This is a genomic window from Acinetobacter sp. 766875 (genome assembly GCF_000582055.1).
Taxonomy (GTDB): Bacteria; Pseudomonadota; Gammaproteobacteria; order Pseudomonadales; family Moraxellaceae; genus Acinetobacter; species Acinetobacter nosocomialis.
Genome location: NZ_JEXX01000006.1, coordinates 57,672 through 173,014, shown reverse-complemented (window position 1 = coordinate 173,014; position 115,343 = coordinate 57,672). Strand labels below are relative to the sequence as shown.

The window sequence follows — 115,343 nt, the reverse complement described above, 5'->3', positions numbered from 1 at the left end:
GTTGGAAAAATATCTTTTCCCGCAGCAAAGTACAGGTAGTGTAAATATTGCTCAAACACAAACAGAGGCTAAAAACGATGCAACTCCTGCAAAAAAACCGCTGCTTTGAAGGTGAGCAGCGTATCTACCAGTTGGATTCTCAATTATTAAAAGGGTCTACTAAGTTTGGTATCTATTTGCCACCTGCTGCATTAGAAGGTAAACCATGTTCTACATTGTTTTACTTGGCGGGTTTAACGTGTACTGAGGAAACCTTTGCCATTAAAGCACATGCACAGCATATGGCAGCTCAGCTTAGTCTTATATTGATTACGCCTGATACTTCACCTCGTGGTGAACAGGTAACAGCTGGTGACAATTGGGATCTAGGACAAGGTGCAGGTTTTTATATCAATGCTACGCAAGCGCCTTGGTCTGAACACTATCAGATGGAAAGCTATTTAATTGATGAGTTATATCCACTCATTTTAAAAAGTTTTCCAGTAAATGCTCAGCAAGTTGGTGTCTTTGGACATTCGATGGGCGGTCATGGTGCATTAACTTTGGCTTTTAAATATCCAGAGAAATTTAAGTCAGTCTCTGCTTTTGCACCGATCTGTGCACCAACTGATTGTGCATGGGGTGAAAAAGCATTTAGCCATTATTTAGGTGCAGATCGTGAGAGCTGGTTGGACCATGATGCCACAGCTTTAGTCTTAAAAAATGGTGCAGTTTTTAGCGAAATTTTGGTGGATCAGGGATTGGATGATCAATTTTATGAACAACTTCACCCTGAAAAATTTAAGCAAGCATGTTTAAAGGCAGGACAGCCTTTAACTTTAAGACAACATGCGGGCTATGATCATGGCTATTATTTTATCCAGACCTTTATGGATGAGCATTTGCAGTTTCATGCAATCCAGTTGGAAAAAGTCGCTGGCTAATAATTAGTGCTGCCATTCCACCTGAAATTCTTGTTGAGCCATACGGTTTAGATGATCAAGGACAACTTTTTCCAAGTGGTCATGGTCATCTAACTGGCTATCAATAGCAACATTTAATTGCTCTGTTTCTGGTGCAAGCGTAATGGTTGCTGTAGGCATTAAGATTTTAAAATCTTGCTCAGTTTCTTGTACTTCAAACTTATGTTTCCAATGATTAACTAGACGTTTTGCAATGCGTTTTCCATCGTTTGTTAATAGATGAGTCGTACTTTTCATTATCAATCCTCACATTGGTTTAATGTACCTTAACAAATTCGTTTGGCACTTGGCATTCTATAGTAGCAACGTTACGTTGCAAGTTTGAAATGTTGTCATTTAAATAAGGAAGGGCGGGCTAAGTAGGTTCTTTTTTGTTATAATTTCTAGCCTCTCCTTAAACTTCTAGCCAGGTCATCCACCTATGTCCAAGCCTTATTTGATTGCTCCTTCTATTTTATCTGCCGATTTTGCTCGTTTAGGCGAAGATGTAGACAAAGTGTTAGCTGCAGGTGCAGATGTAGTGCATTTTGACGTGATGGATAATCACTATGTTCCAAACTTAACTTTTGGTGCTGGTGTATGTAAGGCTCTAAAAAACTATGGTGTTAAAGCTCCAATTGATGTGCATTTAATGGTGTCTCCAGTTGACCGTATTATTGGTGATTTCCTAGAAGCAGGCGCTGATATTATTACTTTCCACCCAGAAGCATCTCACCACATTGATCGTTCATTACAGCTGATTAAGTCTGGTGGTGCTAAAGCAGGTTTAGTCTTTAACCCAGCAACGCCGTTACACCATTTAGATTATGTGCTTGATAAAGTTGACCAAATTTTAATAATGAGTGTAAACCCTGGCTTTGGTGGACAAAAGTTCATTCCAATGACTTTAGAAAAATTACGTGCAGCGCGCAAAATTATCGATGCAAGTGGCCGTGATATCCGTTTAGAAGTTGACGGTGGGGTTGGCCCAGCAAATATTCGTGAAATTGCAGAAGCGGGTGCAGATATGTTTGTTGCTGGTTCAGCAATTTTTGGTCAACCAGATTATAAAGTTGTAATTGATCAAATGCGTGCAGAGCTTGCTAGAGTTGGTACTGTGAGCGTTTAAAAAAGCTTATTAAGCTGAGAGTAAACTTGTGGATAACTTTGTTTATAACTTTATGGATAACTGTGTTGATAACCGTATGGATAAAATGTTGGTAAAATAAACAAAAAAGAGATCAACCGTTTACTCTCTACACAAAATATATGAAAAAAGAACGCTTTGGCGTTCTTTTTTTATACGTATTGGATATTTTATTGTCTGTTTTTTTATTAAGCTTTGCTAAAAAATGACCTGTGCAAAAAATGAGATGGAGCTGTGTAAAACTTTTAAAACATAATAGATAGAAAACTGTAAAAGTGTCATGAAAAGTAAAGCTAAATTTGATTTAATAAGATTTTAGTAAGAGACCTAGATCATTAATGACAGTAAAAATTTTAGCGGTAGATATGGATGGGACTTTTCTTAATTCTAAGAAGCAGTACAACAAAGCACGTTTTTTAAAACAGTATGAACAACTAAAACAAAATAATATTCATTTTGTGGTGGCCAGTGGTAACCAACTTGCAAAGCTTGTTACTTATTTTCCAGAAATTAATCATGAAATTGCTTTCATTGCAGAAAATGGGGCACATGTTGTAGATGCAGGGCAAGAACTCGCTTTTGCTCATTTAAGCAAAGAACAGTTTGATAAGATTCTAAAAGCGATTGACCCTGCGTATACCTCGACCATGGTGATCTGTGGGAAACAGAGTGCTTATGCACATAGGAGTATGAATGCAGAGGACTACGCTAAAGTCGCTCGATATTTTGAGAAGCTGACAGTTATCGATGACTTTTATGCGTTAGATGATCTGGTGTGTAAAATTACTTTTACTGCTCAGGAAAACGAAAGTTTTGCAATTTTTGAACATTTTCAGAAGCAAAGCTTCGTAGCAGATAAGGTTTTAGTGCCTGTTTCTAGTGGCTTTGGTTTTATTGATTTGATCCTTCCAGATCAACATAAAGCGCATGGTTTGAAACTATTACTACAAAAATGGCAGATTGAAGCCAATCAAGTGGTTGCGATTGGCGATAACAATAATGATATCCAGATGATCAAAGCAGCAGGTTATGGGTTTGCGGTTGAAAATGCTATTGAAGCTTTAAAAGCAGTAGCACCTTATACAACACTAAGTAATGAACGAGAAGGTGCACTAGAAGTGATTGATTTAGTTCTTCAGCATCAACCTCCGTTTGCTTAATGACCATAAAAACAATCAATTAAGATGTAAAATTGTATCTGTTTTAAAACTTGGTTATGCTTGTACCCCATAGATAAATGGATTGCTCAAGGCAATAAATGATGACGCTGCAACACTTACGCAAGTATGCTTGGTTTGTGTTCCTAATGACTTTGGTCATTGGGTGGAGTGGCGTGTCTGTTGCTCAGATGCCTATGCAGCATGATCTTCATACAATGCCATGCCATAGTAAGCAAATGACACATCACACTATGCATGTTCAAGCTGATGATCAGGCGATGTGTCATCAATCTATGGTTAAAGTTTCTCATCAACATGGTGAACACTGTCAAGACTGTAACCCAGTGCATTGTCAAATGGTGAATCTGGCTTTACAGCAAGCTGTACCAGATATTGAAACATCATTTGTTCCTATTTCATCTCAATTTAGTAGTATTTATCAGGCACAGCATTTAGCTGGATACTGGCAAGAAATCTTACGTCCACCAAAAGCTTAATCCTTTCTTACTTATTTTTTTAGTTAAAAGGATTACAGCAATGTCTCATAAAACAATTAGCAGCCTCGTCGCTGTATTTGGTCTATTGGTTTCACCATGGACCCTTGCGGCAATTAAGGAATATCACCTTAATATTAATGAACAACAGGTCAATGTTACGGGCAAACCCCTTAAACGAATTACCGTAAATGGCAAGTTTACAGCCCCACTTCTTGAGTTTGAGGAAGGGGATGAGGCTGTTATTCATGTTCATAACCAATTAAAGAATCAAGATACCTCTTTACATTGGCATGGCTTATTACTACCTGGGTTAATGGATGGTGTGCCCGGTTTCAATGGTTTTAAAGGAATCGCGCCAAACGGAGATTTTGTTTACCGTTTTAAGGTGAAACAAAATGGCACATATTGGTATCACGCCCACAGTAAAGGCCAAGAACAAGATGGTTTATATGGACCACTCGTGATTTATCCAAAAGGAAAAATACCCGTAGCTGCTCATGAAAAAACTGACCGTGATTATGTGGTGATGCTTTCAGATTTTCATCAGTCTTCTAGCGATAGTATTTTAAAGAATTTGAAGAAATCTGCTGAGTATTATCAGAACCGCCGTGAAACCGTATCTGATGTTTGGAAGCAAGTGAAAACACAGGGCTTAAAAGCAACTTGGCAAGATCGTTCGATGTGGAATCAGATGCGGATGTTAAAAACCGATATGTCTGATGTGACGGGTTATACCTTCTTAGTTAACGGCAAGACACCAGAGCAAAACTGGACAGGTAATTTTAAAGCGGGCGATAAGGTTCGATTGCGATTTATTAATGCATCAGCTATGTCTTTTTTTGATGTCAGAATTCCAAATTTAAAAATGACTGTCGTGAGTGCAGATGGACAGCTAGTTAAACCTGTTGCAATTGATGAGTTTCGTATTGGTACAGCCGAAACCTACGATGTCATTGTAGAACCTAAACAAGCAAATTATCAGATTGAAGCTGAGTCTATTGACCGCAGTGGTTTTGCCATTGGTACCCTGCATGATGAAAATACCCAAGCTGTAGGACCGGTTCAAATCCCAGCATCACGCCCACGTGCTTTATTAACCATGGACGATATGGGTATGAGTCATGGGGGTAAAAGCGATCAACATGCTGGCCATCAAATGACTATGCAACATGACATGTCGGCTATGCCTGAGATGAAAAAAGAGACGAGTCAGGCTAATCATGATCACACAATGATGAAAATGGACCATGACATGAAAGATATGTCATCTGACGGACATGACCATTCTATAATGCACATGAAGCATGACATATCGGCCATGCCTGAAATGAATCAGGATATGCAGACTATGTCATCTAGCGAACATGATCACGCTATGATGAATATGAATCATGAGATGCCATCTCAATCTAAGAATAAGCCTAAAAAGGATGAACCAGTTTATGGCTGGGCAAATGCTTCAACACCAGCAGGTATGAAAGCACTGCAATATAGTGATTTGCAGTCTTTAACACCGCAGCCAGATACTCGTGCGCCCGAGCGTGAATTAGTCATTCGTTTAGGGGGCAACATGGAACGTTATATCTGGACTATTAATGGTAAGAAATTTAACGAAGCTGAACCATTACAAGTTAAATATGGCGAACGTATTCGCTTGAAGTTTATAAATGACAGCATGATGGCTCATCCAATGCATTTACATGGCATGTTTATGCAATTGGAAAATGGTCAACAAGCTGAAAACCTACCAAATAAACATACCGTTATTATTCCACCCGGAAAAACCGTTACTGCGTTATTGACAGCCGATGCTTTGGGAGAATGGGCGATTCATTGTCATTTGCTCTATCACATGAGTGCGGGAATGATGAATAAGTTGATTGTTGCTCAAGTAAATGACAGCCAACAACCAGCTCAATCACAGCCACCTGTTCAATCTGAAAATGAGAAAGGAGCTAGTCATGCGCATCACTAAGTTATTTTCTCAAATGATCTGTTGCGGTGCTTTCTCGGGTATATCTGTATTTACTTTTGCTCAAGAACCTTTAACACACGATCATTTACGCGAACATGGTGGACAGGTTTATCAAGCAACTAAGCTTGATACTGGCTGGACTCAAAATGAAGAGGGGGAAGGCAGTTTTTCTTCTGAATTGGAAAGCTGGGTGGGAACGGATGAAAATAAATTGTTCATTAAAGCCCATGTTGAAAAGGCCGAGTCGGAAGATGCCAATTATGGCGGTTCAGTACTTTATAGCCGCAATATAGCTGATTATTGGGATGTACAGGCTGGGGTAAACTATGAACGTTTACAACGGGAAGACGAAAAGCAAGAACGTTGGGCTGGTGTAGTGGGTTTACATGGCATGGCGCCTTACTTTTTTGAAACCGATGCTTATATTTATGCAGGTGAAGATCAGTTATGGAAGTTGAGCCTAGAGACTGAAAGGGACTTACTCTTTACCCAAAAGTTGATTGGTAAGCCCTATTTAAAAGCAAACGTTGTTTTGCAAGATGAATCTCGCTATGCCAGTAAAACGGGATTATCGAGTTTACAGGCAGGTTTTCAAACCCGTTATGAAATCAATAAAAAGGTCATGCCATTTGTTGATGTCGGTTATGGTTATGAAAAAGGTTTAAAACAAACTGCTTGGCAAACTGGAACCGACTCTGAAAATGGTTGGTATTATGGTGCAGGTTTAACACTTAAATTTTAATTGCCGAACAAAAAGTAAGCTTAATGACATGCCGTTAGTTTATACTAATGGCATTGTTTTTTGTGTCAGTTATGGTGCAAAGATGGCTTTAGAAAAACAAGAGAATCAAATAAATGTAAATAAAAGCTGCTCAAGCTGTGGGTGTTCAAGCGTAGCAACTCAGGAATATTCTATGCCGAGTGAACCTATGGCAAATAAAATCCAATGGGTGAGTTATTACCATATTCCTCACATGGATTGTGCAGCAGAAGAGCAGATGGTGCGAATGGCGTTAGCACCTTATGCTGGCCATATTCAAGAACTTGAATTTGATTTGCCTGCTCGGCATTTAGCGGTGTATCACAGTACAGAAGCTGAAAAAATTACCCAAAGTCTGCAACGCCTAGGTTTAGGGGCAGAGTTACAGCAAACTCAACCTCACTATGAACCCGTTGAAAAGCCTAAAAAGGTACGTGTTAGCTCTTCAGCCAATGCAGCACAAAAACAGGTTTTACAATGGTTGTTACTTATTAATGCAGTGATGTTTTTTATCGAATTTATGGCAGGCATCATTGCGTCATCAACAGGATTAATTGCTGACTCACTCGATATGTTTGCCGATGCGGCAATTTATGGAATTGCTTTATTTGTGGTAGGTAAAAACCTCAATGCTCAATTAAAGGCTGCACATATTTCCGGATGGTTTCAGTTTGGCTTAGCCATGATTGTGTTAGTTGATGTATTACGTCGTTTTATATACGGCAGTGAACCTGTTTCAATTCTCATGATTTTAATTGGTGGTTTAGCGCTTGCAGCCAATGTTAGTTGTCTTTATTTAATGAGAGATCATAAGGAGAGTGGGGCACATATGAAGGCGAGTTATATATTCTCTGCCAATGATGTCATCGTAAACTTAGGTGTCATTATTGCGGGAATATTAGTTGCAATCACTGGCTCTCGTTATCCTGATTTAATTATTGGATTGATTATTGTTTTGTTTGTTTTAAATGGTGCTCGGAAAATACTACAACTCAAAAATGAATAATATTTTCTGATAAAGGCAAGCTTGAATTCGGGTTTGCCTTCATTTTTTATTTTAAAGTAAACTGAGTCTTCACATAAGGAGGAACGACCTCCCCCATAATGGGTAATCATGTCGGGACGACCTGACACTATAAAAATTAGTGAATGTTATGGCTTGGGCTATTTTAATTTTAGCAGGTGTATTTGAAATCATTTGGGCATATTCTATGAAAATGTCTGAAGGTTTTACACGTTTAACCCCTAGTGTTATTACCGTAGTTTTTATGATTTTGAGTGTGGTTCTGCTTTCAATATCAATGAAAACTTTACCCCTTGGTACTGCTTATACGGTTTGGACAGGCATAGGTGCAATTGGATCATTTTTAGTGGGTATATTTTTTCTCAATGAACCTATTGGTGCAATGAGAATGATTGCCGCTGTACTGATTGTATCGGGACTGGTTCTAATGAAAATTTCGTCTCCATCTTAAAGGGATAAAGTATGTTGCTGTCTTATAAGTATATCAATTCGCCTGTTGGGCAATTAAAACTAGTTGCGAATGAAAATGCTTTAGTGGCAGTACTTTGGGACAATGAAAATCCAAAACGTGTTCGACTGGCAGAGCTGGTCGAACAAGCTGAGCATCCAGTTTTATTAAAAACTGAGCAACAGTTAAAAGAATACTTTGAAGGCAAACGCCGTGAATTTACATTGCCATTAGATTTTGAAGGTACAGCATTCCAAAAACAGGTGTGGACCGCATTACTCAGCATTCCTTATGGCGAAACAAGAAGTTATAAAGAAATTGCTGTTCAAATTGGAAATGAAAAAGCAGTGCGAGCAGTAGGGGCTGCCAATGGTAAAAACCCAATTTCGATTATTGCACCTTGTCACCGAGTCATTGGCGCGGGTGGCGCTTTAGTGGGTTTTGCTGGTGGTCTTGATAAGAAAGATATTTTATTAAAATTAGAGCAAAAATAAGCTATTTTTAGCGCTCGATTTTTTCAGGCTTTTCTAATAAGCTGTCAATACTGATATTTCATATAAAGCGGGTTTTATGACCTCGCTATTTTCTGAAATATTGATCTTTTCATAACAAACTCTGGATGTTCTAAAAATGGCTGTCGGCGACGTAACAATGCCACAAATGCATGTGGTAAAAGGTGTAAAAATTGGCTCAACAGAAGCATATGTACGTTACCAAAACCGACGAGATTTAGTCATTTTTGAGTTTGCAGAAGGTTCAAATGTTGCGGGTGTATTTACTCAAAACGCCTTCTGTGCAGCACCTGTTCATGTCTCTAAAGCGCATCTTGCCCAAGGCAATCCTCGTTATTTAGTAATTAATACAGGTAATGCCAATGCGGGTACTGGACCTACAGGCTTAAAAAATGCTCAAGCTACTTGCGCGAAGTTAGCTGAGCTTGCTGGTGTGAACAGTTTTGAAGTACTTCCGTTTTCTACAGGGGTGATCGGTGAGCAGCTTCCAATGGAACGTTTACTTGCTGGTCTTCAACCTGCATTAAATAGCGTACAAGATGCTGCTTGGAATGATGCAGCAACTGGCATTATGACGACAGATACAGTTCCTAAAGGTGCATCTGAACAATTTGAACTTGATGGCATTACTTATACCATGACCGGTATTAGTAAAGGTGCAGGCATGATCCGTCCAAACATGGCAACCATGTTGAGCTTTGTGGCTACAGATGCGCCTATTAGCCGTGATTTAGTCCAAAAGCTATTAAAGACAACGGTTGAGCATTCATTTAACCGTATTACCATTGATGGCGATACTTCAACAAATGACTCTTGTATTTTTGTGGCGACTGGTCAGGCTGGTGGCACTGAAATTACATCAGACAGCGATGCGCGCTACGCAAAAGTATTAGAAGTGCTTGCTCGTGTCATGAACCGTTTAGCACAGTTAATTATACGTGATGGCGAAGGTGCGACCAAGTTCATTACTGTTGCGGTAGAGGGTGGCGGTAACATTCAAGAGTGTTGTGACATTGCGTATAGCATTGCGCATTCACCACTCGTTAAAACTGCACTGTTTGCATCTGACCCGAACTGGGGACGTATTTTAGCGGCGATTGGCTATGCAGGAGTTAAAGACTTAGACGTGTCTAAAATTCAGGTGTGGTTAGATGACGTTCAAATCTGTAAAGATGGTGGTGCAGCCGAGGACTATACCGAAGAAGCGGGTGCGCGCGTTATGGCACAAACCGAAATTACCATTCGCGTTGATTTAGGTCGCGGTCAGGCCAAGGACACAGTCTACACATGCGATTTATCTTACGACTACGTCAAGATTAATGCAGATTACCGTTCGTAAATATTCAGTTATAATCAAGCCTCGACAAAGAGGCTTTTTTATTAGCCCCATCTTTTGATATTAAATGATTCAATCTAGTAAATCATTTAAGCAGTAACGTTATATGCGAGCAGGTATGCCAGCATGAAGGATAGAGAAGACGTTTTATGAGTGATGCGACTTTAATTGCCAACGATGCAAAAAACATTGTACAAGCGCATTTAGACCGTTTAGGTGAACCAAAAGACAACCGCCTAAGTGAAGAAGCAAAACAACAAAAGTTTGCACAGATCGAAGCAGAGCTCAAAAAACGTGATGCTGTCCTTGTTGCTCACTACTATTGCGATCCTGATGTACAAGAACTTGCAGAAAAAACAGGTGGATGCGTTTCTGACTCTTTAGAAATGGCCCGTTTTGGACGAGATCATGCAGCCTCTACACTGGTTGTGGCTGGTGTTAAGTTTATGGGGGAAACAGCTAAAATTCTGTCTCCTGAAAAAACAATCCTGATGCCGACACTTGAAGCAACCTGTTCACTTGACTTAGGTTGTCCAGTCGATGAGTTCACAGCATTTTGTGATCAACACCCTGACCACACCGTAGTGGTTTATGCCAACACATCGGCTGCTGTTAAAGCACGTGCGGATTGGGTAGTGACTTCCAGCTGTGCAGTTGAAATTGTTGAGCACCTAGACAGCTTGGGCGAAAAAATTATTTGGGCACCAGATCAGCACTTAGGTCGCTATATTCAAAAGAAAACTGGTGCAGATATGTTGCTTTGGGATGGCGCATGTATTGTGCATGAAGAATTCCGTGCACGTGGCATTGCCAACATGAAAGCATTGTATCCAGATGCGGCTGTATTGGTACATCCAGAGTCACCAGAGTCGGTAGTAGAAATTGCCGATGCGGTAGGTAGTACTTCTCAACTCATTAAAGCTGCACAGACTTTGCCAAATGAAAGACTCATTGTGGCAACTGACCGTGGTATTTTCTACAAAATGCAGCAAGCAGTACCAGATAAGATTTTAGTTGAAGCTCCAACAGCGGGTGAGGGAGCAACTTGTCGTTCATGTGCTCATTGTCCGTGGATGGCAATGAATGAACTCGACGGAATTTTAGAAGTTTTACAAAAAGGCGATCAAGAAATACACGTTGATCCAGCGCTAGCTGAACGTGCCAAAATGCCTTTAGATCGAATGTTAGCCTTTAGTGCATCGTTAAAACGTTAAAAAGCCTCAAAATGCTTGTTAAATATACATTTGATAAGGATTTTTAACTTTTTTTGACAATAGGTGTTGACGTCTGAGGGCGTCGCGCCTAGAATGCACACCGTACCGCACGATGTGCGATACAGCAAAAGCTGAGATAGATCGGAGCATAGCACAGCCTGGTAGTGCACCTGGTTTGGGACCAGGGGGTCGTAGGTTCGAATCCTACTGCTCCGACCACTTAAAAGAATATTTTAAGATCGGCGAAGTATCGCATGATAAGCATCATCGGTTAAGCGCCTGTAGCTCAGTTGGATAGAGCATCCGCCTTCTAAGCGGATGGTCACAGGTTCGAATCCTGTCAGGCGCGCCATTCGGTAGCTTGGTACATAGAACTTATTTGATGGTGGATGTAGCTCAGTTGGTAGAGCCCTGGATTGTGATTCCAGTTGTCGCGGGTTCGAATCCCGTCATTCACCCCAATTTCGGAGCATAGCACAGCCTGGTAGTGCACCTGGTTTGGGACCAGGGGGTCGTAGGTTCGAATCCTACTGCTCCGACCATATTTAAAAGCGTTCAAGCTTTCTAAAATATCCCAAATATTGAAAATAATTTCTTCTAGTCTTACAGACAGAAGGAATTTTTTTGTTTTTATATATTTAAATTTTAATTCATACACACTCCAATATTTGAACTTGTTTAAATAAGTTCTGTTCTCTGCTATTGATATTTCTGCCTTAACTCATCTTTTTCTTGTTCTGATAAAAATGCGATTTTAAGTCCATTTTGTTGAGCTGTATAAATTTGCTCAGGACTTAAACCTGCCAGTGGAGCAGCAGTTAAATATTCATGTTGTATTTCAATACCTTCAACAGCAGGGTCATCTGTATTAATGGTGGCAAGCACACCATGTTCTAAAAAAGTCTTTAATGGATGTTCTGCTAAAGAAGGCACTGTGTTGGTTTGAATATTTGAGGTGAGACAAGATTCAATACCAATCTGATGTTTTGCCAAATAATCTAGAAGTTTTAAATCTTGAACTGCTTTAACACCATGTCCAATTCGTTCGGCACCTAATTCTTCAATGGCTTGCCAAATACTTTCTGGACCGGCAGCTTCACCTGCATGTACCGTAATGTGCCAACCTGCATCACGTGCTTTTTTAAAGTGCTCAATAAATAAATTGCCCGGAAAACCAAGCTCATCTCCAGCGAGATCCAGCGCTTTAATATCATTTTTATGGGCGAGTAGGGCATTTAATTCTTTTTCGCAGGCTTCTTGGCCAAAAGTACGGCTCATAATGCCAATTAAATTCGCTTTTACCCCGTAAGCTTGGCTGCCTTCTTTTACGCCAGCAATAACTGCTTCAACAACCCCTTCAAGTGGAAGTTGATGGGTCATTCCCATATAACCCGGTGAAAAACGTAGTTCTACATAATCTAGGCCTTGCTGTGCTGCATCTTGCATGTTTTCAAAAGCAATGCGTTTGCAGGCATCTAAACTGGCTAATACTTTTACGCCCCAATCGAGCTTCGATAAAAAACTTAATAAGTCAGGTTGGTTATCCATCACTTGTACGTGTGGTCGCAAAGATCCAATGTCGTAAGCAGGCAAATCTAAATGGTATTGTTGGCCTAATTCTAAAATAGTTTGAATGCGGATGTTGCCATCAAGATGACGGTGTATATCTGTAAGGGGAAGCGTTTTTGTAATCATAGATTTCTTCTTATCTGTTTGCATCAATTCATCATGCCTGTTTAGAGCCACTGATAAAAGTTTGGTTTTGCTATGTTTTTGTGAAAAGCGTTGAGTTGAGTTTTTTGAACTTACTATATTTGTATAAGTTTTAATTTTGATGACATTGTTCTGGCCTAAGAAGATAACGCAGTCTGTGTAAGATACAAGCACCAAGATTTTTATTGTTTTTAATTTCGTTGAGCCTGTTTTTGTTGACTCTTCAAGAGTAGATTGGCTGAAGAATGGTCATTGGTATTTTGGCTTTTACTTGTAAAGATGAAGAAAGGCTTGCTAAAGACCAAACCGATAAAGCGATTAATTTATCTGTAGAAATCTATTTCTGGCAAGTAAATGAAAAAGAAGAAATAGGAAGCACTCAAATGAAGTCGGTACTTTGTCATCAAGCAACATTACAAGTAGTGGATCAACCGAACTTAACACCTGCAAAAGGGCAAGTTTTATTGGAAGTGGTGCGATGCGGGATCTGTGGTTCAGATTTACATATGCAGCACCACTGCGACCACATGCATGATTTGGCTGCACGTGTAGGGTTTAATGGTTTAGCGAAGTCCACAGACCCGTTTGTACTAGGACATGAGTTTTGCGGCAAGGTTTTAGACTACGGTCCAAAAACACGTCATAAATTTAAAGCCGACACACTCGTTTGTGCAATGCCGCTTTTAAATGTAGATCAGCATGGTTATTTGTCTACAGGGCTTTCCCCAAATGCTTCGGGTGGCTATGCCGAGCAAGTATTGGCTCAATCAAGCTTGATGTTTGAAGTACCGAATGGTCTAGATGCAGATAGTGCCGCTATGACTGAACCAATGGCAGTTGCATTGCATGCTGTTCGCCGTAGTCGTGTAAAAACTAGTGAACCTGCGATTGTGATTGGTTGTGGTCCTGTTGGGTTAGGTGTCATATTAATGCTTAAAGCAGCGGGGGTTAAAACCGTAGTTGCCAGTGACTTTTCTCCAAACCGCCGTAAGCTTGCCGAGCAATGTGGTGCGGATATTGTGGTAGACCCTAAAGAGACATCGCCATTTGCCAACTGGAAAGAGTTTGGTTTACTTGGCAATGTATCGGATGCCATTAACATGGGCATGGGACTGTTTGATAAGTTACAAGCGACTCGTTTACCGTGGTGGCATGGATGGCGCATGATTGATAAATTAGGCGCTCTGCCAAAACGCCCTGTTATTTTTGAGTGTGTTGGCGTACCGGGCGTTTTACAGCAAATTATTGAAGGTGCACCTTTATTTTCCCGAATTGTTGGGGTGGGCGTGTGCATGCAAAGTGATAAAATAGAACCCGCACTTGCGATTAATAAAGAGTTAGAAATTCAGTTTGTATTGGGATACACGCCGCTTGAGTTCCGAGATGCGCTACACATGATTGCAGAAGGTAAAGTGAACTGTTCACCGCTCATTACCGGTGTTGTTGGCCTAGAAGGTGTTACGAGTGCATTTGAAGCATTACGTGACCCTGAACAGCATGCCAAAATCTTAATTGACCCGAAACGTAGCGGTTCAGATATTCAATTAATGAAACATTAATTTCAAAGCTATTAACGCTTAACTAAAAAGGTTGTGATCTTATCAATCACAGTCTTTTTTTATGCGTATAGATCGCACAAAGTGGCTCAGCTAATTTGTATTACTCTTTAGTTGTTCTAGCTCTTGGTAAATCCACTCAACAAATTTTTGAATAGTCGGTGAGATGTCTTGGCTCGAATGGATGAGGTAGTACTTTCGGCTGCCTTTTAATTTTTTATTGGAAACAATCACCAGTTCCTTTTTTTGTAGTTCAGACTCAATCAACATTTGTGGAATTAAAGCCATTCCCATGTCATGACTCGCAGCAACCGCAAGCATTGAAAATAACTCATGGCGTTGTCCATCAAAAGGTTTCGGGTGTTGCATCTGATGAGTCAGAAACCATTCTTGCCAAATACTAGGCCGAGTGGTTTGTTGCAGTAGGGGAATTTTCAGCAGATCTTCAGAGCTTAAATCATAGGTATTTTCATTAATCATCACAGCATCTGGAAAATACTTTTCGATGAGTCTTGGTGAGCATACAGGTACAATTTCTTCATCCATTAAATAATGCGCTTGTATGCCGGGCCAGTGGTCAATTTGCTGCTGCGTACCTGCAAAAATCGCAGCATCAAAAATATTGTCATTAAATAAAAAGGGCTTGGTACTGGTTTCTAAATGAACCGTAATTTCAGGGTGTTTTTGATTTAAAAGATGGAGCTTGGGTAATAACCATCGCGTTGCGAAGGTAGGAACTACACCTAACTTTAATGTTCCACCTAAACCTTTATGAGAAATCACATCGGCCGTACATTTCTCTAAGCCTAATAAGTAAGGTTTAATACTTTTAAAATACTGTTGACCAGCAATGGTGAGTTCAACACCATGCCGAGTACGTATAAAGAGTTCAACGCCCAAGAAGTCTTCTAACTGCTGAATTTGGCGCGAAACTGCACTTTGAGTAATGCATAGCTCTTGCGCAGCATAGGTATAACTTAGATGTTTTGCTGCACTTTCAAAGCAAATCAGGCCCTGAATGGATGGGATGCTTCTTCGCATAAATAAATCCTTTTATTTGTCATCATATTTCAAAACAGCATATGACCTACATGCAAATATCCGAGTTTAGTATAAAAATAAGCCATTTTTAATGAAATACAATGAATTAAATATCTAAATTTAAACCTTCTTATTTTAAATATGCGTAAGTTGCATATCTGCATGAACATTTATCGTTTGATTACTGAATTTTTCACGCATAACATCGAGTTAAATAAAGAAGATCAAATCAAGCAGAGGATGCGATGAATCACATGGTGACAACAAAAAAAGCAAAAGTTCAATTTAACTGGCAAGACCCATTTTTAATTGAGCAACAGCTTAGCCCAGATGAGCGCATGATTCGTGATGCGGCTCATGCCTATTGTCAAGAACGTTTGCAACCACGTGTACTTGAACAATTTCGTCATGAAACAACAGATCCATCTATTTTTCGTGAAATGGGAGAGCTTGGCTTACTGGGGCCAACCATTCCTGAGCAATATGGCGGCGCGGGTTTGAACTATGTGAGTTATGGTTTGGTTGCGCGTGAAATTGAATATGTCGACTCGGGCTATCGCTCTATGGCGAGTGTACAAAGCTCATTGGTGATGGTTCCAATTCATGAATTTGGTACTGAAGAACAAAAGCAAAAGTACTTACCAAAACTAGCTACTGGTGAATACATTGGCTGTTTTGGTTTGACTGAACCTGACCATGGTTCAGACCCGGGCAGTATGATTACTCGTGCTAAAAAAGTTGACGGTGGTTACCGTTTAAGTGGCGCAAAAATGTGGATTACCAACAGTCCAATTGCTGATGTATTTGTCGTTTGGGCAAAAGAGATTTCTGCTGAAGGTAATGTGGGTGACATTCGAGGCTTCATTTTAGAAAAGGGCTGGGAAGGTCTATCTGCGCCTGCCATTCATGGCAAGGTCGGTTTACGTGCCTCGATTACAGGTGAAATTGTGATGGATAACGTTTTTGTACCTGAAGAAAATGCATTCCCTGAAATTCGAGGTTTAAAAGGTCCATTTACCTGTCTAAATAGCGCTCGCTATGGCATTGCATGGGGGGCAATGGGTGCTGCTGAGTTCTGCTGGCATACTGCACATCAATACACCATGGACCGTAAACAATTTGGTCGTCCGTTGGCTGCAAATCAGCTGATTCAAAAGAAACTGGCAGATATGCAAACGGAAATTGCTTTGGGTCTACAAGCAGCTTTACGTTTCGGCCGTATGAAAGATGAAGGCATTGCATCAGTTGAAGGCACGTCCCTAATTAAGCGTAATAACTGTGGAAAGGCACTTGATATTGCCCGCATGGCACGTGACATGATGGGTGGAAACGGCATTAGTGACGAGTTTGGCGTAGCACGTCATTTGGTCAATCTTGAAGTCGTAAATACTTATGAAGGCACACATGACGTTCATGCCTTGATTTTAGGTCGTGCACAAACAGGCATAGCCGCATTTAGTAACTAACTCATTCATTTTAAAAATAGAGGTGTTCTTTTGGGAGCACCTGTAGGGATTTTTACGCAAAAATTTATGGAAAATGACAAGATTCATCGTAAGGATACTCATGTGAAGATGTACGTCTGTGTACTTAAAACCAAATGTAAGATGATGAAAATGTAAAAGATTAAGTCATACAGAAAACATAAGTAGGCTGCCGATGACTCATTTGGGAAAATGAGGAATTAAAGATGAACAATGACGTTCAAGTAATATCGAAAGAATTGAGAACTACATTTCCAAGCAATCTTGGAACATATGAAAAGATCGGACCGAATACATGGAAATGGGCATTGTTATTTGCTTATTTTGCGATGGTGGTCGATGGCATTGATATTATGCTGCTGTCTTATAGCTTGACCAGTTTAAAGGCAGAGTTTGGGTTAAGTACCTTTCAAGCGGGTGCCTTAGGTAGTGCTTCTTTAGCAGGTATGGGTATTGGCGGGGTTTTGGGTGGCTGGGCATGTGACAAGTTTGGTCGTGTACGAACCATTGCCAACTCGGTGACCTTCTTTTCTGTAGCAACTTGCTTATTGGGCTTTACGCAAAGCTTCGAGCAATTTATGGCTTTACGTTTTACTGGTGCTTTAGGAATCGGAGCACTCTATATGGCTTGTAATACCTTAATGGCTGAATATGTGCCAACCACTTACCGTACCACGGTCTTGGGCACGTTACAGACGGGTCAGACTGTAGGTTATATTGCAGCGACCCTATTAGCTGGCGCAATTATTCCAGATCATGGCTGGCGTGTTTTGTTCTTTCTGACCGTAGTACCTGCTTTCGTTAATATTTTCCTGCAACGATTTGTGCCAGAGCCAAAATCTTGGCAGCTCACCAAAATTGAAAGCTTACAAGGCAATAGACAACCTAAGGAAATGGTCGTGGCTGAAAAGCCAAAAAGTAGCAGTATCTACAAACAAATCTTTAATAATTTTAAGCACCGTAAAATGTTTTTGTTATGGATGACCACAGCATTCTTCTTACAGTTTGGTTATTACGGCATTAACAACTGGATGCCAAGCTATTTAGAAACAGAAGTGCATATGAACTTTAAAAACTTAACCAGTTATATGGTGGGTTCATATACAGCAATGATTTTAGGCAAAATTTTAGCAGGGTATCTTGCTGACAAATTTAACCGCCGTGCTGTTTTTGTGTTTGGAACAATAGCCAGCGCTGTGTTTTTGCCAATCATTATTTTCTTCAATACTCCTGACAATATTTTGTATTTATTAATCACCTTTGGCTTCTTATATGGCATTCCATACGGTGTAAATGCGACTTATATGGCTGAAAGTTTTTCAACCGATGTACGCGGAACAGCCATTGGCGGGGCTTATAACATTGGTCGTGTCGGGGCAGCGATTGCACCAGCCACCATTGGTTTCTTGGCATCGGGTGGAACTTTTGCCATGGCCTTTATTGTGATGGGTGCTGCGTATTTTGTTGCAGGGGTATTGCCAGGCTTATTTATTAAAGATCGTCAGTACGATCCACAAAGACAATCATAAACAATGACAGGGAGGTGCATTAGCACCTTCTAAAAAGATAAGGGTATCATTATGGGTGCATTACAAGGAATTCGAGTTTTAGATTTAAGTCGTGTACTTGCAGGGCCTTGGTGTGGGCAAATCTTGGCAGACCTTGGCGCGGAAGTGATTAAAATTGAACGTCCTCGAGTCGGTGATGACACCCGTATGTGGGGACCGCCATGGATGCCTGATCAAGACGGAAATATGACCCGTGAATCTGGCTACTTTCAGTGTACTAACCGTAATAAATATTCGGTTGCGGTAGATATAACCACACCCGAAGGTCAGGCCTTAATTTATGAAATTGCCAAGACTGCCGACGTGGTAATTGAAAATTATAAGACAGGATCTTTGGCTAAATATGGTTTGGACTATGCTTCCTTAAGTGAGTTAAACCCAAATATTGTGTATTGCTCGATTACTGGTTTTGGGCAAGATGGCCCACGTGCAGCAGAACCCGGTTATGATTTTATTATTCAGGGTATGTCTGGCTTAATGAGCATTACCGGTGAGCCTGATGATGTAGCAGGTGGTGGCGCACAAAAGGTTGGTGTGGCTGTGGTAGATATTCAAACTGGATTGTATTCAACCATCGCGATTCAAGCTGCCCTGATTGCACGTTCGCATACAGGGCGTGGTCAGTATATTGATATGTCACTCCTTGATGTACAGGTCGCGGCACTCGCAAATCAGGGAATGAATTATTTAGCTTCAGGTAAAGCGCCACAGCGCATGGGTAATCAGCACCCAAGTATTGTGCCGTATCAAACTTTTAAGGCTAAAGATAAAGAATTTATTATTGCTTGCGGTAACGACAAACAGTTTAAAGATCTGTGTATTGCAATTGGTTATCCAGAGTTACTCGAAAATGAAAAGTTTGTGCGTAACCAAGACCGCGTAAAATATCGAGATGAACTGATTCCTTTATTGTCCGAGTACTTTTTGCAGAAAACTGCTAAAGAATGGGTCGACATGATTCATGCGCTTAAAGTACCTGTAGGTGTTATCAACTCTATTGAAGATGCTTTAGCTGAACCACAAATCGTACATCGCAATTTGGTGGTGAACATTCCCCATCGTTTAAATGAAAACTTCCAAACCATAGGCTCACCTATCAAACTGTCTGATACTCCCGTTGAATATCATCATGCGCCGCCAGAGCTAGGTGAACATACTGCTCAAATCTTATCGAGATTTAAAACAGCAGAAGAGCTTGCTGCATTAAAAGAGAAGGGCATTATTGATGGGAAAATTGCTTAAGCTATTACCGTTTTCAATATGTCCATTCAATTATCATTGTAGTTGAATATAAAAAACCGCTTTTATAGCGGTTTTTTATTAGGAAGTTTTTCTAATCTTAAACATTATGACTTCTTGGAAATACGCTCTTCGATGGCGAATTTGAGTAAAGAAGCACTGCGGTAAAAACCATGTGCGAACTTTCCAAATGGCATGGTAATGAAGAATGTCATGACCGTAGCTAAATGAAAAATCAGTAAAAGTGCCATGTAAGGGGTATTGCGAAATGCCATGAGAGCTAAGCCTGAAGCACTGACTAAGATTAAAAGGAAAATAAAGCCTCGATCTACAGGTCTTTGCTCACGGTCACCATGTAATGGATGACGTTTAAGATTTAAATAGAGCAAGCCAGATGGCCCAACCACTAAGCCAAGTCCACCTAACGTACCTAAAATCACAGGTAAGCTAAAGATTGGGTAAGGGGCATGTAGGTCAAGGAAATAATGATATAAAGTTGCTACACCTGTGGCTGCAAAGCAGAGCATAAAGCCATAAAAGGTGAGGTGATGGAACACACGACGGATTTGTGTGTAACGGTCATCTTGCTCATTACAGCCTTTGCCATGTCCACCATCTAAATATTTAAGCGTTAATACATTTTGAGTGGCTTGAACTAGGTCGGGTTTCTCAACTTTGCCGTGAATAACTTTAGACGTCTGTCGCCAAAATTTACTAATCCCAATGCCGAGCAAAACAATCGCAACTGTAAAGGTCGCTCCAAACAGTAGAGCTAAAAAGTTATGCGGGAAAATCGCGTAGAAATTACCTTGATAGCCTGCAAACAGGTCGGTGCCTTTGTACCACACCACAGCTAACATGCATAAAAAGAAAATAGCTGATAATGCTGAGACAAAAGGAATGCCAACAGACTTATAAAGTCGGCCTAGCGGTTTAGGCGTCGCAAACTCTTGGTAAGTTTCCAAACGTACTTGTGCCATCGCTTTTGGAATGTTTACGCCAAACTCATGAGGTGGCGCATATTGGCAAGCGTGTAAACACGCACCACAGTTATGGCAGAGGTTTGCGAGGTAATGAATATCGGCTTGATTAAACTCAAGACGTTTGGTCATGGCCGCAAATACAGCGCAAAAAGACTCACAGTAGCGACAAGCATTACAAATCTGTAGAGCTCTTTGGACTTCTTGCTCATGGTCAGAGAGCTGAACAACTGGAATTAGGGCTTTGGTACTAGCATTCATGTTCAACTCCTTGTGAAAGTGCATAGTGGGCGGCATTTTTTCCGGCAATGCGTCCAAAGGTTGTGCCGATCGACATACCAACGCCTGCGGTATAACCCTGTCCGAGTACGTTACCTGCCATCATTTCACCTGCGACAAATAGGTTGCGGCTTGGTTTATTGTTAAAACGCACCGCAGCATCGTCTTCGACTTTTAAACCTAAATAGGTAAAGGTAATGCCGGGTTTAAGGGCATAGGCATAGAAGGGTGGTTGATCGAGAGGAACAGCCCAATGGGTTTTGTTGGGAACAATATTTTCGGTGGTGCAGTCATCTAAAACCGTGTGGTTAAAGGTGCCTTGTACGCAGGCTTGATTAAATTCTTCTACGGTATGGCATAAGGTTTTTGCATCCAGCCCGATTTTTTCGGCCAGTTCTTGAATGCTATTTGCTTTTACACCTGCAAACACAGGGGGCATAAAGCGACCAATTGCTTTTGAGTCGATAATCGAATAGGCAATTTGCTGTGGCTGTTTGGCAACAAGACGACCCCAAATCGCATAACGTTTTGGCCAGAAGTCTTCGCCTTCATCGTAAAAACGTTCGGCTTTGTTATTGACCACAATCCCTAGTGAAACGCAGTCAATACGAGTGCAGATGCCGCCATCATATAACGGTGCTCTTGCATCTACAGCGACGCAATGTGATTGTGATGGGTCACCAATAATATCGGCGCCTTGATCTATCATAAATTTAAGCAAGTTGCCCTGATTAAAGCGGGTTCCACGAATAATGAAGTTATCGGCAGGCCATTCGCCGTTTTCATTTTGTCCCCATGCTTCTCTTAACCATTCGAGATTTGACTCAAAACCGCCTGCGGCCAATACACAGCTTTTTGCTTTAAACACACGGCCATCTTCAGCAATTGCAGCTTCAAAATGTCCTTGGTTTAACTTTAGATCTTTAATTTTTGTGTTGTATAAAATCTCGATGCCAAGCTCTTGGGCACTTCGGTAATACGCATTAATAAGGGCTTTACCGCCACCCATAAAAAAGGCATTGGTACGTGCAACATGCAAAGCACCCGATAGGGGTGGTTGAAAATTCACGCCATGTTTACGCATCCAGTCACGGCAGGTGGCCGTGCTACGAATCACTAGACGGGCTAAGTGTTCATTAGTTTTGCCCGCAGTCACTTTAAGTAGGTCTTGCCAATATTCTTCTTCGGGATAAGCATCGACCAATACGTCTTGAGGAGCATCATGCATGCAGCGAAGGTTACGAGTGTGTTGTGAGTTACCACCACGCCACTCTTTGGGCGCTGCCTCTATTACCAGCACAGAAGCACCACTTTCTTTTGCTGTGAGCGCGGCACACAGTGCGGCATTCCCACCACCAATCACAATTACATCATGCATGGATTTCTCCCTTTCTCAGCTAGGGCTAATGTAGCTTCAAAAGGAAAGATGAAGTGAGAGGCTAGGCTTGAATGGGTGTTTAGTAAAAATAAACACTAATGGCTTAAGTGTTTATGAGTTCCGCACCGGGCCAGTGCTTTTCATTAATCAAGTTTGCTACACAGGCACGAATCACTACTTTCGTGGCTAAGGTGGCAGGTGAGAGCTCTTCTTCAGAGAGACTAATTAAATAATTAATACGTTCAATAGCAGGTTCTACAACGCGTAGCAAACATAAGTCTTGCCTTGAGTTTAATGATGCACCCGCAGGTTGAATGGTTGCCATTTCGAGTTGGCTAATGCTTTCCATTAACAAATGCAGCCCATCAATTTCATAGGCCACTTTAAGCTGGTGAATTTTCTGTTCGAGCAACAAACGCAGTCCATGTCGCTGGCTTGGTAAAATCAGTGGAAGTTCTTTAAGCTGTGAATGAGTAATGGTTTGAGTATCGATACAGCTTTCAAGATGGTACTGACTCAGTACTTCTTTTGGCGAGATTAAAAACATCTGTTCTTTGACTAAAGGTTGTATGGCCCACTGTGGGTCGACATCGTCACTAAAGATGATGGCAACATCGAGCTGCCTTGCATTAACTAAGGCCTTGAGGTCACCCGATAGGCCTTCAATTAAACGGACTTTAATGTCGGGATAACGGTTTCTCATGAGTTTTAAAAAGTGCGTGCCAATAACCGATGCGACACTTGGCGAAAAACCGACGGTGACATGACCACTTAAACGTGAAGAGTGTGCAGAATCTACAGCATGGTCTAAGTGCCTAAGCGCCAGTTGAACTTGTTGAAAAAAAGCTAAACCCGCAGGGGTGGGAACCGTACCCAAAGCAGTACGTTGTAAAAGGCGAATAGAAAGCTCACTTTCTAATTTTGAGATTTGCTGACTTAATGCAGAAGTTCCAATATCGAGATTTTTTGCAGCTTTACCCAAGCTTCCTGACTCGATCACTGCAATAAAATACTTTAATTGTTTAAGTTCCACGGCAAATTCTACTTTGACCTTTGTTAATTATTCTACACTGGTTTATTGCTCTACATTTTGTTCTATTGCTTTGAGTAAACCGTTCAAAGAGGAAAGGCAACATCCTCTCAAAATGCTGCCTTTTAGAGCTTTTATTGTTTAACCTGCTCAAGACCCTGTTCTTCAATAATTTGTGTTGCTTGAGGCGATTTCACAAATTGAATAAGTTCTTTTGCAACTTTTGCATGTTCCGAGTTTTTACCAATACCAGCAGCAAATACGGTAACTTTTTGGTAAGGCGCAGGGATTGGACCAACTAACTCAACTTGACCATATTTGCCGGTAAAAGGTTTGATTTCACTAATTTGCTGGAAACCAATATCAAACTGGCCTTCGGCAATACGTTTTGCAACGCGGTCGCCTACCACTTTTTCTGCTTTACTCGAAATTACTTTGTATTCGACAGGTGGAAAGCTTGGGAAAACATCTTTTTCAAGATGCGTACCACTCGCACTTGCAGAATAGCCTATGTGCTTGGCATTTAATAAAACTTTTTCAAATTTTGCTGCAGAGCTAATGTCTGGCTTTGGTGCACCTTTAGGCACAGCCATGCCAATGCTTGAATTCACCAAAGCACTTTGTGAGTTTGGGTCAACATAACCTTTTTCTGCAAGTTTGCTTAGTTCAGGAGCAGCCAATACCACCACATCAAAGCGTTCACCACGATCGAGACGGTTTGGAATTGCAGTTGGCGATGCACCCATTGATGAACCAGACGAAAGGTGAACCGTATGACCAGTTTGCTTTTCAAATATTGGAATGAGTTTTTCCATAGATGAATAGAAACCGCCAGAGCTAATCACTTCTAACGTATCTGCGTTAGCAAGCGTTGAACCTAAGCCAGCACCAGCTAGGCAAATGGTCATGAAGATAGGGGACTTTTTCATAGTATCTCACTTTTAATGACAGGAGAGCACAGTACGGAGACTTAAGATCTGCCGTACTGTTCATTAAAATTTCAGGTTAAGTAGTTAGTTGTTTTAAGCGCTAACCTTTGCAGGTTCAGCAATCGCGTCAGATTTTTTCTGCTTAGAACCGCGACATAGATATAAACTTGAGATGAGACTACATACCGCAGCAAGCATGAGCCAGAACGCTGGTGTGCTTGCATTGCCAGTGTTTTCTACTAGGAAAGTACACGCCATTGGCGTCATACCACCAAAAATCGCGGCTGCAAGACTAAACGCTAAAGAGAAGCCAACGGTACGAACACGTTTTGGCATTACTTCGGCAAGCGTTGCGACCATAGTGCCGTTGTACATACCAAAGAAGAACGAGAAGTAAGCAAGAGTAATAAGTAGGTTTGAGAAGCTAATGTCGCTCACCAACCAGCTTAAAACCGGATAGCTGGTAAAGATCGCAAGAGTCGTAATACCCACTAACACTGGACGGCGACCAATTTTGTCTGAAAGCAAACCACCCATTGGCAACCAGAAGAAATTCGACAAACCTACAAACACGGTTGCTAAAAGGCTATCTGTGACCGACATTTCTAAAGTACGTTTCGCATACACCGTGGTGTAAACCGTAATAAAGTAGAAAGTTGTCGTAGTCATCGCACTCATCATCATGCCGGCAAGTACAATGCGCCAGTTGCTTACAAGTGTGCTGAAAATTTCTTTTGAAGATGGATGAGTTTTTTGTGCTTTAAATGCTTCAGTTTCTTCTAAAGTACGGCGGAATAAGAAGATTAAAGGAATGATCAAACAACCAATTAAGAACGGAATACGCCAGCCCCATTCACTCACTTGTGCATGAGTTAAAACGGTGTTGAGCCAATAACCAAATAACGCTGCAAACACGACCGCAATTTGTTGACTACCAGACTGCCAGCTAGTGATAAAACCACGGTTTTTATCGGTTGCAATTTCTGCAAGGTAAATAGACACGCCGCCAGATTCAACACCTGCCGAGAAGCCCTGTAACAGACGGCCAATGACCACCAAAATAGGGGCCATAATACCGATGGTGTCATAACCCGGTACAAAGGTAATTAAGATGGTACCAATAGCCATCAAGCTTAAAGTCACAATCAACCCTTTACGACGACCAATTCTGTCGACATAGGCACCCAAGAAAATAGCGCCAAGAGGACGCATAAGAAAGCCCGCAGCAAACACGGTAAATGTCATCATTAATGAGACATATTCATTATCTGAGTGGAAAAATTTTGCTGCGATATAGGTGGCATAGAAACCAAAAAGAAAAAAATCGTACTGTTCTAAAAAGTTGCCACTCGTTACGTTTAATATTTTTTTAAAAGTAGCCCTACGGTTATTAACGACATCCATTGGAGACCTCCTTGGCCTGACAAAATGGAAACATTCACGATCTTCAAGGTTTGGACGTAAATTGATTCAATCAATAAACCTAAATAGGAAATGGGTTAGAGATGAGATTTAAAGGTGTCCTTGGTAGAAAATGTGATGCCTTGTTTCCAGTTAAAACTACACATCTATATTTCGATAAACAGAAAACCACTTATCATTCGAAGGAAAATGTAATCTTAAAAAGCAGGGAGGAGTGAGAGGCGAAAATTAATTAGGTATTTAGAAAAATTAATGACCCTTTAAACAATAATTTCAGAACATGGCCAAATTTGGTTTTGAATTAACTCTTTCACACAGGCCTTAATGGCTGACTTGGCGGCAAGTGCAGCAGGTGATAATTCTTCTTCGGCAAGGCTCACCAAATAGTTAATTCGTTCAACTTCAGGGTCGACAACCTTAAGCAATTGCAGCTTGTGTTTATACTCTTGCAGGCAGGCACTTCCGGGCCTCACACTTGCAAGGTCAAGATGAATCAGGCTGTCCATAAGCAAATGCAAGCCATCAATTTCATAGACGACATTAAGCTGTCCAATCTTGTGCTCAAGCAGTTTTCGTAAGCTATGGCGTTGACGTGGCAACACTAAAGGAATATCACCAATTTGCTGCGACTGAATAATGCCGCTTTTAATACATTCGCTAAGTCCGTATTTTTCGAGCACTTCTTTGCGTGCCATTAAATACATTTGCTCGCGTACTAAAGGCTGTATAGACCACTGTTTATCAATTTCATTGGTAAAAATAATGGCGATATCAAGCTGACGTGAATTAATCGACTGAATCAGGTTCCCCGACAGGGTTTCCACAATCTCTAAACGAATATCTGGATAACGTTCAGACATTAGTTTCATTAAAGGGATGCCAATCAAAGCTGTAATGGTCGGTGGAAAACCAAGGCTGACATGGCCTGATAGCCGTGCTGAATGTGCAGCATCTATGGCGAAGTTCACTTGACGCAAAATCAGTTGCGAGTGCTTTAAAAAGGCAAGGCCAGCAGGGGTTGGGGTCACACCAAAAGCATTACGCTGTAATAAGCGAATGCTTAACTCTTGCTCGAGCTTACTAATTTGCTGACTAACCGCCGAAGCACCGACATCGAGTTTTTGGGCAGCTTTTCCAATACTGCCTGATTCAACGACCGTCAAAAAATACTTTATTTGCTTGATTTCCATAATAAATGTATTCGCTCATCATCCTTGATTTATAGAGATATGAAGGATTGGGAAATCTATCATGTGTTTTAATATTAACAGCAAAAAATATAAAAGTTTCTTAAAAAATCACTCTCTAGCCTAAAAGTCCAATCAATTTTTATGGTTAATAAAAAGATGATGTTCTGCTTACAGCTATACAAACCATAACTTTTCAATATGGCATCTACGGTCAAATTATTGGCGTTTTGAGCTAAGCATAATCGTTCAAATCTACATAAAGTGAGGAATCAAAATAAAAAAATATCCAGGATGGATCTATGAATTTTGTTGTGAATAAAAAAATATTGATCTTAGGAATAGCATCGATTTGCACAAGCACATTACATGCGGCTGCATTTGATAAAACAGGGCAATCTGTAGCGGCATTTTTACAACCGGGCAACTATTTTGAAGCAAGTTTAGGAATCACAGATGCAGATTTAAGTGGTGTAGAATCGGGCACAAACCCGTCACATCATTTAATTTCAGATATCGCTAACACCGATTATCGACCTACCGCAGCCTTAAAACTACAGTTAGCACCGCATTATTCATTTGGCCTGCTTTACGATCAACCATTTGGTGCCGACACGGAATATTCAGGCCTAAATGGCTTTGTTGCAACGCCAAAAGACACAGTTATGTTACCCGGCATTACAACAGCAGGGCTTGCCAATGCTACTTCTGGTCAAGCTCCTACAGGAAATGCAAAATCAGAATTTGATATACAAAATTTAAGCTTTATTTTGGGATATCAACCCACAAAAAACTGGAATCTTTATGCGGGGCCAGTCTATCAAACCTTTAAAAGTCAGGTTGAATTAAGAGGTAATGTATTTAGTCTTTATAACGGCTATGACTTTCACACCAAAACTGTAGGTGACTTAGGGTGGTTAGCAGGGCTTGCCTACCAGATTCCAGAAAAAGCTGTGAAAGTCTCATTAACCTACCGTTCAGCCATTACCCATAAAGTAAACGCGACTGAAAATGCCCCACTCATTGAGATGTTAAGCACTCAACAAGGTCGTGATTTAGTTAATCAGCATCTAGACTACATGATTTCTATTGGTCAGATGACTCCACAAAAGAAAGCTTACTTAAATCAGATTATTGGCAATTTGCCAGAACAAGAAGATGCAGGTACAACAAAATTTAAATCTCCAGACTCAGTGAATTTGGAGTTCCAGACAGGACTTCGTCAGGGAACGTTACTGTTTGGTAGTTTACGCTGGGTAAATTGGAGTGATCTTGCTTTGCAACCTTATCGCTTTGGTGAGATCTCAAAAGTTGTTGGCGTACTATCAACGCCAAGCCGTCCGGAAGGTTTTAATTTGGTTCGTTATTATGACGACCAATGGTCTTTAAATTTGGGTTTAGGACAACGCTTTTCGCCAAAATGGTTAGGTTCTGTGTCAGTTGGATGGGACTCAGGAGCAGGCGATAAAGTGTCAACGGGTGGCCCAACTAAGGGATATTACAACTTGGGCGTGGGTGCTCAATATAGCCCGACATCGCGATACTTTATTTCTGGTGGTGTGAAGTATTACTGGTTAGGCGATGCAAAAGCTCAGCTTGGCGCACAGGCGGGTAGTGACTATTATGTAGGTGAGTTTAAGGATAACCACTCAGTCAGCTATGGCTTAAAAATTGGATATAAATTTTAAAATTAAATCAGTCATTTATAAGGTTTTAATTACATGAATAAAATCATTAAAAACGGTATGTTTTTAGGGTTGTCGACTTTGATTTCAGGTTATGGAACTCTTCTCCATGCGGAAGCAAGTCCAACAACTTTGCCAGCGGTTTCGCAAAAAGCGTTAACTATTATTGATGGCCAAACAGAATGGTTAAGCAAGGTCTATAAAGACATTCATGAACACCCTGAACTTGGGTTTATGGAAACGCGTACTTCTGCCATTGTTGCCAAAGAACTTAAGTCACTAGGTTTTGACGTTAAAACCGGAATAGCCAAAACAGGCGTGGTCGGTATTTTAAAAAATGGTGAAGGGCCAACAGTCATGTACCGTGCCGATATGGATGCCAATACTGTTGAAGAAGCGACTGGTCTACCATATGCGAGTAAAGTACGCGTAAAACTCGATGATGGAACTGAAACACCTGTAGCACATATGTGCGGTCATGATGCACATGTGACATGGATGCTCAGCATGGCAAAAACATTAGTGGCTTTAAAAAAGGAATGGAGCGGAACTATTATTTTAGTCGCGCAACCTGCCGAAGAGCCGATCACAGGTGCAAAAGCTATGGTGACCGATGGCTTGTGGACAAAATACAACTTACCAAAACCTGATTATTTCTTTGCCGTGCATACCACACCTGCACCTGTGGGCGTGGTCATCAATGCACCGGGACCACGTATGGCGGGAACCGACCAGCTTGATGTTTTATTTAAAGGTGTGGGTGGACATGGCTCATTACCAATGCTCACCAAGAACCCGATTAGCATGGCTGCAAACGCAGTGACTCAATATCAAACCATTATGGGTAATGCAGTTGATCCGCAACAAGCGGCAGTGTTATCGATTGGCTCAATCCAAGCTGGAAACTCGAATAACGTGATTCCTTCTACGGCATTAGTCAAAATGAATTTGCGCTGGTTTGATCCAAAAGTACGTGAAACCATGCTAAATAATATTAAGTCTATGAGTGAAGGTGCCGCCCAAATGCAGGGGATGGGTAAAGATCAATTACCTACCTTTACGTTTAAAGGTTCGAGCACACCTGTAGTTAACAATAAAGAATTTTCGGCACGTTTAAATGGGCCTTTAAAAGCATTATTAGGAGATAAACATGTTCTAACTGAGTATCCAGCTGTTATGGGATCAGAAGATGTTCATCATTTGTTAGGCGACCAAAAAGACATTCCTTTTAACTTTATGTTTATTGGTGTGGCAGACCCAGTTGTGTTTGCAAATGCAGTCAAGCAAGGCAAACCTGTACCTTATATTCCACATAGTCCAAACTATATTGTTGATTTAAAAGCTTTACCAGTTGGTGCCAAAGTCACTACAGTTTCGATGCTAGAACTACTTACTAAAAAATAAGTTACTCATAAAAAAAAGATGCACTTACATGCATCTTTTTTTTCTAAGTTTTTAAAAGTTAAGAGCAAGCCAGATATTTTTCTCGATAATGGATTGGTGATAAATCGGTCCAGCGGCGAAACGCGCGGGTAAAACTACTTACATCGGTAAAGCCAAGAATATAAGCAATCTCAGTAATATTATGGCTTGAGTTTTTAATATACGATAAGGCGAGCTCATGCCGAGTCTGATCAAGTAACTCACTATAAGAGGTGTTTTCGGTAGAAAGTTTGCGTTGCAGACTCCGTATGCTTAAGCCCAGACTTTTCGCAACATCTTGTTGTTGAAAATCACCTGTAGATAATTTTTCAATTAATTTTACTTTCACTCGTGCCAATATATTTTCTTTATCGAGCCGTGCCAGATAACGATTAATAATTTCATCATATTCTTGGGTGAGAGTCGGATTTGCACCTTCTAGTGGTTGTTCTATGGTTGCCGTGTCAAACACAATCATGTCTTTAGGTGCATTAAACACAATCGGGGCTTTTAAAATACTCTGAAAAGTTTCTAGATCTTCTGGCTCTGAGCGTCTAAGTTCAATGCGTAAGGGTGAAAAAACAGAGCCTTGTAAGGCACGACTTGAGCGAATAAAAACGGAAATAAATGCATCTATTGACTCGGGCTGAACTTCGTCGGGAACATGAATCACGAAATAATGATTATTTCCTTGCCCATAAAACTCTAGCTCTGGAATATCCGTAACCACACGAAAATAACGAATAATTCTTAGAAACATCTCTTTTAGGGTGGTGCTGGTAATCAGTGAATGCCCTAACACATGAAAAGTATTTTGATTGACTTGGCTGGCAACTTTAAGGCCAAAACATGAATCTTGAGTTTTCTGAACTGCTAATTTCCATAAATTTGCTGTTTGTTTTAATGAATATCGTGCATCAGGATTACTCAGAGCCTGAATATCTAAACCTGCTTGTTCTAATAAAGGTTGACTATCAACACCGGCTTTTTCGAGCGCTTTTTGAATCGCTTTCACCCAGCTAGCCAGTGCCGTTGCTGTCTGTGGCATGTTATGTCCTATAACTTGTGATTCATATTCCTCTGAACAGTATAAAAGATTCAAAACTAAAAAATCTTTTGTTTATTCTGAATCTTTTTATTTTGGCATCCATAGCCAATAGATTGGCGTTTCGAGCTAAGCACACTTAGGGTGATCTAAATAAAGTAGGGGCATGGAAAACTGAGGAATAACGGATGACCTATATTTATAAAAATCCTGCCGGAATGACCGATAGCGAAAAAACCGAACATATTAAAAAAGTAGTAACAGCAGAAGGCGTGGCTTTACGCAAACGCCATCCTATTTTGAATCATCAAAATGCCATTGGGGCGATGATTCTATTTATATCTTTGGTCGGCATGATAGCGACTGCCGTGCTCTATATAAATCATCAACTTTCAGCTTGGTTTGCAATTCCGATTATTGCTTTTTTTGCATCGCTCACGCATGAGTTAGAGCATGATCTGATTCACTGGATGTATTTTAGAAAGAAACCATGGGCACATCATTTAATGATGGGTTTAGTCTGGTTAGCTCGACCAAGTACCATTAACCCGTGGAAACGTCGTGAGCTGCATTTTAACCATCATAAAAACTCAGGCACCGAAGTTGATTTAGAAGAAAGAGCTTTAACCAACGGAGAACAGTGGAGCATACGTCGTCTCATCGCGATTGGTGATAACGGCTTGGCTGTCTTGTTCCGTATTATTTCTGCAAGCAATTGGACGGTGAGAAAAGTAATTTTTAAACGTGCATTTATGGCTTATTTTCCGTTAGGAATTATTCATTGGTCGCTGTGGTATATCTTTTTAGGTTTTCATGCAGTAGATGCTGTTTTAAGTTGGGCGAATGCACCGATTGCTTGGTCAGCTACCACTTTAAATATTATGCATGTGGTTAATATTTTGACTGTTGTTTGGGTTGCACCGAATGTACTGCGTACCTTCTGCTTGCACTTTGTGACTAGCAATATGCATTACTACGGCGATGTCGAATTGGGTAATGTCATTCAGCAAACTCAGGTGTTAAAACCTTGGTGGATGATGCCGTTCCAACTGTTTTGCTTTAACTTTGGTTCAACGCATGCCATCCACCATTTTGTGGTGAAAGAACCATTCTACATTCGCCAAATGACGGCACCGGTTGCCCATAAAGTCATGCGTGATATGGGAGTACGGTTTAACGATGTTGGAACCTTTAAAAGAGCAAATCGTTGGAACATAAATGATTTATCAGAGTCAAAAAGTTAAAACATAGCTTTTTATCTCACTCAAATGGACTGAGTTCTGTACGAAGCGCTCAGTCCATTAACCATAAACTCACTATAGAGTTTCTTAAAAATTAAGCGGCTCTACTGAAACTTAGTAAAAAGCAAAATCACACCTAACACACATAAAATTGAACCAATCACCCTATTAATCTGTACTTGCTTGGCTAACATTTTTTGTCTTAGTAGCATGGATGAGAACAGTACAGCCACAAGTGAAAACCATACAAAATGGGCAAATGACATAAAAAAGCCATAAGCCAAAAGAATAGTTTTAGGCGTGGTTAAACTCACAATTTGCGTATAGGTACTAGTCACAAATAGCGTGGTTTTTGGATTCAGGGCATTGGTAAAAAAGCCGTATTTTATGGCTTGCAAAGTACCTATAGAAGTTAAAGCAGCAGTGTCTAAAACAGGTTTTTGAGTAAAAGTTTTATAGCCAATATAAATCAGATAAAGCGCACCAATATACTTAACAGTATTCAAAATTTGCGGTGTATATGCCATCACAAAGGCAACGGCAGCTAATGTGTAGGTGACATGCACCAACACACCAAGCGATATGCCGAGTGAAGTGAAAACCCCTATTTTTCTGCCATACAGATAACTATTTTTTGTGACGATCGCGAAGTCAGCGCCGGGGCTTACCACTGCCAAAATCGTAATGAGAATAACCGCAATAAACTCTGCCATTATCTTGTACCCTCAGTGAAAACGAGGGATCTATTCTGTACTTTTTGGAATGTATTCGAGAGGAGAACTGTTTTACTTAAAGCTACTATCCTTTTGGTGAGAAAGATTGCGGCTTTACATTTATGAAGATAGATATAGATATTTAAAATATTTTTCATCATCTAAAATAGGTTTTAATAAAGGTGATTTTTATTTTGAACAGAAACCTACAAATAAAAATCGATAAAAACGACAACATAACTATGAGTTTTTGGAATGATCGAAAGAATATCGCTGAATTCATTAAAATTTTTCTATTTTGTGGCGAAGTATGGCAGCGTGACTTTAGCCGCAAAGAAATTATTTGTGACGCAAAGTGCAGTCAGTAAACAGATTTATAATTTAGAAGAAGCTTTAAATACGACTTTATTCGACCGAAAAAATAAAACGCTTGTGATGACTGAGCAAGGTGAAATTTTATTGAGTTGTTGCCATCAGGTGTTTGGTCAACTCGATGAATGTTTAATACAGCTCAGCCAACCCGAAACCGAAAACAAGCAACTGGTTTTGTCCTGTGAACCGACTCTTTCTATGAAATGGCTCATTCCGCGGTTATCAAAATTTAAAAAGCTCGGGCATGATTTTGAGGTTGTGCTACTCACAGCAGGCGGTGTGGTTGATTTTGAAAAAGATAATATTGATATCGCGATTCGTAGAAATGACTTTGATTGGGGAGAGCATATTTATAGCGAAAAAATTGCCGATGAATATATCGCTCTAGTTCAATCAACCAAGCCATCGGAAACCAACGACGTACTCATTTCGACCTCTAGACCAAATTTTTTCAAAAGTATGAGTCGCATTGCTGAGCTAAAGCAAAGTTTAAAAGGCTACACCAAAGTTGAACTCGAACATTTTTATTTATGTTTAGAAGGTTGTTTGGCGGGACTCGGCGCGACGGTCATTTCAATTTATATGATTGAAAAAGAGCTTGAGTGGAACGCAATACAAAAAATTTCACCAATCGTTCAAGATAATTCAGCCTATTTTTTACTTTCTCATAGTGCTTTTGAGGAAGATCCACGCAAAAACCTATTTTTAGAATGGCTAAAATCAGAGATGAGTGAGATTCAGCATAAATTGCTTTAGGATGAGGAGTTTTATTCAAAGAAAAATTGTTTAATTAATTGAAAATAATCATAAATTCTAAACTTTCAGGCGCTACAACGCGAGCGCCGTATATTGAATTTCTACTATCTAAAATTCCCTAAGATGAAAAATATTTAACTTCATACTTATTTATTAAACTCTAAACATGAATTTCACTCAGTTTTGAATGAGATTAAATCATTTTTATTCATGTTCTGATTGCGGTATAAATCTATCCATGCTCTGAAGCACTCCAGTTATTCACTTTTGATAAGACCCCACAAGGCACAAAACTGACAAGGCTGGAAAGTTCAAAAAGAGCAAAAAGATTTTTTAGGTTTATCTCAGAAATTAGGGTACTGATCACAATGAGTAAAGAATTTACATTTACGATTAAGAGTATTTGTTTCGATGAGAACTATCGTCCAGCAGACAATACGCGTATTACCACCAACTTTGCTAACTTGGCGAGAGGGATGAGCCGCGAAGAAAATTTACGCAATACATTACGGATGATCGACAATCGTTTCAATGCCTTAGCTCATTGGGACAACCCTAAGGGCGACCGCTATGGCGTTGAACTTGAAATCATTTCGGTTGAAATGAATATTGATGCCGAAAACCGTACTAGCGGGCTTCCTCTTATCGAAATATTGAAAACCAATATTGTTGATAAGAAGACCAATGAACGCATCGAAGGCATCGTGGGCAACAACTTCTCGTCTTATGTACGTGACTATGACTTTAGTGTGCTGTTGTTAGATCACAACAAAAACAAGTCTACGTTTAGCACGCCAGAAAAGTTTGGTGAATTGCACGGCAACTTGTTTAAGAGCTTTATTAACTCTGAGACTTATAAAGCCAACTTTAAAAAGGCGCCTGTAATTTGCTTAAGCGTTTCAACAAGTAAGGTGTATCACCGTACTGAAAACGAACATCCTGTTTTAGGTGTTGAATACAAGCAAGAAGACTATTCATTAACCGATGAATATTTCCAAAAAATGGGCTTAAAAGTTCGCTATTTCATGCCGCCGCATAGCGTTGCGCCGTTAGCGTTCTACTTTACTGGCGATTTGTTGAGTGATTACACCAACCTTGAGTTGATTAGTACCATTAGTACGATGGAAACCTTCCAAAAGATTTACCGTCCTGAAATTTACAATGCAAATTCAGTGGCTGGAAAGTCTTATCAACCAAGCTTGAAGCACCAAGATTATTCACTTACTCGAATTGTGTATGACCGTGAAGAACGTAGCCGTTTGGCTATTGAGCAGGGGAAGTTTGTTGAAGAGCAATTTATCAAACCATACCAAGCGATTCTTGAGCAGTGGTCTGCGAATTACGCTCCTAATTAATCAACATATAGGTCATTTATTATGAAAAAGTTATTACCGACTTCAACTGCTGGCAGCTTACCTAAACCGTCTTGGCTTGCAGAACCTGAAAAGCTTTGGTCGCCGTGGAAACTCGAAAACGAAGGCTTAATTGAAGGTAAAAAAGACGCGTTACGTTTAGCACTTCACGAACAAAAACTTGCGGGCATTGATATTGTCAGCGATGGCGAACAAACCCGCCAACACTTTGTGACTACGTTTATTGAGCACTTAAATGGTGTAGATTTTGAGAAGCGCGAAACAGTTCGTATTCGTGACCGTTACGATGCAAGCGTACCGTCTGTTGTAGGTGATGTATCTCGTCAAAAGCCTGTGTTTGTTGAAGATGCGAAGTTTTTACGTCAGCAAACAGATCAACCTATTAAGTGGGCATTACCTGGTCCAATGACCATGATTGATACGCTTTATGATGGTCACTACAAGAGCCGTGAAAAGCTTGCTTGGGAATTTGCCAAAATCTTGAACCAAGAAGCGAAAGAGTTAGAAGCTGCTGGTGTAGATATTATCCAGTTTGATGAACCTGCATTTAACGTATTCTTTGACGAAGTAAATGACTGGGGTATTGCAACTTTAGAGCGTGCAATTGAAGGCTTAAAATGTGAAACTGCGGTGCACATTTGCTACGGTTACGGTATTAAAGCCAATACTGACTGGAAAAAGACACTCGGTTCAGAATGGCGCCAGTACGAAGAAGCTTTCCCGAAACTTCAAACTTCTAACATTGATATCATCTCGTTAGAATGTCACAACTCGCGTGTGCCAATCGACTTACTCGAACTTATTCGTGGTAAAAAAGTGATGGTAGGTGCGATTGATGTTGCAACGAACCAGATTGAAACACCGGAAGAAGTTGCCAACACACTACGTAAAGCGCTTCAGTTTGTAGATTCAGACAAGCTTTACCCGTGCACAAACTGCGGTATGGCGCCTCTTTCTCGTGAAGTGGCACGCGGCAAACTAAATGCCTTAAGTGCAGGTGCAGAAATCGTTCGCCGAGAACTGACGGGTTATGATCTTACTGCTTAATATTTACCAATAAGTGGTATAAAGGGTTACTTTTTTGATGGTGGTTGATAATCAAACAAGTAACCCTCATTTTAGTTACTACATGTCGCTCTAATCAGATCGCATGTCGATAGTACCTTCCTGATGGAGTTGGGCGGTATAGCAAACACACAGGAAAAGGTACGGTTCAATTTAGGAATAATGTCATGGTTCAAGCAACAGACTTTAGAAATGCAATGTCTTTACTCACAAGTGCAGTTAGCGTTGTGACCACGGCAGGCATGTCTGGCCGTTTTGGATTTACTGCCTCTGCTGTTTGTAGTGTGACTGACACACCGCCGACATTATTGGTCTGTATGAACCAAGCTGCGAGTTCACATGCACATTTCCTAGATAACAAAATCTTAACCGTAAATGTGTTAGGCGCGCACCACGAAGATATTTCAAAAGCATTTTCATCTAAGCTCACACCAGAAGAACGCTTTAAACATGGCGAATGGATTGAGTTAGAAACGGGTTCACCTGTGTTGGAAGATGCTTTAGTAAGTTTTGACTGCGAGATTGAGCAAATTCAACAAGTCGGCACACACACGATTTTTATATGCCCGATTGTGGCGATTAAACAAAGCCAGCATGACCAAAGTTTGGTTTACTTTAACCGTGCTTATCACCAAGTGGGGCAGACTGAGATTGTCTAATCCTACTTATCATTTCGCTGTTTCATAATAAAAGATTCATTAAGAAATCAATAAGCACGGATCGCTTCTGTTTAATTTTAAAAATATAATTAAATATAATATCTTAAATAATAATTAAGTTAATCTAATGAAAAATAATAAGAAATTTAAACACTTGTCATTAAAGCCACATTGACACATCTCAACTCTCAGATTATGCTTTGCGTGCTGGCCACATTGCCAGCCGGTTTTAGCAGACCGATCTTTGAGGACATTGAAAAAACACGTTTTTTTGATGTAGACCCACTCGTCTCCCTTTTTGTAGCGGTAGGACGGAAGGGGGACACCTTCGGGTGTGCTGGGTTCTCGAAGCCAGTCTGCTAACCCTCTTTCGTTCTGCCACCATAATTCCAAATGAATGCTTTGGCAGAACTCCCAAAATCAGGAGTTGGCTATGCACATCCATCATTTCTTGGCCTTGAGCGCCAAAAGCTATAACGACACCACTTAATTCATCTTTAAACAGTTTGAAGGCTTAACAGCTTTTCAGACTTTAAGTCATTACGGCTAAAAACTTATATCAACAATAAAACTTGAGATGTGCCAAGCACCGTCTTACGGCTTTGCTGTGCCTTTTTTTCTCCCAGAAAGGGCACAGGCTTTTTATCTCATGCAGAAACAACAAGAATTTATAACGGTAAAACTATGCCAACTTTAGAAATATCTTCCAGAAAATTACAGGTTGTTCAAACTGCCATCCAACTCTTTACGACGCATGGATTTCATAATGCGGGCGTAGACCTCATTGTTGAAAAGGCCCAAATAACCAAAACCACATTTTATAAATACTTTGGCTCAAAAGAACGTTTGATCGAAATGTGCATCGCCTTTCAAAAAAGCCTACTCAAAGAAGAAGTGCTCTCGATTATTTACTCAAGCCGTTACTACACCCAAAAAGATAAACTTAAAGAAATTATTGTGTTACACGTCAATTTAAACAGCCTATATCATTTGCTGCTTAAAGCGGTTTTTGAAATAAAACGGCTGTATCCGCAGGCCTACCGTATGGCAGTTGAATATCGAAAATGGCTACATCGGGAACTTTTTGACCTGATTTTTAGCGGAGAAACTCGTGCTTTTAAATTTGATGCAGACATGGTCGTAAACCTGATCGATGGTTTGCTGCTACAGGTTTTAAGCTCTAACAGTTTGGATGAGCGAGATGTGGTGGTGGAGAGGTTTTGGGGGAGGGGGAGTACATAAGAGATAGATTGTACTTATAAATATGAAGTTGTGAGAATTTTATTGCCTTATATATTTTACAATTTAAAGTTTATTATTAATGATTGAGTAATTTAGATCTAAAGACAGTTCCTGAAATTAATAAATTATCTAAAATTTTTGAAGGGGTAAAAGAATAAGGTATTAAAGTTTAGATTAATAATTAACTTGAGATCGTTATTGTCATATTGAATAATAATAAAAATATAATTTGTGGGGAAAGACATGACATATAAAGCAAGTTTTACAGGGTGGGAAAATCTTAAAATTGAAGATTTATTGGTGGCTTATAGAAAAGCTAAAGCAGATTGTTTTTTTGAGAATACATTTCCTACAGCTGTAAAATTTGCGAAATATGAGCAAAACTTATTAGAAAATTTAAATTTTTTACTTACACAACTTAAGCAAGATAAAGGATTTAAGTCAAATAAAAAGTTTCTAGGTGATTATCGAGTCGTTCCAAAAAAATTAAAAATTGAAAAGAAAAATAATTCTTCTATAGGACATGTACATTTTTCGAATCCAAAAAAAATATTAGATAATTTATTTTCTGAAAATAAATTAGAACCTTCTTTTCGAATAATTGGAGACTTCCCTGTAGAAATTCATATTATTTCTGCTTTATGGATAAATATGATTGGCGAGAAGTTCGATGAAAAACTATCAGAATCTTGCTATGGTGCAAGACTTAAACGTATTGAAAATGATTCACCTCTTGAAAATTATAAACCTTTTCATATCAGTGCAATAGGCTCTTTTTTACCTTATTTTAAACCTTATCAAAAATGGCGTAATGATGGTTTAAATGCTATTAGATGTGAACTCGAAAAAGACAAAAGCGTGATAGCCGTCTCTTTAGATTTGAAAAGCTATTATCATTATATTGATCCGAAAATTCTCTCATCTAAAAAACTATATGAGTCCTTTGGTATTGAGCTTGATAAAGAAGAACTTCTATTTAATAAAGAATTAGCCAATTTTTTAGAAAAATGGGCGAAAGAAGCTATAAACTTTTCAAAAAGAATTTCAGTTCAGTCTGAAAATATAAAAGGTGGACTAGCAATAGGACTAACTGCTAGTAGAATTATATCAAATATGATACTTCATAACTGGGATAAATTGATTAATGAAAAGTTGACACCTATACATTATGGTCGCTATGTGGATGATATGTTCTTGGTTTTAAAGGATACAGGAGATATAACAAATAGTGATAAACTGATGAAGTTTTTAAAGGAGCGCATAGGAGAACAATTTTTAGTTCAAGATAAAGATGAACCTAGCATCTGGTCTATTAATCAACCATATTTTAAAAATAATAAAACCCAAATTCGTTTGCAATCTAATAAGCAAAAGTTATTTATTTTAGAGGGACAAATGGGTTTAGATTTGCTTGATAGTATTGAAAAAGATATTTATGAACTTTCAAGTGAACATCGTTTAATGCCATCTCCTGACCAACTAGATAAATCAACAGCTGCAAAGGTTTTATCTGCTGCTGGAAGTGTAGGTGAAAATGCAGATACATTGCGTCGTGCTGATGGCTTAACAATAAGAAGGTTAAGTTGGTCTTTACAACTAAGGCATGTGGAAGCTCTTGCTAGAGATTTACCTCCAAGGGCATGGAAGGAGCAGAGAGATGAGTTTTATCAGTTTGCTTATAATCATATTTTAAGAGCAGATGTTATTTTTGATCATTTCACTTATTTACCTCGTCTTCTTGGCTTTGCTATTAGTCTTAATGAATGGCAGCAAGCACATTTAATAGTTTTGAAATGCTATCAAGCACTATATGTTTTAAAAGATCGAATTTTTGAACCATTAGGTGAAATTAATGGGACACAATGTCAGCTTCGTGAAGAAATATGGAAATATATTTTGGGTTCGCTAACAATATTATTTATTGATGCAGCGACAAAATACTTTGATCCTAAACAATTGTTTAAAGAGAAAGAAACTAAGCAAAGAGCAATTGAAAAAATATTTTTTGAAAGATTAATTGATAGTATAAACTCTTTTAATGATTTATTAATGTTTGATCCTAATATTGTTGATTTTTATAATAATGCTCCATTAGTTGCTAAAGCTGATTTGGCTAAAATTCCATATAAAGAAATTTTGAGTTTTAAGGAGTCAAAGCAATTATTTGAAAGCTCTTTAAATGAGAAAAATAAATTAATTAAAATAAAGTTTAAAAAATTTGATTTAATTAATTTTGAATCACTGAAGAAATTCCTTAAATCTTCATATAAGAAACGATTGAAGCATGTCGAGCAGAGTAAATATTCTTATGAAGATTACATGCCTTATTTATTTCCCACAAGACCTTACACTCCTTTAGAAATATCTGAATTAGCACCAGAATGTATGGGGCTTTTAACTAATGAAGGAAAGGTTTGTCAAATTAGACCGGCATTAATTTGGGCTAATTATACACAAGCTGTACGAGGTGTATGGATTAAACCAAGTTTACTAGCAATTGAAAATGATAAACAAAATGATAATATTAGAAGAAAACTTGATTCTAAAAAAAATCGTAGATTCTTAAAAATAGGAACAAAAAATAAAGATAATGTTATTATTGCTTTAACAAATTTAAAGACTACGCAAAGAGATTGGGCTAGTTCAGCAGCAAATAAACCTAATTTGAGTTTGGATAGATATCAACGAATATCTGATTTGGTTAATGACATTTTAAAATTAAAGCCTAAACCAGATTATGTAATATTTCCTGAATTATCTATACCATTAGAATGGGTGGACAGTATTGCATCAAGACTCTGCTCTATAGGAATTAGTATTATAGCAGGAACTGAATACCGCCATACTAGCAAGAATAAGCTTGTTAGTGAAGCTGTATTAATATTAGCTGATAATCGTTTGGGCTATTCAACTTTTTCTAAGATTTGGCAACCTAAGTTAGAACCAGCTGTAGCTGAAGATAAAGAGTTAATAAGTATATATGGTAAAGAATGGGACTTTGATATAACAAGACCTAAATCTAAAAATGGTATTTCAAGACCACTTAGAAAGCCAGTTTATATTCATAATAATTTTCATTTTGGAGTAATGGTTTGCTCCGAATTACAAAATAGTAAATCAAGAATAAGTTTCCAAGGTAAAGTAGATGCCCTTTCGGTTCTTAGCTGGAATCAGGATTTAGAGACTTTTTCTACATTAATTGAGTCTACTGCTTTAGATGTTCATGCCTACACAATTTTAGTAAATAATAGAGTATATGGAGATAGTCGAATTCGAGTTCCAGCTAAAAAATCTTATAATCGTGATTTAGCAAGAGTTAGAGGAGGCGAAAATGACTTTGTAGTAGTAGCTAATTTAGACATTAAAGAGTTAAGGATTTTTCAAAGTCATGCCAAGAGATGGACACAAGATAATGATAAGTTTAAACCATTACCCGAAGGCTTTGAAATTATAAAATCCAGAAAATTATCACCACCAATAAAATAAAGCTTTAGATAAGTATTCAGATGATTATAAGCTTGAGACCTAGAAATGTAATATTAAAATTATTTTTTTAATATATTAATATTAGCTAGCTAGTTACTTTTCTATTGTAATTATTAAGGAATTAGATTTACGTCTAGATTATCTACTATTCGTAAATCTAATTAAATTGCTTACAACTTCTATAAAGAACTTTCATACTCCACATAACCATCTTCAATGGCCGGAATAATCTCTACAAACTCAAAGTAGGGCACTGTACAAAATTCAGAGTCTCGAATCGCATCAATCACAAAATAATAATCTTGCAGAGATGTCGTCTCAAACACAGCAATATCACTCGCTTTAGTACTAAACGCTTCAACGTCATACCAGCGAACTTTTACAGTCGGGTACTTCTCAAAAATAGGTTCAAGCTTCTGTGCACTAAACTCAGCCCGCTTTTCACGAGCTAAAGCCAACCAAGCAGGCAAAGCTCTTAAATGAATAAAAAAAGTATAGGTTCTAGACATAACCACTCCATGACTGGGCCGAGTTGTAATTCAAGTGAAAAGACATCATTTGCTTGTCATGTCAAAATGACTCAGTCAGTATATGAGTGATTACTCACATTAAATACTCGCATTTCGGCCCATGTCAGAAATCCTTCCAGACCCACGTAAACGCCCGCGTCAAGCACGCTCAGTCGCTACGTTTGAAGCTATTTTAGAAGCGGCTGCTCGCATTTTAGAGTCGTTAGGCTTTGCTGGATTTAACACAAATGCCGTGGCTGAACTTGCTGGCGTAAGCATTGGTAGCCTATATCAATACTTTCCATCTAAAGATGCTTTAATTGTCGAGTTAATTCGACGTGAGCGAGCTGAGCTTTCAAATTGTATTGTTGAAGTCATAGAGCAAAATGATGCCGCAGATTTAAAAGAAAAACTAAAACTCATCATACAGGCTGCTGTGAAACATCAATTAAGCCGCCCAAAGTTAGCACGAACCTTAGAATTTGCTTCTGAAATTATTGGAAAAGACACTGAGGAAAGTGAACTTCAACACGAACTTGAAACCATAATTTCTGATCTGTTTATACGCTCAGGTATTTCACATTCACAGTTAGCCGCACAAGATGTAATTGCTTTAAGCAAAGGAATGATTAACGCAGCAGGCATAGCAGGGGAAAGTGATTTAAATGATTTACAACAGCGTGTTGAAAAAGCTGTATTTGGTTATTTAGAGCTATATTAAAAATTATTAATTTTGCTATAAAATCACATTTTTATTTTATTAAATAATTATATTTTTTTATTGGGGAATTTATGAAAGATGAAATTATGAGTAAAGGAGATGTAAGGGCATTTACCTCAATTTTCTTAGGTTTGGTAGGTTACTCTATTTTTATGTTTTATCTACTTGCTAAAAGAAGTAAAGGAGTAAATTACTTTGATGATTTATCATCTTTTAATTATAACGTGTCATATTTAATTTGTTTTCTCATTTTTATATTTAGCAAGGTTTTCAAGGAAAGTAAGTATATAGCTAATTTTATGCCACTTTTAATAGGGATTCTTTTATCTGTGATGTTCTTTATTGTTGTTTTATAGTGGGGATAGTTGTGATTTATAAACTTAAAATGTGGATCTCTAGGGAAGTGGTTGATCCATTTTTTTCATTATATTCGTATATTTATAAAAATTTTGTTCTTGTCTTTACCTTAAGTTTTTGTCTGATCGTATTACTTTGTGCTCTTAACCCCAGTATAGTTTTTACTCCTAGAAAAGAGAGTTTTGTTGTTTATGAGCCTGAATTTCATTTTAAAAATAGACGTATAAGGTCGTTAGTCGTAGAAAGAAATAATGAAAATTTTCTTATTAATTGTGCATATTTTAGAAATGAAAATGGTTCATTTTGTGACTTATATAAACCTAGAAGATTCTTAAATTAGAAGGAAGTTTTTTTCCTTATCCTTCAATATTCCTTGATGGTAATAAAATTGTAGCTAGTAATGTTCGTTTTGAAGATGAAAAGGGGAGAGTAATTAATTTTTCAACAAGTGAAGAAAAAATTGCTTCTTGGTGGATTTGGGTTATGTTCCCCACCTTATTGATGAGATATTTAATTTTAATCTGGCTAGTGGTAGTCGTTTCAATATTATTTTTAAAATTAGTTAAGCATAAGAAAGAAACCTAATTTTATTTAAAAATAGTTTTATCTTTATTTTGAGTTGAGAGATAGATATGAAAAAGGGCTGCTATTAGCAACCCTTTTGATCTAAGTAATATATTGTGTATTAATGAAACTGGTCTAAAGCCTCTTTTGCGGGTTCATATCCATTATCAGCAGCTTTTTTGAACCAAAATTTTGCATTTTCATAATCTGAGTAAACATTAGCATACATATAAGCTAGATTGTTCTGAGCCTCAGGTATACCTTTCTCAGCTACTTGTGTGTATAGCTCCAGAGCTTTTTTATTATCTTGTTTAACTAAGCTACCATCTGAATAAATATTTGCTAAGTTATATTGAGCTTCTGAAAGATTTTGATCGGCAGCTTTTTTATATAACTCTAAAGCTAAATTAATATCTTTTTGTACGCCATTTCCCGAAAGATAAGCATTTGCCAAATTATATTGAGCTTTAGCATAACCTTGGTGAGCAGCTAATTTGTAAAACTCTAAGGCTTTAGATCTGTTTTTGCTTACATAATAGCCATTATCATACATGAGCCCCATATTGTATTGGGCCTCCGGAAAGTCATTTTTCGCAGCTTTCTCATACCAATAGTAAGCTTTTTCTTCACTTTTTTGCGTCCCGATTCCCTTAAGGTACATTCCTGCTAAATCATTTTGTGCAATGGGTAGTCCTTTTTCGGCTGCCTTTTTAAAATATGAAAAAGCTTTTGAATAATCCTTAGGTACTTCTTTACCTAAGAAGTATTTCCCACCTTGCTCATATATTTCACTTAATTCACTTTGAGTATTATTTAGTTGTGAAAGTGGTTTAGAGCAACATATAGTACTTAAAGTCGATAAACTTATGACGCTAGAAATTATTAAATATCTTATATTCATAATGTATCTCCTATAATTTAATCTACTGCCATTCATATTAATAGTTATCTTAAATAAATATAAAAAATCCGACATATAGTCGGATTTTTTATAGCCTCAAATTACTTTGAGGAAGAATGCTTAAACTTACCAGCTTAACGCACCACCAGTTTGGTAGTCAGTTACGCGAGTTTCAAAGAAGTTCTTCTCTTTACGTAAGTCCATCATCTCAGACATCCACGCAAATGGGTTAGTTACACCAGCAAATTGCTCTGGTAAACCTAACTGAGATAAACGACGGTTACATATGAATTTCAAATATTCTTCCATCATGCTTGCGTTCATACCCAATACACCACGTGGCATTGTGTCACGAGCATATTCGATTTCAAGCATCGTACCTTCAAGAATCATTTGAATGACTTCTTGTTGGAACTCGGCAGTCCATAGGTGAGGGTTCTCAATCTTGATTTGGTTAATCATGTCGATACCAAAGTTCAAGTGCATAGACTCATCACGCAAGATGTATTGGAACTGCTCAGCAACACCGTTCATCTTGTTACGACGACCCATACTCAAAATTTGAGTAAAGCCACAGTAGAAGAAGATCCCTTCAAGTACACAGTAGAACGCGATCAAGTTACGAAGTAAACGTTGGTCATTTTCAGGCGTACCTGTGTGGAAAGTAGGGTCACTTAATGATTGAGTATATTTCAAGCCCCAAGCTGCTTTACGTGCAACTGATGGAATCTCGCGGTACATGTTGAAGACTTCGCCTTCATCCATACCTAAAGATTCGATACAGTATTGGTAAGCGTGAGTGTGAATTGCTTCTTCAAAAGCTTGACGCAAAATGTACTGACGGCATTCAGGGTTAGTAATGTGACGGTAAATCGCCAATACCAAGTTGTTCGCAACCAAAGAGTCTGCAGTCGAGAAGAAACCTAAAGAACGCATAACAATAGTACGCTCATCTTCAGTTAAGCCATTTTCAGACTTCCAAAGTGCGATGTCATGGTTCATGTTCACTTCTTGCGGCATCCAGTGGTTTGCACACCCGTCAAGATACTTCTGCCAAGCCCATTCATATTTAAACGGCACAAGCTGGTTCAAGTCAGCGCGACAGTTAATCATGGCTTTGTCGTCAACTTGAACGCGTTGCGCGCCCATTTCTAACTCTTCAAGGCCAGGAGCAACATCCAAATGTTCTAAGGCTTCAGATGCTCGAGCCATTGAATCGGTTGGATTTGTTGATCGCACGGAATGGGTTCCAGCGGATTGTGGAGCTGCCACGCTCTGCGATGATGGCTGCGCAGCAGATACATTCTGCGAATCAGACGTTTTTTCCGGTTGGATGGGCGCAGACTTGTGTTCAGGTGCAGCCGGTTTTTGCGAATCATCTTCAAAATCGTCCCAACTAAGGATAGACATTGTTGTTCTCTCTTCGTTGTATATATCTATGTTCGACATCTCTAAACGAAGATGTCACTACTATACGCTTATAATGTGTAAACAAAATTAAGTTTTATCGATGTATGACCAAATTTTGGGCCTTTGGTCCATCATCCCTACAACTTATTTTGCTTACGCTGTTGTTTACGGATTTTAAAAAAGGCGTAAACCATAGGCGTATAAAAGAAAATAAAGGCAAAGATTAAGATTCCAACACCAAGCATATAGTTATGGCTGAGATGAGAAAACATAATCTTTACCTCGTTTAAAGTTGCTCTTTTGTTTAAAGAGCAACTTTATTGAATATTATTGGCAAGCTTCGCAATCTGGGTTGTCGATTGAACAAGCCATAGGAACCGGAGCTGCTTGAGTAAAGCCGTCTTCTTCAACTGCTTCAGGCTTTTTCGCTTCTACTACTGGCGCTGCTGCAGGTGCTGCCGCTTCTACAGTTGCAGGTTTAACCGCGTTTAACGCACCTGTGTTAATTGTAGATTTTTCAGCAGAAGTTGCACCTAAAGCTCGGAGGTAATAAGTCGTCTTAAGACCACGTAACCATGCCATCTTATAAGTAATGTCAAGTTTCTTACCGTTTGCACCAGAGATGTAAAGGTTAAGAGACTGTGCTTGATCAATCCATTTTTGACGGCGTGATGCAGCATCAACAATCCAACGTGGCTCAACTTCAAACGCAGTAGCAAAGATTGCTTTTAATTCTTCAGGAATACGAGCAATTTTTTGTACTGAACCTTCAAAGTGTTTAAGGTCGTTAACCATTACTGTGTCCCAAAGACCACGGTCTTTTAATGCACGAACAAGGTAAGGGTTAATAACAGTGAACTCACCAGACAAGTTAGATTTCACATATAAGTTTTGGAATGTTGGCTCAATAGACTGAGAAACACCACAAATGTTTGAAATGGTTGCAGTTGGAGCAATCGCCATTACGTTTGAGTTACGCATACCGTCTTTTTGAACTTTGGCACGTAAAGTGTCCCAGTCTAAACGTTGAGTACGGTCAACTTCGAACATACGTTCTGGACGAGATTTAGCAACAATTTCTAAAGAGTCGATTGGAAGGATACCTTGATCCCACAATGAACCTTTGAATGTTGAGTAAGCGCCACGTTCAACAGCCAAGTCACTTGAAGTTTGGATTGCATAGTAGCTAATCACTTCCATTGACTCGTCAGCAAAGTTCACAGCTTCATCAGAACCGTAAGCCATACCCATTTCGTAAAGCGCATCTTGGAAGCCCATGATACCCATACCAACAGGGCGGTGTTTCAAGTTAGAGTTTTTCGCTTGTGGTACAGCGTAGTAGTTAATGTCGATAACGTTATCGAGCATACGAACTGCTGTTTTAACCGTACGCGCTAACTTTTCACGGTCTAATACGCCGCCTTTAACATGTTGAACAAGGTTGATCGAACCTAAGTTACATACTGCAATTTCGTCTTGGTTTGTGTTTAACGTAATTTCAGTACATAGGTTAGATGAGTGAACTACGCCAACGTGTTGTTGTGGTGAACGTAAGTTACATACATCTTTAAACGTGATCCAAGGATGCCCAGTTTCGAACAACATAGAAAGCATTTTGCGCCATAAGTCTTTCGCACGTACTTTCTTGTGCAACATGTTCTGTTCTTTCGCAACAGACTCATAGTATGCATAGCGTTCAGCAAACTCAGCACCAGTTAAATCGTGGAGGTCTGGAGTTTCAGATGGAGTAAATAGTGTCCATTCGCCATCTTCAAACACACGTTGCATAAATAGGTCAGGAACCCAGTTTGCAGTGTTCATGTCATGAGTACGACGACGGTCATCACCTGTGTTTTTACGAAGTTCTAAGAATTCTTCGATGTCTAAGTGCCAAGTTTCTAAGTACGCACATACCGCACCTTTACGCTTACCACCTTGGTTTACCGCAACAGCAGTATCGTTCGCAACTTTAAGGAATGGAACAACACCCTGAGATTTACCGTTTGTACCTTTAATATAAGAGTTCAAGGCACGTACAGGTGTCCAGTCATTACCTAAACCACCAGCCCATTTAGAGAGCATCGCGTTGTCACGCATTGCACCATAAATGTCATAAAGGTCGTCACCAATCGTTGTTAAGTAACAACTTGAAAGCTGTGGACGTAATGTACCTGAGTTAAACAGGGTAGGCGTAGAAGCCATATAGTCAAAGCTAGACAACAAGTTATAGAACTCGATTGCACGCTCTTCTTTGTCTTGCTCATTAAGGGCAAGGCCCATTGACACACGCATGAAGAATAATTGTGGTAATTCGAAGCGAACGCCGTTTGAGTGAATGAAGTAACGGTCAAATAGAGTCTGTAAACCTAAGTAGGTAAACTGGTTAGAACGTTCAGGCTGAATCGTTGCTGCTAGTTTTTCTAAATCGAACTTAAGCAAGTCTGGTGAAAGCAAATCAAGCTCTACACCTTTTTTCAAGAATGCTTCAAGTGCATTATTTTCAGCTGTATCTGCCGGTAAACCTAAGAATGCTAAACCAGTGCTGACCAACTCATCACGAAGCAAACGCGCAGTTACGTATGTATAGTTAGGTTCTTGTTCGATACGCGTACGTGTTGCCATCATCATGGTTGTTGCAATATCGCTTTCTTTTACGCCGTTATATAAGTTTTTAACGGTTTCATCGATAATTGCTTCAACCTCAATACCTTCTAAGCCTTCAGCAGCTCTATTTACAGTTGCTTTCAGTGCACTTAAATCAAGTGGTTGAAGCTGACCGTTTGCATCAGTAACTTGCAAGGTAGGGTGGTGGTTTGAATTTGTTTGCTGACGAGCGCTAGCACGTTGTTCGCGGTAAATTACATAAGCGCGGGCAACTTTTTGTTCCCCAGTACGCATTAAAGCAAGTTCTACTTGATCTTGAATTTCTTCAATATGGATCGTACCGCCCGATGGTAAACGGCGTTTAAAAGTATTTAATACCATTTCCGTCAACTGGGTAATACGGTCATGAATACGGCTTGAATCCGAACTCTGTTGACCTTCCACAGCAAGAAAAGCTTTACCAATCGCAACAGAAATTTTCTCTGCATCAAATGCAGCAACATCTCCAGTACGCTTAATCACCTGAATTTGACCAGGAGTCGAAGTAATTACGCTCATGCCAGCATAGCTCCATTGTCACTTTTGTTATGTTCATAGACCGTTTGAACCGAGCAAAAAACATGCCACGATATTTGAGGGATAAACACAAGACTTAGTAGTTAAAGTTTATTTTCAACACAAGATACGGGATTTTTTAAGCTAGATCAATCTTGACTTTTTAGTAATTTTTTATCTGTATGATTTGTTGGGAGATAGCATACCAAAGCTATGAAAAAACACTTATAGATAACTTTGTGGATAACTCAAAAAACAAACACTTGAGTGAATTTAAATTCATCTAAGAAATAATTTGTTTAATATTCATACATAAGAAATATGAATAGATTATGACATATAAGAATAATAAACAGATATCAAAAATACTTGAAAATTCAAAGGTTAATAAAATGCAACAAAACATGGTTGTCATGTATCAGTTTGGTGAACGCCTACTTGTTTACAATGTAAACGTGTGTATATTGCAAATGATAAACGAATGTATCTGCAAGATTTTTAAGATGCATGTAATGAGATTTATAGGGGCAATGATATGAGCCAAGAAGAAAAGTTACCAAAGATTCTGATCGTTGAAGACGACGAGCGTTTAGCGCGATTAACTCAAGAATATTTAATCCGCAACGGTTTGGAAGTTGGTGTAGAAACTGACGGTAACCGTGCAATTCGTCGTATTATTAGTGAACAACCAGATCTTGTGGTCTTGGATGTCATGTTGCCGGGTGCAGATGGTTTAACCGTTTGTCGTGAAGTTCGTCCACACTACCATCAACCAATTTTGATGTTGACTGCACGTACTGAAGACATGGACCAAGTACTTGGTCTAGAAATGGGTGCAGACGATTATGTCGCTAAACCAGTTCAACCACGTGTATTATTAGCGCGTATTCGTGCACTATTACGTCGCACAGATAAAACTGTTGAAGATGAAGTTGCTCAACGTATCGAGTTTGACGACCTAGTCATCGACAATGGCGGCCGCTCTGTAACGTTAAACGGTGAACTTGTTGACTTTACAAGTGCTGAATATGACTTGTTATGGTTGCTTGCATCAAACGCTGGTCGTATTTTATCGCGTGAAGATATCTTCGAACGTTTACGTGGTATCGAATACGATGGTCAAGACCGTTCAATCGACGTACGTATTTCACGTATTCGTCCAAAAATTGGCGATGATCCTGAAAATCCAAAACGTATTAAAACTGTACGTAGTAAAGGTTACTTGTTTGTTAAAGAAACCAATGGATTGTAAAATCTGATTAAACTTCCTATAAGGTTGGTCGAGTGTTTAAACACAGTATATTCCTGCGAATATATGCGGGGCTGGTAATTCTTGTTGTTTTGGTGGCTGTTTTTGGGTATTTACTGGTACAAATTATCAACTACCAACGCGCACAAGAATACCGAGAATCTTTAACTGATGGTATTTCTTATGTCATTAGTGAAGGGGTCGCTCGACAACCTGGGAAGCAGCAAAAGATAGATTGGATTTCTGATGCATCTGATTTGCTCGAACTTCCAATTTACTATACTGATGCAAGTAAGGTTGAATTGTCTCGAACCGAGAAAAAGCGGATTGAAGCACAAAAATCTGTTGTTCGTTACGATGCCAGTAATAGCATTGCATATGTCATTATTGGTTTGCGTGACGACCCACAACATTACTTATCTATAAAAGTCGACAAAATTAGTGAACGCCAAATGAAGGCTCTTCCTATTTTTGTACTCGACTACTTAATGTTTTATCCGGGGCAGGAACAAGAGTACCTTGCCAAGATTCAAAAACACTTTTCATATCCAATCAATATTCAAAACATTCAAGATGTAAATCTGGACTCTGAACAGATTGGGCGTTTACGCCAAGACCAAAGTGTCATGTTGTATAAAGATAGTGCAACAGTACGTGGTACGACCATTTCGATTGTCTCTCCAATCCCGAATCATCCTGCACAAGTGTTAGTGTTGGGTCCTGTTCCAATGTTTAACTGGATGCCTTTACAGCTTTCTGCGGGTATTACCTTATTTAGCTTATTCTTATTAAGTTTGGGTGTTTACGGTTTGATTTTGCCGCTAGAGCGCAAAATTCGACAAGTGCGTTATGCATTAAACCGTATGAAATCGGGTGATTTGTCATTGCGTGTTCCGATTGAAGGAAGTGACGAAATGGCTAACTTGGCTTCAAGTTATAACAATATGTCTGATCATATCCAGCGTTTGATTGAAGCTCAACGTGAGTTAATGAGAGCGGTATCTCATGAACTCAGAACGCCTGTGGCACGTATTCGCTTCGGTACGGAAATGTTAGCCGAAGAAGATGACTACAATCACCGTATGCATCAGGTCGATATGATTGATAAAGATATTGAAGCACTTAATACCTTAATTGATGAAATCATGACTTATGCAAAACTAGAGCAGGGTACACCTTCGCTAGATTTTGCAGAAATTGTGCTCTTTGAAGTGTTAGATCAGGTTGCTGTTGAAACCGAAGCGTTAAAAACACAGAAAGAAATTGAGCTTATTCCACCGCCTTTATATGTGAAAGTAGATGCAGAGCGTCGTTACCTTCACCGTGTTGTACAAAACCTAGTAGGTAATGCTGTTCGTTATTGTGATAACAAAGTGCGTATTACTGGCGGTATTCACAGAGATGGCATGGCTTTTGTCTGTGTTGAAGATGATGGTCCCGGTATTCCTGAACAAGATCGTAAACGTGTATTTGAAGCCTTTGCACGTTTAGATGATAGCCGTACACGTGCATCTGGTGGGTATGGTTTAGGACTTTCGATTGTAAGCCGTATTGCTTATTGGTTTGGTGGTGAAATTAAAGTAGATGAAAGCCCAAGCTTGGGAGGCGCACGTTTTATCATGACGTGGCCAGCACATCGCTTTAAACAGCCGCCATTAAAGGCAAATAAAAAAGCACCTGCATAAGGTGCTTTTTTATTGGTTTATTTATAATTGAGTGGCATCAGGTTCTAAAATTGGTTTCCCGCTTCTTAAACTGTTTAGCGCATCTGTATTAAAGTCAATTAACAGCGAATTGTTTTTAGCATCGATTTGATATTTTTGAATAAGAGGCTGGTCTCCATTCAAAGTTTCAACTCTATATGAATCCGCAATATGTAAAATGCCTTCTAGATTTGTTGTGGTTGACGCGAAATCTTGTCTAAAAATTTCATAGACATCTCGCAAGTCAAAAATGGCATTATCTGCATCTGGGTGTTTTTGAATATAGCTTTCTATATGTCGCACGAGTAATTGTGCAAACAAGTAATAGTCTGGTTTATGCGTATATTCTAGATTCATACATTTTTCTCCTTATTATCTGTTATTAGCATACATGGCAAAACAGAAGTTATTGTATAAAATTCATTACACTAGATAATGACTTTAAAATATTACAAAGAAATAAAAACTCGGTTACGACCTTGGCGCTTTGCTTGATAGAGTGCGTCATCTGCTTCTTTAAACAAGCTTTCAATAGATCGGTGGTAGTTTGGAGAATATAAGCTAATGCCAATACTGACCTGTACAAAAATAGGTAATTTGCCATAAACATATATTGGTTGCTGACTAATTTTAATGCGTATTCTTTCTGCAAGTTCAAAAGCAGCTTCTTTAGTCGTGTCAGGAATAAAAATTGCGAATTCCTCACCTCCAAAACGACCCAGTAAATCATGAGGGTGCAGAATATTTTGTATGGTGGTTACACAGGTTTGTAAGGCTCTATCACCTATCAAGTGACCATAACTGTCATTCACCTTTTTAAAATGATCGACATCCAACATAAAAAATGCAGAGGTTTTATGTTCTTTTTGTACTTTTTCTTGGAGTAAACGAACCGATTGTAAAAACTGACGTCGAGTTAAACTCGATGTGAGTTCATCATGGGCAATAGCATGTTGTAATTTTTGAATTAATTCAGAATGAAGTGCACTAATACTGGAAACAGTAAGTGGTGCAATGGTCATCATGATTAGCCCTATACGGATAGAAATAGTATTGCTTAAATAATCTTGTGGATACAGTAATAAATAATGACCAGAGACATGATAAATAATATACGCACTCGTAAAAGAAGTAATGAGAGCCACAATGATGGGTTTATAGCGTATAGCGCACCAGATTAATGCGGCAATTGGATAGAGTAGGGAACCTGGACCTGAGTCATAATAACTGACAGCTATTGAAATGAGGACAGCCAATAAAGGCAGAAAATCAACAGCCTTTACATATACTTGATTACCTTTAATGTAGTTTTTTATTTTAAGGTAAGGAGGGAAATTTAAAATGATTGGCAATAACAGTAAGGCATTTTGAAGTTCTGATGTGACCCAATAACCAAATTCAGCCCAAAAACTGCCAATCATAAATTTGGTATTAAACATCGGTACAAAAGTTGCTGCAAAAAAAGCACCGGTTATGCTACCAATACCGCACAGAGCAAATAAAACCAAGTAAGAATAGCCTCGATAGGCAGCTTTTATATAACGGCCAAATAACATTGCAAGTGCTAATGTCATGACGACATATAGGTAATTTGAGGCAGTTAAAATAAGGGTGAGAAAAAGAGGAGTGCCCTTAATTAAATCGGCAATCATGTAACCGATAAAAGCTCCTGCAAAACTACCGACTTGTCGTGTTTGCGGAAATCGAATGAGTAGACCTAAAAATACGGAGTTAGCAGGCCAGAAAAATGCAAGAAAACTAAGGGGGCGGGATGCAATTCCAATAAAGCAGCATATTGAAATAATGAGAGTAAATAGGAAAAAAAACTTCAGGGAAGAAGAAAATTAAAATTCACGAAGTGAGTATGGCATCAGCTGCCCTTAATGATAAACACTCTTATCCAAGAGTAATAAAATATTAATGCATGATTAAACATTCATCATAATTCAGAGGGGAAGATGAATACAATAAAAAACCGTCTAATATTATAAAAAAGTAAGGTGTTTATTTTGACCGATTGAGCAATTGTGCAAATAATATTAAAAATCAAAAAATGAAAAAAATCATTACAACTAAGAAAACTATCAAATAAACCGATTATAAGCGGTGAAACCCCCTCTACAAGACATAGAACAATACTTTTGATTGGAAAATCATCCAAAAGACTAAGACGCTTCAACTAGCATGCGAAATTAGAAATCAGGTACAATTGGCGGGATTAATTTTGTGTTTGGTGTATTCAAAGGCCAATACATACATTCTTTGTTAAATAATAGGCCTGCCAGGAGTTATCCCCGCATGAGTGCCATTACTCCATACGACTGGGCGATTATCGCCTTCGTGATCGGCGTTACATTTCTTTGCGTCTTTATGCTCACAGTTCCCTTACTCCTCGGGGGAAAATCGTGGGGACGTGCTAAGCAAGAGCAGTTTGAATCAGGTGTCGTGAGTGCTGGTGGCGCTCGCATTCGCCTGTCTGCAAAGTTCTATCTAGTTGCAATTTTCTTCGTGGTTTTCGACTTAGAGGCCCTTTACCTCTATGCATGGTCTACTTCTGTGCGTGAAGTAGGGTGGTTGGGATATACCACTGTTGTAATCTTTGTCGTTGATCTATTAATTGCGCTTGTTTATGCCTTCTCTGTAGGTGCTTTAAGTTGGGCACCGGCAGATCGCCGTAAATTAGCTGGTGAGAAGATTAAAGTCGGTTCACCAACAATGGACATTGCTGAAATTACACGCTTTAACTCTATTGAAGAGCTCGTAACTGACCCTACTGGCCAGATTCCAGCCCAATCATCAGGTCGTGTTAAGTCAAAAACTACACCTGCATTGTCATCTGAAAAGGAGTAAGTCGGGATGAAATATACTCTGACCCGCGCGAATCCGGATGCTGATCAATACCCATTGCAAGAACGCCAAATTGTGACTGATCCGCTTGAAGAGGAAGTGAATAAAAACGTATTCATGACTCGTTTAGAGGATGTCTTGCATACAGCAGTAAACTGGGGACGTAAAAACTCTTTGTGGCCATTTAACTTTGGTACCTCATGTTGTTACGTTGAATATGCAACGACTTTAACAGGCGTGCATGACTTGTCCCGTTTCGGTGCAGAGGTTATTCGTGCTTCACCTCGTCAGGCTGACTTGATGATTGTTGCAGGTACATGCTTTGTAAAAATGGCTCCGGTTATTCAACGTTTGTATGAACAAATGTTAGAACCTAAATGGGTTATTTCAATGGGTGCTTGTGCAAACTCTGGAGGTATGTACGACATCTATTCAGTAGTACAAGGTGTAGACAAAATTATTCCTGTTGACGTGTACGTCCCAGGTTGTCCGCCTCGTCCTGAAGCATTAATTCAAGCGTTAATGCTTTTGCAAGACCAGATTCAATTAGAGCGACGCCCGCTTTCTGCCGTGATTGGTGATGATCTTCAGCCAGTGTATAAGCCAAAGATGATGCCAGAACGTGATCGTAAGAATGCGCAGCGTATTGCCGTTAAAAACTTACGCTCTATGGATGAGATTAAATAATCTTTTGACGGTGTTTTGACATATCTGACCGATATGTTCATCGAGAAAATTGACAGAATTTGTATTAAATAGGAAGCCAAGCCAATGGCTGAAACTGACATTGCTATGCCAGAATCAACACCAGTTGATTCACGCCCAGCATTTGCAATCGTAGAAGAGCTCAAAACCAAGTTTGGTGAGAACTTCTATGTGCAGGCGACTTTTGAAGAGTTTCCAACAGTCTGGGTTGAGCGCGCACGCGTGCAAGAAGTCCTCATGTTCCTGCGTAAAGTGGAACGTCCTTATGTAATGCTGTTTGACTTATCAGCGATGGATGAGCGTTTACGTCAACATCGTGATGGTTTACCAGCATCTGACTTCACTGTGTTCTATCATTTATTATCGCTTGAGCGTAATAGTGACATTCGTATCAAGGTTGCCTTGAACGAAAATGATCTTAGCCTCCCGACAGCGACAAATATCTGGCCAAATGCCAACTGGTATGAACGTGAAGCTTACGATATGTTCGGTATCAATTTCGAAGGGCATCCAATGCTCCGTCGTATCTTGTTGCCAACTTATTGGGAAGGTCACCCGCTTCGTAAAGAATATTCAGCACGTGCGACAGAATATACGCCGTATATGCAAGACAAAGCGAAGCAAGATTTCGAACAGGAACATTTACGCTTTGTACCTGAAGACTGGGGTCTTAAGCGTGGTAACGCTGATGAAGACTTCATGTTCTTGAACTTGGGTCCTAACCATCCATCTGCACACGGTGCGTTCCGTATTGTATTGCAGTTAGATGGCGAAGAAGTGAAAGACTGTGTTCCTGATATCGGTTATCACCACCGCGGTGTGGAAAAGATGGCTGAGCGTCAAACATGGCACTCTTTCATTCCTTATACTGACCGTGTTGACTACTTGGGTGGTTGTGCGCAAAACATGCCATATGTAATGGCAGTTGAACAGCTTGCAGGAATTAAAGTTCCTGAGCGTGCACAAGTGATTCGTGTCATGTTGAACGAATTGTTCCGTATTAATAACCACTTACTTTACTGTGGTACGGCAATTCAGGATGCCGGTGGTATGACACCAGTATTCTATATGTTCGCAGACCGTCAAAAAGTATACGACATTGTTGAAGCAATTACGGGTTACCGTATGCACCCAGCATGGTTCCGTATTGGTGGTACAGCACACGACCTTCCAAATAACTGGCAAAAACTTGTTAAAGAATTGCTAGAGTGGATGCCAAAACGTCTCAACGAATACTACACAGCTGCGCTTAAAAACTCTGTGTTTATTGGTCGTACACGTAATGTTGCTCAATACGATGCAAAATCTGCGCTTGCATGGGGTGTAACTGGTACTGGTTTACGTGCAACCGGTATTGATTTCGACGTTCGTAAATATCGTCCATACAGTGGCTATGAAAACTTTGATTTTGATGTGCCAGTTGAGTATGAAGGCGATGCGTACGCTCGTGTTCTTGTTCACTTCCGTGAAATTACTGAGTCACTCAAAATTATCAAACAGTGTTTGGATAACATGCCTTCTGGTCCATATAAAGCGGATCACCCATTGGCTGTTCCACCACCAAAAGATAAGACGTTACAAGATATTGAAACTTTGATTACGCACTTCTTGAGCGTGTCATGGGGTCCTGTCATGCCTGCTGGTGAAGCGTCATTCATGACTGAAGTTGTGAAAGGTGCAAGTACTTATTACTTGACTTCGGATAAGGCAACGATGAGTTATCGTACTCGTATCCGTACACCGACGTTTACTCACTTACAGCAAATTCCTTCAGTGATTAACGGCAGTTTAGTGTCTGACTTAATCATTTATCTGGCGACCATTGACGTGGTTATGGCTGACGTGGATCGCTAAGAGGTAACGCAAAATGATGATTCTGACTGATAAAAAACCACGTGTGAATGTTGAAGGGATTTTGACTGCTGAAGAAATCCATGAAATTGAACATCACATTGGTCACTATCCATACCCACGTGCAGCTTCTTTAGATGCATTAAAGTGCGTACAGCGCCGTAACGGTTGGGTAGATGATGCTCAAATGAACGCCATCGCACAATTATTGACGATTAGTGTGGCAGATTTAGAAGGTGTAGCAACGTTCTACAACCGTATCTATCGCCAGCCTGTAGGTCGTCACGTAATTTTGCTTTGTGACTCGATTGCTTGCTTCTTAATGGGTGCTGAAACATTAGCTGAAGCATTCCAGCGTGAATTAGGTATTCAGTTTGGTCAAACGACACAAGATGGTCGTTTTACACTGCTCCCAATTTGCTGCTTAGGCAACTGTGACAAAGGCCCAACGTTAATGATTGATGAAGATACTCACGGTTTAGTTGAAGTGACATCAGTCAAACAGTTATTGGAGAAGTATGTATGAATACTGAACCAAAACCAATTTATGGCGACGGTAATCCGGAAACTCATCCACTGACTTGGCGTTTAAGCAAACAAGATGCCGTACATAGCGCTGACGACTATGAAGCACTTGACGGTTATGCTGGCTTTAAAAAAGCATTAGGCATGAAACCCGCTGAAGTGCTTGAAGTCATTAAAGCTGCAACTGTAAAAGGTCGTGGTGGTGCAGGCTTCCCAGCAGGGATCAAATGGTCTCTTATGGCGCCAAACGATGGTGGCCCACGTTACTTGATCTGTAACGCCGATGAGATGGAACCAGGTACCTTTAAAGACCGTTTGTTGATGGAAAAACTTCCTCATCAATTGATCGAAGGTATGTTAATTGCAGGTTATACCTTAGAAGCAACTCAAGGCTATATCTTTATTCGTGGCGAATACATCGAAGCTGCTCAATACCTAAATGAAGCGCTTGAGCAAATTCGCGCTAAAGGTTACTTAGGTGACAACATTTTAGGTTCTGGCTGGAACTTCGAGTTACACGTACATACTGGTGCAGGTCGTTATATCTGCGGTGAAGAAACTGCATTGATTAACTCACTTGAAGGTCGTCGTGCTAACCCACGTACTAAACCGCCATTCCCGCAAGTTGCTGGTGCATGGGGTCGTCCTACGATTGTGAACAACGTTGAAACTTATAACAACTTGCCAGCAATCATGCTTCGTGGTCCAGAGTGGTATATCGGTTTATCAGCTGGTAAATCAAAAGACCCAGGCACTAAGATTTATGGTGCGTCAGGTAAAGTTAAATTCCCTGGTCTTTGGGAACTACCATTTGGTACGACTGCACGTGAAGTAATCGAAGATCATGCCGGTGGTATGCGTGAAGGCTTAAAGCTTAAAGCATGGTTACCAGGTGGTGCGTCAACTGACTTTTTACCTGCAGATACCATTGATTTACCAATGGATGCTGAAACCATTATGAAAGCAGGTTCTCGTTTAGGAACATGTTTATTGATGGTGGTAGACGAGACTCAATGTATGGTGTCGTTGACCCGTAATCTTGAAGAATTCTTTGCGCGTGAATCATGCGGTTTCTGTACACCGTGCCGTGATGGTTTGCCATGGGCTGTTAAAGCGCTTAAAGCACTTGAAACAGGTGAAGGTAAGAAAGAAGATATCGATCATTTACAAGAACTTACTCGTAAGTTATGGATTGGTAAAACTTTCTGTGCCCACGCACCAGGTGCGATGGAGCCGCTTATGGGCGCACTCAAACATTTCCGTAGCGAGTTTGAAGCGAAAGTGACGAATCGTCCTGTCGTGCAAACTAGCAACGTAGAACAAGCTTAAGGGATTCGACTATGGCTACAATTCATGTCGATGGAAAATCGTACGAAGTCAATGGATCAGAAAACTTGCTACAAGCATGTTTATCCCTTGGCATTGATATTCCGTATTTTTGTTGGCACCCATCCTTAGGTTCTGTTGGTTCATGTCGTCAATGTGCCGTAACTCAGTATGCAAATCCTGAAGATACGCGCGGACGTCTTGTGATGTCATGTATGACACCAGCATCTGACAATACCTATATCTCGATTGAAGACAAAGAAGCAACGGATTTTCGTGAATCTATCGTTGAGTTCTTAATGACCAACCACCCACATGACTGTCCGGTGTGTGAAGAGGGTGGTCACTGTCATTTACAAGATATGACTGTAATGACTGGTCATGACCGTCGTCGCTATCGTTTTACTAAGCGTACACATTACAACCAAGAACTAGGCTCATTCATTGCGCATGAAATGAACCGTTGTATTGCTTGTTACCGTTGTGTTCGTTACTACAAAGACTATGCGGGCGGTACAGACTTTGGTGTGTTTGCCAATGCATCGCGTGTTTACTTTGGTCGTCCAGAATCAGGCACTTTAGAATCTGAATTCTCTGGTAACTTGACTGAAGTATGTCCAACAGGTGTATTTACCGATAAGACTCATTCAGAGCGCTATAACCGTAAATGGGATATGCAATATGCACCAAGCGTGTGTCATGGCTGTTCTTCAGGTTGTAACATCTCTCCGGGTGAGCGTTATGGCGAAATCCGTCGTGTAGAAAACCGTTTCAATGGTTCGGTTAACCAATACTTCCTTTGTGACAAAGGCCGTTTTGGCACAGGTTATGTAAACCGTGCAGATCGTCCACGTCAACCTCAGTTCCGTAATGGCGAAACAGTAGCAACTGTTTCTGTTGACCAAGCTTTAGATCAAGCAATTGCGAAACTTGAAGGTAAAAAAGTTTTAGGTATCGGTTCACCACGTGCAAGCTTAGAATCAAACTATGCATTACGTGAACTTGTAGGCCAGGCAAACTACTCAACAGGTGTTGCACAAAAAGAGCAAAAACTTGTTGAACTTGCTGCTTCAATCATGCAAACAGAAGGTGTTTACAACCCGAACATGCGTGAAATTGAAAGCTATGATGCAGTATTAATTTTGGGTGAAGATTTAACCCAAACTGCACCACGTATGGCTTTGTCAGTTCGTCAAGCTGCGAAAAACAAAGCTCGCGAAATGGCTGCAAAAACACGTACGCCAGATTGGTTGGCTGAACCAGTACAACGTATTGGTCAGGAAGCGAAATCTCCGATCTATATTTTGGCTGCAACTCAAACTCGTCTTGCTGATGTTGCAACTGGTGAAGTTGTTGCCTCTCCAAATGACATTGCGCGTTTAGGTTTTGCAGTTGCTGCGGCAGTTAAAGGTGAAACAGTTAATGGTTTAGATGACGATGCAAAAGCATTTGCTCAAACTATTGCAGACACTTTAAAAGCAGCAAACAAACCGTTAATTATTGCGGGTACGAGCTTGCAAGATGCTTCAATTATGGAAGCTGCAGCAGAGTTAACGCAAAACCTTGGCTCAAAAGCTGGTTTAAGCCTTGTAGTTCCTGAAGTGAACTCTATGGGCTTGGCATTGTTTGGTGGCTTAAGCCTTGAACAAGCATTTGCTCAAGACTACGACACACTTGTTATTGTTGAAAATGACTTGTTCCGTCGTTTACCAGCTGCTCAAGTTAAAGCAGCACTTGATAAAGCTGAAACAGTAATCGTGCTTGATCACAGCGAAACAGAAACTGTGAAACAGGCGGATATTGTGCTTTCAGCAGCAAGCTTTGCCGAAGGTGATGGTACTGTTGTAAGCCAAGAAGGTCGTGCTCAGCGCTTCTATCAAGTTTACGATCCAAGCTACTACAAACCTGAATACGCGATTAAAGAATCTTGGCGTTGGTTGCATGCCATTGAAACTGGTCTTAAAGGTAAGCCAGTTGATTGGACATTGCTTGATGACGTGATTGAAAGTATCGTTAAAAATGTTCCGGTACTTGAAGCAATTCAAGATGTTGCACCAGATGCAGGCTACCGTGTACATGGTTTGAAAATTGCTCGTGAACCACGTCGCTATTCTGGTCGTACAGCAATTCGTGCACCTTTATCGGTTCATGAACCTAAGCAACCGACAGACCCAGATTCAGCATTAACATTCTCTATGGAAGGTTATGTAGGTCCGCAAAAAGCTTCTTCGCTTGTACCATTTGCGTGGGCGCCAGGTTGGAACTCTCCACAATCTTGGAACAAATACCAAGATGAAGTGGGTGGTCACTTAAAAGGTGGTGATTCAGGCGTTCGTTTATTTGACCGTTTAGCAAAACGTCCAGCACGTAGCTATGTTGCTCCAACTGCAGTAGTTGCAAACCCTGAAAGCTTCCGTCTTGTACCAATGCACCATATTTTTGGTTCTGGTGAATTCACGATTAAAACACCTGCAATGGAAACTCGTATTCCTGAAGCTGTATTTGCTGTAGGCGAACAAGACGCAACGCGTTTGAACCTACAAGAAGGTCAACGTATTACAGTTAAAGCAGGCGAAACTACAGTGAGCTTACCTGTACAAGTAATTGAATATTTACCTACAGGTTATATCGGTTACCCAGTTGGTTTAGCACCGACAGTATCCTTAGCTGAGCCTGTTTCAGTGGCATTAGGAGTGTAATTCATGAATCAAGAAATTATACGTCAAACGCCACTTTGGGCTGAGAACTGGCCAATTGCTTATGCAGTGGTTCAAGCAGTTGTGATTTTGCTTGTCGTTGTACTTGTTGCTGCATTGATGTCTTTTATTGAGCGTCGTTTACTTGCTTGGTGGCAAGACCGTTATGGTCCAAACCGTGTTGGTCCTGGTGGTATGTTCCAGATCGTTGCCGACATGCTTAAGATCATGTTCAAAGAAGACTGGACACCAAAATTTGCCGATAAATTAACTTTCCGTTTAGCTCCGGCAGTTGCGATGGCAACTGCGGTGCTTTCGTTCATGGTTATTCCTGTAAGCCCTGCATTGGGTGTTGCAGACATGAGCATCGGTCTGTTGTTCTTTATGGCTATGGCTGGTATTGCGGTTTATGCAGTGTTATTCGGTGGTTGGTCATCAAATAACAAATATTCATTACTCGGTGGTTTGCGTTCAGCTGCTCAAACAATTTCTTATGAAGTGTTCTTGGGCATCTCGTTAATGGGCGTAGTTGCAATCGCTGGTTCATTTAACCTTCGTGAAATTGTTGAAGCTCAACGTGACGTTTGGTTCATCATTCCACAATTCTTAGGTTTCTTGATTTTCGTGGTTGCTGGTGTTGCGGTAACTCACCGTCACCCATTTGACCAACCCGAAGCAGAACAAGAATTGGCTGAAGGTTACCATGTTGAATATGGCGGTATGAAATGGGGTATGTTCTTCGTTGCTGAATATGTAAACGTCGTACTTATCTCTGCATTGATCGTGACTTTATTCTTTGGTGGCTGGTTAGCGCCATTCAATTTAGAAATTCCATTTATTCCACCAGTGTTCTGGTTTGTGATTAAAACAGCATTCTTCGTAATGATGTTTGTATTGGCACGTGGTTCTTTAATGCGTCCACGTTACGACCAAGTCATGAACTTCGGTTGGAAAATTTGTTTGCCGCTGGCGTTGGTTAACCTATTGGTAACTGGTGCTGTGATTCTGATGAATCAGGCCTAAGACAGCAGGGAGTACAAAATGTATAAAATTCTAGCTGGAGTTGGGTCAATCGTTCGGACGTTATTCATGGTATTTACCCATGGTTTCCGTAAACGTGACACAATTCTTTATCCAGAAGTACCAGCAGAGGAAATTGTACCACCTCGCTATCGTGGTCGTATTATCTTGACGCGTGACCCAGATGGGGAAGAGCGTTGTGTGGCATGTAACCTTTGTGCGGTTGCATGTCCAGTTGGCTGTATTTCACTGCAAAAAGCTGAAAAAGAAGACGGTCGTTGGTATCCGGAGTTTTTCCGTATCAACTTCTCTCGTTGTATCTTCTGCGGTATGTGTGAAGAAGCATGTCCAACGACAGCGATTCAGTTAACTCCAGATTTCGAGTTGGGCGAATACGTACGTCAAGACCTCGTATATGAGAAAGAAAACTTACTCATTTCAGGTCCAGGTAAATACCCAGACTACAACTTCTACCGTGTAACTGGTATGGCAATTAACGGTAAAGAGAAAGGTCAAGCACAAAAAGAAAGTGCACCAATCGATGTACGGAGTCTATTACCATGATGTGGCCGTTTTATTTGATGGCGCTCGTGGCCATCGTTTCTACGGTTCGTGTAGTGACTAACACGAACCCTGTACATGCATTGCTTAGTCTGATTGTTTCATTACTAGCTGTTGCTGGTATTTTCATGATCGTAGGTGCGCCGTTTGCCGGCGCCCTCGAAATCATTGTTTATGCTGGTGCGATTATGGTCTTGTTCGTATTCGTTGTGATGATGCTTAACTTAGGGCAACACACTGTGGAACAAGAGCGTAAATGGCTTTCTTCAGATGCTTGGGCATATCCAGCACTCATGAGCTTTTTACTTGGCTTGCTTTTAGTTTGGATGCTTGGTGGTGAATATACAACCATCTCTGCACCACTTGGAGCACAAGTAATTGGACCAAAAGTTGTTGGTCAAGCGCTCTTTACTCACTACTTATTATTGGTTGAAGTTGCCGCGATGTTATTGCTAGCAGCCCTTGTTGCAGCATACCACTTAGGTAAACGTGAACCAGGTGCAGAAGAGGAAAAAGAATAATGGGCCAGATCCCTTTAGAACATGGTTTGATTGTTGCAACCATTCTTTTTGCACTCGGTTTTTACGGTGTAATGGTGCGACGCAACCTACTATTTATGTTAATGAGCCTTGAAATCATGATGAATGCTGCTGCGTTAGCATTCGTTCTTGCGGGTAGCGTATGGGCACAACCAGATGGACAAGTCATGTTCATTCTGATTTTAACCCTTGCTGCGGCAGAGGCGTGTATCGGTCTTGCGATTGTCCTTCAGTTCTATCATCGCTTCCATCATTTGGATGTGGATGCTGCTAGTGAGATGCGCGGATGAGTTATTTATATCTAACAGTATTATTTCCGCTAATCGGTTTTATTTTATTGGCGGCAGGGCGTGATAAGCTCTCTGAAAATGTTGCAGCAATTATTGGTGTGGGTTCTGTAGGTTTATCTGCATTATTTGCATTGATTGCTGGTATGGCATTTACCAACAGCGGCCAACAGGTTTTTGTTCAAAACCTTTGGACATGGTTCAATGTTGGTGGTTTCGCTCCTGGCATTAGCTTACATTTAGATGGCTTATCTTTACTCATGATGGGCATGATCACAGGTGTTGGTTTCCTAATCCACATCTTTGCATCATGGTACATGCGTGGTGAAGAAGGTTATGCGCGCTTCTTCTCTTATTTCAACCTATTCGTTGCAAGCATGCTTGTGCTTGTATTGGGTGACAACTTAGCGTTGTTATTCTTAGGTTGGGAAGGCGTAGGTCTATGCTCTTACTTGCTGATTGGTTTCTATTATGCAAACCCTGCAAATGGTTGGGCAGCGATCAAAGCATTTACAGTTACCCGTGTAGGTGACGTATTCCTACTTATCGCTTTATTCTTGCTTTACCAACAATTTGGTACGCTTAATACTCAGTACATCGTTGAACACGCAGCAGAAGTCATGACGAAGAGTTCGTCACTTACTATCTGGACTGCATTAATGTTGTTCTTAGGTGCTGCTGGTAAATCTGCTCAAATTCCATTGCAAACATGGTTGGCAGATGCGATGGCAGGTCCAACACCTGTTTCTGCATTAATCCACGCAGCAACAATGGTAACGGCTGGTGTGTACTTATGCTGCCGCCTATTCAGCGTATTTGAGCTTGCACCTGAAGTGATGCAATTCATTTCGGTAACAGGCGCTGTAACTTTATTAGTTGCAGGTTTTGCTGCTCTCGTGCAAACAGACATCAAACGTATTTTGGCTTACTCAACAATGAGTCAGCTTGGTTATATGTTTATGGCTGTAGGTGCAGAAGCGTATCAAGCTGGCCTGTTCCACATGTTAGCTCACGCATTCTTCAAAGCATTATTATTCTTGTCTTCTGGTGCAGTTATTCTTGCTTACCATCACGAACAGAACATTTTCAAAATGGGCGGTTTGTTCTACAAAAACAAATTCCTATTTGCATGTTTCGCGATTGGTGGCGGTGCATTAGCAGCGATTCCATTCTTAACAATCGGCTTCTTCTCAAAAGATGCGATTCTTGGTGAAGTTTGGGTACAAGGTCAATCAATTGCTCTATACCACACTTTATATTGGGCTGGTGTAGCAGGTGCATTCCTGACTTCAATCTATACCTTCCGTTTAATCTGGGTTGTATTCTTCGGTAAAGAAAATACGCATTACCATGAGATTAAAGGTGCAACTTACTGGGCGCCATTAGGTATCTTGGCAGTATTGTCTACTTTTGTGGGTGCTGCATTAAAAGGTCCAGTAGCTGGTATTTTAAATACAGCAAAAATTCCTGAATTCCATGTTGCTGAACAATTTGTAGAGGGCATGCATGGGGCAGAGCATTTAGCTGTAGGCATTGCGCTTGTTGGTTTAGCTGTGGGTATTGGTCTATTTGCATTTGCTTACGGTGCAGTGAAATCATTTGCTCAAACAAGTCTTGGTGCTGGCTTAGCTCATATTTGTCGTACTGCATTTGGTTTCGATGCGTTGTATGACATCGTTTTTGTTAAACCTTATTTATTCTTCGCCAAACTATTTGGTCGTGATCCGATTGACAGCTTATGGCTTGTTCTTCCTGCGCTTGTTAAAGGCGGAAACAGTTTCACAAGCTCACGTCAAACAGGTTCATTGCGTGAATACGCATCAAGCATGTCACTCGGTGTAGTGGTGTTATTGATGATCTTGATCGTTATTCAGGTAGTGGGGAAATAAAATGGAAAACAATTTAATTTTACCCGCGCTGATCCTTGTTCCGTTCATTGCAGGTTTTACTTGTTGGTTAGTCGATAAACTCGACAAAACTTTGCCACGCTGGATTGCCTTAATTGGTATGCTCATTACCTTGGGCTTAGGTCTTGCACTTTGGCAAAATGGTACTTATAGCTACGAGTTGGGCTCGAAAGTCCCAACTTGGTCAGCCGAGTTCTATTTACCGTGGATTAAGTCTCTTGGTATTGGCATTCACTTAGCAGTGGATGGTTTGTCTTTACTCATGGTGTTGTTAACAGCTTTACTGGGTGTACTTGCTGTTGGATGTTCATGGGGCGAGATTCAAAAGAATGTTGGTTTCTTCCACTTAAACTTATTATGGAGTTTAGGTGGCGTTATTGGCGTGTTCTTGGCAATTGATTTGTTCCTATTCTTCTTCTTCTGGGAGATGATGCTTGTACCAATCTACTTCTTGATTGCATTATGGGGTCATAAGGGTTCAAACGGCCGTTCACGTGTTTACGCTGCAACTAAGTTCTTCTTATATACACAAATCGCTGGTTTAGTGATGTTAATCGGTATCCTTGGCCTTGTGGTCTATGGTTACATGATGACTGGTATGATCGGTTTTGATTACAACTATTTATTAGCTGTAGCGAATCGTTTACCTGCTGGCTTCGCGTATGGTTTCATGATCTGCTTCTTTATCGGTTTTGCAGTGAAGTTACCAGTTTTCCCATTGCATGGCTGGTTACCAGATGCGCATGCTCAAGCTCCTACAGCGGGTTCTGTAGACTTGGCTGGTATCTTGATTAAGACTGCAGCGTACGGTTTGCTCCGTTTTGTAATTCCATTCTTCCCGGCAGCTTCTGCACAGTTTGCAGATATCGCGATTATTTTCGGTTTGATTGGTATTTTCTACGGCGCTTGGTGTGCTTACCAGCAAACTGACATGAAGCGTTTACTTGCGTATACGTCGATTTCACACATGGGCTTCATTTTACTTGCAATCTATGCAGGTAATATTTTGACCTTCCAAGGTTTAATGATCATGATGTTGGCACATGGTTTGTCATCTGCTGCATTGTTCATTATGTCTGGTCAAATCTACGAGCGCTTGCATACACGTGATTTGCGTTTGATGGGTGGTCTTCGTGGTCAACTCCAATACTTACCATTCTTCTTAATGTTCTTCGTAGCTGCTCTTGTTGGTGTGCCAGGTTTAGGTAACTTTATTGGTGAATTCCTGATTTTGATGGGTTCATTCAATAAATATCCTGCCTTCACGATTCTTGCTTCTATCAGCCTTGTATTTGCAGGTTTATATGGCTTGATCTTGATTCACCGTGCTTTATTTGGTGAGCCAAACCCTGAACAAAAGCAACACTACACTAGTCCATTAAAAGACTTATCTGCTCGTGAAGTTGTTATTTTGATGATTTGTGCGATTGGTCTCGTTTGGCTTGGTATCTTCCCGCAAACATTCTTGGATGTATCTCATTCAAGTATGCAGTGGTTGGTCAATAGTTATGTGCCAGTACAAGAAGTCGTTGAAACTGTTCAGCAAACAGCTACTCAACTTGACCATGTGGAGATCCAATAATCATGAACTTCACAGTATCATTCTCTACGCTTATGCCTTTAGCACCGGTGATGATTGTTGCTTTGACAACAGTCGTCGTCATGTTGTTAATTTCAATTAAACGTAACCATAATTTAATCGCAACAACTTCTGTTGTCGGTTTAAACCTTGCTGCACTTTATATCTTGCTAGAACTATTTGGCGGTAAATTTGTACCGGCAAATGTGATGGGCATGTTTATGGTTGATCCATTTACTTTGTTCTATCAGTTCATGATTCTAGTTGCATCATTGGCTTGTTGTACTTTGTCTCATGCTTATATCGAGACTTATAAAGACAACCGCGAAGAACTCTATCTTCTGTTACTTGCTTCTGTAGCTGGTGCAATGTTGATGGTTGCAAGTTCTCATTATGCATCTTTCTTCATTAGCCTTGAGTTAATGTCGATTCCTGTATATGGCTTACTTGCTTATACATATCAACGTAGCCAATCGCTTGAAGCGGGTATTAAGTACCTTGTACTTTCTGCAACAGCTTCTGCAATGTTGTTGATGGGGATGGCGTATATCTACGCTTACACTGGTTCGCTTTCATTCTATGATTCTGTTCAAGCTTTATTTGGCGCAATCAAACAGCCAATGGTGTTATTAGGTTTAGCACTTATTATCTTTGCTGTTGCATTCAAATTATCGCTTGCACCGTTCCACAAATGGACACCAGATGTATATGCAGGTGCACCGGCTCCAATGGCAACTTTCTTAGCGACTGCTGCTAAGGTTGCGACTATTGGTTTGTTCGTACGTTATTTGCTTGCTTCTGGCGCAATCATGGTGAACTCGCTAGTGACTGTTTTGACAATCATTGCCGTATTGTCAATTTTAGTCGGTAACTTGCTCGCTGTTCGTCAAGTGAACTTAAAACGTATTTTAGGTTATTCATCTATTGCTCACTTTGGTTATTTGTTAATTGCTTTAATTAGCATGACATATGCGAGCTTAGGTAGTGTAACTGTGTATGTGGTGACTTATGTATTAACCACTATTGGTGCCTTTGGTGCAGTAGCGTTAATGTCTAGCCCATATAACAACGTAGATGAAGCTCAAAGCCTTGCAGACTACCGTGGTTTGTTCTGGCGCCGTCCAGTACTTACAGCAACATTAACAGTCATGATGTTATCTTTGGCTGGTATTCCATTAACAGCGGGCTTCATTGGTAAGTTCTTGGTTGTTATGGCTGCTGTAACGACTCAACACTGGTTCTTAGCTGCAATGATTATTGTAGGTAGTGGTATTGGTTTGTATTACTACTTACGTGTGATGGTTGTTATGTATATGACTCCACCTGAAACTCCTCGTATTGATGCTGATGCACATTGGGGACAAAAAGTGGGTGGTTTAATGGTATTGGCTGCTGCTGCATTAGTGATTATTTTGGGTGTATATCCAGATCCAATGATTAATTTGGCATTAAAAGCAGAAATTTTATCTCCATTACATTTCATGCTTTCACAACAGCAATAATTCTTGTGTACAAAAAAGCCTCCAAATATGGAGGCTTTTTTTTATTGATAGTTAAAAAAAGATTATAATAAATACGTTTTTATATTTTTAGGTAACATCTGTGGCCATTCAAGAAATTCGTCACCCACTTATTCGTCATAAATTAGGTTTATTACGTCGTGCTGACATCAGTACTAAGAATTTCCGTGAGCTTGCTCAAGAAGTGACTATGTTATTGACATATGAAGCAACCAAAGATTTACCAGTTGTGGATTGTGAGATTGAAGGTTGGGCTGGCAATGTTACTACTCAGCGTATTGCTGGTAAAAAAATAACGATTGTACCAATTCTACGTGCAGGTATTGGTATGCTTGATGGCGTACTTAACCTGATTCCAAGTGCCAAAGTCAGTGTGTTAGGTCTTGAACGTGATGAGGCTACGTTAGAAGTACGTACTTACTATAAAAAGTTAGTTCCAGATGTGGCGAACCGTATTGCGATGATTATTGACCCAATGTTAGCAACGGGTAATTCTTTAGTTGCTGCCATTGATGTGCTAAAGGCAAGTGGTTGTAAAGATATTCGTGTTATGGTGTTAGTTGCAGCTCCTGAAGGAATTGCAAAAGTAGAAGCAGCACATCCCGATATTCAGCTTTATACTGCATCTATTGATGATGGCTTAAATGAACATGGTTATATTGTTCCTGGTTTAGGCGATGCTGGCGACAAGATTTTTGGTAGTGTTCAAAAAGATTAATTTTTGACATAGCAATAAAAAGAGACTTCATCAAACCGTATATTTTTTTAAGAGCGGAATTGAAAGTCTCTTTTTATTTACCGCAACGATTGGATGGGAAAAAATAGGGGAAAGATCATGAAGCAAGAGTTTTATGTTGGAAGAGTAAAACAATATAACGCCGATAAGGGATTTGGTTTTATTTCAACCACTGAAGGAGATATTTTCTTTCATATTTCTGATTTCCCTGCATCAGAAGGTGAGCCAAAAAGAAATGAAAAAGTAAGATTTCTTGCAGCGGATAATCAGGGGAAATTTAAAGCGATCAAAATTGAGCGTGTTGACCCAAACCCTGCAAAAACTAAAAAAAATAAAATTTCGGAACACAATAAAGCGATCACCAGTGAGTTATTGTCAAATTTCCGACGCTAGGTGAACTAAGTCTTATGCATTAAAATTACTTAAATAATGTATTAAGCAATTACTTTGGTTGGTGTTTAAAAAAATTAAGAGATTTAGAATTAAGGGAGATATAAGTTTCCCTTAATTTTCTTAAAACGAATAATAAAATTAAAAAAAAGGGGAAATATGAATCAACGGGGAAAAGCCAAACGCAGCAAATTCAAGCTGAGTCCAAGTGAATACATCAGTATATTTACCGTTATTGTCTTAGTCATTGTTGCGTGTGTGAGTTTTATGGTATTGCACTATCGTCAGGAGGCTCAACAACGTGCATCACATGAAAAAGTGCAATTATTAATACAGCAACAGAAGAAGATTATCGAAGCACAGCGCGCAGCTTTGGGTAAATTGCCGGATATTCAACTATCTGAGAAAACGAAAAAGGCTTTAGCATTTACTCCTCAAACAGTTGCTTCTCAAACAGCTCCAGTCCCGGAACGAGTAAATGATGAAACATCAGTTTTTCAGTGTGATGGGCGTGAGTATTGTTCGCAAATGCATTCTTTAGAAGAAGCACGTTGGTTTGTAAGAAATTGTCCGAACACTAAAATGGATGGTGATCATGACGGTGAGCCGTGTGAAAATGACTCACGATGGCATTAGAAAATCAGGCTTTAAGCCTGATCTTCATCGCAGAATTTTAAAAATGCTTTAAGGCCCGGACCTTGATATTTTTGGCGATGCACCAGCATATAAAGCGGACGGGTCAGTTGCCAAAATGGTGTATCTAAAATGACGAGCTGACCTTTTTCACTTAAAGGTTCAATTGCTAATCTAGAAATACAAGACATTCCTAAACCCCCTGCCACTATTTTTAAGATTGCTTCATTGTGACCAAGCGTTAAGCGAATGTTGGCATCGGGTAGATCTTGCAAAATAGCATTATCAAAGACTTCACGAGTACCAGAACCTTCCTCACGTAATATCCATTCTATGTCATGAAAATCTTGAGGCGTAAGTGGGCGATTTAAACGTGTTAAGGGATGATCTGGTGAACAGCACACTGCTAATTCATCATCGCGCCAATGAATACATTGGAGTTGAGGTAAGTGACAAGAACCTTCAATTAAAGCTAAATCTAATTGGAACTGATTCACAGCTTCAATCATTTGGCGTGTGTTACCTACTTGAAGTTGTAAATGTGCTTGCGGATGACGCTGTAAAAAGTTAGCCATTAAATCAGGCATTAAATAGTCACTGATAGTTAGGGTCGCCCCAATACGAAGGTCAATGCTTTGTAACTCACCTTTTGCAGCTTGTTCAAAAGCTTCACAGCGCCCTAATATCTCTAATGCTTGTGGAAGTAAAAAACGTCCAAGATCATTTAGTTGTAAGCGCTTCCCTAAACGATCAAACAAAGGAGCACCTAAGCCGTCTTCTAAATCAGCTAAAGCCATACTTGCTGCACTTTGCGTCAGTCTGACCGCATCACTGGCTTTAGTAACGGTTCCTTCTTGGGCGACTGCTACAAAAACAGCCAACTGGCGTAATGTCATCCGCATGTTTAAAAGCCTTAACGTTTAAAAGTATTCATTATTTCGGCTGTCATGCTAACATGAGCGCACTATTTCATGCCACGTTGAAATCATGTCAATTGAAAAATTTAGCGTAGAAAAAGTTTTATCTGTTCATCGTTGGACCCCAACACTTTTCAGCTTTACCATGACTCGCCCTTCACATTTTAAATTTACCGCAGGTCAGTTTGCGCGTATAGGTTTAAAGGTGGGGGAGGAACTGGTTGTTCGTGCTTATTCGGTGGTGTCTTCTCCATTTGATGAAACGCTAGAGTTCTTCTCAATTGTTGTACCAGACGGTGCCTTCACCTCGAATCTACAGCACTTGAAAGTCGGTGATGAGCTATATTTAGAAAAAATTCCATATGGCTATCTGACTTTGGCGCGTTATCAGCAACCTTTACCGCATGATTTATGGTTATTGGCAACAGGTACTGGTTTGGCTCCATTTTTGTCGATGCTACAAGACTTTGAAACTTGGTCTAATTATCAAAAGATCAATTTGGTCTACAGTGTACGTACAGCAGATGAATTGGCTTATGTTGACCGTATTCAAGAGATTGCCGAAACTTTTGGCGAAGGGCATGTAGGTTTTAAATTTATTCCAATTATTACCCGAGATCCATCTGCGCCGTTGCATGAACGTTTACCGATATTAATTGAAAATGGTGAGTTAGAAAAAGCAGCAAGTCTGGAACTTAATTCAGCAACCAGTCATGTCATGCTATGCGGAAACCCACAAATGGTTGACGATACGAAAGAGGCTTTAAAACGCCGCGGTTTGACGATGAATCGTCGTGGTGAGGGAAATATTGCAGTAGAGAATTATTGGTAAAAACCGAAAGTAAAAATATTTTAAGAGAATTTTTATGGATATGTTTATTAATGGACAAACATATCCATAAATTCACGAATTTCTGAAATTGCACTGTCTACATCTGTTGAAAGCCAAGTTGGCTCAAACAGGCCCGCATAATATTCAAGACGATCTTGAGGAACAACCAAACGAACAGGGCAGTCTTCTTCAAGTAAACGCCATGGTAAAATAGGCACTTCGTTGTCCAGAAATACATTGATATTACGAATATCAACAATCATCGCATTAACACATTCAGGGAATGGCATAACCGAGAACTCTTCGGTACGGCGACGGAAATACTCAAGATCACCCCATTTGAGCTCATAGCTTGGCTTATTAAATTCAATAATACCAATGAGATGGTCATCTCTTGTCTGATGTAAATAACATTGATGTGTGACGTCAGTGTCGAGATCAAGAGTTACGCTTTGCTGACGATACATCATAAGATTGAGTAGCTTTAAAACAAGGGGGCTTATTATAGCCTATTTTATAAAAAGTAAGCGCTAAAACATATTGTATTACAAATCCAACTTCGCAAAAGAATTCGAATAAAGTCAGAATATTTTTTATATAGTCAAAAATAAAGTGGCTAAATTTTATACTAAAAATATTTTTTTTAAAGTAGAGTTTTGCAAACCTAGTCACCTTCGCATAATGCTTTTTCACACAATGCAACAAATCAAATTGTTATGATGAATATAAAGTTAATGATAATAGAAGAGGGGAAAGAAGATGCATGATTTTTCAAAACCACCTCATGTGACGAGTCCTGAAGAGACTGCAAAAAAAAGAAGATTGCCAGTTTATATTTTAATTATTGTAGGGCTTTTTCTTCTTGCGCTTATTGTTTATATGGTTGCTGAACATAACCAATCACCAAAACAAGAAGCGGCTTTTCAACATGAGACTACACCACACGTCATGATGGGTAATTCTGATTTGAAAACTTACAAAGGGTAGTAAGCTCACCAGTATATATCTATAGAAAGCCTTTAGGATGTGCCCTGAAGGCTTTTTTTGCAATCTTTTGCATCAATTTGTTGTATTTATGCAGAAGAATGTTGATTGAAAAATATTCAAAACATAAGGTGACATAGACCGCATTTATCGTCATTTTTTACAACGAACTGGTGTTTTTCATTTATTGATAACACTGAAAAGAACATAACAATTGAGGACATAACAATATGAATGAATTTTTTAATGGGCCTCGCGGCGCTCAGTTTGATGCGATGTATTACTGGGATCAGTTTCATCCTATTTTAGCTGCAATTGTCATCTTACTGGTTGGCTGGATAATCGCTTTATTAGTTGCGGCAGGGGTAAAAAAACTTCTGCAAAAATTAAATACAAATGCCAAATTATCTTCAGCTACAGGACGTACTCCCAACATAGAAGGCCTCGTCTCCAAAGTCATATTCTGGTTTATTCTGATTCTTGCTGTTGTTGCCGCTTTAAATGTGCTCAACATTAGTGGAGTGAGTGGGCCATTTAGCAATATGGTGAATCAGGTACTCGTCTATATTCCAAATATCATTGCTGCCGTGGTAGTGGGTTTCATTGGCTGGATCGTTGCTCGACTGGTGCGGGCAGGAATTACCAATGTGCTATCCAGAACGCAACTTGATGACAAGTTAAGTAGTGAAGTAGGGGTAGGGGGAATTAGCCAGAATATTGGTGAAATTCTTTACTGGCTTGTATTATTACTTTTCCTTCCTATTGTTCTCTCAATCTTAGGATTAACAGGTTTACTTATTCCTGTTCAAAATATGGTGAATGAGGCAATCGCCTTCCTACCAAATATCTTTATTGCTGGCGTTATCGTTTTTGTTGGTTATATCTTGGCAAAAATTGTACGCGGTATTGTTGAGGGCCTAATCAATAGCTTAGGCGTTCAAGCACAAGCTGAAAAAATCGGTCTTTTCAAAAACTCAAATGTAGGCAAATTCTTAGGTTCTTTTGTTTTTGCCATTATTATCATTACGACATTAATTGTGGCATTTGAAGCTTTAGGTATTGAGACTATTTCTCAGCCAGCGACAGCAATGCTCAATGAAATCTTGCAAGCGATTCCAAACATTATCGCTGCCGGCTTAATTTTACTGGTTGCTTATATTGTTTCTCGTTTTGTTGGACGCTTGGTTGCCGAACTCATTGCGGGAACAGGTGTTGATGAAATCCCTGCAAAATTAGATGTACAACGCTTTTTAGGTCAAACTAAAGTTTCTGGCGCTGTGGGTTGGTTAATCGTGTTCTTTACGATGCTGTTTGCAGTTTCAGAAGCTGCTGACCGTCTTGGTTTTGAACAGATTAGTGGTCTAATTGCAATGTTTATCCATTTCGGTGCAAACATTCTATTGGGCGCTGTAATTTTGGTTATTGGCTTCTGGCTTGCCAATGTTGTGGCAAATGTGGTGCAACGCGGTGAATATAATAGTTCACGTTGGTTAGGTAGTTTGGTTCGTGTCTTAATTATTGGTTTAGTCCTTGCGCTTGGTTTAAAAGCGATGGGTATTGCTGATTCGATTGTGAACCTTGCATTTGGCTTAACTCTAGGTGCAGTTGCAGTGGCTTTCGCACTTGCATTTGGTTTAGGTGGTCGTCAACCAGCTGAAAGATTGCTGTCTGACTTGCTTGATAAAGCGAAAAAAGAAGCTAATCAACCAAATCCTTTATATCAACCAGCTTCTACTACAACAGCAAGTACGTCTTCGGCTTCAACTCCGTCAACGACTACAACAGCACCATCAACAACAGTTTCATCGGATGCAAAACCAGCTGATTCTGCACAAGTAAATCCATCACAACCACCAGTAAATAAACCGTTTGGTTCTACTGGCGAAAATGATGAAATTTAGTAGGTGTAACTAATTTTCAGATAAACAGTACAAAAAATCTTTGATTTTTGTGATAAGTTCGACCACTCTATATTGAGTGGTCGTTCTGTCTTTGACAGCTATAAAAACAAATAAGTGAGGAAAATACGATGAAAAAACCTGGTCGTTTTTTAGCACCTGTTGTAATTGCTGGGATTACCGTTGGTTTTTTAGCAAGTGCTTATAAATTTGTATTTAGCAAATCCGAATCATCAAAACAGACAACAAGCCATAAGCATGATTCTGAAAAATCATCCAATGATTCGAAAGCATCAAATTAGCTTATTTATCATTTAAACATATTGTGCTGCTGCATAAGCAGAAGACCAAGCCCATTGGAAGTTATAGCCTCCTAAGTGTCCGGTCACATCAAGTACTTCTCCAATAAAGAACAGTCCTTTCTGCTTTTTGCTTTCGAGTGTTTTAGATGAAACTTCGGTTGTATCAACTCCACCTAAGGTAACTTCGGCAGTACGATATCCTTCAGTGCCTGATGGTTTAACTGAAAAACCATGTAACTGCTCGGCAATATGTTCTAGCTGTGCATCACTGATATTACCAATCGCCGTTTCGCCGTGCTCTGGCCATATGAGTTGTTGTAGCTCTTGTACAATACTTTTCGCAGTAAACTCATTAAGAAGGGTACGTAATAAAACTTTAGGCTGGGCTTTCTTTTTATCTTTTAAATAAGACGTTAAATCTTGGCTTGGGAAAAAGTCAATTTTAAAACTTTCACCGGTATTCCAGTAGTTAGAAAGCTGTAAAGAACTTGGCCCACTTAATCCACGATGGGTAAATAATAACGCTTCAGTAAAGCTATTTTTTGAATTGCTTAACGTGACATCTAAAGCGTTACCACTCAAGCGTGTGGTGACTTCTTTGATATGATCCGAAAAAGTAAATGGAACTAAACCAGCGCGGGTTGGGAAAACTGTATGTCCAAACTTTTGTGCTAGTTCATAGCCCAAACCAGAGCCACCCAAAGTCGGAATGGATAAACCGCCTGTAGCAACGACTAATGACTCACAGCTAAATCGCCCTTGGTTGGTGTGTACAGAAAAACCGCCTTGTTCTAATGGATCAATCTGTCCAACTTCACAATGGGTATGGATTTCAACATTGTTGGTTTTATTACACTCGCTCACCAACATCTCTAAAATTTCTTTAGCGCCGTTTAGGGTAAATAATTGGCCGTGTTTACGTTCTTCATAGGCAATTCCATAATCACACACCAGACCAATAAAGTCCCAGTTGCTATAGCGTGACAGGGCAGAAATGACAAAGTGTGGATTATGAGAAATATAGTTGTCAGGCTCTACATAGAGGTTGGTAAAGTTACATTTACCTCCACCCGACATTAAAATCTTTTTACCAATTTTATTGGCTTTTTCTAAAATTAAAACCGAGCGTCCTCGTTTAGCAGCATGTGCAGCCAACATGAGTCCAGAAGCGCCTGCACCTAAGACAATGACATCGACATGACTGTTAGACATAAGAGATTCTCGATTAATCGTGAAAATTAAAAAGGGGCATATACTACCATGTCAGCCCTTACTCGTGCTAAAGACATTTATGATGGTAGAGAAAACGTTAACTAAAAAAGAGTGAATTATTGGTCCGTTTTATTTCTTATATCTGCCTGTAAGCCACCAGAATGAATAGCGAGAATACGAGTTCCTACAGGAAAGTAATTATTTTTTATAAGGTCGGATAAACCGAACATCATTTTTCCCGTATAGATTGGTTCAAGAGGCACGGCATATTGCGCTTCAAAACCTTTAATAAATGCAAATAGTTCAGGTGACGTTTTGGCATAACCACCGCAGCAATAAGCATCTGTTAGCGACCAATTTTGTTTTTTAGTCCACTGACGAATCTCTTGTTGTAAAAAGTCGCCTTTTAAAGCTGAAAATCCTAAGACTTTTTGATGTGTTGAACTTTTTTCAATAAGACCTGAAATTGTTCCGCCAGTTCCTACCGCACAGCAAATCACATCATATTTCTCTAAATCACTCTGACTAAGAATTTCCTGACAACCTTGAACTGCTAACTTATTGGTGCCGCCTTCAGGGATTATGTATGTTTCAGGAAACTGTTGAATTAACTGTTGAAGAAATTTTTCATCATCTCTCAAACGATATTCATTGCGTGAGACAAAATGTAGCTGCATTCCTAAATTTTGTGCTTTTTCCAAAGTGGGGTTAAGCGGCTTATTCGTTAACTCTTCACCACGAATAATTCCAATACTGTTTAAGCCAAAAATATGAGCTGCATAGGCCGTTGCGGCAATATGATTTGAATAAGCGCCACCAAAAGTCAAAATATTTGATAGTCCTTGTTGTTTTGCGGCAAGTAAATTGTATTTTAATTTGAAAAACTTATTGCCCGAAATTTGAGGATGGACGAGATCTAAACGTTTAATGTCGAGATGAACAGATGATGGGAGTTCAATGTGCTGGTAAGAAATAGGTTGGGCAATGTGATCAAACATTAGAAATTGAGAAAAATAATGAATGATCACATTGTAACTTTTTAAAGAGAACTTTAAAAAGCTGATTAAGAGCTTGTGTCGACAGAAGTAATCACTGACATACCAGGACGTAAGTGTTCCATTCCTTCCTGATTTGGGTCGATGGTGATACGTACAGCTATGCGTTGCACAACTTTAGTAAAGTTACCTGTCGCATTGTCTGGCTTTAACACACTGAACTCGGAACCTGCAGCAGGCGAAATTTGCTCAACATGTCCTGTAAATTTTTTGTGGTTCATCGCATCCACTGTAAACCATGCTTTTTGTCCAATTCGCATATTGGCAATTTGGGTTTCTTTAAAGTTAGCAATCACCCAAGTTTGTTGTGGAATTAAGTACAGCAACTGTGAACCTGCTGCGACATATTGCCCAACACGAGGATTTACTTCCCCAAGTTGACCATCCATAGGGGCAACAATAACGCTATAGTCTTTGGTGGTTTGTGCTTGATCTAATTGTGCTTTAGCGCTAGAAACTTGTGCTTCTAAACCTGCTTCTGCGACCTGTGCGGTTTTTAAAGCCTCTTTTGCAACTAATACATTAGCTTCTGCTTGCTTAAGGGCTGCGAGATTATTTTCGGCGTCTGCTGCGGCTTTATCTTGCTCAGATTTAGAGGCTGCACCACTATTTCCTAACTGCTGATAGCGTCTAAGCTGTGCTAAAGAGAGTTCGTATTGAGCCTTCACCTGATCTACTTTGGCTTGCGCCGCAACAATATCAGCTTGTTTTTGTGCGATTGATTGGGTTTGATTGGCTAAAGTATTTTTAGCCTGTTCAACGCCTGAAGCCGCTTGTGCTACTTTTTGATCGTAAGTAGTGGCGTCAATATGCATTAATACTTGACCCTTTTTAACATGGTCAAAGTCTTTCACTAATACATCTTTAACATAACCATTAATTTGTGAAGATAAAACAGTGGTTTTACCTTTGACATAACTATTGTCTGTTTGCTGTACACTCGTTGCAAAAGGCCCAATTCTCCATGCCCATAAAATCACTAAAATACCAATAATAAGAACACCTAACATCCATAAGAGGGTTGAGCGTTTTGTTGGAATCAGTTTGCTTGCAGGTGCAGGTGCAGGTGCAGGTGTTGGCTCATTATTAGATGTTTGAGCAGGGCTTTGTTCCGGTTTATTTTGATCATCTGACATATATCAATCTCAATTTCTGTTTCATCAATAACGAAAGCCATTAAGGACGGCTAATTCCTCTGCGTTGTAGATATTTACTACGGGCAATATTAAATCCACCCCATAAGAGCAATGCGATAGCAAAAATACCGTTTAACGCAATAACATCATTGTAGGCACGCACTTGTGCTTCACGGGTGACCACTTGATTGAGTGTGCGCATGGCCTGAGCCGTTTGTAATGCCGGGTCATTTGTTGTGATGGCTGCACTACGTTGATAAGTGGAGAGCCTTTGAGAAACTAACGGGTCGGATTGTTCTAAATCTTTAATAATCTCGACTTGATAGTTTTGCGTGCGGTGTTGTTGATAGGTCGAGAAGAAAGAAGACCCGACCAGACCACCAAAGGTTTGAGTTGCAGAGAACAGCACAATAAAAGTCACTACATATGAAGGACCTTTTGCTAAAGTTTGAGCAAAGCCAATAAGCAGTAATGGCCCAATAAATAAACCACCTGCAAAACCCACTAAGAATTGACTTGCAAAAAAGTTCACAGGTCGAACATCACTGGTTAAGTGATAATCTAGTCCACAGGCAACCAGAATCAAGAACTCTGCAAAAAGTAAGTGGAAGATAATTCGTTCGCGTGAAAAAGTCAGTGCACTAAATAATGTTCCGCTTAAAATCCCGATAAATATCACAACATAAAGAGGTACAAACTGATCAGGCCCCATTCCCATGGCTTTTAAGAAGTTAACAGCAGCATAGCTTTGCTCTGACATTAAAAGCCGAATCGCAAAAGCACCAAAAATAAAACGTAGTGTCGAAGCAGTACCTAACCAACGTGTCATAATTAATGGATTGGCACGGTAGTGTTCGTAAAGTAAACCTAAAACAACTAAGCTAAAACCTGCAATTAATATATAAGCAAGCCATTCGCTATTAAACCACCACAGAATTGGGCCTTGTGTAAGCACAATACATAAGCATGCAAAACCAGGAGCCAGTAAAGCAAAGGTAAAGAAATCCTGCTTCTCAAACACATAAATACGTAAGCTGCGTGGTAGTTTCAATGAAACAACCATGGCTAAACAACAAAGTGCTAAACCAAGCTCAAAGGTATATAGAACAGACCAACTGTCTGTACTAACAAGAAATGGAGAAATAATCCAAGCGAGAGGAACACCTAACTGCTGAAAACCAAAGGCAATGTATATACCTTTTGCCATGTCAGCTTTTTTAAAAGCTTGCATGGTGTAATACATACCTAAGGAGCTTAGTGGTGCACCTGCTAAACCAGCTACAACCCGTGCGAACAGCGCCATTTCATAGGTATGTACAAAAATATGTAAAACAAGAACCGCAATAAAAATGACGAGACCTATTTCTGAAAATACTCTCAGACCATATTGTTGACGGGCCTTAAACAAAATCAGGTTTGAACTGACATTTGCCATAACATATGCAGCAGGCAGCCATGCAGCTTCGGAAGGGGTTAGGCCATACTCACCTTGAATTAAAGGCAAATTTGCCGTGATAAAGCCATTACTTAAGCTTGCCGAAAGAGCAACGAATAAGCCAATGAAAAAATAGATAAAACGTTTAGGTACAGAATGTGCAATCGCTGCTGGTGAACCAGGTAGAGTCGGTTGTTCCTCTGGTGTCCAGTCGGGTGGTGTTTCTAAATAACGAGGCGTTTTACTCATTCTATCCCTCGAATTTTTTGTATTTGGATACCATTAAATAGTAATTCAATTGCTCGTTTTGCTAAGCGAGTCTGTTCTTCTGGCTCATGTCCTTGAAATGAAGAACCTAACATTGCAGTGACCATTGCATAGTCATTAGCAGTCAGATCAGCTCGACACAATTTTTGTTCTATCGCATTTTCAATCAGTGGTTTAAGTGCATTATTTCGCCTTTCATAAATTTTTAACATAATTGGATCTTGTCGATCAATCACTCTCCAAAAATCTTGCAAAATTGCGAGTTTGGGAAGCTGTGCAATATGTCCTTCAATTAAACGAAATAATCCATCCTCGAATTGTTGAAAATGAGCAGCTTTTTGCTCTAGCTGTGTAATCGCGCGCTCTAAAAGAGCGCTAATTAAAGCCTTTCGATCACAAAAGTTTCGATAAAAGGTTGCTCTACCTACACCTGCATGGTCAATGACAACTTGTAAAGGCACATTAATGCCATGAATACGGAAACATTCTTCGGCTGCAGTGAGTAATTCATCCCGATTATGGGCTGCAATTTTTTGACGCTTACTCATGTCATGGATTGGGGGAGATTTAAAGATGATATATTTAACGGACATTTTTGTCCGTTGTGAAGAGATAAATTGTAAAAACATGAAAATTCAATTTTTATCATTTATATTTTTCCATTTTTATATGTGTCATAAAAAGCTGCTAGAATATCGCCAAATTGCATGATGCTAGGTCAATACAATGTTTGAGTCCCTTATTCCTCTTTTTTCAATTGCGATGGCATTGATGCTTGGAGCAATAAGCCCTGGGCCGAGCTTTATTTATGTAGCACAAAATTCAATTTCTAAATCACGTAAACATGGTTTGTTTACTGCTTTAGGTACAGGTACGGGGGCTGCTCTTTTTGGTTTTTTAGCTGTCATGGGATTGCAGGCAGTTTTGTTGGCAGTGCCTTCAGCTTATCTAATTTTAAAAATTGGTGGTGGACTGTATTTACTTTGGCTTGCTTTTAAAATTATCAAACATGCCAAAGAACCAATTGCCATGGAAAATGATGGCAAATCAAAAATGACCTATAAACAGGCATATCGATATGGCCTGATTACACAGTTAAGTAACCCGAAAATTGCTGTTGTATTGGCGAGTGTATTTACTGCTTTATTGCCCAAAGAAATCCCAAATTATTACTATGTTGCATTGCCAGTGATTTGTTTTATGATCGATGCGGGGTGGTATTCATGTGTTGCAATGCTGCTATCTTCAGAGAAGCCAAGAACAATGTACCTAAAAGCAAAAACTGGCGTTGACCGCGTAGCTGGAAGTATTGTGAGTATATTGGGCTTAAAGTTAATTTTCTTCAAATGATAAGTCTTTAATTAAAATATCTAAAAAATGCAGAGCCAGCTATTTATAGACTGGCTTTATTTTTGAGTAAAATATATACAAATTGAAATATCTTTTTTAGTTCTTAACCATTTAAAAAGTGGTAACTTAATAAATAAAACAAAAAGAAATGAGGGTCACGCTATGAAAAAATTAATAGTGAGCATTTCTGTAGCTTTTCTTATCTTAACGACAGGATGTGAGATGAGAACAATGAGCAAGCAACAGCCAGCCAATGAGCGGACTATGAGCATAGTTGGTACTCCTGTTCATGAAAAAGATTACAAAATTTCTGATTTACAAGCCAACAATCATGAGCAATCTAACTATTAAGTTACTCATAGGCTGCATCACTTACTGCATTTTAAATGTAGTAAGTGCCTGTGAGCCTGCATCTTTAGATTGGAAGCTTTTTCAGGAAAAATATGATGTAAATCATGATGGTTTGTACAGCTTAAAAGAGTTTCAACAGGTACAAGATTTCTATCCTTATCGTTGGCCTACGGATAAGCGTTTTCAGGGAGAGAATAAGCAAACAGAACTATTTCATTATTTAGATAAAAATAAGAATGGTTATTTAACAAATGAGGAATTGGGGAATATACACGTTTTACTTAGTAACCCTTGTGAAGGGCGGCCATGGACATAATTTAAATCTTCTTATAGATGTTTCTAGAAAATTTATAGTTAAAAAAAGCTCCCAAATTAGGGAGCTTTTTTATGAAGGCAAATTAAGACACTTTATCGCCAGGTTTTGCACCACTATCTGGAGAAATAATGAAAATACCTTCACCATTTCCAGTAGCAAGTACCATACCGTTTGAAATACCAAAACGCATTTTACGTGGTGCAAGGTTGGCAACCATAACAACCAACTTACCTTTTAGGTCTTCAGGCGCATATTGACTACGAATACCACTAAATACATTACGTGGTTCAGCTTCACCTACGTCTAACGTCAGTTGTAGCAATTTATCTGAACCCTCAACTGTACCTGCTTCAACGACTTGAGCAACACGTAAGTCAACTTTTAAGAAATCTTCAATACCGATAATTTCAGCTTCACCCACTGCTGGAGTAGGGGTTGCTTTTTTCTCGGCAGATTTCTCTTTTTTTGCTGTTGCTTTAGTTGCTTGTGGAGCTGGAGCACCTAAAGACTCTTTAGAAGCATCAACCATAGCCGCAACAGCTTTTGGATCAACACGCTGCATAAGAGGCTGAAACTGCGCAATTTCATGGCTTACAAGAATTTGTTTACGTGACTCGAAATCGAAGCTTTCAAGTTTTAAGAAATCTTGAACTTGCTTCGCCAAGGTTGGAAGAACTGGCGCCAAGTACACTGCGAGTTGACGGAATAAGTTGATACCAACAGAGCAGACATCAAGAACTTGTTGTTCTTGACCTTCTTGTTTAGCAAGAGCCCAAGGCTTTTTCTCATCAATATATTGGTTTGCGCGGTCAGCAAGCGCCATAATTTCACGAATGGCTGTAGAGAATTCACGTGCTTCATATGCTTTAGCAATTGAATCACCGGCATCAATAAAGCTTTGTACTAACTCAGATTCAGCACATGTACTTGATAGCGTATTGTTAAAGCTACTATTAATGAACTTCGCACAGCGACTTGCAATATTGACGACTTTACCAACTAGATCTGAATTGACTTTCTGAACAAAGTCATCAAGGTTCAAGTCAGAGTCTTCAACTTTATCTGAAAGTTTAGAAGCAAAGTAATAGCGTAAATACTCTGGGTTTAAATGCTGTAAATATGTCTCGGCTTTAATGAAAGTACCGCGAGACTTAGACATTTTTTGTCCATTTACAGTCAAGAAACCATTTACGAACAAGCCCGTTGGAGTGCGATAGTTCGCGCCTTCAAGCATCGCAGGCCAGAATAAAGCATGGAAGTAAACAATATCTTTACCAATAAAATGGTAAACTTCATTTTGACTATCTTTTTTCCAGAAATCATCAAAGTTTAAGTCTGGGCGCTTAGTTTTGATGTAGTTTTCAAAACTAGACATATAGCCGATTGGGGCGTCTACCCACACATAGAAATATTTATTTGGGGCGTCTGGAATTTCAAAGCCAAAATATGGTGCATCACGAGAAATGTCCCAGTCTGCTAAACCCGCTTCAAACCATTCGTCTAATTTATTGGCAATTGAAAGAGGTAGACGACCTTCATCACGCGTCCATTTCTGTAAATATTCAGAGAAGTTTGGAAGCTTAAAGAAATAGTGATCTGATGATTTTTCAACAGGTGTTGCACCACTTAAAGTCGAACGCGGGTTAAGTAATTCGGTTGCGTTATAAGTTGTACCACACACTTCACATGAGTCGCCGTATTGATCTTCTGATTTACATTTCGGGCATGTGCCTTTAATGAAACGGTCAGACAAGAACATACCTTTTTCTGGATCAAATAATTGAGTTACAGGGCGAACTGCAATATTTCCAGCTTCACGGTTTTTAATATAGATATCTGTTGAACGAGCTTTGTTTGCATCACTATGAGTTGAATCATAATGATCGAAATGTACGCCAAAACCGTCAAAATCACGAATGTGCTCTTTTTGAACATTCGCAATTTGCTCTTCTGGGCTAATACCATTTGCTTCGGCACGTAGCATAATCGCTGTACCGTGAGCATCATCCGCACATACATAAGTCACGTCATGACCCATTGCCCGCATGGCACGAACCCAGATATCTGCCTGGATATAACCGAGTAAATGACCCATATGAATTGGACCATTGGCATAAGGGAGGGCATTGGTGACTAAAATTTTACGCACGGATCTCATTCTCTCATTCGTATTTATAAGGTGGAAGATTTTAACTGATGCAGGGAGATAAGCAAAGATTAATAATCTTTGTCTAAAGAGAAGAGGTAGCTACAGAAATGGGCCTAAAGCCAGAAAGGATTTCTCTTTAGAACAGATAAACAAATCAAAAAATATTTGAATCTTCCTGTATTGTCTTTGTTTCAAATTGCAGTTACGGTCAGAAAACAAGCCATAACGATGTATAACTAATAACTTATTCAGGTAATTTTTTTAATTAACGATGAGGATAACAACGATGACTACTGAAAATAAATTAGATGAATTAAAGGCAAAAGCGGCTGATGCAAAAGTACAAGGTGAAAAAGCTTTGGACGGTTTAAAAGAAAATGTAAAAGAGAAACAAGCTGCTGGCAAAGAAGCAGTTGAAGATAAAGTAGATGAATTGAAAACAAAAGCAGCAGATGCAAAAGCGCAAGGTGAAAAAGCCTTGGAAGATTTAAAAGAAAATGTAAAAGAGAAACAGGCTGCTGGTAAAGAAGCTGTTGAAGATAAAGTAGATGAACTAAAGGCAAAAGCAGCAGATGCAAAAGCCCAAGGTGAAAAAGCCTTAGATGATTTGAAGGATAATTTAAAAGAGAAACAGGCTGCTGCAAAAGAAGCAGTGGAAGAGAAAGCCAGTGATTTGAAGAGCAAACTTGATGATGCTCAGCATAGTCTGCAAGACAAATTTGATCACCTGCGAACTGAAGCAGCTCATAAACTTGATGATGCTAAAGCAAAAGCAGCAGAATTAAAGGAAGAGGCTGCATCAAAATTAGATGAGTTAAAAACTCAAGCAACTGCAAAGTTTGATGAATTGAAGAAAACGGCAACAGATAAACTCAATAAATTGAAAAATCACGATTCTGCTGAATAAGCTGATTTAAACAAAAATTCGTGCTCCTCACTCAAATGATGAGGCTTTAAAATTAGCAATTATTCATTTCGAGTTGAGCGAGTGCGGATCAATACTGTTACACTAGCTCCAACAAGCTGTAATGATCTGTTTTTGGAGTAAACAATATGTCTTGGCTTTCTTCATTAAAGTCTGTTTTTTCACCCGCACAAGAAGTGAAAGAAGATGAAATCCAAACCGTACTCCAAAACTATTTACTACCTCATTCAAAAGATGCCTTAAAAGAGCGCATTAGTCAGCTTCAGGTACAAGGCCGAGTTTTACAACTCACCATTAATACCTTTCCAGATGAAAAAGAGTATTTGCAACAAATTCATGATGATTTGGCTGGAGCTTTGCAAAAGTGTGGTATTGAAGAACTTAACCTACATGTAGTTCAACAAAAACGTCCTGCTCAAGAAAGTTCAGGCCAAGGCTGCTCATCTAAAGCGCCTAAAGAAAGTGCGAACTTACCTCCTGTGCTTGATGCCTCACCTAAATCTGAGCCAGATCCAAACAATCCTCCGATTCAAAAAGCTGCTCCACAACAAAGAGATGTTCCACTTCATCCTCGGATTAAAAACGTCATTTTAGTTTCATCTGGGAAAGGTGGAGTTGGTAAGTCAACAACTACTGTCAATTTAGCACTTGCCTTACAGAAAATGGGGCTTAAGGTTGGGGTATTAGATGCCGATATCTATGGCCCAAGTATTCCAACCATGCTGGGTAATGCAGGCAAAACACCTCTTATTGAAAGTGAAAATTTTGTACCTTTGGAGGCATATGGTATGGCTGTGCTTTCTATTGGACATTTAACAGGCGACAACAATACTCCTGTTGCATGGCGTGGACCAAAAGCAACCGGTGCTTTAATGCAATTGTTTAACCAAACACTTTGGCCAGATTTAGATGTACTCATGATTGATATGCCGCCGGGTACCGGTGATATTCAACTTACGCTTGCACAGCGTATTCCGGTTACAGGGTCAATTATTGTTACTACACCGCAAAATGTTGCTTTACTGGATGCGACCAAAGGAATTGAGCTGTTTAATAAAGTTGGCATACCTGTAGTGGGTGTAGTTGAAAATATGTCGACTCATATTTGCTCGAATTGTGGACATGAAGAACAAATTTTCGGCATTGGTGGTGGTGATAAGCTTTCCGAGCAATACCATATTCCATTATTAGGTCGTTTGCCTTTAAATGCTCAAATACGTAAACATGCTGATGAGGGTAAACCAAGTGTTGTAGCAATGGATGACGCAGCTGATAGCTACATTGATATTGCTAAAGCTGTGTGGCAACAAATTGAAAAAATTCCTCAACGCACGCGTGATGATAAACGAATCTTTTGATTCAACTGACCCAGCTTTAAGCTGGGTTTTTTATTGGTTGGTTAAAAGAAAAAATTAAATTACTGAATCTAAATAACAAAGCTGAACTTGAAATTGGCATATAGATTGCTACTTTACGCTTTTAAAAAGAAATAGGTGAGAAATGCAATTTAAATATACTTTTGGCGTTATCAGTTTATGTAGCGCTTTATTTTTGGTTGGATGCAACGACGATCATTCAACAGTATCCCAAACAACGCCAGTTGAAGAGCAGAAACAGAAATTACAGCCGATTATTATTCAAGGCGCCTTACCTGTAGAGTCAAAACAGATGGCTTCTAAATTACAGAATGTGACTGTTGAAACAGTAGGGGGGTGGACATTCTGGAAAGGAACTTACAATGGTTACCCAATGGTGATTTCTAAAACACGCATGGGCATGAGTAACTCTGCTGCTGCAACAGCTTTGGCCATTGAGCGCTATAAGCCGATTGCAATTATTAATCAGGGGACGGCAGGTGGTCATGACCCAGATCTACACGTTTATGACATTGTTTTAGGAAAATATGCAACCAATATTGGTGCGTTTAGAACGCCTAAAGAGCCATTAGGTGGCGGTTCAAACTCACTTACATGGGTTGAGGCCTTTGATGTTTTGCCAACAGATGAATCTGACCCAGAACCGATCGCAATACGCAAATTTGAAGGTGATCAAGAGCTATTAATGGCGGCGCATAAAGTCCGTTATGATAAAGGTGAGGTAGTCGAAGGAACGATTGGCTCGGCAGATGTGTGGAATAATGAGCTTGACCGAATTCAATTTTTCCATCAGCGTTATGGTACTTCTGTTGAGGAAATGGAAGCAGCATCTGTTGCACAAATCGCAAGTCAGTTTAATGTTCCTTTCTTAGGAATTCGGATTTTATCTAATAATATTACTAATAATGGAGCGTATGATCCTGGTACAGGAGAGGCTTGCCAAGACTATGTGCTTAATGTGGCAGAAGAATATATGAAATCTAAACTACCAAAATAATAATTTAACTATAGGCAAGAAGATGGGTTCTTATAGGGCATCTTCTTGTCTTTTATGACCAGTTCTACTTTTCCAATTTCGGATGACCATCCAACGCCAGAAAACTTCAGTCACTATGTACAGTATGATTGCAAAGACAAAAGCTTCAACTATAAGCCCGGTCATTAAAATTTTAGCGAGGCTGAAATCTATATGACCATGACCCAAATGAGTAATCCATCTAGAAATCTGATGAAGTACGCCTAGGAGCATCTTTTTATTGATCATATGTACATGATAAATATGCGAACCAAACCAGAATCCAACATATAAAATAGGAACTAATGTGAGAGGGTTACTAAGCCAAGCAAGCATTAGGCTGATGGGTAAATTCACCTCAAACAGCAATACGGCCATCACAATAAAAACGCTATGAAATGGAATAGGCAGTAAACCAAAAAATGTTCCTACAAAAACCGCTCTTGTAATCGATTTACGGTTGACATACCAAAGCACTGGATTAAGGGTTTTTTGCCCAAAAATCCTTAAAAATTTCATATTTGAAACTTTCTCTGGAGAAGGAAGCCAAGACTGAAAAAATTGCTTTGCCATAATCATAGAATAGTAGAGTCTGGTGACTCATATAAACACAAAAAAACAATATATTAATTGAAACTTATTAAAAGCTTAAAAATTAAACTTACTGCTGTAATAATTCATTATAGATCTTTTCAACTTAAAAATAGATTTAAAATAAAAATACTTATATTACTTAATACAATTTGGCACGCAAAGCTCGACAACTGACTCTAAAGTTTTTTAGCTTAAGCTTCTTTAATTTTTTTTATCTATTTGTTTAATAATAATATTTACTTTTACCGTGTTAGTGTTTTAAAAAATCGTCTTACAATTAGATTTTGCCTTCATAAAAGATATCTATTAATCTGAGATGACTACATTGTGAGGTCATTCAATGATTTCATGGCTTTTTATTGGCTTAGTTGCCACAATTTTACTTACCCCAGGCCCAACCAATACTTTACTGGCATCATCTGGTGTACAAGTTGGTTTTAGGAAGTCTGCTAAGTTAATTCCAGCAGAAGTTCTTGGATATATAATTTCTATTTCAGCTTGGGGCATGTTAATCGGGAAAGTTTCTTCAACACTTCCTTTCTTACCTCCTATGCTTAAATTGCTAAGTGCTTGTTACATTATTTTTTTAGCGATTAAGTTATGGCACACAGCAAATCAACAATTTGAGTTAGATCAGCCAACTATTCGACCACGTGAATTGTTTTGTGCAACTCTATTGAACCCTAAAGCATTACTTTTTGCTTCTGCAATTTTTCCTGTTACAGCATGGACTGATTTTTATATTTATCTCATTCATATGCTGGCTTATTTGGCTTTAATTACACCGATTGCTTTATTTTGGATTTTTTTAGGATCAATCTTGGCGGCTAATAAAGTAAGTTGGTTAAATCAGACGAATTTACAAAAAACAGCTTCGCTGGTTTTGGTCAGCTTCTCAATTCCGATTAGCTATTCTGCTTTATTAAACCTTTAAAAGTCTTGCTGGGCTATTCTTGTCACGAAGAGTAGCCACCATTGTTTTCATAATTGCTTTTTTACGTTAAAGTACGTCGCAATCAATGAAATTACCTTTTGGATAGAAAATACATGGCTATTAAGTCTGATCGTTGGATTCGCGAAATGAGCGAAAAACACGGCATGATTGAACCTTATGCAGAGAATCAAGTCCGTTTTGATAAGAATGGCGAAAAATTGATTTCGTACGGGGTCTCTAGCTATGGTTATGACGTACGCTGTGCACGTGAATTTAAAGTTTTCACCAACGTACATTCTGCAATTGTTGATCCGAAAAATTTCGATGAAAAAAGTTTTATCGATATTGAGTCTGACGTTTGTATTATTCCGCCAAACTCATTTGCCTTGGCGCGCACAATTGAATATTTCCGCATTCCACGTAATGTTTTAACTGTATGCTTGGGTAAATCAACTTATGCACGCTGCGGTATTATTGTAAATGTGACGCCTTTGGAACCAGAGTGGGAAGGTCACGTTACTTTAGAGTTTTCAAATACGACGAACTTACCTGCGCGTATTTATGCAGGTGAAGGTGTAGCACAAATGCTTTTCTTTGAAAGCGATGAAGTTTGTGAAACATCTTATAAAGACCGTGGTGGTAAATACCAAGGACAAACGGGCGTTACGCTTCCTAAAACCTAAGTTGTTTTAAATTAGATTAAATTCTAAAAAATGGGTCACTTGAAGTGGCCCATTTTTGTTGAAAAATAAAGAAAGTGGCATTCATCGGAATATTAATAAATGAACGTTTTCTTTTGTAAAAAATGATATAAAATGATCAATAATTGATTTGTTTCTTTGAGTTGTATCACACAATTTAAATGGACTTAAATCATAAAAATCAGCTATAGGCATTTCTTTGTTTATTCAATTTAAGATTAGATTAAAGAAAGGAAAGCCAAATAAAAAGAAATTAAATTAGATTATGCCCCCAAGGATACGGAGGTCGGTTATGCGACAGTTTAAGTCTCTTCATTTAGCTATTTTAGCACTTGGAAGTTTATGCTTTTCTTCAGCTTATGCTGGTTCTACCTTAGTTCCAATGTCAGATGCTGAGTTGTCAGCTACTCGTGGCCAAGCCTTGATGAGTATGTCTTATATCGCACCTACCGATGCTGCAAGTAACTCAATTACTAACGGAAACATGGGCTTTTATCGACTTGCCCTAGATGCCCAATTAGAACTGAATGCCAATATTAAAAAATTACAATTAGGTTGTGGTGGTGTCAATGGAGCAGGGGCTTGTGATATTGATATCGATTATTTGAGTCTAAGTGGCGGTACTGTCGATAGTACCAGTGCGGAACGAGCTGCATCTTCCGCCGTTATTACAAACCCATTTTTAGAGTTCGCGGTTAAAAACCCAAATTCAGCTTCTACACGTGAAATACAAGGTTTCCGATTAAGTGCGAAATCTCTTTCTGGACTACTTACTTTTGGTTTACAAAATGGGGATGCTGCGAGTGGTATTAACTCTTTGAGTGGATATATGGTAACTAAACCAACGGGAGGCACCGTAACCACCAACCCATACTATGGTATTACTCAAGATGAGACAAACACGGCAATTACTGGTCAGGCAACAGTTATAGGTAAACTATATACAGTTCCATTTACATCTACTGGGTATAATCTGAATTTGGGAGCAGGCAGTGGAACACTGTCTATGGGACAGCAGGTTATTACGGGTAAACGTATAAATACGGCCAATTTAAATGCAAAAGCAACAGTTGGTGGTTTAGCTATTACTGGAACTTTAGATGCAACGGCCACTGTACTAGGACTTCCTATTCCCATTTCAGGTAATGTAACTGGGACAGTAAATAATTTAGATGTAAATGTAGCAATTAAACAAAGTCTGGGCTATTTCCATGCTGCGCAATTAAATGGATCTGCTGGTTATTTATCTGTACAGGGCGTGAATATTCTATGGCCAGAAGCTGCCTCTACTGCACAAACTGGATGGTGGCTAGAGCTTACAAATCCGATTGATATTGGTCAAATCACTCCTGCTGGTAGTGTTGATATTGCACTTTCTACAATTGTTGATGCTTTAGGACAGGTAAGCAAGTATTTAGATAAAAATCCTGTAGATTGTGGTTTATTAGCAAGTAGTTGTTTAATTGCAGGAAATCTTCCTGTGGGGACGGTTGACTTAACTGGTAAAACACCTGCTTCCATGACCCTAACCAATGTTGTTTTACAAAAACAGAGTTTTTCTGCTAACTGTTATGGTTCTTTAAAATTCTGCTGATTAATTTGTGTGTTTTAACCATTTTTCATTCATCGGAAAAATGCATTTTTGCTGATTTAATTTTGCATTTGAATAAATATTCAGCATAATGGAAATGTGGAAAGGTTGGCAATTTTGAAGTTTGCCCCTTGTGAGATGGAAAAGGAAATAATTTCATCACACTTCAAGGACTGTTAAAGAAAAAGAAATATGGTGCGCGGCATCGTATAAAACAGGAAGGTCACGATGACTACACTTAATTATACGGTCAGTTTTCAAAAAACCGTTTTAGCAAGCTTAATTGGCCTCTGTTTAAGTCAATCGAGTTTTGCTCTTGAAGAGCTTTCTGATGCTGGTTTAAGTGAAACTACGGGAGAGGGTATTGCAATATTACCTCAAAATGCATTCATGGTATTTCGTGGTGCTGGTCCAAATGAATCTGTAAATCAAATAATTACCGATCGTAGTAAAGATACAGGTTACATTAACTATGTACCTGTTGGGCCTTTGAGTGTCGCCGCTGCAGACACAAGTGGCAATGGTACTGTTGGACCCGAAGATAAAGCAGTCGGGAAAGCGGATATCTTTCTTTATGGTTTAGCACTTTCTAAGTCAGATGGTGATGCCAACTCACGTATTGCCAATAGTGCAACCGCAGTAGCGATTTCAAGCTGGGGAACAGGTGCGAACCCTTGGGTATTTAAAGTAAAAACTGCGAACAATGTTCCTAACTTTAGTACTACCGATAGTGGTGTTTATCCTGTTACATATTTATCTTTAGAAGCTCCTTTATACCAACCCACAATTGATGGTGCAGCCGGAGCAGACGCATATAATTTAAAATTAGGTTTATGGGCAGATGCATTTGTACGGAACCCTAATATTGTAGCAACGACAAATGGTTCTTTAGCACAGTTCCAATATGGTGATAGTAATGGATTAATTGGTACCAGTATTGATACAAGTCGTGCGAACCGTTTACGTTTACAAGGTATTCTAAATGGTTTTAGTCTAAATGGTAGCCAGATTAGCATGTTCCAAACGCTAGGAGGAGCAACCTCTGCTGGTGGAATGAGTCCTTTTTATAACAATACTTTGGGAATGTCTGGTTTAGTGCGCTTAAATACGGGCGATAGTAAAAATACGAGTATTGTGACTGAAAATGTTACGAGCCAAACCCAAACCTATGCAACGAGTGCGAATAATGGTTGGCAAACAGTACATGCTGGTGCAAATTCAACCTTAAGTACAAGCAGTAGTGGCGACTGTGGTAATAGTGGTACAGGAAGTTTTAGTACACTACGTGGATGTCGCTATTACGTAGAAAATCGCACAAGAACAGACACAAAAACATCAAGTAAGACACGAAGTGATTTTAATGATACTAGTAAAGTTTTACGATTGAGTACTCGTGAAACTTCAGATTCACCAAATGCATCCAATAATCTATATACACCAGCATTAGATGCAACTGGTGCTATCGCACCGAAGTTTGCTGATACTGAAGGTTTATATCTATACAATCCAAATATTAACTTAGTACTAGGTAATTTATATCAACCCCTTATTTTGGGTTCTGATGGCAAAAACTTTAGTATAGAAATTGCGCGAATTGCCAATAAGCCAGAAATATATAAGCAGATTTATACCGATTACACTGGAGCTGACACCACATATAAAGGTGCCACTTGTAACGTTTATTCTTGTGCTAATCCAACACACAGCAGTATCGCAATCGGGACAGTTTATAGTCCTGATAATGGAAAAACTCTGTTAGCAGATACGAGTGAAGGTGCAATTGGAGTCTCCTTTGGCCGCTTAATTTCAGCTGGTACACAAGTTTCTGGAACCTCTGCTGGTAGCCTAGTGTCATTGACCAACTCAGTGTCTGGAACAACATCTGCAACCATGACAGAAGTCCGCTACAAACAAAGACAACAGAATACTCAAATATGGAATCAAACTTATAGTTGTGGTTTGTTTAATTCAAACTGCGGTTATAAAACAGCTGGTTATTTATATCAGTGGGAATATAACCAAGGTACAGGTACTTGGGTGATTACAAATCCAACTGCTAAACCAGCTGACGCAGCGAAGTGTTCTGGTGCATTAGGATGTACGAGTACATCAGGTTCAACTCCAATGTATGGAACGGTTTCAAACCGTGACTGGAGTAACTCTTCTATTCCATGGCTCACATCAAGAAATGCTGTGGTCAACGATTTAATTGGTAGTAGTAACGGTACCACAGGCTATGTGATTCCAACTGCCAATCAGGCACCTGCATTAAATAACATTACTCCTCTCAATAATTTAGGTTCTGCTGTGGTGGATGGCTTGCTCATTCAGCATTTAAAGCTCACTACAAAAGGTCTATAAGAGGAGAATAATGCGATGAAAAAAATAACTGCTTTACTCCTTACTCTTTGTGCAACTGCGAGTCATGCAGAATTACAAACTTTGGACAACGACGCTTTACAGGCGATTAATGGTCAAGCTGGTGCTGATTTGTCTTTAATGCTTAATTTAAACCAGACCAGTAACGGTATATTTGATAATGGTAGTGGCGGCGTTTGTGAAAACGTAGAGTTTTGCCACATTGGTTTAGCAATTAATAAACGTTTTGTACAAGCAGATGCAGCTAAGCCAAGTGGTTGGGCTGAAAATAGTGATAGCGGTAATAAGCTTTGGTTGGTGTTTAAAGGTGTACAAGGAACTTTAAACATCCAAAAAATGGGTTTGGATGGTGCTGATTTGAAGTATCTCGATAAAACCAATACCGAAATTATAAAACCTGCTATTCAACTAAGTTTTAGTGCTGCACAACCAATTTTAATTCGTAACTTTGGTTTTAATGCTTTATCCATTGAGCAAGATAACTTTACGAGTTCAACAACGACCCAAGGCTCGAGTACGAATATGTATGATTATGCATATTTCAAAAAACCAACGTATGCTGCAACTGCAAACAGTGCGACTCAGCAAGTGGCCACAGCAACGCCTTCAGCCTATGACTATGGACGTGAAACAGGTTTTATGGGTTTAATGATGAACGGCAACTTGGCTATTCAAGGAAAAGTCATGGTGTTTAGCTGTGATGGTAGCCATCCCCGTTGTTAACGGTTAATGTAGATTTCAAAGGAACTGAAGTGATGAACAAAAATAAAGAAAGTCACGGCTCAAAGTTTATTTTAAATACATTAACAGCCAGCATGTTGTTAGTGAGTGGACAAGTTTTTGCTTTAGAAGCTTTAACCGATGCCGATTTGAGTGCAGTCAATGGTCAAGATGGGATCTCAATTCAAACGACTTTCAACGAAATTAATGTTGATAATGCTTATTGGGATGATCATGCGGGCACGCCAACAAGCGCTGATCAGGTTTTAAGAGCTCAAGCGAACGGTGTAAAAATACAAAAAAGTAATGCCTCTACACAAGCTTTAGGAACGAACTACCGTTTAGATGTGGGGAGTAATACGACTACAGGTAAAGCTGGTGTTGATTTTTCTATGCAAAGTAGTCCATCCCTCATTACGGTAAATAGCGTGAAGGTTTGTAATAGTTCTGCTACATGCTCACCTACGTTAGGGCAGTTGGCTATCCAAACAACATCACCTTTAAATCTAGCATTGACTACTCAAGATGGCCTGTTTACTCCAAATAGCCAGTCAAATATGACATTGGGTATAAATAACGCAAATATTTATTTAGGACAGTTAGATGCTCGTAGTCAACTCAACCAACTAATTTTAAAGAATTTTAACTTTAATTTTGTGGGTAAAGGTGTCATGTTTATTGACCCTATCCGTGGCTTAGTTTTACAAACTAATACTGGGTCAAATGTGGCTGCTATAGGACAAACACCAAATAGTACATATGGCTATGTCGACTTTAATCGGGTGGCAGACTCAGCTTCGGGTTTAACGGCAGGGACCTATGTTGATAGCAATGGCAAAGTGACTAATTCAGGTCTGAACATTGAAGTAATGCTCAGTTCTAATGTAGATAAAACCAATCCTTATGGGCTAGATGCTACGAATACACCGCAAAATTCAAAAGGTTTAATTCGTGTAGGCGCAAGCGGACGTATGGTAAATAGTTATTTACAAGTCCGTGGTATGGATGGCTCTTCGGACACGACAACCTTAGGTACAGCAAATACTGCCTCAGGCACCACCTCAAGTAATAGTATTTTGGGTAATACTGGAATTGCCTTTCGTATGAAAGGTGAGTTCACTAAAGATAACGATTCTATGCTAGGCGCCGATGGCAAAGCCACGACTTTAGAAATTGGTGGGGCAGGGCTGAATGCTTATGGTTTTGAGTTTGGTAATTTAACTGGGCTGAACTCAGCTACACGTGGTTACTTTGATAGCGGAAATATTTATTTAAATCTTGCTGATACAAAAACCTTATTAATGCCGAATAACGCAACGTTAAATGCAATTCGTTTAGGATCTGGCACTTTAACAACTGCTGCCGATTATCAACATAATATTCACCGGGATACGGTGACTAATCCATTTAGTCTAATTCTTGCGATGCGTGGAGCAGAGTTTCAGGCATTTTCTAGACGTGGTCGCTTTACTACCAGTGCCAATGTCGCTGCTGCTAATCAATTTGCAGATAATGGCTTAAGTAACCAATGGGGCTTGGCTTTACCTTTTTATAACTTAAATGCCAATGCCGCAGTTTATGGGGTAGATGCACCTGCGAATAGCACTTTTTACTATACAAAAGATGCTAATGGTAGACCTGTTCAGAATGCTGTAGGTACCTCGGGAACGACTTCGCGTTTAGGATTTGGTGTTGCTGTTGGCACAACAGGACGTGACTCAGGCGGTACAAAAACAACTTCAATTTTATTAATTGATGGTTCTCCAAATGCCAATAATGCGGGTAATCCTACCGACTACTATATGGGCTTACGTAATATCGATATGTTCTTAAAAGGTAATGGCACTATCGGTTTAGAAAATGGCAGTTTAAATATCGGTTTAAAAGATATGTTACTTGCCTTATCAACTGAAATTGCAGCGGGTTATTTGCCTGGGGCTAAATATAAATCTTGTCCAGCAACAGGATCTTGTACCTCACCAATTGATAACTTTGCTCGAAATAACGATGTTTTATTTGGTTTAAAGCTGCGTTTAGGCGGAGATCTTAATTTATCAATAGTCCCAAACAGTTCAATTGCCGATGGTAGTGCGCTCACTGTTTTGGGTGATTTTACAATGCCTGCCACAGCAACCGGAAACTCAGTTCAAATTAGTGACCCGATTGATGGCTCTGCAATTGGTCTGGAGAACATGACTGGTAAGCTTGCGTTCAACACAGCATTAGTTGTTGGAAAAGACAGTGCGAGCGGACTAGGCAAAGTGGGTGTAAATACCGCAGTGTACTTTAACCCTGATAAGAACATTGATGGTGCTTTACGTGTTAAAGATATTAATTTCTATCCACCTTCAACAGGGGCGGGCGCACGTTTAGGTGAACTTGCTATTACTGGTGGGCGTTTAAATAGTAACTTTAGCATTGTGCCGAGAAATGGTGCTTTTAACTAATAAATAAAAGTGGCGATATCGCCACTTTTTTAAAATTTAATTTTTGAATGTGATTGGATTTACATTCGTCGGGTTATAGGGATAATTGTTTTGTACTCATCTATTATTCTGATAATCTGAACAAATAATAAACGTTTGTCTCTTAAGGATTAGAGCAACATGAAAAATAAAAATATAGCCTGCTGGTTATTATTTGCCAGTAGTTCAAGTGTTTTTGCGATGCAGCCTTTAGATGACCAAAGTCTTTCAGCGACGACGGGTCAAAATGGTTTAACGCTAGGCATTCAGGCTGATAAAGTTAAATTTAATCAAGTCGCCTTGATTGATACCAATGGTATTGCGTCTACGTCTTACAACAGCAAAGCTGGTCTCGTCATTGCGGGGAACTCTACTAATCCGGTTCCAAGTATAGAATTTATTAAAGCAGCTGTATCGACCAATCCGTCTTTCAATATTGCTATAGATACCGATGCAGGTGCAGGTAAGCCTTTTGTGAACTTGGCTGTCACAATGGGAAGTGACGTCAATGGTATTCGGCTTACACCATTTTCAGTTTATTTAGCGCCTAATACATCAGTTTCTAGTCCTTCGGATTATGCGGTGACTAGTTATGCACCAAAATCAATTTTCAGTTCGGGAACAACGGTAAATACAGGAGTGAAAGAACTTATTCGCTCTACCGGAAATTTGGATATTAACTTTGTACAGACCAATAAACCTCGTTTAAACATTCAATTGGGGCATGCTGCCCAGTCTGTCATGGTCAAATTTGGTGGAGCTATTCAATCGATTTGTTCTGCTGCATCTGGTTGTCCAATTACTTTAGTTTCTGATAATACCGGTGCGAATTTTGGATTTAAATTTGCGGGAACAAATACATCTACAGGATTTGTTCTTGATGGGTTTTATGCTGGAGTTGACCCAACAGGGCTAACTTTTGGCAATACAGGTGTCTCTAGTAAATTTGATGCATCACTTAACAATATAACTTTAGGAAATGCGGGAATACAAAGTCCAACAACGTTTAATAATTTACCTAATGGGTCGATGGGAAGTTTTGGAGTCACGGGTGCTTCGGTAACCGACTTTAAAATGAAAGTAAGTGGTTTTTAAAAATAAACACTGAACCTGAAATACAAAAAAGAGGGCGGTTGTCTAAACAGCCACACTCTTTTATAAATTTTAAGTAATTAGTTATGTGATGAACTGGTTTGTTGTAACTGTTGAACAATTTCATCTAAAGCTTTAATACGTTTTACTTGGTCCCATAATTCTTTCGCTTGTGGATAGGCTTTGGTCATCATACCTAACCATTGCTTATAACGACCCACCATTCCAATTTCTGTTTTTGCTTGTCCGTTTAAAAATCGAATTTGTAAGTCAACCAGTTGCTCCCAACTAAATAATGCCTCATCCATATTATTACGAATGCACTGCGTTAAATCTGGAGTCGTCACAGCACCACGGCCAATCATTAAATCTTCACAACCAGATTGTTGTTGGCAGGCTTTGGCATCGGCATTGGTCCAGATTTCGCCGTTAGCAATCACATTAATTTTTAAAGCTTCTTTAATCGGTAGAATTTTTTCCCAATAAGCTGGTGGCGTATAGCCATCTGCTTTCGTTCGCGCATGTACTGTTAGCCAGCTTGCGCCAGCATCTTCGACCGCATGCGCATTTTCCATGGTGTGGTTTTCATCGAGATAACCCAAACGCATTTTTGCTGAGACCGGAATATGTGCTGGTACTGCATCGCGAACAGCTTTAATGAGCATATGTACCACGTCTGGTTCATCAAGAAGTACGGATCCACCTCTATGACGATTGACTGTTTTTGCAGGGCAACCAAAATTAAGGTCAATTGCAGGAGCACCTAGTTCAACCACTTTTGCAGCATTTGCAGCCAGCATATCTGGGTTGTTCCCTAAGAACTGAACATGCACTGGTGTTCCCGCAGCTGTTTTACCATCATTTTTAAGTTCAGGGCAAAAGCTATAGTAAATATGGTCTGGCAAAATACTGTCTGTAACGCGAATAAACTCGGTTACACACCAGTCGAAGTGACCAACAGATGTGAGTGTATCCCGCATGATCGGGTCAGTTAAACCTTCCATTGGAGCGAGTATGAGTTTCACAGTCTGAGTCACCTGAGCAAAACAAAAACAGCGTTATACGGGATATGTATAACGCTGTCTAGTAGTGCTGAAATTTTAATTGTTTTATCGGCCCAATATCATCTCAAGCACAAATTTACTGCCAATAAAGCCGATCGCTAAAAGGGCAAAACCAATTAGGGTAAAACGAATCGCTTTTTGACCACGCCATCCGAGTTTGTAATGGCCAATGAGTAATGAGCCATAAATAATCCATGAAATAATACTAAATACGGTTTTATGAGCGAGATGCTGAGCAAAGAAACTATCAATAGTTAAGAAACCAAACGCCAGAGCAATGGTTAATAAAATAAAACCGGTAATAATTAAATCAAATAACAAGGACTCCATGGCCTGAATGGGCGGGAGTAAATTGACCCAGAAGCGTTTTTTTTGTTTCTTTTTGAGTTCACGGTTTTGGAACCATATCAAGATTGCATGTATGGTTGCCATGAGTAGAACCGCATAGGCCGAAAGTGAAAGAATAATATGCGTATCTAAGCCTAATGAGTGTTGTTCAATAAACTGATTTGGTTTACTAAATGCAAAACCTAAAATAAGACCAATGGCCGCTACAGGAATGCCTAATAAGTTTAAAGGTACAATCGGACGAAAAGTACTAAAAATTAAACTTAACAACAACATAAGCCATGATGTAAAAGAGACTAAATTAAAAACATCATAGTTAATTCCTAAAGGCGTCAGCATTGCATGGCATAGAACTGTGCCGTGCAGCAGCAGTGCCAAGGTCGTAACAAGAGCAAATAACCATGGGTTTGGTTCACGTTTTGACATTAAACGTATGAACAGATACCAGAAAGAAGTGGTATATGCGATGAGTGCCAAAATTGTGTAAACCAAGGGGAGGCTAATCATGTCAAACCTTTTTCAGGATTAATTCATCTAGATAAGATATAAATTCGCTGCGAACTAAAGTATCCTATAGCATTCTATGCATAAATTTTCTATTTCGAGAAAGATTTTTTTGCAACTAGCCATTTTAAGCGGATTTTGCAATGTTTGATACCTTAACAGAACGACTCACGCAGAGTTTAAGAAATGTTACTGGCTCAGGGCAGCTGACCGAAGACAATATTAAAGATACCTTACGTGAAGTACGTATGGCTCTTCTTGAAGCCGATGTCGCGTTACCTGTAACTCGTGAATTTATCGCGAAAGTTAAGGAAGAGGCATTGGGCCAAGAAGTGATGACCCAGTTATCTCCAGGCCAGGCATTTGTAAAAATTGTCTATGACGAACTCACCAAGATGATGGGTGAGGCAAATGAAACACTGGATTTAAGTGCTAAGCCTCCAGTTGTTGTATTGCTTGCTGGTTTACAAGGTGCAGGTAAAACTACAACTGCTGCCAAGCTGGCACGTTTCTTAAAAGAACGTCAAAAGAAAAAAGTAATGACGGTTTCTGCCGACGTTTACCGTCCGGCAGCGATCAAACAGTTAGAAACTGTATCAGCAGAAGTTGGCGCAGGTTTTATTCCATCAGATCCTTCTGAAAAGCCTATTGATATCGTTAACCGTGCAATTGAACAGGCAAAGATCCAGTTTGCCGATGTGTTGATTGTCGATACAGCAGGTCGTTTACATGTCGATGAAGACATGATGGACGAAATTAAAGAATTGCATGCAGCAGTTAAGCCTACTGAAACTCTGTTCGTGGTTGATGCTATGACAGGTCAGGATGCTGCAAATACTGCTAAAGCATTTAACGATGCTTTGGCACTTACGGGCGTGATTCTTACTAAAACTGATGGTGATGCACGTGGTGGTGCAGCGCTTTCTGTTCGTGCTATTACTGGTAAGCCAATCAAGTTCTTGGGTATGGGCGAAAAGCTTGATGCCTTAGAGCCATTCCATCCGGATCGTGTTGCTCAACGTATTTTAGGTATGGGTGACGTACTTTCTTTAGTCGAAGAAGTTGAACGTAAAATCGACAAAGAAAAAGCCGAAAAAATGGCGAAAAAATTGCAAAAAGGCGGTAGCTTCAACTTTGAAGATATGCTGATGCAATTTGAGCAAATGAAAAAAATGGGCGGCATGATGGGCTTCTTAGACAAGTTGCCTGGCATGAGCGGTGCAGGAATCCAGCAAGCGATTGAGCAAGCGAATCCTGAAAAACAAGTCAAAAAAATGGAAGCAATTATCCAATCGATGACTGTTAAAGAACGCCGTAACCCAGACCTGATGAACCCAAGTCGTAAAAAACGTATTGCGGCAGGTTGTGGTATGGATGTTGCTGAAGTGAATAAGCTTATTAAGCAACAAGCGCAAATGGCTAAAATGATGAAGAAGTTTGCGAATCCATCTGGTATGAGCAAAATGATGCGTTCATTAGGCAATATGCAAAAACAATTTGGCGGTGGTGGCGGTATGGGACCACTGTTTGGTAACAACGACCAAAAGAAATAAAACCATAAAATAAAAGGCGCTTAGAGCGCCTTTTATTTTGTTCTGTATTTTAGTCTTTAGGATAATGAGCAATATATTGTTGTAGCCCTTTAAGCAAAAGATCTTTTTCAACAGTTGGCTGGTACTTCTGTAGAAATTTAGCAAAAAGAGGAGCATCTCCACCTGTGAGGAGCAGCTTTTTAGGATATTGCTGCATGATGCTCTCAATCGTACTAATAAGACCTAACAAAATACCGTGATGTACTGCATCTACGGTGTTATTGCCTGGATTTAGATTATCAAAAGCCGAATCGGGAATTTTAATACCTTTGGTATTTTGAATCAGCGCATCACGCTGTAAATAAAGGTTTGGCAGAATATAACCGCCTAAATGCTGTTTGCCTTTGGTTAAATCAATAGTAAGCGCTGTTCCGCAACCAATAATGCAATAGTTTTCTTTTTCCTCAGCAACAGCAAGTACCTGTAGCCAGCGGTCAATCCCGAGCTGACTCGGGACTTCATAGCCACATTGTAAGCCTGCATATTCCGAATGGACTTTGGCAAAAACAACAGGAATTTCTAGCCATTTTAAAATCTGCTGAATACGCTGATTATTTTCGGTATCGAGAACCGAAGAAATCCCAATACGATGCAAGCCTTGATGTTTAAAGTGTTGGATTAATCCCAGTAATAAATCGGCAGGAGACTGCAAATGTAACTCAGCTGCATGTTCAATAATTTGCTGATTTTCAGTAATCCAGTATTTTAAACGGGTGTTTCCGATATCAAGCCATAAACTTTTCATGGGAAAAATACCTGATTACTGAGTGGTTTGTGGTCTTAGACGACCTTGATAAAACTGCTGTGGTTCAGGAGTTTCAAGAATCACCGCACCTTCATTAGAGATACCAACGAAACGGCCATATACCAATCCTTGACTATGTTCGAACTGAACTAACTGATTAAGCCATGCAGCATGGTGGTTAAAACGTCCTGCAAGGTTATAACAACCATGATCAAACCAGCGGGCTGCATTTTGAATTGCAACATAAAGCTCTGAAATTAACTCAAGACGACTCATTTGCTCTAAACCTAAATCTTCTAAAGAGGTGATTAGCTGGTCACTATCAGTCACTGGTGGTGTTTTTAAATTAATACCCACGCCTACAATAGCCTGATGCTGAGAAAGTGGTTCGACCAAAATTCCACCCCATTTTCCTTGCGTACTGTACAAATCATTTGGCCATTTCACTTGTAAGCTCAAAGGTTGTAGCTGTGGAATTTGCAAAATATTCAACGCAACTTCAAGTGCTAAGCGACCATCTAAGGGTGTTCGAGTTTGCACCAATGTGCTTAAATAAATGTTTCCTTCAGGTGAAATCCATTGCCGTTGATGTTGACCTCGCCCTTGAGTTTGTTGAGCACTGCAAACCAAGCCTGTTGTAATGCCTTTTTGGGCAATTTCACGAATATCATCATTGGTCGAAGTTGTGGTTGCTTTTAATAAAACCACTTCTGGAAGCTGGTTTTTTGCGCTTAAAAGTTGTTGTAGTTGGCGAGTCTCTAAATCCATGTTGAATATGAGCAGAGTGGTAAAACATTTATGGAGTTAATCATATATTTACTCATTGGCGCAATTGCTGGTTTTACTGCCGGATTGTTTGGAGTTGGCGGTGGACTAATTATTGTACCAATCCTCTATGTCGTTTTTACCCAGTTGCACTATGACCCGGCGGTAATCATGCATATTGCAGTCGGAACCTCCTTAGCAACCATTATTGTGACGTCTTTTAGTTCTGTTTCTGCCCATCATAAAAAAGGTGCAGTTCTTTGGCCTGTTTTTCGTAATCTAGCACCTGGTCTTGTGCTGGGCTCATTTTTAGGCGCAGGCATTGCCGATCTTTTATCTGGTCAGCATTTACAGCTTCTGATTGGTGTTTTTGCAGTTGTGATGGCCTATCGCATGTTTAAAGGCGCAAATGTGGTTGTTGACCCAACACGTCAGCTCCCTTCAACACCTATGCAATTTATGGCAGGTGGTGGTATTGGAATTGCCTCTGCAATTTTTGGTATTGGAGGCGGTAGCTTAACTGTTCCATATTTAAACCGTCATGGTGTAGTCATGCAAAAAGCAGTCGCGACTTCTGCCGCTTGTGGTTTACCTATTGCTGTAGCGGGTGCAATTGGCTTTATGTGGTTTGGTGCTAAAGAGCACATTTCTGTACCTAATACGATTGGTTATGTGCACATCTATGCTTTTATTGGTATTAGTGTCATGAGTTTTGTGACCGCTAAACTTGGGGCCAAGGTTGCACACGCATTGTCACCACAAAGGCTAAAAAAATGCTTTGCTTGTTTGTTAGTCGTGGTAGGCAGTTATTTTATTTATAAAGGTTTTATGAATTAAAAACGTTTTATTAAAAAATATAGAAAAGGAAGCTTAGACTCTCACAGTTTAAGCTTTTTTTTATTTGAAGATTTAAACAGACTAAAGCTGAGTTTTTCATCCGATTTCTGTATGGATTTTGGGCGGGTTGGCTTAAAATGCAATAAAATTGTCAGACAATGACATAGTTTTTAATGGATGGGATCAGTTAAAAACAAGGATGCGAAAGAAAAGCATGGATTAATGCATATAAAAAGTAGCGGGTGATTTATGAATCTCGAAGAGACAGAGAGTCTTTCTGAGCAAATTGTCAAATATATTAGCGAACAGATTATTAGTGGCGAATTGGTCGAAGGCGAACGCATACAAGAACTTCGTATTGCGAAAGAGCTTGATGTAAGTAGGGGGTCAGTTCGTGAAGCATTATTATTGCTTGAACGTACGCATCTCATTGAGATTTTTCCGCGTCGGGGTGCAATTGTTTCAGAGATGTCGGCACAACAGGTTAAAGCGTTGTTTGATACAAATATGATGTTATTGGGGCATATTGTACAACGCATCAGTGAAACATGGCGCGCCCATGAAGCTGATCAATTACAGCTCTTGTTAGAACAGCTTCTTGAGCATGTAAAAGCAGGCGATATCGAAAAATTCTACGATGCCATTTTCCAATATCTGGCTGAACAGCAAGATATGGTCGGTAATCCTTATTTAATGAAATTTTATAAAGAATTATTACCTTCGCTACGTCGTAGTTATTTTTTGACGCTAAATACCTCTAAAAGGGAACTGCAAGAAGCGTTTGCATTATTTAAACTCGTGACTGATGCAATTTTGATCCGAAAATCACAACAAGCCGCTTTATTTATGGAAGATTTTTGTCGACACTTACGTAACCTTGTGTTGGAATCGCTGACACGAATGAAACAGATTGAATTGGCTTGGGCGAGACGCTCACGCCGCTAGTTAGGGCATTATGCGTTTAAGCAGTTTAAAACTTTCCGGCTTTAAATCTTTTGCAGATAGTACAACTTTAAATTTTAAGGCGAACCGCACAGCAGTGGTTGGTCCAAATGGTTGTGGCAAATCCAATGTTATTGATGCGATCCGCTGGGTGATGGGGGAGTCAAATGCTCGTCAGTTGCGTGGTGGTAGCATGCAAGATGTTATTTTTACCGGAACATCCAAGCGTAAGCCAGTGGGTGTTGCCAGTGTAGAACTGCGTTTTGACAATACCTATGGCAAATTAGGCGGAGCTTATAACGCTTATAATGAGCTCGCTGTTCGTCGTCAGGTCACCCGTGAAGGTAAATCTGAGTATTTCTTAAATGGTACACGTTGCCGTCGCCGTGATATTACTGACATTTTCTTGGGAACGGGTTTAGGGCCACGCTCTTACGCAGTCATTGAACAAGGCATGATTAACCGCTTGGTTGATGCCAAGCCTGAAGAAATGCGTATTTTCATTGAAGAGGCAGCGGGTGTGTCTCGTTATCAGGCGCGTCGCCGCGAAACCTTGCAGCACCTTGAACATACGGAACAGAATCTTTCACGTTTAGAAGATATTGCCCTTGAGTTAAAATCTCAGCTTAAAACGCTAAAACGCCAGTCAGAAGCTGCGGTTCAATATAAAACCTTAGAAAGTCAGATTCGTACCCTAAAAATTGAAATTTTGTCTTTTCAGGCAGATAAAAGTGTACGCCTACAAGAAGAATATACAGTTCAAATGAACGAACTGGGGGAAACTTTTAAATTAGTTCGCTCTGAGCTAAGTACGATTGAACATGATTTAGAATCTACCAGTGCTTTATTTCAGAGACTTATTCAGCAATCTTCACCACTACAACAAGAGTGGCAGCAAGCTGAAAAAAAATTATCTGAACTGAAAATGACTCTGGAACAAAAACAGAGTTTATTTCAGCAAAACAGTACAACGCTTGTTCAATTAGAACAGCAAAAAGCTCAGACGAAAGAGCGTTTACAACTTTCCGAACTACAGCTTGAAACACTGAATAGTCAGTTAGAAGAACAAACTGAAGCTTTAACGGCAATTGAGCATACAGCAGCTGAAGCAGAGCAAAATTTTGCCGGTTTACAATCACAGCAGCGGCAAGCGCAGCAACAATTTGAGCAAGTAAAAGCTCAGGTTGAAAAACAACAGCAGCAAAAAATGCAAATGTCTGCTCAAATCGAGCAATTAGGCAAAAATGTTCAGCGCATTGAACAGCAAAAAGAAACACTGCAACATCAAGCCAACCAGATCCAATCGCAAGTACATGAAGATGAACAAGGCGAGCTTGAGCAATTGCAACAGCAGCTTAGTCGTGAAATCTCGACCTTAGAGGCTGATATTGAGCAGTATGTGCAGCGTATTGAACAAGCTCAACAAGCGCATCAGACAACTAAAAATCAGCAACAAACGTTAAAAACAGAAATACAGGTTTTATTGTCAGAGCAGAAAAACTTAAACCAGCTTGTTGCTAAACAAAGTCCAAAGCAAAACCAAGATACGCTACGTTTAATGCAGGCTCTAGAGTTAACCGAGCAGGGCAAACCACACGCACAGATTATTGAAAAGTTTTTAGCAAAATGGTTGCAGGCACATATTGTTGAGACTGAACAAGCTTTTCAGGAAGGAATTGCTCGCCAGTTAAAACCTTCAGAGCAATCAAGCAAATTTAAGGGCAACCTGACTTGCTTGAATGATTGGATTGCATCGCCACAGCTTTCAATATTTTCCAATGTGGCGATTGCACAAGATTTATCTCACGCTTTAAACGAGCAAAAGCAATTGCAACATGGCCAGTCTATCTTAACCTTGGATGGTTATCATGTTGGGCAGGACTGGGTAATTGCTCTTATGTATGATGACGAAAGTCAAAGTGCGCAAGGTATGCTCAGTCATCGTATTCGTCTAGATGAAATTGAACAAGTTCTTCACAAGCAGCAACCTGAACTACAAGCATTAGATGAAACGGTAGTTCAGGAAAAAGAAAAACTTACACAGCTACAAGCTGACTTACAGCAGAAACAACAAACCATTAAACAAAAGCAAAAAGACTTGCAACAGCTAGATGTTCAAATTGCTAAACAGCAAACCGCAGCACAAGCATTTTTATTGCAAAAACAACAATTGAAAGATCAACTCGCTCAGTTAGATATGCAGCTTGAAGAGGATGCAATGCAAAAAGACGATCTTGAAATTGATTTGCATGCATTAGCAATGAAGCTTGAAACCATTTTACCTGACTATAAAACTTTGCAATTTCAGGTAGAAGAATTAACAGAGCAGCTTGAAGCACAGCAACAAGTCTTGCAACAGCAACAACAAGAACGTGAGATTTTACGCCGTAATAGTACGCAGACAACTCAACAGATTGAGCTACTTGAAAAAGATATTTCGTTCTTGCAGAGCCAATATCAACAAATTACAGCGCAAATGGAACAGGCGAAAAAGTTTGTGGACCCTATTCAGTTAGAGTTGCCAAACCTTGAGTCAGAGTTTCAACAACAATTTGCTCAAACCGCAAAGCTGCAAAAGACATGGAATGAATGGCAGATTGAGCTTAATAGTGTTCAAGAGAAGCAACAAACACTTACAGACCAACGTCATCAATACCAACAGCAAGATGAAAAGCTTAGAGAGCAGCTTGAAGCAAAGCGTTTAGCATGGCAAGCAGCTAAGTCTGATCGTGAGCACTATCAAGAACAGCTCAAAGAGTTAAATGCCGAGCTTCAAACGGGCTTGAAAATAGATTTAACTGAACACCAGCAAAAACTGGAAAAAGTACAGAAACAGTTTGAAAAAATCGGTGCAGTTAACTTAGCTGCTTCACAAGAGTTTGAAGAGGTTTCTCAGCGTTTTGATGAGTTGAGCCATCAGATTCAAGACTTGGAAAATACGGTAACTCAGTTAAAAGATGCAATGAAGAGCATTGACCAAGAAACCCGTAAGTTGTTTATGTCGACTTTTGATCAGATTAATCAAGAGTTACAAAATCTATTTCCAAAAGTTTTTAATGGTGGTGAAGCCAGTTTAAGTCTTGAGGATGATTGGCAATCTGGGGTTAAGCTCATGGCAAGGCCACCGGGTAAGAAAAACAGTTCTCTAGCATTACTTTCCGGTGGAGAAAAAGCGTTAACAGCGTTAGCATTAGTATTTGCTATTTTCAGGTTAAATCCGGCACCGTTTTGTGTACTCGATGAAGTGGACGCTCCACTCGACGATGCGAATGTACAGAGATATTGTAATTTGGTAAAAGAGCTTTCTGAACATGTACAATTCATTTACATTACACATAATAAGCTGGCGATGACCATGGCAACTGACTTGTTGGGTGTAACCATGCCTGAACCGGGTACATCAAAATTAGTCACTGTCAATTTAGAACAGGCAAAAGAATACGGGTTAGTTTCGGAGTCATAGAATGGAAATCAATACGATTATTGGCATCGTTGTTGCCATTATTATCATGCTAATTGGCTTAAGAATGATTTTAAAAAAGCCGAACCATGCTGAACCCTCGCTAGACAGTGATTTACATATTAATCCTGAAAGTAATCAACCAGTTATCCCTCGTCATGTGCGAGATCAACTTGAACAGCCAGAAGTTGCTGTTACGTCAGCAGCCGTTGCTGAACGCGTGGAACCAACTTTAAGCGAGCAGGAACAGCCAAAAGAAAAGGAAACAAAAGAAGTAGAACAGGCTTCCCAAGCTCAAACAGTCCAGACACAAGTACCCGTTGAAAATACGCCAGTAGAAGTAGAAGAAGTTAAAGCTGAAGAAAATACTGTTAGCCCAACTGTAAGCGAAAATAGTTCAGTTGAGTTAGTCGATATCGTTTCTGCTGAACCAGAAGTTGTTGGCTCATCAGAACAAAAAGTTGCAGAAGAGCAGCCGAAAACTGAGCCAGAATTAAGTTTAAACCCAAATATTGAAACGGCTGAAATTGCCGAATTTGAAGGTGAAAGTAATATTCTGGATGTACATCTACATGAGCAACAACGTTTTGACGACGAAAGTGCGTTGGCAATGGCTGAACAGATTATTGCATTAAATGTTTATCCAAATCCGCGCCGTGCATTATCGGGCGATAAAGCACTGAAAGTACTTTTAAAATATGGTTTACGTTACGGTGAAATGTCTTGTTTCCATCGTTATGAAAATACAGATGAACCAAGTGCACTCATGTTCTCTGTACTTCGTATGACCGATAATGGTCCTGCTGGTTTCGATTTAGAAACTTTATCTGCTGAACAAGTTCAAGGCTTGGCATTTTTCCTTGCACTTCCAAACAGTAAAGCCGTGACAGGTTTTGACATGATGACCAGTATTGCAGGCCTGATTGCTCGTGAAATTGATGGTAAGGTTTATGATGAAAATAATCTTGAATTTACGCCGCAGTTAAAAGAACATTGGCGCCATCATGTGATTGATTATCGTCCAGCACAGGCAACAGCCTAGTTTAAATTTTTGGTATAGGTTGCGATAATTGCAAAATATCTAGTCGCAGCTCAGGGTGGAGAAATTTCCACCCTTTTTTATGGTGAATAAAATAATGGCAATAACTTCCGTGATCGAACAGATGCGTCAGCTTATTCAACTGATTGCAAAGCATAACCATGCCTACTATGTCATGGATCAGCCGACAATCTCGGACAGTGAATATGATCATTTATTTCATCAGTTAAAAGCTTTAGAAGAGCAGTATCCGGAACTTGTACAAGCCGATTCACCAACAACGAAAGTAGGTGGTCAAGCGCTTTCAAAATTCGAAAGTGTGACGCATGTGGTGCCAATGCTTTCACTGGGTAACGTATTTAATCAAGAAGATTTATTTGCATTTGCACGCCGTGTAGAAGAGCGACTACCAAACCAGAAAGTACAATATGAAGTTGAGTTAAAACTCGATGGTCTTGCAATTTCACTATGGTATGAAAATGGCGTACTGGTTCGTGGTGTAACTCGTGGGGATGGTGAAACTGGCGAAGATATTACTCAAAACGTTAAAACCATTCGTAACTTACCTAAAGTTCTGCATTCAGAAAAATACGAAATTCCGCGCTTGCTCGAAGTACGGGGTGAAGTACTCATGCCGAAGTCTGGTTTTGAAAAACTTAATGCCGATCAGGAAGCAAAAGGGGAAAAAACCTTCGCTAACCCTCGAAACGCAGCCGCAGGAAGTTTAAGACAACTTGATCCAAATATTGCTGCTGGCCGACCTTTGGCATTTTATGCGTATGGGATTGCACAGTGTGAACCAAATCATGGCCTCACCACTATGCATGATAGCTTGCAATGGTTAACGGAACTTGGGTTTCAAATTGCTGAGCGTCAGTACTTGTGTAATTCAATTCAAGAAGTACAGCAGCGCTATGAGCAAATTCAGCAAGAGCGTCCAAGCCTCCAAGTTGAAATTGATGGCATGGTGGTGAAGGTTGATGACCTAAAACAGCAACAGCAGCTTGGTTTCTTAAGTCGTGAACCACGCTGGGCAACTGCTTATAAATTCCCGGCTCAAGCTGCTCTTACGACTGTTGAGCAGATTGACTGGCAAGTAGGGCGTACAGGGACTTTGACCCCTGTAGCACGCTTAAATCCTGTTTTTGTAGGTGGTGTAACTGTTTCTAATGTCACGTTGCATAATATTGGAGAAATTCACCGTCTAGATGTACGCGTTGGAGATACTGTAAGTGTTTACCGTACGGGTGACGTAATTCCTAAAGTAGAAAAAGTTTGGCCAGAATTCCGTCCTGCTGAAGCAGAAGTTGTTCATTTACCAGAGTCCTGCCCAGTATGTGCATCTCCTGTAGTGATGCCTGAAGGTGAGGCTCTCGCACGTTGTTCAGGCGGTTTATATTGTGCTGCACAGCGTATTGAAGCCATTCGCCACTTTGTATCGCGTAAAGCGATGGATATCGAAGGTTTGGGAGATCGTTGGGTAGAATCTTTATTACGTCTCGATTTACTTAAAGATGTGGCTGATATTTACCATTTGCATGAACACAGAGAAACACTGTTGGGCATTGAAAAAATGGGAGAAAAGTCAGTACAGAACTTAATAGATGCGATCGAAGCAAGTAAGAAAACAACTCTAGCACGTTTTATTTATGCCTTAGGTATTCGTGGAGTAGGTGAAACAACGGCTAGAATGTTAGCAAATACCTTCCAAACGCTTGAGGCCCTTAAAGCTGCGAATGTAGAAGCTTTGAAGAAAACCCCAGATGTAGGGGATATTACAGCAGAGTGGATTGCTGATTTCTTCTTGGCACCGCATAACATTGAAGTACTTGATCGTTTAATTGCCGCGGGTATTCATTGGGATGCGCCAACTGCACCAACACGCCAGCCCTTAAATGGTGAAAGCTGGGTACTTACAGGCACATTAGAGCAAATGACTCGTGATCAGGCCACTCAAATGCTACAAGCATTAGGGGCGCGCGTAAGCGGTAGCGTATCAAGCAAAACGAAGTGTGTGGTTGCAGGTGAAAAGGCCGGTTCAAAATTAGAAAAAGCTGCGAAATTAGATATTCCTGTCATGAATGAAACAGATTTCTTATCACTCATGGCGAGTTATGGGCAGACTTTGAGCTAAAAGACTTAGCGAAATAAGAACCATTGATTTTAGTTACAAATTTATAAATTGATGGTTTATGCCATATTTGAACGCTTGTCTGAGCTTATAAATCGGACAAGCGTTTCTTTTTGCAAAGGAAATTTAAATAACTTAAACTGCAAATGCGTATGTTTCTCATTTTAATTTGATAAAAATCATAAGCTTAACTATTTTTTATTTTGCAATCATTTTTAAGTTTGCCCATAATAGACTCATACGATAGGAGATTTATTATGCGTGGCAATCCAGAAGTCATAGACTATTTAAATATGCTCATTGGCGGAGAGTTGGCTGCCCGTGATCAATATTTAATCCATTCTCGTATGTATGAAGATTGGGGCTTAAATAAGATTTATGAACGTATTGACCATGAGATGCAAGAAGAAGCTTCTCATGCCGATGCAATCATTCGTCGTGTATTGTTTTTAGGTGCCAAACCAAACATGCATCGTGAAGATATCAATGTTGGTACAGACGTTGTATCTTGCTTAAAAGCTGATTTAGCACTTGAATATCATGTGCGTGAAAAATTAGCGACAGGTATTAAACTTTGTGAAGAAAAAGGCGACTACATTAGTCGTGACATGTTACGTCAACAATTATCAGATACTGAAGAAGATCATACTTATTGGCTTGAAAAACAGTTGCGTTTAATTGAACTGATAGGCCTACAAAATTATATTCAGTCTCAAATTTAATGATGTGAAAAACCCAGCTTAAGCTGGGTTTTTTATTGGCTCATTTTAATAAAATGAAGTCACTGATTAGATGTTAATAATGTCAAATTGAATATATTCAAAGCCTTACTATATAAGGCTTTGGTAGTTACAAAAAAGTCAGAAAATTTGTATCAGACCCCATGTTTTTTTTGTGGAATTGGATATAATTTCGCCAACAAAAACCCTTGCCTGGAACTTAATAAGGCAGGGGTTTTTCTATGGGGAATCGGTTGGTATGGATCGCCAATGGTTTTATGGTGAGCTTCGCGTATATGTTATTTTCCAAACCTGCTGTTTTAGATACAGCTACTCTCTTAAGCACACAACGATTAGCAACTCGTCTTAGCTTTTTTAGCTTGGGCTTTGCGATATCTGCTTGGGCACCACTCATTCCTTATGCACAGCAACGTTTAAACCTAAATCATGCAAATTTTGGTTTATTGCTGCTTTGTATGGGAATCGGCTCAATGATTGCTATGCCTGCGACAGGGGCTTTAGTTAAGCGTTGGGGATGTCGTCCATTAATTGCTGTGGCGACCATACTCTTAATGGTATTACTACCAAGTTTAACGATCTGGCATAGTCTTGTATCGATGGCTGTGGCGTTATTTATTTTTGGTACAGCAGCAGGCAGCCTTGGCGTTGCTATCAATTTACAAGCAGTTGTGGTGGAAAAACACAGCTTACGTGCGCTTATGTCTAGTTTCCATGGTATGTGCAGCCTTGGTGGTTTAATAGGCGCCATGCTCGTCACCACGCTACTAGCAATTGGCCTTTCACCACTCATGAGTACGCTATCTGTGGTCATGATTTTAATGGTCGTGAGCTTTGTTGCTATTCCATCTGCTTTAACAACATTTGAGCAAGATGAACAAGGTGCAGCTGAAATAACTGACGCACCTAAAAAAACTTCGCGCCCGAATGGTGCGATCCTGTTGATTGGAATGATGTGTTTTATTGCTTTCTTGTCAGAAGGTGCAGCAATGGACTGGGGTGGTATTTATTTGACCAGTAAATATCATCTTAACCCTGCTTTTGCTGGGCTGGCCTATACTTTCTTCGCGCTTAGTATGACAAGTGGTCGTTTTGCAGGGCATCTCTTGTTAAAACAATGGGGTGAGAAAACTATTGTGACTTATAGTGCAATTGTTGCAGCCCTTGCTATGGTTACTATTGTGATGGCACCTGTTTGGCAAGTTGTCGTATTGGGTTATGCACTTTTGGGTTTAGGCTGTTCTAATATTGTACCAGTCATGTTTTCTCGTGTTGGACGCCAAAATGATATGCCTAAAGCAGCGGCACTGTCTTTAGTGTCAACAATTGCTTATACAGGTTCATTAAGTGGCCCAGCCTTAATTGGCTTGATTGGCCAGTGGACTAGCCTAACCACTGTCTTATCAGGAGTGGCGGTTTTATTAACCATGATTGCCATACTCAATCGCTTTACTCTTGTGAAGGCAAAGTAATCTAAGCTTGCTTACCAGCCGCGGAACATCGAGAAAAACATCCTCGATGTTCCCTAAGCTTAAATTATTATAAGACATGGTAAGTGGGTTGATACTTTTCTTGTAAGGACAACTTAGACTTTGTGAATGTCGGAGAA

General features: G+C 39.6%; 103 protein-coding genes, 4 tRNA genes and 1 pseudogene (2 of these 108 cut by a window edge). 76 read left to right on the top strand and 32 right to left on the bottom strand.

What is annotated here, in order from left to right; genetic code table 11:
* Together J576_RS08095 and fghA are read left to right on the top strand one after the other, a co-directional pair.
* Window positions 1-109: the 3' portion of a C13 family peptidase gene (locus tag J576_RS08095; RefSeq protein ID WP_002050332.1), read on the top strand. 1,343 nt of this gene lie to the left of the window's left edge; 109 of the gene's 1,452 nt are visible here — the last part of the coding sequence; its start codon lies off the left edge, out of view; it ends in the stop codon at window positions 107-109.
* Complete coding sequence (gene fghA / locus J576_RS08090) at window positions 78-923, top strand: S-formylglutathione hydrolase (protein ID WP_002050446.1); 846 nt, start codon at window positions 78-80, stop codon at window positions 921-923. Before J576_RS08095 ends, fghA begins: the two co-directional genes overlap by 32 nt.
* Before the next feature lie 3 nt (window positions 924-926).
* On the opposite strand, the gene J576_RS08085 is transcribed toward fghA, so the two are convergent.
* A complete protein-coding gene (locus J576_RS08085) occupies window positions 927-1,199 on the bottom strand; it encodes a DUF2218 domain-containing protein (RefSeq protein ID WP_000843452.1) in 273 nt (90 codons plus the stop codon).
* A gap of 184 nt (window positions 1,200-1,383) precedes the next feature.
* Between J576_RS08085 and rpe the strand changes: the two genes are divergently transcribed.
* From rpe to J576_RS08015, 14 genes are all read left to right on the top strand, one after another.
* Window positions 1,384-2,070, top strand: a complete 687-nt coding sequence (gene rpe / locus J576_RS08080) for a ribulose-phosphate 3-epimerase (RefSeq protein WP_002050430.1) — start codon at window positions 1,384-1,386, stop codon at window positions 2,068-2,070.
* 356 nt (window positions 2,071-2,426) lie between these two features.
* Window positions 2,427-3,248 (top strand): Cof-type HAD-IIB family hydrolase, encoded by an 822-nt coding sequence (locus tag J576_RS08075; protein ID WP_002050359.1) that lies wholly within the window; start codon window positions 2,427-2,429, stop codon window positions 3,246-3,248.
* Between the two features lie 101 nt (window positions 3,249-3,349).
* Window positions 3,350-3,745, top strand: coding sequence for a hypothetical protein (locus J576_RS08070; RefSeq protein WP_025467851.1), 396 nt, complete (start codon window positions 3,350-3,352; stop codon window positions 3,743-3,745).
* A gap of 40 nt (window positions 3,746-3,785) precedes the next feature.
* On the top strand, window positions 3,786-5,720 hold the full coding sequence (locus tag J576_RS08065; protein ID WP_002050335.1) for a copper resistance system multicopper oxidase: 1,935 nt from the start codon (window positions 3,786-3,788) through the stop codon (window positions 5,718-5,720).
* Window positions 5,707-6,462, top strand: coding sequence for a copper resistance protein B (locus J576_RS08060; protein ID WP_002050369.1), 756 nt, complete (start codon window positions 5,707-5,709; stop codon window positions 6,460-6,462). The genes J576_RS08065 and J576_RS08060 overlap by 14 nt, the downstream gene beginning before the upstream one ends.
* A 28-nt stretch (window positions 6,463-6,490) precedes the next feature.
* The gene (locus tag J576_RS08055; RefSeq protein ID WP_025467850.1) at window positions 6,491-7,486 is read left to right on the top strand and encodes a cation efflux transmembrane domain-containing protein; all 996 of its coding nucleotides are present in this window, start codon (window positions 6,491-6,493) and stop codon (window positions 7,484-7,486) included.
* 148 nt (window positions 7,487-7,634) lie between these two features.
* Window positions 7,635-7,955: a DMT family transporter gene (locus tag J576_RS08050; protein ID WP_002050323.1), complete on the top strand. Its 321-nt coding sequence runs from the start codon at window positions 7,635-7,637 to the stop codon at window positions 7,953-7,955.
* A gap of 11 nt (window positions 7,956-7,966) precedes the next feature.
* Window positions 7,967-8,446 carry a methylated-DNA--[protein]-cysteine S-methyltransferase gene (locus J576_RS08045; protein ID WP_002050401.1) on the top strand — a complete coding sequence of 160 codons (480 nt, stop codon included), beginning with the start codon at window positions 7,967-7,969 and terminating at the stop codon, window positions 8,444-8,446.
* Window positions 8,447-8,582: 136 nt separating this feature from the next.
* Window positions 8,583-9,803, top strand: a complete 1,221-nt coding sequence (argJ, locus tag J576_RS08040; RefSeq protein ID WP_002050457.1) for a bifunctional glutamate N-acetyltransferase/amino-acid acetyltransferase ArgJ — start codon at window positions 8,583-8,585, stop codon at window positions 9,801-9,803.
* Window positions 9,804-9,949: 146 nt separating this feature from the next.
* Entirely contained in the window at window positions 9,950-11,014 is a 1,065-nt protein-coding gene (gene nadA / locus J576_RS08035; RefSeq protein WP_001278265.1) for a quinolinate synthase NadA, read from the top strand.
* 142 nt (window positions 11,015-11,156) lie between these two features.
* Window positions 11,157-11,233, top strand: a tRNA-Pro gene (locus J576_RS08030).
* 56 nt (window positions 11,234-11,289) lie between these two features.
* Window positions 11,290-11,366, top strand: a tRNA-Arg gene (locus tag J576_RS08025).
* Window positions 11,367-11,399: 33 nt separating this feature from the next.
* Window positions 11,400-11,475 (top strand) — tRNA-His (locus tag J576_RS08020).
* Window positions 11,476-11,479: 4 nt separating this feature from the next.
* Window positions 11,480-11,556, top strand: a tRNA-Pro gene (locus J576_RS08015).
* Between the two features lie 157 nt (window positions 11,557-11,713).
* Here J576_RS08015 and add read toward each other — a convergent pair.
* The gene (gene add / locus J576_RS08010) at window positions 11,714-12,709 is read right to left on the bottom strand and encodes an adenosine deaminase (RefSeq protein ID WP_002050425.1); all 996 of its coding nucleotides are present in this window, start codon (window positions 12,707-12,709) and stop codon (window positions 11,714-11,716) included.
* Between the two features lie 401 nt (window positions 12,710-13,110).
* On the opposite strand from add, the gene J576_RS08005 reads away from it, so the two are divergent.
* Entirely contained in the window at window positions 13,111-14,286 is a 1,176-nt protein-coding gene (locus J576_RS08005) for a zinc-binding dehydrogenase (RefSeq protein WP_025467848.1), read from the top strand.
* Window positions 14,287-14,376: 90 nt separating this feature from the next.
* Here J576_RS08005 and J576_RS08000 read toward each other — a convergent pair whose 3' ends face one another.
* Complete coding sequence (locus tag J576_RS08000) at window positions 14,377-15,324, bottom strand: LysR substrate-binding domain-containing protein (protein ID WP_002050405.1); 948 nt, start codon at window positions 15,322-15,324, stop codon at window positions 14,377-14,379.
* 245 nt (window positions 15,325-15,569) lie between these two features.
* On the opposite strand from J576_RS08000, the gene J576_RS07995 reads away from it, so the two are divergent.
* From J576_RS07995 to J576_RS07985, 3 genes are all read left to right on the top strand, one after another.
* Window positions 15,570-16,790 (top strand): acyl-CoA dehydrogenase, encoded by a 1,221-nt coding sequence (locus J576_RS07995; protein WP_016804361.1) that lies wholly within the window; start codon window positions 15,570-15,572, stop codon window positions 16,788-16,790.
* A 224-nt stretch (window positions 16,791-17,014) separates the two neighbouring features.
* Window positions 17,015-18,337 (top strand): MFS transporter, encoded by a 1,323-nt coding sequence (locus tag J576_RS07990; RefSeq protein WP_031982482.1) that lies wholly within the window; start codon window positions 17,015-17,017, stop codon window positions 18,335-18,337.
* Between the two features lie 51 nt (window positions 18,338-18,388).
* Window positions 18,389-19,618, top strand: coding sequence for a CaiB/BaiF CoA transferase family protein (locus J576_RS07985; RefSeq protein WP_002050431.1), 1,230 nt, complete (start codon window positions 18,389-18,391; stop codon window positions 19,616-19,618).
* Window positions 19,619-19,722: 104 nt separating this feature from the next.
* On the opposite strand, the gene tcuB is transcribed toward J576_RS07985, so the two are convergent.
* The 6 genes from tcuB to J576_RS07950 all read right to left on the bottom strand — a co-directional run bounded on the left by tcuB (window position 19,723) and on the right by J576_RS07950 (window position 26,823).
* Complete coding sequence (gene tcuB, locus J576_RS07980) at window positions 19,723-20,856, bottom strand: tricarballylate utilization 4Fe-4S protein TcuB (RefSeq protein WP_002050342.1); 1,134 nt, start codon at window positions 20,854-20,856, stop codon at window positions 19,723-19,725.
* Entirely contained in the window at window positions 20,846-22,252 is a 1,407-nt protein-coding gene (tcuA, locus tag J576_RS07975; RefSeq protein ID WP_000543960.1) for an FAD-dependent tricarballylate dehydrogenase TcuA, read from the bottom strand. The genes tcuB and tcuA overlap by 11 nt, the downstream gene beginning before the upstream one ends.
* Window positions 22,253-22,355: 103 nt before the next feature.
* The gene (locus J576_RS07970) at window positions 22,356-23,285 is read right to left on the bottom strand and encodes a LysR family transcriptional regulator (protein WP_002050377.1); all 930 of its coding nucleotides are present in this window, start codon (window positions 23,283-23,285) and stop codon (window positions 22,356-22,358) included.
* Between the two features lie 131 nt (window positions 23,286-23,416).
* Complete coding sequence (locus J576_RS07965) at window positions 23,417-24,211, bottom strand: substrate-binding domain-containing protein (protein ID WP_002050439.1); 795 nt, start codon at window positions 24,209-24,211, stop codon at window positions 23,417-23,419.
* Between the two features lie 93 nt (window positions 24,212-24,304).
* Window positions 24,305-25,615, bottom strand: coding sequence for an MFS transporter (locus J576_RS07960; protein WP_033855550.1), 1,311 nt, complete (start codon window positions 25,613-25,615; stop codon window positions 24,305-24,307).
* Window positions 25,616-25,893: 278 nt separating this feature from the next.
* Entirely contained in the window at window positions 25,894-26,823 is a 930-nt protein-coding gene (locus J576_RS07950; protein WP_002050404.1) for a LysR family transcriptional regulator, read from the bottom strand.
* Window positions 26,824-27,122: 299 nt separating this feature from the next.
* Here J576_RS07950 and J576_RS07945 point away from each other — a divergent pair, with 299 nt between their 5' ends.
* Together J576_RS07945 and J576_RS07940 are read left to right on the top strand one after the other, a co-directional pair.
* A complete protein-coding gene (locus J576_RS07945; RefSeq protein WP_002050279.1) occupies window positions 27,123-28,508 on the top strand; it encodes a hypothetical protein in 1,386 nt (461 codons plus the stop codon).
* A 33-nt stretch (window positions 28,509-28,541) separates the two neighbouring features.
* Window positions 28,542-29,909: an amidohydrolase gene (locus J576_RS07940; protein WP_002050351.1), complete on the top strand. Its 1,368-nt coding sequence runs from the start codon at window positions 28,542-28,544 to the stop codon at window positions 29,907-29,909.
* A gap of 58 nt (window positions 29,910-29,967) precedes the next feature.
* On the opposite strand, the gene J576_RS07935 is transcribed toward J576_RS07940, so the two are convergent.
* The gene (locus J576_RS07935; RefSeq protein ID WP_002050289.1) at window positions 29,968-30,975 is read right to left on the bottom strand and encodes an AraC family transcriptional regulator; all 1,008 of its coding nucleotides are present in this window, start codon (window positions 30,973-30,975) and stop codon (window positions 29,968-29,970) included.
* A 215-nt stretch (window positions 30,976-31,190) separates the two neighbouring features.
* Here J576_RS07935 and J576_RS07930 point away from each other — a divergent pair, with 215 nt between their 5' ends.
* On the top strand, window positions 31,191-32,216 hold the full coding sequence (locus J576_RS07930; RefSeq protein WP_081400949.1) for a fatty acid desaturase: 1,026 nt from the start codon (window positions 31,191-31,193) through the stop codon (window positions 32,214-32,216).
* A 101-nt stretch (window positions 32,217-32,317) separates the two neighbouring features.
* Here the strand turns inward: J576_RS07930 and J576_RS07925 are convergent, their stop codons facing one another.
* The gene (locus J576_RS07925; RefSeq protein ID WP_002050436.1) at window positions 32,318-32,926 is read right to left on the bottom strand and encodes a LysE family translocator; all 609 of its coding nucleotides are present in this window, start codon (window positions 32,924-32,926) and stop codon (window positions 32,318-32,320) included.
* Window positions 32,927-33,181: 255 nt separating this feature from the next.
* Between J576_RS07925 and J576_RS07920 the strand changes: the two genes are divergently transcribed.
* From J576_RS07920 to J576_RS07895, 6 genes are all read left to right on the top strand, one after another.
* Complete coding sequence (locus J576_RS07920) at window positions 33,182-34,054, top strand: LysR family transcriptional regulator (RefSeq protein WP_002050426.1); 873 nt, start codon at window positions 33,182-33,184, stop codon at window positions 34,052-34,054.
* Between the two features lie 368 nt (window positions 34,055-34,422).
* Window positions 34,423-35,409 carry a DUF1852 domain-containing protein gene (locus J576_RS07915; RefSeq protein ID WP_000031355.1) on the top strand — a complete coding sequence of 329 codons (987 nt, stop codon included), beginning with the start codon at window positions 34,423-34,425 and terminating at the stop codon, window positions 35,407-35,409.
* A gap of 21 nt (window positions 35,410-35,430) precedes the next feature.
* Complete coding sequence (locus J576_RS07910; protein ID WP_002050294.1) at window positions 35,431-36,474, top strand: methionine synthase; 1,044 nt, start codon at window positions 35,431-35,433, stop codon at window positions 36,472-36,474.
* Between the two features lie 185 nt (window positions 36,475-36,659).
* The gene (locus tag J576_RS07905) at window positions 36,660-37,151 is read left to right on the top strand and encodes a flavin reductase (protein ID WP_002050354.1); all 492 of its coding nucleotides are present in this window, start codon (window positions 36,660-36,662) and stop codon (window positions 37,149-37,151) included.
* A gap of 684 nt (window positions 37,152-37,835) precedes the next feature.
* Window positions 37,836-38,393 (top strand): TetR/AcrR family transcriptional regulator, encoded by a 558-nt coding sequence (locus J576_RS07900; protein ID WP_025467846.1) that lies wholly within the window; start codon window positions 37,836-37,838, stop codon window positions 38,391-38,393.
* Between the two features lie 243 nt (window positions 38,394-38,636).
* A complete protein-coding gene (locus J576_RS07895; protein ID WP_002050278.1) occupies window positions 38,637-41,879 on the top strand; it encodes an RNA-directed DNA polymerase in 3,243 nt (1,080 codons plus the stop codon).
* A 179-nt stretch (window positions 41,880-42,058) separates the two neighbouring features.
* On the opposite strand, the gene J576_RS07890 is transcribed toward J576_RS07895, so the two are convergent.
* Window positions 42,059-42,388: a darcynin family protein gene (locus tag J576_RS07890; RefSeq protein WP_002050365.1), complete on the bottom strand. Its 330-nt coding sequence runs from the start codon at window positions 42,386-42,388 to the stop codon at window positions 42,059-42,061.
* Window positions 42,389-42,509: 121 nt separating this feature from the next.
* Between J576_RS07890 and J576_RS07885 the strand changes: the two genes are divergently transcribed.
* The 3 genes and pseudogenes from J576_RS07885 to J576_RS20585 all read left to right on the top strand — a co-directional run bounded on the left by J576_RS07885 (window position 42,510) and on the right by J576_RS20585 (window position 44,051).
* Window positions 42,510-43,109 (top strand): TetR/AcrR family transcriptional regulator, encoded by a 600-nt coding sequence (locus J576_RS07885; protein WP_002050408.1) that lies wholly within the window; start codon window positions 42,510-42,512, stop codon window positions 43,107-43,109.
* Between the two features lie 71 nt (window positions 43,110-43,180).
* Entirely contained in the window at window positions 43,181-43,465 is a 285-nt protein-coding gene (locus J576_RS07880) for a hypothetical protein (RefSeq protein WP_002050321.1), read from the top strand.
* A gap of 11 nt (window positions 43,466-43,476) precedes the next feature.
* Window positions 43,477-44,051: pseudogene (locus J576_RS20585) on the top strand (hypothetical protein).
* A gap of 100 nt (window positions 44,052-44,151) precedes the next feature.
* Here J576_RS20585 and J576_RS07875 read toward each other — a convergent pair.
* The 4 genes from J576_RS07875 to J576_RS07860 all read right to left on the bottom strand — a co-directional run bounded on the left by J576_RS07875 (window position 44,152) and on the right by J576_RS07860 (window position 49,503).
* Window positions 44,152-44,931 carry a tetratricopeptide repeat protein gene (locus tag J576_RS07875; protein ID WP_002050393.1) on the bottom strand — a complete coding sequence of 260 codons (780 nt, stop codon included), beginning with the start codon at window positions 44,929-44,931 and terminating at the stop codon, window positions 44,152-44,154.
* Between the two features lie 126 nt (window positions 44,932-45,057).
* Complete coding sequence (locus J576_RS07870; protein ID WP_004710391.1) at window positions 45,058-46,341, bottom strand: ribonucleotide-diphosphate reductase subunit beta; 1,284 nt, start codon at window positions 46,339-46,341, stop codon at window positions 45,058-45,060.
* A gap of 137 nt (window positions 46,342-46,478) precedes the next feature.
* Window positions 46,479-46,613, bottom strand: a complete 135-nt coding sequence (locus J576_RS19635) for a hypothetical protein (RefSeq protein ID WP_002050433.1) — start codon at window positions 46,611-46,613, stop codon at window positions 46,479-46,481.
* A 55-nt stretch (window positions 46,614-46,668) separates the two neighbouring features.
* Window positions 46,669-49,503 (bottom strand): ribonucleoside-diphosphate reductase subunit alpha, encoded by a 2,835-nt coding sequence (locus J576_RS07860; RefSeq protein WP_002050458.1) that lies wholly within the window; start codon window positions 49,501-49,503, stop codon window positions 46,669-46,671.
* A gap of 329 nt (window positions 49,504-49,832) precedes the next feature.
* On the opposite strand from J576_RS07860, the gene J576_RS07855 reads away from it, so the two are divergent.
* The 3 genes from J576_RS07855 to bfmS are packed head-to-tail and all read left to right on the top strand — an operon-like array spanning window position 49,833 to window position 52,434.
* Window positions 49,833-50,039: a hypothetical protein gene (locus tag J576_RS07855; RefSeq protein ID WP_017393245.1), complete on the top strand. Its 207-nt coding sequence runs from the start codon at window positions 49,833-49,835 to the stop codon at window positions 50,037-50,039.
* Window positions 50,036-50,752: a response regulator transcription factor BfmR gene (gene bfmR, locus J576_RS07850; RefSeq protein WP_000076440.1), complete on the top strand. Its 717-nt coding sequence runs from the start codon at window positions 50,036-50,038 to the stop codon at window positions 50,750-50,752. Before J576_RS07855 ends, bfmR begins: the two co-directional genes overlap by 4 nt.
* Window positions 50,753-50,784: 32 nt before the next feature.
* Window positions 50,785-52,434 (top strand): sensor histidine kinase BfmS, encoded by a 1,650-nt coding sequence (gene bfmS / locus J576_RS07845; protein WP_033855549.1) that lies wholly within the window; start codon window positions 50,785-50,787, stop codon window positions 52,432-52,434.
* 21 nt (window positions 52,435-52,455) lie between these two features.
* Here bfmS and J576_RS07840 read toward each other — a convergent pair whose 3' ends face one another.
* Window positions 52,456-52,809 carry a hypothetical protein gene (locus tag J576_RS07840; RefSeq protein WP_002050462.1) on the bottom strand — a complete coding sequence of 118 codons (354 nt, stop codon included), beginning with the start codon at window positions 52,807-52,809 and terminating at the stop codon, window positions 52,456-52,458.
* 92 nt (window positions 52,810-52,901) lie between these two features.
* The gene (locus J576_RS07835; protein WP_212750204.1) at window positions 52,902-54,284 is read right to left on the bottom strand and encodes a sensor domain-containing diguanylate cyclase; all 1,383 of its coding nucleotides are present in this window, start codon (window positions 54,282-54,284) and stop codon (window positions 52,902-52,904) included.
* A gap of 466 nt (window positions 54,285-54,750) precedes the next feature.
* On the opposite strand from J576_RS07835, the gene ndhC reads away from it, so the two are divergent.
* From ndhC to J576_RS07755, 16 genes are all read left to right on the top strand, one after another.
* Complete coding sequence (ndhC, locus tag J576_RS07830; RefSeq protein WP_002050273.1) at window positions 54,751-55,302, top strand: NADH-quinone oxidoreductase subunit A; 552 nt, start codon at window positions 54,751-54,753, stop codon at window positions 55,300-55,302.
* Window positions 55,303-55,308: 6 nt separating this feature from the next.
* On the top strand, window positions 55,309-55,986 hold the full coding sequence (locus tag J576_RS07825) for a NuoB/complex I 20 kDa subunit family protein (protein ID WP_002050353.1): 678 nt from the start codon (window positions 55,309-55,311) through the stop codon (window positions 55,984-55,986).
* An 84-nt stretch (window positions 55,987-56,070) separates the two neighbouring features.
* Window positions 56,071-57,858 carry an NADH-quinone oxidoreductase subunit C/D gene (nuoC, locus tag J576_RS07820; protein ID WP_002050296.1) on the top strand — a complete coding sequence of 596 codons (1,788 nt, stop codon included), beginning with the start codon at window positions 56,071-56,073 and terminating at the stop codon, window positions 57,856-57,858.
* 13 nt (window positions 57,859-57,871) lie between these two features.
* Window positions 57,872-58,381 carry an NADH-quinone oxidoreductase subunit NuoE gene (gene nuoE / locus J576_RS07815; protein WP_002050341.1) on the top strand — a complete coding sequence of 170 codons (510 nt, stop codon included), beginning with the start codon at window positions 57,872-57,874 and terminating at the stop codon, window positions 58,379-58,381.
* The gene (gene nuoF / locus J576_RS07810; protein ID WP_002050452.1) at window positions 58,378-59,709 is read left to right on the top strand and encodes an NADH-quinone oxidoreductase subunit NuoF; all 1,332 of its coding nucleotides are present in this window, start codon (window positions 58,378-58,380) and stop codon (window positions 59,707-59,709) included. The genes nuoE and nuoF overlap by 4 nt, the downstream gene beginning before the upstream one ends.
* A gap of 11 nt (window positions 59,710-59,720) precedes the next feature.
* On the top strand, window positions 59,721-62,405 hold the full coding sequence (gene nuoG, locus J576_RS07805) for an NADH-quinone oxidoreductase subunit NuoG (protein WP_002050437.1): 2,685 nt from the start codon (window positions 59,721-59,723) through the stop codon (window positions 62,403-62,405).
* 3 nt (window positions 62,406-62,408) lie between these two features.
* On the top strand, window positions 62,409-63,425 hold the full coding sequence (gene nuoH / locus J576_RS07800) for an NADH-quinone oxidoreductase subunit NuoH (protein ID WP_002050372.1): 1,017 nt from the start codon (window positions 62,409-62,411) through the stop codon (window positions 63,423-63,425).
* Between the two features lie 18 nt (window positions 63,426-63,443).
* Complete coding sequence (gene nuoI / locus J576_RS07795; RefSeq protein ID WP_000276693.1) at window positions 63,444-63,986, top strand: NADH-quinone oxidoreductase subunit NuoI; 543 nt, start codon at window positions 63,444-63,446, stop codon at window positions 63,984-63,986.
* On the top strand, window positions 63,986-64,504 hold the full coding sequence (gene nuoJ, locus J576_RS07790) for an NADH-quinone oxidoreductase subunit J (protein ID WP_014205902.1): 519 nt from the start codon (window positions 63,986-63,988) through the stop codon (window positions 64,502-64,504). Before nuoI ends, nuoJ begins: the two co-directional genes overlap by 1 nt.
* On the top strand, window positions 64,504-64,812 hold the full coding sequence (nuoK, locus tag J576_RS07785; RefSeq protein WP_000529822.1) for an NADH-quinone oxidoreductase subunit NuoK: 309 nt from the start codon (window positions 64,504-64,506) through the stop codon (window positions 64,810-64,812). The genes nuoJ and nuoK overlap by 1 nt, the downstream gene beginning before the upstream one ends.
* Window positions 64,809-66,698 (top strand): NADH-quinone oxidoreductase subunit L, encoded by a 1,890-nt coding sequence (gene nuoL, locus J576_RS07780; protein ID WP_004888613.1) that lies wholly within the window; start codon window positions 64,809-64,811, stop codon window positions 66,696-66,698. The genes nuoK and nuoL overlap by 4 nt, the downstream gene beginning before the upstream one ends.
* A 1-nt stretch (window position 66,699) precedes the next feature.
* A complete protein-coding gene (nuoM, locus tag J576_RS07775; protein WP_002050326.1) occupies window positions 66,700-68,298 on the top strand; it encodes an NADH-quinone oxidoreductase subunit M in 1,599 nt (532 codons plus the stop codon).
* 2 nt (window positions 68,299-68,300) lie between these two features.
* On the top strand, window positions 68,301-69,797 hold the full coding sequence (nuoN, locus tag J576_RS07770) for an NADH-quinone oxidoreductase subunit NuoN (protein WP_002050422.1): 1,497 nt from the start codon (window positions 68,301-68,303) through the stop codon (window positions 69,795-69,797).
* A gap of 100 nt (window positions 69,798-69,897) precedes the next feature.
* Complete coding sequence (gene upp, locus J576_RS07765; RefSeq protein WP_002050313.1) at window positions 69,898-70,533, top strand: uracil phosphoribosyltransferase; 636 nt, start codon at window positions 69,898-69,900, stop codon at window positions 70,531-70,533.
* A 117-nt stretch (window positions 70,534-70,650) separates the two neighbouring features.
* Complete coding sequence (locus tag J576_RS07760) at window positions 70,651-70,944, top strand: cold shock domain-containing protein (protein WP_002050402.1); 294 nt, start codon at window positions 70,651-70,653, stop codon at window positions 70,942-70,944.
* A 156-nt stretch (window positions 70,945-71,100) separates the two neighbouring features.
* The gene (locus J576_RS07755; protein WP_228128191.1) at window positions 71,101-71,577 is read left to right on the top strand and encodes an excalibur calcium-binding domain-containing protein; all 477 of its coding nucleotides are present in this window, start codon (window positions 71,101-71,103) and stop codon (window positions 71,575-71,577) included.
* Between the two features lie 11 nt (window positions 71,578-71,588).
* Here the strand turns inward: J576_RS07755 and gigC are convergent, their stop codons facing one another.
* On the bottom strand, window positions 71,589-72,476 hold the full coding sequence (gene gigC / locus J576_RS07750; protein ID WP_002050411.1) for a LysR family transcriptional regulator GigC: 888 nt from the start codon (window positions 72,474-72,476) through the stop codon (window positions 71,589-71,591).
* A gap of 85 nt (window positions 72,477-72,561) precedes the next feature.
* Here gigC and J576_RS07745 point away from each other — a divergent pair, with 85 nt between their 5' ends.
* On the top strand, window positions 72,562-73,323 hold the full coding sequence (locus J576_RS07745; protein ID WP_002050307.1) for a ferredoxin--NADP reductase: 762 nt from the start codon (window positions 72,562-72,564) through the stop codon (window positions 73,321-73,323).
* Window positions 73,324-73,370: 47 nt separating this feature from the next.
* Here J576_RS07745 and J576_RS07740 read toward each other — a convergent pair whose 3' ends face one another.
* Window positions 73,371-73,790 carry a hypothetical protein gene (locus J576_RS07740; protein ID WP_170318166.1) on the bottom strand — a complete coding sequence of 140 codons (420 nt, stop codon included), beginning with the start codon at window positions 73,788-73,790 and terminating at the stop codon, window positions 73,371-73,373.
* Between the two features lie 292 nt (window positions 73,791-74,082).
* Between J576_RS07740 and J576_RS07735 the strand changes: the two genes are divergently transcribed.
* The 3 genes from J576_RS07735 (at window position 74,083) to J576_RS19630 (ending at window position 76,507) form a co-directional block, all read left to right on the top strand.
* Window positions 74,083-74,310, top strand: coding sequence for a hypothetical protein (locus J576_RS07735; protein WP_002050410.1), 228 nt, complete (start codon window positions 74,083-74,085; stop codon window positions 74,308-74,310).
* A gap of 227 nt (window positions 74,311-74,537) precedes the next feature.
* Window positions 74,538-76,208: a mechanosensitive ion channel gene (locus tag J576_RS07730; protein ID WP_002050337.1), complete on the top strand. Its 1,671-nt coding sequence runs from the start codon at window positions 74,538-74,540 to the stop codon at window positions 76,206-76,208.
* A 128-nt stretch (window positions 76,209-76,336) separates the two neighbouring features.
* A complete protein-coding gene (locus J576_RS19630) occupies window positions 76,337-76,507 on the top strand; it encodes a hypothetical protein (protein ID WP_000742883.1) in 171 nt (56 codons plus the stop codon).
* 12 nt (window positions 76,508-76,519) lie between these two features.
* Here J576_RS19630 and J576_RS07720 read toward each other — a convergent pair whose 3' ends face one another.
* The 5 genes from J576_RS07720 to J576_RS07700 form a co-directional block, all read right to left on the bottom strand.
* On the bottom strand, window positions 76,520-77,719 hold the full coding sequence (locus J576_RS07720; RefSeq protein ID WP_002050461.1) for a BaiN/RdsA family NAD(P)/FAD-dependent oxidoreductase: 1,200 nt from the start codon (window positions 77,717-77,719) through the stop codon (window positions 76,520-76,522).
* A gap of 116 nt (window positions 77,720-77,835) precedes the next feature.
* Complete coding sequence (locus J576_RS07715) at window positions 77,836-78,717, bottom strand: 1-aminocyclopropane-1-carboxylate deaminase/D-cysteine desulfhydrase (protein WP_002050330.1); 882 nt, start codon at window positions 78,715-78,717, stop codon at window positions 77,836-77,838.
* Between the two features lie 65 nt (window positions 78,718-78,782).
* Complete coding sequence (locus tag J576_RS07710) at window positions 78,783-79,910, bottom strand: HlyD family secretion protein (protein WP_002050331.1); 1,128 nt, start codon at window positions 79,908-79,910, stop codon at window positions 78,783-78,785.
* 40 nt (window positions 79,911-79,950) lie between these two features.
* Complete coding sequence (locus J576_RS07705; RefSeq protein WP_002050275.1) at window positions 79,951-81,594, bottom strand: MFS transporter; 1,644 nt, start codon at window positions 81,592-81,594, stop codon at window positions 79,951-79,953.
* The gene (locus J576_RS07700) at window positions 81,591-82,160 is read right to left on the bottom strand and encodes a TetR/AcrR family transcriptional regulator (RefSeq protein ID WP_022575897.1); all 570 of its coding nucleotides are present in this window, start codon (window positions 82,158-82,160) and stop codon (window positions 81,591-81,593) included. The genes J576_RS07705 and J576_RS07700 overlap by 4 nt, the downstream gene beginning before the upstream one ends.
* Before the next feature lie 178 nt (window positions 82,161-82,338).
* On the opposite strand from J576_RS07700, the gene J576_RS07695 reads away from it, so the two are divergent.
* The 3 genes from J576_RS07695 to J576_RS07690 all read left to right on the top strand — a co-directional run bounded on the left by J576_RS07695 (window position 82,339) and on the right by J576_RS07690 (window position 83,629).
* Window positions 82,339-82,962 carry a LysE family translocator gene (locus J576_RS07695; protein ID WP_002050276.1) on the top strand — a complete coding sequence of 208 codons (624 nt, stop codon included), beginning with the start codon at window positions 82,339-82,341 and terminating at the stop codon, window positions 82,960-82,962.
* A 162-nt stretch (window positions 82,963-83,124) separates the two neighbouring features.
* Window positions 83,125-83,313: an NF038215 family lipoprotein gene (locus tag J576_RS20315; RefSeq protein WP_022575896.1), complete on the top strand. Its 189-nt coding sequence runs from the start codon at window positions 83,125-83,127 to the stop codon at window positions 83,311-83,313.
* The gene (locus J576_RS07690) at window positions 83,294-83,629 is read left to right on the top strand and encodes an EF-hand domain-containing protein (RefSeq protein ID WP_002050345.1); all 336 of its coding nucleotides are present in this window, start codon (window positions 83,294-83,296) and stop codon (window positions 83,627-83,629) included. Before J576_RS20315 ends, J576_RS07690 begins: the two co-directional genes overlap by 20 nt.
* 82 nt (window positions 83,630-83,711) lie before the next feature.
* Here the strand turns inward: J576_RS07690 and metG are convergent, their stop codons facing one another.
* Complete coding sequence (gene metG, locus J576_RS07685; protein ID WP_002050387.1) at window positions 83,712-85,778, bottom strand: methionine--tRNA ligase; 2,067 nt, start codon at window positions 85,776-85,778, stop codon at window positions 83,712-83,714.
* Window positions 85,779-86,136: 358 nt separating this feature from the next.
* Here metG and J576_RS07675 point away from each other — a divergent pair, with 358 nt between their 5' ends.
* The 3 genes from J576_RS07675 (at window position 86,137) to J576_RS07665 (ending at window position 89,076) form a co-directional block, all read left to right on the top strand.
* Window positions 86,137-86,685 (top strand): hypothetical protein, encoded by a 549-nt coding sequence (locus J576_RS07675; RefSeq protein WP_050560290.1) that lies wholly within the window; start codon window positions 86,137-86,139, stop codon window positions 86,683-86,685.
* 146 nt (window positions 86,686-86,831) lie between these two features.
* Window positions 86,832-88,061 (top strand): iron-sulfur cluster carrier protein ApbC, encoded by a 1,230-nt coding sequence (gene apbC, locus J576_RS07670; protein ID WP_002050328.1) that lies wholly within the window; start codon window positions 86,832-86,834, stop codon window positions 88,059-88,061.
* 142 nt (window positions 88,062-88,203) lie between these two features.
* Window positions 88,204-89,076, top strand: coding sequence for a 5'-methylthioadenosine/S-adenosylhomocysteine nucleosidase (locus tag J576_RS07665; RefSeq protein WP_002050438.1), 873 nt, complete (start codon window positions 88,204-88,206; stop codon window positions 89,074-89,076).
* 30 nt (window positions 89,077-89,106) lie between these two features.
* On the opposite strand, the gene J576_RS07660 is transcribed toward J576_RS07665, so the two are convergent.
* Window positions 89,107-89,673 (bottom strand): DUF2062 domain-containing protein, encoded by a 567-nt coding sequence (locus J576_RS07660; RefSeq protein ID WP_025467844.1) that lies wholly within the window; start codon window positions 89,671-89,673, stop codon window positions 89,107-89,109.
* 355 nt (window positions 89,674-90,028) lie between these two features.
* Between J576_RS07660 and J576_RS07655 the strand changes: the two genes are divergently transcribed.
* From J576_RS07655 to J576_RS07625, 7 genes are all read left to right on the top strand, one after another.
* Window positions 90,029-90,622, top strand: a complete 594-nt coding sequence (locus J576_RS07655) for a LysE family translocator (protein ID WP_002050444.1) — start codon at window positions 90,029-90,031, stop codon at window positions 90,620-90,622.
* A gap of 113 nt (window positions 90,623-90,735) precedes the next feature.
* On the top strand, window positions 90,736-91,305 hold the full coding sequence (dcd, locus tag J576_RS07650) for a dCTP deaminase (RefSeq protein ID WP_000985728.1): 570 nt from the start codon (window positions 90,736-90,738) through the stop codon (window positions 91,303-91,305).
* Between the two features lie 310 nt (window positions 91,306-91,615).
* Complete coding sequence (locus J576_RS07645) at window positions 91,616-92,917, top strand: hypothetical protein (RefSeq protein WP_002050381.1); 1,302 nt, start codon at window positions 91,616-91,618, stop codon at window positions 92,915-92,917.
* Between the two features lie 225 nt (window positions 92,918-93,142).
* The gene (locus J576_RS07640; protein WP_002050340.1) at window positions 93,143-95,275 is read left to right on the top strand and encodes a hypothetical protein; all 2,133 of its coding nucleotides are present in this window, start codon (window positions 93,143-93,145) and stop codon (window positions 95,273-95,275) included.
* Between the two features lie 15 nt (window positions 95,276-95,290).
* Window positions 95,291-96,016 carry a DUF6160 family protein gene (locus J576_RS07635; protein WP_002050454.1) on the top strand — a complete coding sequence of 242 codons (726 nt, stop codon included), beginning with the start codon at window positions 95,291-95,293 and terminating at the stop codon, window positions 96,014-96,016.
* A gap of 32 nt (window positions 96,017-96,048) precedes the next feature.
* Window positions 96,049-98,460, top strand: coding sequence for a DUF6160 family protein (locus J576_RS07630; RefSeq protein WP_002050303.1), 2,412 nt, complete (start codon window positions 96,049-96,051; stop codon window positions 98,458-98,460).
* Window positions 98,461-98,619: 159 nt separating this feature from the next.
* Window positions 98,620-99,573, top strand: coding sequence for a DUF6160 family protein (locus tag J576_RS07625; protein ID WP_002050373.1), 954 nt, complete (start codon window positions 98,620-98,622; stop codon window positions 99,571-99,573).
* 77 nt (window positions 99,574-99,650) lie between these two features.
* Here J576_RS07625 and J576_RS07620 read toward each other — a convergent pair whose 3' ends face one another.
* Together J576_RS07620 and J576_RS07615 are read right to left on the bottom strand one after the other, a co-directional pair.
* The gene (locus J576_RS07620; protein WP_002050334.1) at window positions 99,651-100,595 is read right to left on the bottom strand and encodes a tRNA dihydrouridine synthase; all 945 of its coding nucleotides are present in this window, start codon (window positions 100,593-100,595) and stop codon (window positions 99,651-99,653) included.
* 84 nt (window positions 100,596-100,679) lie between these two features.
* The gene (locus J576_RS07615; protein WP_033855548.1) at window positions 100,680-101,489 is read right to left on the bottom strand and encodes a cytochrome C assembly family protein; all 810 of its coding nucleotides are present in this window, start codon (window positions 101,487-101,489) and stop codon (window positions 100,680-100,682) included.
* Window positions 101,490-101,629: 140 nt separating this feature from the next.
* On the opposite strand from J576_RS07615, the gene ffh reads away from it, so the two are divergent.
* Entirely contained in the window at window positions 101,630-103,039 is a 1,410-nt protein-coding gene (ffh, locus tag J576_RS07610; protein WP_000460622.1) for a signal recognition particle protein, read from the top strand.
* Window positions 103,040-103,088: 49 nt separating this feature from the next.
* Here ffh and J576_RS07605 read toward each other — a convergent pair whose 3' ends face one another.
* Window positions 103,089-103,823, bottom strand: coding sequence for a pantothenate kinase (locus J576_RS07605; protein ID WP_002050298.1), 735 nt, complete (start codon window positions 103,821-103,823; stop codon window positions 103,089-103,091).
* A gap of 15 nt (window positions 103,824-103,838) precedes the next feature.
* Entirely contained in the window at window positions 103,839-104,591 is a 753-nt protein-coding gene (locus J576_RS07600; protein WP_000362826.1) for a biotin--[acetyl-CoA-carboxylase] ligase, read from the bottom strand.
* A 30-nt stretch (window positions 104,592-104,621) separates the two neighbouring features.
* Between J576_RS07600 and J576_RS07595 the strand changes: the two genes are divergently transcribed.
* From J576_RS07595 to J576_RS07565, 7 genes are all read left to right on the top strand, one after another.
* Window positions 104,622-105,425: a sulfite exporter TauE/SafE family protein gene (locus tag J576_RS07595; protein ID WP_002050450.1), complete on the top strand. Its 804-nt coding sequence runs from the start codon at window positions 104,622-104,624 to the stop codon at window positions 105,423-105,425.
* Window positions 105,426-105,674: 249 nt separating this feature from the next.
* Window positions 105,675-106,370 carry a GntR family transcriptional regulator gene (locus J576_RS07590; protein ID WP_001047228.1) on the top strand — a complete coding sequence of 232 codons (696 nt, stop codon included), beginning with the start codon at window positions 105,675-105,677 and terminating at the stop codon, window positions 106,368-106,370.
* 10 nt (window positions 106,371-106,380) lie between these two features.
* Window positions 106,381-109,830, top strand: coding sequence for a chromosome segregation protein SMC (gene smc, locus J576_RS07585; RefSeq protein WP_033855546.1), 3,450 nt, complete (start codon window positions 106,381-106,383; stop codon window positions 109,828-109,830).
* Window position 109,831: 1 nt separating this feature from the next.
* On the top strand, window positions 109,832-110,869 hold the full coding sequence (locus tag J576_RS07580; protein WP_002050445.1) for a cell division protein ZipA C-terminal FtsZ-binding domain-containing protein: 1,038 nt from the start codon (window positions 109,832-109,834) through the stop codon (window positions 110,867-110,869).
* Window positions 110,870-110,963: 94 nt separating this feature from the next.
* A complete protein-coding gene (gene ligA, locus J576_RS07575; RefSeq protein WP_002050306.1) occupies window positions 110,964-113,000 on the top strand; it encodes an NAD-dependent DNA ligase LigA in 2,037 nt (678 codons plus the stop codon).
* Window positions 113,001-113,254: 254 nt separating this feature from the next.
* Window positions 113,255-113,719 (top strand): heteropolymeric bacterioferritin subunit Ftn, encoded by a 465-nt coding sequence (ftn, locus tag J576_RS07570; protein ID WP_001214863.1) that lies wholly within the window; start codon window positions 113,255-113,257, stop codon window positions 113,717-113,719.
* 293 nt (window positions 113,720-114,012) lie between these two features.
* Entirely contained in the window at window positions 114,013-115,206 is a 1,194-nt protein-coding gene (locus J576_RS07565; protein WP_002050338.1) for an MFS transporter, read from the top strand.
* Window positions 115,207-115,273: 67 nt separating this feature from the next.
* Here J576_RS07565 and J576_RS07560 read toward each other — a convergent pair whose 3' ends face one another.
* Window positions 115,274-115,343, bottom strand: the 3' end of a protein-coding gene (locus J576_RS07560) for an alpha,alpha-trehalose-phosphate synthase (UDP-forming) (RefSeq protein WP_002050447.1). The gene runs 1,361 nt beyond the window's last position; 70 of the gene's 1,431 nt are visible here — the last part of the coding sequence; its start codon lies beyond the right edge, outside the window; it ends in the stop codon at window positions 115,274-115,276.

What these genes read in the sequence shown, in the direction of transcription:
- nuoC (WP_002050296.1), top strand. Translation starts at nt 56,071, where the DNA reads ATGGCTGAAACTGACATTGCTATGCCAGAATCAACACCAGTTGATTCA.
- nuoI (WP_000276693.1), top strand. Translation starts at nt 63,444, where the DNA reads ATGTATAAAATTCTAGCTGGAGTTGGGTCAATCGTTCGGACGTTATTC.
- J576_RS07710 (WP_002050331.1), bottom strand. Translation starts at nt 79,910, where the DNA reads ATGTCAGATGATCAAAATAAACCGGAACAAAGCCCTGCTCAAACATCT.
- J576_RS07880 (WP_002050321.1), top strand. Translation starts at nt 43,181, where the DNA reads ATGAAAGATGAAATTATGAGTAAAGGAGATGTAAGGGCATTTACCTCA.
- J576_RS07995 (WP_016804361.1), top strand. Translation starts at nt 15,570, where the DNA reads ATGAATCACATGGTGACAACAAAAAAAGCAAAAGTTCAATTTAACTGG.
- J576_RS07825 (WP_002050353.1), top strand. Translation starts at nt 55,309, where the DNA reads ATGAAATATACTCTGACCCGCGCGAATCCGGATGCTGATCAATACCCA.
- nuoJ (WP_014205902.1), top strand. Translation starts at nt 63,986, where the DNA reads ATGTGGCCGTTTTATTTGATGGCGCTCGTGGCCATCGTTTCTACGGTT.
- J576_RS07605 (WP_002050298.1), bottom strand. Translation starts at nt 103,823, where the DNA reads ATGAAAAGTTTATGGCTTGATATCGGAAACACCCGTTTAAAATACTGG.
- J576_RS07665 (WP_002050438.1), top strand. Translation starts at nt 88,204, where the DNA reads ATGCAATTTAAATATACTTTTGGCGTTATCAGTTTATGTAGCGCTTTA.
- J576_RS07960 (WP_033855550.1), bottom strand. Translation starts at nt 25,615, where the DNA reads ATGGATGTCGTTAATAACCGTAGGGCTACTTTTAAAAAAATATTAAAC.
- J576_RS07640 (WP_002050340.1), top strand. Translation starts at nt 93,143, where the DNA reads ATGACTACACTTAATTATACGGTCAGTTTTCAAAAAACCGTTTTAGCA.
- ffh (WP_000460622.1), top strand. Translation starts at nt 101,630, where the DNA reads ATGTTTGATACCTTAACAGAACGACTCACGCAGAGTTTAAGAAATGTT.
- J576_RS07715 (WP_002050330.1), bottom strand. Translation starts at nt 78,717, where the DNA reads ATGTTTGATCACATTGCCCAACCTATTTCTTACCAGCACATTGAACTC.
- J576_RS07885 (WP_002050408.1), top strand. Translation starts at nt 42,510, where the DNA reads ATGTCAGAAATCCTTCCAGACCCACGTAAACGCCCGCGTCAAGCACGC.
- J576_RS07600 (WP_000362826.1), bottom strand. Translation starts at nt 104,591, where the DNA reads ATGGATTTAGAGACTCGCCAACTACAACAACTTTTAAGCGCAAAAAAC.
- J576_RS07730 (WP_002050337.1), top strand. Translation starts at nt 74,538, where the DNA reads ATGAATGAATTTTTTAATGGGCCTCGCGGCGCTCAGTTTGATGCGATG.
- gigC (WP_002050411.1), bottom strand. Translation starts at nt 72,476, where the DNA reads ATGCGGATGACATTACGCCAGTTGGCTGTTTTTGTAGCAGTCGCCCAA.
- J576_RS07870 (WP_004710391.1), bottom strand. Translation starts at nt 46,341, where the DNA reads ATGTCTATCCTTAGTTGGGACGATTTTGAAGATGATTCGCAAAAACCG.
- nuoF (WP_002050452.1), top strand. Translation starts at nt 58,378, where the DNA reads ATGAATACTGAACCAAAACCAATTTATGGCGACGGTAATCCGGAAACT.
- J576_RS07855 (WP_017393245.1), top strand. Translation starts at nt 49,833, where the DNA reads ATGACATATAAGAATAATAAACAGATATCAAAAATACTTGAAAATTCA.
- J576_RS07655 (WP_002050444.1), top strand. Translation starts at nt 90,029, where the DNA reads ATGATTTCATGGCTTTTTATTGGCTTAGTTGCCACAATTTTACTTACC.
- J576_RS20315 (WP_022575896.1), top strand. Translation starts at nt 83,125, where the DNA reads ATGAAAAAATTAATAGTGAGCATTTCTGTAGCTTTTCTTATCTTAACG.
- J576_RS07840 (WP_002050462.1), bottom strand. Translation starts at nt 52,809, where the DNA reads ATGAATCTAGAATATACGCATAAACCAGACTATTACTTGTTTGCACAA.
- J576_RS08070 (WP_025467851.1), top strand. Translation starts at nt 3,350, where the DNA reads ATGACGCTGCAACACTTACGCAAGTATGCTTGGTTTGTGTTCCTAATG.
- J576_RS07740 (WP_170318166.1), bottom strand. Translation starts at nt 73,790, where the DNA reads ATGTATCGTCAGCAAAGCGTAACTCTTGATCTCGACACTGACGTCACA.
- nadA (WP_001278265.1), top strand. Translation starts at nt 9,950, where the DNA reads ATGAGTGATGCGACTTTAATTGCCAACGATGCAAAAAACATTGTACAA.
- J576_RS08060 (WP_002050369.1), top strand. Translation starts at nt 5,707, where the DNA reads ATGCGCATCACTAAGTTATTTTCTCAAATGATCTGTTGCGGTGCTTTC.
- J576_RS07990 (WP_031982482.1), top strand. Translation starts at nt 17,015, where the DNA reads ATGAACAATGACGTTCAAGTAATATCGAAAGAATTGAGAACTACATTT.
- J576_RS07660 (WP_025467844.1), bottom strand. Translation starts at nt 89,673, where the DNA reads ATGATTATGGCAAAGCAATTTTTTCAGTCTTGGCTTCCTTCTCCAGAG.
- J576_RS07690 (WP_002050345.1), top strand. Translation starts at nt 83,294, where the DNA reads ATGAGCAATCTAACTATTAAGTTACTCATAGGCTGCATCACTTACTGC.
- nuoK (WP_000529822.1), top strand. Translation starts at nt 64,504, where the DNA reads ATGGGCCAGATCCCTTTAGAACATGGTTTGATTGTTGCAACCATTCTT.
- J576_RS08085 (WP_000843452.1), bottom strand. Translation starts at nt 1,199, where the DNA reads ATGAAAAGTACGACTCATCTATTAACAAACGATGGAAAACGCATTGCA.
- J576_RS07890 (WP_002050365.1), bottom strand. Translation starts at nt 42,388, where the DNA reads ATGTCTAGAACCTATACTTTTTTTATTCATTTAAGAGCTTTGCCTGCT.
- J576_RS07735 (WP_002050410.1), top strand. Translation starts at nt 74,083, where the DNA reads ATGCATGATTTTTCAAAACCACCTCATGTGACGAGTCCTGAAGAGACT.
- J576_RS07900 (WP_025467846.1), top strand. Translation starts at nt 37,836, where the DNA reads ATGCCAACTTTAGAAATATCTTCCAGAAAATTACAGGTTGTTCAAACT.
- J576_RS07950 (WP_002050404.1), bottom strand. Translation starts at nt 26,823, where the DNA reads ATGGAAATCAAGCAAATAAAGTATTTTTTGACGGTCGTTGAATCAGGC.
- J576_RS07760 (WP_002050402.1), top strand. Translation starts at nt 70,651, where the DNA reads ATGAAGCAAGAGTTTTATGTTGGAAGAGTAAAACAATATAACGCCGAT.
- J576_RS07580 (WP_002050445.1), top strand. Translation starts at nt 109,832, where the DNA reads ATGGAAATCAATACGATTATTGGCATCGTTGTTGCCATTATTATCATG.
- nuoH (WP_002050372.1), top strand. Translation starts at nt 62,409, where the DNA reads ATGAATCAAGAAATTATACGTCAAACGCCACTTTGGGCTGAGAACTGG.
- J576_RS07945 (WP_002050279.1), top strand. Translation starts at nt 27,123, where the DNA reads ATGAATTTTGTTGTGAATAAAAAAATATTGATCTTAGGAATAGCATCG.
- J576_RS07705 (WP_002050275.1), bottom strand. Translation starts at nt 81,594, where the DNA reads ATGAGTAAAACGCCTCGTTATTTAGAAACACCACCCGACTGGACACCA.
- J576_RS07915 (WP_000031355.1), top strand. Translation starts at nt 34,423, where the DNA reads ATGAGTAAAGAATTTACATTTACGATTAAGAGTATTTGTTTCGATGAG.
- fghA (WP_002050446.1), top strand. Translation starts at nt 78, where the DNA reads ATGCAACTCCTGCAAAAAAACCGCTGCTTTGAAGGTGAGCAGCGTATC.
- J576_RS08050 (WP_002050323.1), top strand. Translation starts at nt 7,635, where the DNA reads ATGGCTTGGGCTATTTTAATTTTAGCAGGTGTATTTGAAATCATTTGG.
- J576_RS08065 (WP_002050335.1), top strand. Translation starts at nt 3,786, where the DNA reads ATGTCTCATAAAACAATTAGCAGCCTCGTCGCTGTATTTGGTCTATTG.
- J576_RS07925 (WP_002050436.1), bottom strand. Translation starts at nt 32,926, where the DNA reads ATGGCAGAGTTTATTGCGGTTATTCTCATTACGATTTTGGCAGTGGTA.
- J576_RS07630 (WP_002050303.1), top strand. Translation starts at nt 96,049, where the DNA reads ATGAACAAAAATAAAGAAAGTCACGGCTCAAAGTTTATTTTAAATACA.
- J576_RS07910 (WP_002050294.1), top strand. Translation starts at nt 35,431, where the DNA reads ATGAAAAAGTTATTACCGACTTCAACTGCTGGCAGCTTACCTAAACCG.
- J576_RS07615 (WP_033855548.1), bottom strand. Translation starts at nt 101,489, where the DNA reads ATGATTAGCCTCCCCTTGGTTTACACAATTTTGGCACTCATCGCATAT.
- ndhC (WP_002050273.1), top strand. Translation starts at nt 54,751, where the DNA reads ATGAGTGCCATTACTCCATACGACTGGGCGATTATCGCCTTCGTGATC.
- J576_RS08055 (WP_025467850.1), top strand. Translation starts at nt 6,491, where the DNA reads ATGCCGTTAGTTTATACTAATGGCATTGTTTTTTGTGTCAGTTATGGT.
- J576_RS07930 (WP_081400949.1), top strand. Translation starts at nt 31,191, where the DNA reads ATGACCGATAGCGAAAAAACCGAACATATTAAAAAAGTAGTAACAGCA.
- nuoE (WP_002050341.1), top strand. Translation starts at nt 57,872, where the DNA reads ATGATGATTCTGACTGATAAAAAACCACGTGTGAATGTTGAAGGGATT.
- J576_RS19630 (WP_000742883.1), top strand. Translation starts at nt 76,337, where the DNA reads ATGAAAAAACCTGGTCGTTTTTTAGCACCTGTTGTAATTGCTGGGATT.
- J576_RS07875 (WP_002050393.1), bottom strand. Translation starts at nt 44,931, where the DNA reads ATGAATATAAGATATTTAATAATTTCTAGCGTCATAAGTTTATCGACT.
- J576_RS08045 (WP_002050401.1), top strand. Translation starts at nt 7,967, where the DNA reads ATGTTGCTGTCTTATAAGTATATCAATTCGCCTGTTGGGCAATTAAAA.
- J576_RS07595 (WP_002050450.1), top strand. Translation starts at nt 104,622, where the DNA reads ATGGAGTTAATCATATATTTACTCATTGGCGCAATTGCTGGTTTTACT.
- J576_RS07700 (WP_022575897.1), bottom strand. Translation starts at nt 82,160, where the DNA reads ATGAGTAAGCGTCAAAAAATTGCAGCCCATAATCGGGATGAATTACTC.
- J576_RS07745 (WP_002050307.1), top strand. Translation starts at nt 72,562, where the DNA reads ATGTCAATTGAAAAATTTAGCGTAGAAAAAGTTTTATCTGTTCATCGT.
- J576_RS07565 (WP_002050338.1), top strand. Translation starts at nt 114,013, where the DNA reads ATGTTATTTTCCAAACCTGCTGTTTTAGATACAGCTACTCTCTTAAGC.
- J576_RS08005 (WP_025467848.1), top strand. Translation starts at nt 13,111, where the DNA reads ATGAAGTCGGTACTTTGTCATCAAGCAACATTACAAGTAGTGGATCAA.
- rpe (WP_002050430.1), top strand. Translation starts at nt 1,384, where the DNA reads ATGTCCAAGCCTTATTTGATTGCTCCTTCTATTTTATCTGCCGATTTT.
- tcuB (WP_002050342.1), bottom strand. Translation starts at nt 20,856, where the DNA reads ATGAATGCTAGTACCAAAGCCCTAATTCCAGTTGTTCAGCTCTCTGAC.
- ligA (WP_002050306.1), top strand. Translation starts at nt 110,964, where the DNA reads ATGGCAATAACTTCCGTGATCGAACAGATGCGTCAGCTTATTCAACTG.
- nuoL (WP_004888613.1), top strand. Translation starts at nt 64,809, where the DNA reads ATGAGTTATTTATATCTAACAGTATTATTTCCGCTAATCGGTTTTATT.
- J576_RS07695 (WP_002050276.1), top strand. Translation starts at nt 82,339, where the DNA reads ATGTTTGAGTCCCTTATTCCTCTTTTTTCAATTGCGATGGCATTGATG.
- nuoG (WP_002050437.1), top strand. Translation starts at nt 59,721, where the DNA reads ATGGCTACAATTCATGTCGATGGAAAATCGTACGAAGTCAATGGATCA.
- apbC (WP_002050328.1), top strand. Translation starts at nt 86,832, where the DNA reads ATGTCTTGGCTTTCTTCATTAAAGTCTGTTTTTTCACCCGCACAAGAA.
- add (WP_002050425.1), bottom strand. Translation starts at nt 12,709, where the DNA reads ATGATTACAAAAACGCTTCCCCTTACAGATATACACCGTCATCTTGAT.
- J576_RS19635 (WP_002050433.1), bottom strand. Translation starts at nt 46,613, where the DNA reads ATGTTTTCTCATCTCAGCCATAACTATATGCTTGGTGTTGGAATCTTA.
- J576_RS07625 (WP_002050373.1), top strand. Translation starts at nt 98,620, where the DNA reads ATGAAAAATAAAAATATAGCCTGCTGGTTATTATTTGCCAGTAGTTCA.
- bfmR (WP_000076440.1), top strand. Translation starts at nt 50,036, where the DNA reads ATGAGCCAAGAAGAAAAGTTACCAAAGATTCTGATCGTTGAAGACGAC.
- J576_RS07645 (WP_002050381.1), top strand. Translation starts at nt 91,616, where the DNA reads ATGCGACAGTTTAAGTCTCTTCATTTAGCTATTTTAGCACTTGGAAGT.
- J576_RS07920 (WP_002050426.1), top strand. Translation starts at nt 33,182, where the DNA reads ATGATCGAAAGAATATCGCTGAATTCATTAAAATTTTTCTATTTTGTG.
- J576_RS07935 (WP_002050289.1), bottom strand. Translation starts at nt 30,975, where the DNA reads ATGCCACAGACAGCAACGGCACTGGCTAGCTGGGTGAAAGCGATTCAA.
- J576_RS07635 (WP_002050454.1), top strand. Translation starts at nt 95,291, where the DNA reads ATGAAAAAAATAACTGCTTTACTCCTTACTCTTTGTGCAACTGCGAGT.
- J576_RS07940 (WP_002050351.1), top strand. Translation starts at nt 28,542, where the DNA reads ATGAATAAAATCATTAAAAACGGTATGTTTTTAGGGTTGTCGACTTTG.
- ftn (WP_001214863.1), top strand. Translation starts at nt 113,255, where the DNA reads ATGCGTGGCAATCCAGAAGTCATAGACTATTTAAATATGCTCATTGGC.
- smc (WP_033855546.1), top strand. Translation starts at nt 106,381, where the DNA reads ATGCGTTTAAGCAGTTTAAAACTTTCCGGCTTTAAATCTTTTGCAGAT.
- J576_RS07755 (WP_228128191.1), top strand. Translation starts at nt 71,101, where the DNA reads ATGAATCAACGGGGAAAAGCCAAACGCAGCAAATTCAAGCTGAGTCCA.
- J576_RS07590 (WP_001047228.1), top strand. Translation starts at nt 105,675, where the DNA reads ATGAATCTCGAAGAGACAGAGAGTCTTTCTGAGCAAATTGTCAAATAT.
- J576_RS07720 (WP_002050461.1), bottom strand. Translation starts at nt 77,719, where the DNA reads ATGTCTAACAGTCATGTCGATGTCATTGTCTTAGGTGCAGGCGCTTCT.
- J576_RS07985 (WP_002050431.1), top strand. Translation starts at nt 18,389, where the DNA reads ATGGGTGCATTACAAGGAATTCGAGTTTTAGATTTAAGTCGTGTACTT.
- J576_RS07895 (WP_002050278.1), top strand. Translation starts at nt 38,637, where the DNA reads ATGACATATAAAGCAAGTTTTACAGGGTGGGAAAATCTTAAAATTGAA.
- J576_RS07860 (WP_002050458.1), bottom strand. Translation starts at nt 49,503, where the DNA reads ATGAGCGTAATTACTTCGACTCCTGGTCAAATTCAGGTGATTAAGCGT.
- J576_RS08000 (WP_002050405.1), bottom strand. Translation starts at nt 15,324, where the DNA reads ATGCGAAGAAGCATCCCATCCATTCAGGGCCTGATTTGCTTTGAAAGT.
- argJ (WP_002050457.1), top strand. Translation starts at nt 8,583, where the DNA reads ATGGCTGTCGGCGACGTAACAATGCCACAAATGCATGTGGTAAAAGGT.
- tcuA (WP_000543960.1), bottom strand. Translation starts at nt 22,252, where the DNA reads ATGCATGATGTAATTGTGATTGGTGGTGGGAATGCCGCACTGTGTGCC.
- nuoM (WP_002050326.1), top strand. Translation starts at nt 66,700, where the DNA reads ATGGAAAACAATTTAATTTTACCCGCGCTGATCCTTGTTCCGTTCATT.
- dcd (WP_000985728.1), top strand. Translation starts at nt 90,736, where the DNA reads ATGGCTATTAAGTCTGATCGTTGGATTCGCGAAATGAGCGAAAAACAC.
- J576_RS07965 (WP_002050439.1), bottom strand. Translation starts at nt 24,211, where the DNA reads ATGAAAAAGTCCCCTATCTTCATGACCATTTGCCTAGCTGGTGCTGGC.
- J576_RS08075 (WP_002050359.1), top strand. Translation starts at nt 2,427, where the DNA reads ATGACAGTAAAAATTTTAGCGGTAGATATGGATGGGACTTTTCTTAAT.
- J576_RS07905 (WP_002050354.1), top strand. Translation starts at nt 36,660, where the DNA reads ATGGTTCAAGCAACAGACTTTAGAAATGCAATGTCTTTACTCACAAGT.
- nuoN (WP_002050422.1), top strand. Translation starts at nt 68,301, where the DNA reads ATGAACTTCACAGTATCATTCTCTACGCTTATGCCTTTAGCACCGGTG.